This window comes from Streptomyces sp. 796.1, from assembly GCF_047525675.1.
In the GTDB taxonomy this organism is placed as follows: domain Bacteria; phylum Actinomycetota; class Actinomycetes; order Streptomycetales; family Streptomycetaceae; genus Streptomyces.
The window spans coordinates 43,428-143,750 of record NZ_JBLIWA010000015.1 but is presented as its reverse complement, the minus strand read 5'-3'; the positions used below and the strand labels follow the sequence as shown (position 1 = coordinate 143,750).

The following is a 100,323-nucleotide window of genomic DNA, read 5'->3' as shown; positions in this document are numbered from 1 at the left end:
CCCCCCCCCCCCCCCCGCGCCGCTTTGTCCACGCACCGGTACGGCACGGGCGTGGACGGGTCGACGGGGTACCCCGCCCCGTCGACGGGGTCACCCCGCCCCGTGTCTCCCGTACCTCCACCGCACCGCTCGCGCCGCTGGCCCGGCGCGGCATCTCGGCTGCCCGCAGGCGGCCAGCGGTGACGGGGACGCGGTCCGAGCCCACCGCCGGCGCCCACCGACCGCCGGCGGCAGACGAAAGGTCTCCCCCGATGAAGCGTTCCCGTCTCGCCGCGATCCTGCTCGCCGCGCCCATGGTCCTGGTGCCAGCGGCCACGGGTGCGGCGTCCGCCGCCACGCCCGAGCCGTCCGCCCCGGTGGTCGCCGTGCAGCAGGCGGCCCCGGGCAAGGCAGTGCCGGGCAGTTACATCGTCACCCTGCGACCCGGCGTTGCGCCCCAGGGCCTCACCAAGTCGACGAGAGTCCAGACCCAGTACGTCTACTCCAAGGTCTTCAACGGCTTCGCCGCCAAGCTGACGCCCAGTCAGCTCGATGCGCTGCGGGCCAACCCCGCCGTGCAGGCGATCGAGGAGAACCAGAAGGTCGCCGCGAGTGGCACGCAGACCGGTGCCACCTGGGGCCTGGACCGCATCGACCAGCGCAACCGCCCGCTGGACAGCTCGTACACCTGGAACCGGGACGGCGCGGGCGTCACCGCCTACATCATCGACACCGGTCTGGACAGCGACCACCCGGAGTTCGGCGGGCGGGCGCAGAACGTGTACAACACGGTCGGCGGCAGCAACGAGGACTGTCACGGGCACGGCACGCACGTCGCGGGCACGATCGGCGGCTCCACCTACGGCGTCGCCAAGGGCGCGGCGTTGCGCGGCGTGAAGGTGCTGGGCTGTGACGGCAGCGGCTCGTTCGCCGGCATCATCGCCGGGTTCGACTGGGTCCGCAAGAACGCGGCCAAGCCCGCGGTGGCCAACGCCTCGCTCGGCGGCGGCTATTCGGCCGCGGTCAACACCGCAGCCGCAAATCTCGCCAACGCCGGGGTGCATCTGTCGGTGGCTGCGGGCAACGACAACCAGGACGCCTGCAACTACTCCCCCGCCAGTGCGTCCGCCGTGCTGACCGTGGCCGCTTCGGACAGCAGCGACCGCAAGGCTTCGTTCAGCAACTACGGGCGCTGCGTGGAGACTTACGCGCCCGGCGTTTCCATCACCTCGGCCCGGATGGGCGGCGGCAGCACCCAGATGAACGGCACGTCGATGGCATCGCCGCACGCCGCGGGGGTTGCCGCGCTGTACAAGGCCAACAACGGTGACGCCTCGTCGGCCACCATCAACAGTTGGATCACCACCAACGCCACGCCGAACGTGATCACCGGCAACGTCAACAGCACCCCGAACCGGCTGCTGTTCAAGGCTGGCCTCTGAGCCGATCCCGTACCGGCCACGCGGGACACCCGGGCCGGTTCGGGCCGCTCGGGGTGCGCGGGTTGTTCGGGTTGCGCGGGCCACTCAGGCTGCTCCGGTTGTTCGGGCCGCTCGCACCACCTGGGACACCTGGCCGTCTCGGGTCACCCAGGAGGCCGACCCGTAGGGTTGCTCGCCTGCCTGACCGACCCTGATCGATCTCCCGTCCGCGGCGGACGTACGCAGCAGTCGCACCCGGCGGAATCGGTGCGGCGGCGGCCCGCAGGGGCCCGGACAGGCACCACAGAGGCCCGGATAAGCACCCAAGAAACCAGCACACGGCGGCCCACCTTCCGGCGGGAAGGTGGGCCGCTGACGCATGAACTAGCCCATGAAGTAGGCCAGTTGGACGAGCATGCACTTGTCCGGACGGATCGTCGGTACGGCGCGGTGGCGCGCCTTCGGTGCGTACAGCGCGGCGCCATCGCGGGGGCGCGGCGGAGACTCGACCGAAGCAACCCTGCGGCAGGGGCCGGGTACAGCCTGCCGCAAGAGGGTCAGCCAGCGGGCGGCCGGGCGTTTTCGGCAGAGGTGGCCAAAGGGGCGCCCTGGCACCGGGGGCGGGATAGGGGCACGATGCCCAGCCTGACGAGCGAGACCGCCACCGAAGGAGTGTCGATCATGCACCGAGGGTTACTGGCGATGCGCAGCAAGGTCGGGGTGCGCCGGCGGGCGTGGGGTGGGGTGCTCGCCCTGCTGCTCGCGACCGCGGGGGTGGCCGCCGCACCCCCGTCCCACGCCACGGCGGGCGAGCGGCACACGACGGGCACGCCGGCCGTCGCGGCGTGCGCGCCCGACACCGAGGCGCAGGGGGTGGCCAGCTTCGGGGAGCCGAGCAGCCTGGTGTCGGTGCCGCGGAAGGACGGCAGAGTGGAGCAGTTCCAGTACTTCACGGACGACACGGCGCAGCACCGGATGCACTTCGTCTGGCACCGGACGCAGGACGAGGCCGGCGGCGAGTACGGACCGTGGCGGCGGGTGAGCGCGGTGCCGGTGGGACCGAAGGTCACCAGCTATGTGAACGCGGCCGAGGGCGCCGACGGGCGGATCGAGGCGTTCTTCCCCTCGTACGGCATCCAGTGCCACACCGCACAGGTGGCCGTCGACGGGACCTGGAGCGCGCCGGAGGACTTCGACCTCAACCCGCCTCCGTACTGGGGCGGGGTCGCCGTCTTCGCCGACCGGGCGGGCCGGCTGCACGCGTTCGCGTCCACGAACCACTACGACACCTCCATGTACACCAGGGCCCAGGACGCCTCCGGGGCCTGGCAGGCCCGGCAGTCCATGGGGCGGGTGCCGAACGAGTTCTCCGGGCTCAGCCAGCCGAGCCGGGTGAGCGAACTCCCCGACGGGCGCATCCGGGTGGTCGCCCACGAGTGGAACGCGGACTCCCTCTACTGGCAGATCACCCAGCGCACGCCGGGCGGTTCGTGGGGCCCGTGGGAGTCCTGTGGGGCCGTGGGCTGCCCCTGAGCAGCCGTACGGGCCCGCGCGGCGCACGCAGGTCCACCGCGCGCCCGGCCCTATATCAGGAGATGGGCGCCCGCACCGCACTTCCCGGATATGGCACTGATATCCGGGAAGTGCCCTTAAAGTGATCCCCTCGCCGGGGACCAAGGGGGGTACCCGGCCGTGATCACGAAGGAAGCCCATGTTCTCGCTCCGTACTGCCGCCTGCGCAGCCGCCGTCGCGGGCGCGGTCCTGGTGCCGCTGCTGCCCGCCCAGGCGCAGGCCGCCGGTTCCGTGCACCTCCAGAAGATCTACTACGACAGCCCCGGCAAGGACGACCGGTCCAACCGGAGCCTCAACGCCGAGTACGTGCAGATAAAGAACTCGACCAGCCGGGGTGTGAACCTGCGGGGTTGGACCCTCACGGACGCCTCGCGGCACAAGTACACCTTCGGCTCGTACACGCTGGGTGCCGGCAAGACCGTGACGGTGCGCACCGGCAGCGGCAAGGACAGCAGTTCGACGCGCTACCAGAAGCGCCGGGCGTACGTGTGGAACAACGACCGGGACACCGCGACGCTGCGCAAGGCGTCCGGCAGCAAGGTGGACACCTGCTCGTACAACTCCACCCGCTACGACTACAAGAACTGCTGAGCCACCGGCCGGGCCGCGCCCGGGGTGACACCCGGGTCACGCCTCGGTCCAGCCCGGGGTGACACCCGGGTCACGCCTCGGTCCACATCGGGGGATGACGTTTCAGGTCACGTCTGGGGGCCTCGGGTCGTGTCTGGGCGACTTCCCGGATCATCTCTGGGGTTACGCCTCGATGCCGGCCGCCCGCAGCCGGCGGCGCACCGCGTCCCACTCGGGTTCCACCGGGGCGCTGGTCCGGCTGCCGACGCCGACGTCCTTGAAGCCGCTTGAGGTGGAGACGCACACCACCGGCCCCGCGACGTCACCCACCTGGCGCAACCCGGCCAGACCGGCCGCCGCGGACAGCTCGACCCACAGCCCCCGAGAGGCCAACTCCCGCTGCGCGGAACGCATTTCGTCGTCCGTCAGGAGCAGCGGCCGGCCGCCGCTCTCGCGCAGTGCCACCACGCCGCGGTAGCCGCCGACGGAACAGTCGATGCCGTACGCGTCGGTGGGGCCCACCTCGACCTCGGTCGCGGGCACACCGGTGCGCACCGCCGCCGCCAGCGGGCCGCCGGCGGCCGGCTCGCAGGCGAAGATCTGCGGTACGGACGCCGTCACGCCGAGCCGGCGGAGTTCGGCGAAGCCCTTCCACACCCCGTAGAGGAGCTCGCCGTAGCCGGTGGGCACGAACACCGCGGCCGGGGCCCCGATTTCGGCGTGGATCTCGTAGGCGATGGTCTTGTAACCCTCGGGGCCGAACGCGTGCCCGGTGTGGGTGGGTGTCTGGTTGCTGACCGGATGCAGTCCGCAGCGCTCGACGACGGTACGGAGCAGCGGCCACCGGTGCTCGATCGGCACCGGCAGCACCACCGCGCCGTACGCGTGCAGGAAGGCATCGACGGCCGGCGGGGTGTCCACGGCGGTGAAGACGACGCAGCGCAACCCGGCGCGCGCCGCGTACGCCGCTGCCGCCGCTCCGTGGTTGCCGGACGAGGCGACCACGATGCCGGGCGCGCCGGACCGCAGTGCGGCGCTGGTCGTACAGCGGTTGAGCCGGTCCTTGTGGCTCCAGGTGGGGTTGCGCGCCTCGTCCTTCAGGTAGCAGCCGGGCGCCAGTTCGATCAGTGGGGTGTCGCCCTCGCCGAGGCCGGGCGCGTCCAGCGGGGGCAGCAGGGGCGCCCAGCGGTCGAGCCCGGCGCCCCGGGACAGGCCGGCCCGGGCCGCGTAACCCGGCTCGAACAGCGCGGTGTCCACGCGGTCGTACGCGTAGTCCACCTCGACCGGGTAGGAGACGGTGTCGGTGCTGGTCCGGGGGCAGCCGCGGGTCAGCGGGGGCCACAGCGGATAGCTGATGTCCGGGTCGCCGAGTGAGCGCTGGGCGGTGGCCAGCGTGCTGTGAACTGTCACGCCGCCCGAGCGTAGGCGCTCGGGTCGGCGGGCCACAGGGGGCCGGGCGGGCGAGGGTGGCATCGGGGCTGGCGGGTGGGTGTGGTGTGCGGCTGGGGCAGGGGGTGAGTGTGGGTGTGTCGCGAAAGGGGCTGGGCCCATCGGGAGGCGCCCGGATGGGGCAGTCTCGGGTGCGGGGCGGGTGGGGGGCGCCGAGACTGGGCCCGTGATCACACTTCGCACCTGGGCACCCGCGGCGGTGCTCGCCCTGCTCGCCCTGTCCGCGCCGGCGCAGCCGGTGGCCGCACGGCCCGCGGCCGACGGGCGGGCGCCCGCGCGCACGGTCTCGGCCTGGCTGCCCTACTGGCAGCAAGAGGGCGGCTACCGCAGCGCGTTGGACCATGCGGACCAGCTCCACACGGTGAGTCCGTTCTGGTACGAGATGACCGGGCCGGAGCAGTTCACCGAGCATCCGGGCGCGGGTGAGCTGCGGATCGTCGAAGGGTTGCGGCGGGCCGGGATCAAGGTGCTGCCGACGGTGACCGAGGCGCCGGGGGCGCGGGCGATGGCCGAGTTGCTGGGCGACCCGGCCCGGCGCGCCACCCACGTACGGGCGCTGCTGCGGCTGGCCGAGAGCCGCCCGTACGACGGTCTCGACCTGGACTACGAGCGGATGAACGAGGACGCCGAGCCGGAGGTGCTGCGGCGGGTGCGGGAGGGGTTCAGCGCCCTGGTCGACGAGGTGTGCGGCGCGTTGCACGACCGCGGGAAGCAGTGCACCGTGGCGGTGTACCCGCGCACCGAGAGCGAGGACTCGGCGCGGGTCTACGACTACGCGCGCCTTGGCCGCTCCGTGGACCGGCTGCGCATCATGGGCTACAACCTGCACGACGCGCTCGGTCCGCCGGGCCCGTTGACCTCGCCCGACTGGTACGACGCGATCCTGCGGTACGCCACCGCGCGGGTGCCCGCGCGGAAGATCGAGATGGGCATCCCGGCGTACGGCTGGGACTACCGCGTCGGCGACGGTGGCCGCGCACTGCACCGCACCACCCGCGAGGCACAGGCCCTGCGGAAGCGGGTCGGCGCCCGCTACGAGTGGGACGAGGCTTCGCGCACCCCGCACTTCAGCTACCTGGACGAGGGGCGCCGGCGTGTCGTCTGGTACCAGGACAGCCGTGGCATCGGCGCCCATCTGCCGACCCTGCGCGCGCACGGCGTGGTCAACACGGCCCTGTGGGCACTGGACTTCGAGGAACCGGCCCTGTGGAAGACCCTGGCGGACGGCGCCCGCACCGGGGCCGGCAGCAGCGACAGCGGCAGTCCGTAGGGTGAACCACCCTGCACCGGGCGAACGCAGCGAGAGCCGCCCGCACCCGTGGGTCTCGCTCTACGCCCACACCCAACCCGGCGGCCGACCGTAGGGCGAACCACCCCGCACAGGGCGAACGCGGCGGGCGACGGTCCGCCGCCGAGCCGCAGGCCACCCGGCGGCGGACGGCGCCGAACCCACCGCCAGCCCCCGCCCAGTGACTCCGCCCAGGTCACCCCGGGTCCGCGGGGCTGGCAGGGCCGGGTGTCGGGTTCTGCTGCTGTTCGGCCCAGTCCGCGCGGCGCAGTTCGTACTCGACCTCGCCGTGTTCGGTGCCCGGCAGCGGGTCGTCGAAGTGCACGTGGAAGGTGCGTACGTAGCGGAGTCCTGACTTCTCCATCACCCGGCGGGAGGCCGTGTTGACCGCCATGGTCTCGGCCCACACGCGCTCGACGCCCAGGTCGGTGAACCCCTTGCGGAGCAGGGCGCGGGTCCCTTCGGTGGCGTACCCCCGTCCCCAGAACGCCGCCTTCAGGCGGTAGCCGAGCTCCACCTCGCGCACGCTGCCGTCGGCCGGCGGCTGGAGGCTGAGCCACCCCACGAACTGCCCCGAGTCCCGCTCGAAGGCCGCCCAACGGCCCGCGGGGCCCGACGCGTAGTCGCGCAGGATCTTCGGCAGCACCTCGTTCTCGATCACGGCGCGTGGCGTCGGCTCACCGGTGAGGTAGCGCATCACGGCGACGTCGCCGTCCAGGTCCACCAGGTGGTCCACGTCGGCCTCGGTGAACCGGCGCAGCAGCAGGCGTTCGGTCGTCAGGAACACGGTCATTTGGCACACGACTCTCGTCGGGGGCAGGAGACAGCCGTCATGGTGCAGGGAGCCGGCCCGGGTCGTCCAAGCCATTTCCGCCGGGGCCGGGCACCTCCGGCGCGGCGGCCCGGGGGCGTGACACGCGTCCGGCCCGGACAGCTCGACCGGCCCGGACGACCCGCACGGCCGGGCCCCGCGTGCGCCTACTTCCAGGGGATGTTCCGCCACGGGCTGCCGGGGTCGGACATCAGCAGTTGGTGGGCCGCCGCCATGTCCTCGTACCAGTCGCCGAACTCCTCCTCGTCGAAGTGCAGACAGCGGCCGAGGATGTAGGCGGCGGAGAAGTCCTGCCAGGAGCGGTAGTTGGCCTGGCTGAGCCGGCCGGCGCGCAGCACGCCCTGCTCGGCCTCCTCCAGGGTGCAGTAGCGGGCTCCGAGCCCCCAGCGGGCCATGCAGGACGCCCGGCCGTAGTCCCACGCCTCCACCGAGCGGACGAACTTGCCCTCGCCCAACAGCCCGTCCGCGCGGAACCTGGCCTCGTACCGCATGATCCGGCCGATCAGCCGCCGCACCCCGGCCACCTGGGAGCGCACCTCGGCGTCGCTGCGCGGCTGGGCCACCGTCACCCCGTCGGGCGTGATGCGCGGCTCGGCGGCCTCGGCGGCACCGTGCCACAGGGCGCGCTCGGCCACCTGGCGCCAGTGGTCCACCTCGACGGCGCCGGCGAAGTCCAGCGCGAGCGAGCGGCGTATGCCGAGCGTGAACTCCCATACGGGGCTGGTCATTTCGGCCCGCAGCAGCAGGTCCTGGGTGCGCTGCCAGTCGGCCCGCGACCCGATCCCCCACCACTCGGCGAGCCGGTCCCGCTCGGCCGTGTAACCGCCGCCGTGGTAGGCCATGGCGTTCCACAGTTCGCCGTTGCTGACGGAGAGCAGCGCCCCGCAGGCCAGGCCGTGTGCGACCGGTCCGCGCAGCGGCCCGCCGATGTACAGGGCGCGGAGCCGGCGCGGAGGCTGGCTGCACCGGGCGGCCCGCTCGGCGTGCTGCTGCCAGACCGCGCGGTGGCTGGTCGTGGTCGGGAAGTACGCCTCGCAGGGGCTGCCCGGGTTGACCGCGAGCCACTGCGGGTCCTTCGCGCCCCACACCCGCGCGTACCAGCCCAGCGACCCGGAGTGGAAGACGGGGTCCTCGACCGGCGCCGGCAGCATCCCCTCGGTGTAGACGGCCAGGCAGTCGGTGCGGGTGCGCGGGTCGCGGTACGGGGTGAAGACGACGCTGTCGGGGTGGGCGTCCACCCGGGCCCGCGAGTCGGCCACGAACAGCGGCGTACGGGCCAGCACGTCGAAGTAGCCGGCCCAGTCGCCGCGCTCCTTCGCCTCGTACAGGTCCTGCTCGACGGCGCTGGGTGGCTGCCAGCCGGACGGCTGCTCCTGCTGCGACCGGGGCGCCGGCTGGGGGTGGGACACGGGGTAGTAGGCGCTGCCTGGCAGGGGCGCCGGGTACGGGGCGGGGGTGCTCGGCGCCGGGGGCGCGGCGGTCGGCGCGGGGCTGCCGTCCAGCGGCTGTGGCTGTGGCTGTGTGGGTGCCTGCGGCTGCGGCGCCTGGTCGTCGGGGGCCGGGGTGTCGACCGTGCCGCCGACGCCCCGGTGTTCGATGGCGCGCCGCGGATCGGCGGCGGGCGCGCTGCCGGCTCCGCGCGCGGCCTCGGTGCTGCGCGTCGGGCCGCCGACGCTCCGTACGGGACCTTCGGCACCGTGCTCGGGTTCGGCGCCGCCCGATGTCGCGGGTTCCTCCCCGTTCCACAACCCCATGACGGGGAACTCTACCCAGCGCCCGCCCGGCACTCCCCGAGCGGCCGGGCCCGTCACGCCCGGTGCCGGGGCGGGTTGCCCCGGAGAACGCCGATGTGCCCCTTCGCCGGGTGGGCGAAGGGGCACATCCGTGGTGCTGGGGCTGCCTGCCGCCCCGGTCAGCGACCGGTCAGTGGCAGCCGGTCAGCGACTGGGGTGATCAGATGCTGACACCCTTGGCGCGCAGGTACGCGATCGGGTCGACGTCCGAGCCGTAGCCGGCGCCGGTGCGGACCTCGAAGTGCAGGTGCGGGCCGCTGCTGTTGCCGGTGCTGCCGGACAGGCCGATCTGCTGGCCGCCGGAGACGCTCTGCCCGGCCGAGACGGTGAGCTGCGACAGGTGCGCGTACTGGCTGTAGTGGCCGTCCGCGTGGCGGATGACGACCTGGTTGCCGTACGAGCCCGCCCAGCCGGCGGAGACGACCTGGCCGGCGCCGATGGCCTTGACCGTGGTGCCGGTGCCGACGGGGAAGTCCACACCGGTGTGGTAGCCGCTGGACCAGCTACCGCCGGCCTGGCGGTACGGGGTGCCGGTGGAGCCGGCCACCGGGGCGGTGAAGCCGGTCGAGGTGGCGGCCTCGGTCTGCGGCTGGGCCTGCTGGACCGGCGCGGACTTGGGCGCGACCTGCTGCTTCGGGGCCTGCTGCTGCGGCGCCTTCGGCTGGGCGGCCTGCGGGGCGCGCTGCTGCTGCGGGGCCGGGGCGGCCTGCTGCTGCGGAGCGCTCTTCTGCGGGGCCTTCAGCGCGGAGCCGGCACCGGGCAGCGTCAGGCGCTGGTCCGGGTAGATCAGGTTGGGGTTCTTGCCGACGACGTCCTGGTTGCGGTCGTAGACGGCGCGCCAGCCACCGTTGACGTCGTGCGCCTGGGCGATCTTGAACAGGGTGTCACCGGAACGCACGGTGTACGAGGTGCCCGCGGTGTGCTGGTGGGTGCGCGGAGCGGACTTCACCTCGGCCTTGGGGGCAGCCTTGGGGGCGACCTTCGGAGCAGCCTTGGGGGCGGCAGCCTTCGGGGCGGCCTGGGGCGCGACCTGCTGGGTCGGGCGGCTGTCGCGAGTGGTGGTGTTGCCCTGCTCGCGGGCGCCGTCGGGGGCGATCTGCGGGGTCGGGCCGCCGGCGGTCAGGCCCGCCTTGACGGAGCACACCGGCCAGGCGCCGGGGCCCTGCACCTTGAGGACCTTCTCGGCGATGGCGATCTGCTGGTCCTTGGTGGCCAGGTCGGCGCGCGGCGCGTAGGCCGTGCCGCCGAAGGAGCGCCAGGTGCTGTCGGTGAACTGGAGGCCGCCGTAGAAGCCGTTACCGGTGTTGATGCTCCAGTTGCCGGTGGCCTCGCACTGGGCGACCTTCTCCCAGACGTCCACGGAGGCGGCGTTGGCCTGGGTGGCGCCCAGGAACGGGATGGCGAGGCCGGCGCCGCCAGCGGTCAGCGCGACGGAGATGCGCGCAAGACGACGGGGGCTGATGCGGCTGTGGCGTGCGCGAAAAGACATAGGGGTAGCCCTCTCCTATGCCTACGAGGTGAGCTGTCGGATTCGGGCTGGAGTTGCCCGGACGCGTCTGGTGCGGCGGGGTGCCGCGACACGTCTTCACCCCAAGCCGACCGCGCTGAGACGCGGTGCGGCACTTACCTGGTTCCCCCGCTCTTGCCGTCATGACTTTGAAGTTTCTCCTCGGCCAGCGGCAAGATTCGGCATTCCGGCGTCGGATACCCGCCTTCGTTTCAGCGGGATCGCCAACAAAACACATTCATTTCCCTGCCGACAAGCCTGAACCCGCCGATGGAGATCCATTGCAGCCGATAACTCGCGAGAAGAGATAACGCTCTGCACGGGATCTGTGCCGTACTGCGATATTTCGAAGTACGGGCCGCGGGCGACATCGCAGGCGGCGCGGGGTTCCCGCGATCGGAAGGGGATCGGGCGACCACAGCACGTGACAGATCATCGCGGGGCGCCGGTGAGGTGCACCACAGAGCCCGGAAAGTCCGAAAAGTTCTGTTCAAATGATCTTGTTCGGCCTCTTCGACGGAGCTCCCGACACTCTTCCGCGGCCCGCTTCTTGTGGCCCAGGCCACATTACTGGTCCTCGTCTGCGTCCCTGCTACCCAGGAATACGCGCCGAAACCGCGCGAGGTTGCCTCTCGCGCTAAGAATTCTGGAAATCCCGGCCAGCGCCCCGCCCGCCGGGCGATTCCCCTATTGATCGACTCCGCCCGCACGACGACCCGGTCGACATAGACGAGGGGGCGCCCACCTCATGGGAAAGCCCCTCCCCCGCCGCGAGGGGTCGGTACGTAAGGAGGGGACGCAAGGAGGGGACTCCAAGAAGAGGGAAGGGAAGGGGGCGAGGAGGGAGCGGGGAAAATGCCTCCCGGCTTCGGCCGGGGTGGAGTGGGGAGGGTAGGGGCGGTGCGGGTGATTTCCCGAATTCGGCCTCGGTGCGGGCCCGAGGTGGGCCCGCACCGGGTGTCGACCTACTCCTGTGGGCCCGCCGCCCCGAAGAAGGCGAGCAGTTCCCGTACGACCGCCTCCGGCTGCTCCTCGGGGACGTAGTGGCCGCTGCCACGGACCTCCACCACACGGATGTCGGTGCCCTTGTCGGGGCCCATCTGCTGGCGCAGGGCCTGGTAGCTCAGCTCACCGGCCAGGGTGAGGATGGGCAGCGTCAGCGGGGCGTGGTCGGCGAGGTCGATGACGTCCTTGCGCATCGTCTGGTACCAGCCGTTGCCGGCGCGGATGGCTTCGGGCGTGGCGTACGCATGGGCGTAGACACGTCGGGCGTCCTCGGCGACCGACGCCTGGTCGAGGAGCATGTGCCCGTACAGCCAGTCGATCACCGGACGGAAGCGGCCGGCGAGCAACTCCTCCGGGAGCCCGCGCAGTTGGTTGAAGGCGAACCACCACGGGTAGCCGCCCCGGCCCCGGGAGATGGCCTCGACCTGCTTGTCCGAGCTGGGCAGCATGGGGATCTCCAGCCAGGACGCCTCGGGGACGCCGAGGTCGATGGTGACCAACCGGCGTACCGATTCCGGATAGTTGGCGGCCAGGTGGTAGCCGAGCCCGGCGCCGATGTCGTGTCCGGCGACGAAGGCCGATGTGTGGCCGAGGTGGTGGATCAGCTCGTGGATGTCGCGCGCCATGGTGCGCTTGTCGTAGCCGTCCGCCGGCTTCTCCGAGCCGCCCATGCCCCGCAGGTCGACGGCGGTCACCCGGAAGGAGCGGGCCAGCGCGGGCAGCACCTTGCGGAACTGCCACCAGGTCTGCGGCCAACCACCCAGCAGGATCAGCGGTTCGCCGCTGCCGCCGGTGACGTGGTGCAGCCTGACGCCGTTCACGGTGGCGTACGCGCTGGTGAAGTCGCCGTCGAGCGAGGCTGCGAGCTCCGCATCGGTGGGGACGGGGTGCGTGTCGGTCATGGGAGTCTTCCTCTTTCTCATAGGGGTTCTCATCAGGCGGCCTCGGCACGGATTCCCGACCGGGATCCCCGCAGGGCCACGTCGAGGCTCCGACGGTCAGGTCGGAGCTGCGCCGGGTTCGCTTCCAAGGTCGCCATTGAGGGGTTTTTCTTGAACGTACAGTCAAGAAAATGGGTAGGGGTGAATCGCGTTCAGGACATGGGTGACACACCCTGCACGCCCAGGCCGAAGCCAGGACGGGCGGCAGGGACGAGGCGCGTCGTACGGGACCGCGCGACGGGCGGCCAGGGTGGGAGCGGGGGGCGGATCGGGGCGTGCGTGGGCCACCTCGCGGCGACGGGTCGATCGGGGTCCGCGCGCATCGGCTCGACAGCCACCGAAGCGCACCCGGCGACACGCCGCCACGCCCAGACACCCACCCCACCGCGGCGCCGCACCCACCACACCCGGCGCGCCTGGCCCGGGTCAGTCGAGCAGGGCCAGGGCCCGCTCCACGGTGTCGTCGAGGTAGCGCTGACGCACCGCGGTCTTGCCGACGACACGGATGCCCTGGAGGAGCGTCACCAGGAACCGGGCGAGGGACGCCGGGTCCTTGTCGGGCCCCAGTTCACCCTCGGCACGGGCCCTGACCAGCGCGCCCATCAGGGCGGTCTCCAACGTTTCGAGACCGGAGGCCACCCGCCGACAGGCCCCCTCGTCCGCGGGCAGTTCGATCGCGGTGTTGGTCATCAGGCAGCCCTTGTAGTCCTCGTCGGCGAGCGCGCCCGCGCCGTAGAAGCGCACCAGGTCCCGCACCGCCTGCAAGCCGGAGCCCGGTCCCGCGAGGCGGTGCACCAGCACGGCCCTGGCGTCCTCGCCGTACCGGTCGACGGCCTTCAGATAGAGCTCGCGCTTGCCGCCGAAGGTGCCGTAGATGCTGCCGCGGCCGAGTCCGAGGTGGTCCACCAGGTCCTGCATCGAGGTGGCCTCGTACCCCTTGCGCCAGAACAGCTCCATGGCCGAGCGCAAAGCGGCGTCCGGATCGAATTCCTTGGTCCTGCCCATGCGCCCACCCTAGACAATCTTGACCGGTCATTCAAGAATTTTCCCGGATGCGGGCGGAACCCATCCCGGCAACCTGGCCCGGGTGGGTGCCCCGGGCTGCCGGACGCGCCCGGCGAGTGCCGCGGGCGCCGGCTGCCGTTGCGCGCGGTGGGCCCCTGAGCACCGGAAACCCCGCGGCGGTGCGCGGGGGACGGTGGCATGCTGACCACCGTGACCGCACGCCCTCGCATCCGACTGACGTTCGCCGCCGACCTTCACCTGTTCCTCGCCCCGGACCGCCGCGGCGCCCCGTTCTCGCTCGTCACCGACGGCACGTCCTCGCTCGGGCACGTCGTGGAGGCGGTCGGCGTCCCGCTCACCGAGGTGGGTGAGTTGCTGGTGGACGGCCGCCCGGCGCCCGCCGCCCAGGTGCCGACCGCCGGCCAGTCCGTCGAGGTGCGCGGCGTGCAGCGCCCCCAACGGGTGCCGGGTGCGCCGTTGCGGTTCCTGCTCGACGTCCACCTGGGCACCCTCGCGCGCCGGATGCGGCTGCTCGGGGTGGACACCGCGTACGAGAACGAGGACATCGGGGACGCCGCCCTCGCCACCCGGTCGGCGGCCGAGCGCCGGGTGCTGCTCTCGCGCGACCGCGGCCTGTTGCGCCGGCGGGAGCTGTGGGCCGGTGCGTACGTCTACAGCGACCGGCCCGATGAGCAACTCCGGGAGGTGCTGGGGCGGTTCGCGCCGGTCCTGGCGCCGTGGACGCGCTGTAGTGCGTGCAACGGGCTGCTCGCCGAGGCGGACAAGGAGTCCGTCGGCGAGCAGCTCGAACACGGCACGCGACGCAGCTACGACGTGTTCGCGCAGTGCACCGCGTGCGCGCGGGTGTACTGGCGCGGGGCGCACCATGCGCGCCTTGAGGCCATCGTGGCGGGTGCGTTGCGGGAGTTCGCCCCGCTGTCCGGGCCCGGGGACGACTAGGGACCGGGCCGGGGCGGTTCGCCCGGGTCGGTGGTCGCGAGGGTTGGACGTGCGCTGGCGTCCGGGCCGATCGCCGGATGAGCGGTGGCCGCAGAAGGGCGAGTCAGGAGGCGGACGGCTCGATCTCGCCCGCGAAGACGATGATCTGGTCGATGAGGCTCCGTCGCAGGTGGACGACGTCCGTTCCCGCCAGGCGGGGGCCGCCATCCGGCGTGGTGAAGACCCACTGGTAACGGGCCCATTCGTCGGGCATGTCCACCGCCGAGCAGCGCACCATCGTGCCGGTCCCCGCCGGGTGGCGCCGGATGTCCAGCACGAACCGCTCGACCGCCGCGATTCCTTCGCTACGGCCCAACGGTCCCCAGAAGACCACGTCTGAGGTCAGGGCCTGGGAGAGCAGGGCGGTCACATAGCTGTCGTCCGATGCGTTGAACGCGGAGATGAATGTGTCGATCGCGGAGCGTGCGGTCTCTTCATGCATGTCCCAGTAATACCAGCCGTTTCGCGTGCACTCGTCCCCCGAGCCGCCTTCCGATTACGGTGAACCACCCCGGTCACAGCGTGATCGGAAGGCGGGGGATCTGTGTCGCGGCGCGGTGGGGCTACGGCTTGTGGGTCACCCAGAGCGACTCGGCCGGCCAGCGGTGTGCCCAGTCGGGTGGCTCGGTCGCGTTGTAGCCGTTGGGTGTGTCGGGGTCGGGCCGCGGTTCGATGAGGTCGTCGATGACCAGGCCCGCGCCGCGCAGGACCCTGATCCAGTCCCCGTAGGTGAGCTGGTAGCTGGTTGCGCCGTCGCCTTCGGCGATGGCGTGCAGCCCGAAGTAGTCGCGTTGCAGCGTCGTGGTCACGCGGCTGGCGGCCTCGTCGTAACAGGCTTCGAACCACGGGCTCGCGACGTTGAACACCAGGCGCCCACCGCGGGCCAGCACCCGTGCGGCCTGCGGGACGGCCAGGTGCGGGGGTGCCCAGCTCAGCCCGCCGAAGTCGCAGAAGACCAGGTCGAAGCTTTCGGCGGCGAAGGGGAGCCGCTCGGCGGCGCCCTGTACCAGCGGGTAGCTGGCCGCCCCCATCGTGCCTGCCGCTGCGGCAAGTTGGGCTTCGGACAGGTCGAGCCCGACCACGGTGGCGCCCTCGGCGGCGAGTGCCCTGGACCACTGGCCGGCGCCGCAGCCGAGTTCGAGCACGCGCTTGCCGGCGACGTCGCCGAGGGCGTCAAGATGCGCGTCGGGGATGGAGTACATGCCCCACAGCCTGGGTGTAGCGCCGATCTGCGGGTCGTGCTCGCGCTGGTAGGCGCTGCTGATCCGGTTCCAGAGCCGCCGGTTGGCGGGGATGCTGTCCACCGGCCGAGTCCAGCACTGCCGGCCGGGGCCGGTCAACAGGAAATCGCCGCTGACCGGCCCGCCCTCGGCCCAACCCACCTCCGTCCAACCCACCTCGGCCCTGCGCTGACCTGTCCAACCCCGGCCCGGTCCAACCCCGACCCGGCGCGACCCCTGCTCGGCACAACCCGGTCCAACCCTGGCTCAACCCGACTCAGCCCGGTCCGGCCCAGCCAGCCCCAGCCACGGCCCGGCCCGCGCCCAGCCGGACGAGCCCTACTCCCGCCCCCGCCGGCCCCGGCGCCTCACTCCGGTCCTGCCCCGAAAGCAGCACGGTGGCGGCCTGCCCAGTCCGTGAAGGGGCGCGGTGGGTGGCCGGTGACGCGTTCCACGTCCGGGGTGAGGACGGCGTTGCCGCCCCCGGCGACCAGCCGCGCGCCCGCCACCGCCACCTCGACGAAGGCCGGATCGAGCCCCGCGGCCCTGAGCTGGCCCGCGTACTCCGTCGGCGTCAACTCGGCGGTCGTGAGCAGCCGGCCGACGGCCTGCCCCAGGCGCTCGACCTGGTCGGGCACGCTGAGCAGTTCCGGGCCCGTCAGGGTGTAGACCTGTCCGGCGTGGTCGGTCCCGGTCAGGACCTTGGCTGCCACCTCGGCCACGTCCAGCGGGTCCACGACGCCCTGGGTGCCGGCCCCCATCGGGTTCGGTACGGGGGCGCCCGCGCGGATCGCGCGGACCCACTGGAGGGCGTTGGAAGCAAAACTGGAGGGGCGCAGCACTGTCCAACCCAGGCCGCTGTCGCGCACCGCCCGTTCGCCCGGCAGGTGCCAGTCACCGCCCTTGGCCAGGGTGTCGTCGCCGGTGCCGATCGCGGAGAGCTTGACGACCGTGCGGACGTCGGCCGCCCGTGCCGCCGCGAGGACCGCCGCGTCGTGCTGCACCACCCATGGGCCCGGCGGACTGAGCAGGAACACCGCGCGAACCCCCGCCACGGCGCGCGCCAGTGCGTCGGGGTCGGCGAAGTCGGCCCGTACGACGTCGACGCCGGCGGGGAACGGCGGCGCCGGGGTGGGTTGCCGCGTCATCGCGCGCACCTGTCGGCCCTCCCCCGCCAGCAGTCGGACCAGCTCTCGACCGATGGTGCCGGTGGCACCCGTTACCAGAATCATGGGCGTCAGCCTGGCACCGCGCACCCCACCGGCTCTTGGAAGAATCGGCACGGCTGGCGTGGGTGGCACGGCTGGCGCGGCTGGCGCGGCCTGCCCTACGGCGGTCGGCATGACTGCCGGCAGCCACTGTCGTACGGGAGGCCGCGCGACGGCGCGCACGACTGGTACGGCCGTCACGACTGAGAACCATCACGATGTGCGACACCGAGCACGGCTGCCGCGTGCGGCTACCGGTAGCGTGCCGGCATGAGCTCGCACAGCCCCGCGGACGTGTTGGCCGGGGTGCAGGATCTGAGCGGTGCCGTCGGGGACCGGCTCGTGCACCTGCCCGACACCGCCACCTCGCTGGTCTTCCGCGCCGCGCCGGGTGGGGACGGCGACCTATTGGTGGTGGGCCCGCGCACCCGGGCCCGCTACGCCGCCGGCAAGGAGTTGCCGGTCTGTCTCCGCGCCACCCTGCGGCCGGAGGTGGCCAGGGCCGTCCTCGGGGTGCCGATCAGCGAGTTGGTGGACCGGGTGCTGCCGCTGGTCGCGCTGTGGGGCGAGCGGGCGGTCCGGCTTGAGCGGCGGTTGGCCCGCGCCGGCGGGGACGGCGCACTCGTCAGGTCCCATCTGGAGGTGGCGCTGCGGGCGTGCGTCGACGCCCAGCCGTCGACCGCGCTCGCGCACGGTGCCCTGGTCCGTGCCGCCACCGCAGCACTGTCCGCCCGACGCCCGACGCCACTGCCCGTACTCGCCGGCCAACTGTCCGTCAGCGAACGGCACTTGCGGCAGTTGCTGACCGTGGGCGCCGGTCTCCCGCCCAAGTCGTTCGCCCGGATCAGCAGGCTCCGGCGGGCCCTGGCCCACGGCCGGCGCGGCACCGGTGCGGGCCCGGGCGCGGCGCCGCTGGCCGGGCTCGCCGCCGGCGCCGGCTACTACGACCAGTCGCACATGAGTGCCGAGTTCCGCACCCTGCTGGGTGTGCCGCCCGGGGCGTTCTTCGCCGACCGGCTGCCGGCTGCCGCGGCCTGCTGACCCGGCGACCGCCGCGCACGCGCCGAGTCGCTGGGTCACCCCCCTCGCGTACGCCCCGGGTCTGCGGGGCCGGCCATGCCGCGAACGCCCCGCCCACCGAACCGGCGACCGCCGCGTAACCCGAGGCCAGGACAGCCGGCGGGCCGCCGGACGACGGCAGAAGTCAGATGATCGACCGGGGGTCGCCGGCGCAGGCTGCGCACTACGCTGGCCCCACCCCGCGCCACGGGGCCCGCTCCGCCGGACCACCGGCGGCGGTGCAACCCTGCGGCACCAGGGGTTTTAGCCCGACCCCAGCGGCCGGAGTGACGATCATCCGGAACCTGGCCGATCCCTCTCCCATGCGCGCCGCGCTGCTGCGGGGCTCGCAGCAAGGAGGTCCCGTGCTCAGCCCACGATGGCGCCGGGGCGTGGTCACCGCTACTGCGGCGACGACGGCCCTGGCCACGCTCGCCGTCGGTTCGGCGCTCGCCGACGGCACCGCGTCACCGCCCGATCCCACCCCGTCGGTCCGGGACGGGCGGACCCAGCCGACGTTCTCCTACCGGGACGCCGTTCGCGAACACCTCACCATCCAGCTCGCCGTGGACAGCGACCGCGACGGCGCGCTCGACCGGGCGGGCGTGGACGTGATCCGCCCCCGCGAGACCGAGCGGGGCCTGAAGGTGCCGGCGATCATCGAGTCGAGCCCGTACAACGACACCGTGGGGCGCGGCTTCGAGTCGGAGACGAAGTCCTGGGACGCGAACGGCGCGCCCCGCACGTTCCCGATGCACTACGACAACTACTTCGTGCCCCGCGGCTACGCGGTCGTCCAGGTGGACACGACGGGCACGGCACGCTCCGACGGCTGCTTCACGGTGGGCGGCGCGAGCGACGTGGCGGCGAGCAAGGCCGTCGTCGACTGGCTGGAGGGCCGGGTGCGCGGCTACCACGCGGACGGCAGCGAGGCGCGGGCCGACTGGTCGAGCGGCAGGGCCGGAATGATCGGCAAGTCCTTCGACGGCGCGTTGGCCAATGCCGTGGCGGGCACCGGCGTGCGGGGCCTGGACACGATCGTGCCGATCTCGTCGGTCAGTTCCTGGTACGACATCACCCGCTCGCGCGGCGCCAAGCACTGGGAGGGGTTCAGCCAGTACCTGGCCACCGAGTTGGACAGCGACCCGGACGAGAAGTGCCAGGCGGTACGGGATGACCTGCGGGCCGGCGAGGACGACGCGAGTGGCAACTACAACCCGTACTGGAGCGAGCGCGACTACCGTGCGGCGCCCGCGCCCGAGGTCGGCAGGGTGCGGACGAGCGTGCTCGCCGTGCACACCCTGAACGACCAGAACGTGCGGCCCAACCAGTTCGCCCACTGGTGGCAGGGGCTGAAGGAACAGGGTGTGCCGCGCAAGCTGTGGCTCGGCCAGTACGGGCACACTGACGCCTTCGACTTCCCCGGCCGGCGCGATCTGTGGGTGGACACCCTGCACCGGTGGTTCGACCACTGGCTGTACGGGATCGAGAACGGCATCATGGCCGAACCCCGGGTCGACCTCCAGACCGGGCCGACGACGTGGACCACGCAGCGGGACTGGCCGGCCCGCAGCACATCGGTGGCGCTCCACCCGGGTGCTGACGGTTCCCTCGGGCTGCGCCCGGCGCCCAGCGGCACCCAGTCCTTCAGCGACCTGAAGGTCAGTGAGACGGAGTTGGTCACCGACCCGACGACCAGCAGGCCGAGCCGGCTCGCCTACGTCAGCCAGCCGCTCACCGGACCGGCCCGCATCTCCGGAACCCCGGCCGTTGACCTGCGGCTCTCACTGGACGGGCCGACCTCCAACCTGACGGCGCTGCTCGTCGACTACGGCACGGACGAGCGGATCGACGTGGTGCGTAACGAGCCGCAGAACCGGCTGCACGACGGGGTGCGGCTGCTGGACCGGGAGAGCTGTCACGGTGAGAGCGTCGAGACCGACGACGCCTGTTACCGCGAGACGGCCAACGTGACCGCCTCGCACCCGGTGCACGTCATCGCCCGGGGTTCGCTGGACGCCCAGAACCACGTATCGGAGAGCGACCCGCAGCCGCTGGTGCCGGGCCGCGCCTACCAGGTCGGCTGGGACACCCTGCCGAACGACTACGTGGTCAAGCCGGGCCACCGCATCGGGTTGGTGCTGGCCGGGACGCCCGCCGAGTACCTGTACTTCGAGACCGCGACCGGCGCCCGCGTCACCGTGGACCTGGCCGCCAGCAAGATCCGCATCCCGGTCGTGGGCACCGCGCTGACCAGCGCCGATTTCACCCGGCCGAAGCCCGGTGAGACACCCTGGCGCGGCCCGAGCACGGCGCCGCGACCGCCGCGCCCCACCCTGTTCCACTGATGTGCCGCTGATGTGGCGCTGGCGTTCCCCGCTGTGCCGCTGGACACCGGCCCCGCCCGCTCCGGGTGGGGCCGGTGGTCCCACGGCGGGGTGCGGTCAGCTCAGCGACCGGCCTCACCCGCGCGGGTAGGGCCTGGGGGGAAACAGCCGGGACGGCGCCCCGGCGCGCGTAGCGTCGTATTCATGACGAAAGTGAACCTCACGGGTGAGAAGGCCACGCTGCTACCCACCCTCTACGGCCGGGCCCTTGACGCCCAGTCACCCGATTCGATCCTGCACGACACGATGGCGTACGAGGCCGTGCAGCAGATCGAGTTCGACTTCTCCACCGTCGGCCTGCGGCGCGGCGACGACACCGCGATCGCCCTGCGCGCCAACTGCCTGGACGACTGGGCGCGCCAGTACCTCGCCACCCAGTCCGAGTGCGTGGTGCTCCACCTCGGGTGCGGCCTCGACACCCGCGCGTACCGCATCGATCCCGGGCCGCAGGTGCGGTGGTACGACGTGGACTATCCGGAGGTCATCGAACTGCGCCAGCAGCTCTTTCCGGACCGCCCCGGCTACCAGTGCATCGGCTCGTCGGTGACCGACCCGATGTGGCTCGCTGAGGTCAAGGGCGACGTGCCGGTGCTGGTGGTCGCCGAGGGGCTGTTCATGTACCTGAAGGAGGAGGAGGGCAAGGCGCTGGTCCGGCGCATCCTGGACCACTTCCCCAGCGGCCAGTTCGTCTTCGACGGGCTCAGCCGGCGCGGTGCGCAGCTCCAGAAGCTGAATAAGGCGGTGCAGGCCGCGAAGGCCAAGGTGTACTGGGGCTTCGACAGTTGCGCGGAGTGGGAGGCCATCGACGCGCGGCTGCGCTGCGTGTCGTCGATGTCCGCCTTCGACCTGGACGACGGGCGGCTGCCGGCCACCTTCCGCATGACGGCCAAGGTCTCCAAGGTCTTCACCGGCATGAAGAACCTGGCGGTCTTCTACCGGGTGGACTTCTGAGCCGTCGTACGGCCGTTGTGGGACCTGTCACATGAAGCGCCGCACGACCGCTGGACGGCTCGCTGTGTGAAGCGCCGTACGACCGCTGGACGGCCCGCCACGTGAAGCACCGCACGGCCGCTGTACGGCCCGCCGCGTGAAGCGCCTGGCCCCATCGCGTAACCCACCGCCCCCACCAGCCGGCCCGGGCCCACCCGGGCGGGGCGGTTGCCCGGCCGGGGGCGGGCCCGCCGCAGCCGCATGGGCCCGGTTCCGTACGTCCTACGAATCCGGGCCCGCGGCCGGCCGGTGGTGTACGAGCGCTCAGGTGCCGGGGGTGAGTTGCCCGGCGAGTCGATCGTGCAGGTCGGAGCTCACCTCGTTGAGCCCGACGATGGTGACCCGCTTGCCGCGCTGTCGGTACTTGTGCTCGACGGCGTCCAGCGCGGCGACCGACGAGGCGTCCCAGATGTGCGCCGCGGAGAGGTCGATCACCACCTCGTCCGGGTCGCGCGCGTACTGGAACTGGTAGACCAGGTCGTTGGACGAGGCGAAGAAGAGTTCACCGGTGATGGCGTAGACGACCCGCTGCCCGTCCGGGTCGAGCACCGCGGTGACCTGCGCAAGGTGGGCCACCCGCTTGGCGAAGATGACCATCGCGGTGAGCGAGCCGACGACGACGCCGACCGCCAGGTTGTGGGTGGCCACCACACAGCCGACGGTGATGACCATCACGGCCGTCTCCCCCGCTGGCATCCGCCGCAGCGTCCTGGGGTGGATCGAGTGCCAGTCGAAGGTGGCCACCGAGACCAGCACCATGACGGCGACCAGGGCGGCCATCGGTATGTCGGAGACCAGCGGTCCGAAGGCGATGCACAGCAGCATCAGGAAGGCGCCGGCCGCGAAGGTGGAGAGCCGGGTCCTGGCCCCCGAGGTCTTCACGTTGATCATCGTCTGGCCGATCATGGCGCAGCCCCCCATGCCGCCGAAGAACCCGGTCACGATGTTGGCCACCCCCTGGCCGATCGATTCGCGGGTCTTGCTGGAGTGGGTGTCGGTGATGTCGTCCACCAGCTTGGCGGTCATCAGCGACTCCATCAGCCCCACCAGCGCGAGCGCCAGCGCGTACGGGGCGACGGTGGTCAGCGTCTCCGGCGTCCAGGGCACGTCAGGCAGTCCGGGTGTCGGCAGCGAGGAGGGCAGCTCGCCCTTGTCACCCACGGTCGGCACGGCGATGCCGGCCGCCACGGTGATCGCGGTGAGCGCCACGATGGACACCAGCGGCGCCGGCACGACCGTGGTCAGCTTGGGCACGTACACCAGCAGGAGCAGACCGCCGGCGAACAGCGGGTACACGGCCCACGGCACGTCGTACAGCGCCGGCAGTTGGGCCACGAAGACCAGGATGGCGAGGGCGTTGACGAAACCGACCATGACGCTGCGCGGTACGAAGCGCAGCAGCTTGGCCACGCCGAGGGCGCCGAAGACGATCTGGAACACGCCGCCGAGGATGACGGCCGCGATCAGGTAGCCGAGGCCGTGTTCGCGGTTGAGCGGGGCGATGACCAGGGCGACGGCGCCGGTGGCGGCGGAGATCATCGCCTTGCGGCCACCGACGATCGAGATCACCACGGCCATCGTGAAGGACGCGAAGAGGCCGACGCTCGGGTCCACGCCGGCGATGATCGAGAACGAGATGGCCTCGGGTATCAGGGCCAGGCCCACGACCAGGCCGGCGACCACCTCGGTGGTGAAGACCTTGGGCGATGCCAGCCAGTCGGGCCTGCCGACCGCCGCGAGACGGGCGCGCCACGCGGCGGCTTGGGACAGCGGTGCGGACAAGGCGACCTTTTCCGTTCGGGCGCACCGGGGAGTGCGCTGGGGACGTGCGTCTCGGATGTGCCCCGGCACGCCCTGAGACGGGGCTACGCCGGCGGGGCCTCGGCATGTGGGCCCGGTCGGCTGCGGGCCGTCCCGCTGCCGGTGCCCGGGCCCGGCCGTACGGGAGGCCGCGCCGCGGGCGGTTGACGGGGGCGCCGAACGGGCCGGCCGGTACGGGGTCCGGATCTGCCGGACCGCCGGTCCACGCCCGGAAATCCTACCCGCCAGCACCCGGCCGGCACCGCGCGTGCGCTGCGGGCGGCCCGGGCGCGGTCAGCCGGTGGGTTGCTCGGGAGCGGCCAGTGCCGCAAGAACGAGGCGTTCGGCGTAGTCGCTGGTCAGCCCGCCGGGGCGGAACAGGATGCGGTACATCATGGGCGCCACCACGAGGTCGAGCACCGCTTCGAGCGTGGGGACCGTCTCGCCGCGCGCGTGTGCCCGGGCCAGCATGGTGCCGATCTGGTCGGCACTGTAGGCGGAGCACTGGCCGGCGTTGTCGCCCGCCGGGTCGCCGAGCAGCACGTCCCGTACGTAGGCCCGGCCGGTCGGCGACCCCATCTCCTCGATGAACTGCTGGGCCCAGGCCGTCAGATCGGCCCGTAGGCTGCCGCGGTCCCGGGGCGGCTCGTCGGGGCGCAGCCGCTCCACCGCCACGTCCGACAGGAGCTCTTGGAGGTCGCCCCAGCGGCGGTAGACGGTCGACGGGGTGACGCCGGCGCGCGCCGCGATCGCTGGCACGCTCAGTGCCGCGCGCCCCGCCTCGGCCTCCAACTCGCGCACGGCCGCGTGCACCGACGCCTGCACCCGGGCACTGCGCCCGCCAGGACGCGCCTTGGGCTTGGAGCTCATGCCCACACCTTAACTCCGGTCACTGCCGGGTCCTCGTGGCCGGCCGGACCGTCGTGGCTGGTCACGGCCGCGGACCCGGCCCGGTCGGCGGCCATCGTCGTGCACTGCCGCACGGGTGGCGCCGACCGGGCCGCACGGATCAGCCGACCAGCGCGGCCGGCTGTACAGGGGTGCCGTGGGCCGCCTCGTACGCGCGTCCGACGCGCAGTGCGGTGGCGTCCGCCAGCGGTGCGGCCATGAGCTGCATGCCGATCGGCAGGCCCGCGGCGTCCCGGCCGACCGGCACGGTCAGCGCCGGCATGCCCACCACGTTCGCCGGCGCGCTCAGCCGCACGTAGGCGTCCGCGACGCTCTCCGTGCTGCCGTCCGGCCACTCCACGTACTCCTGCCCGACGGCCGCCGCGGTGATCGGCACCGTGGGCGCGACGACCACGTCCACCTGCTGGTAGACGCGGGCCCACGCCTCCCTGAACAGGGTGCGCGCCCGCTGCGCGCGCAGGTAGTCGGCGGCCGTGACCAGCGCCCCGGCCTCCAACAGCACCCTCAGGTCGGGGCCGTAGGCGGCGGCGTCCGTGCGTAGGGTCTGCTCGTGGTACGCGGTGGCCTCCGGGGCCACCAGTCCCCAGTGGATGGCCCGGACGTGGCGGTCCATGGGCATCGGCAGTTCGATGACGGTGGCGCCGAGCGCGCGCAGCCGCTCGATGGCCCGCCGCACCGCGGTCTCGACCTCGGGGTGGATCCGGTCGAAGAAATAGCTGGTCGGCACGCCGAGCCGCAGCCCGCGGAGCCCGGCACCGTCCGCTGCGTCGATCGCGCCGGCGTCATTCGTGCCCATCGCGTCCTGCGCGTACGGGAGGCCGGTGCCCGGTCCGGCGGGCAGCAGGCTGGCGGGGTCGCCCTGATCGGGGCCGGCCAGCGCGGCGAGGACCAGGGCGGCGTCGGGCACCGTCCGGGTGAGCGGGCCGATGTGGTCGAGCGACCAGGACAGCGAGGTGACCCCGGTGCGCGGCAGCAGCCCGTAGGTCGGTTTCAGACCGACCAGCCCGTTGAGGGCGGCGGGCACCCGGACGGAACCCCCGGTGTCGGTGCCCAGTGCGAAGGTGGCCGCACCGGCCGCGACCGCCACCGCCGAACCACCGCTGGAACCGCCGGCGACCCGGCTTTGGTCGATGGCGTTGCGCGTCTGCGGGGTGGTCAGCCCGTACGCGAACTCGTGGGTGTGCGTCTTGCCGACGAGCACCGCGCCGGCCGCGTCCAGCCGGCTCACCATGACGCTGTCCGCCGCCGCCCGGTGTCCGGCGCGCACCTGGGAGCTGGCGGTGGTCGGCAGCCCGGCGACGTCGAAGAGGTCCTTGAGCCCGTACGGCACGCCGTGCAGCGGGCCGCGGTGCCGGCCGGCCGCGAACTCGGTGTCGACCAACTCCGCTGCGGCAGCGGCCCGTTCGTGCGTACGGGCCACAAAGGCGTTCAAGTGCGGCTCGACGGCGTCGCCGCGCTCGCGCACGGAGCGGGCGAGCTCGGTCGCGGAGAGCTCGCCGCGGCGCAGCGCGGCAGCCGCCTCGGTGAGGGTCAGCTCAAAGGGTTCCATCGACGGCCTCCGACGCTGCGTGGTAGTTGGCGGCCGGGTGGGTGTCGCCGAAGTCCAATTCGCGCAGGGTGGCGATGACCGCCTGGATCTGCTGTGCGGTGGCGGCCACCGCGGCGTGCTGCGCCTCGTCCAGCGGGTGCCCGGCGTGGAGCGCCCAGCGGGCGGCCTCCTGCGGGGTGAGGTCGGGGGAGCTCATGGCTGGCCTTTCGGGTGGGTGACGGATGGTGGTCGCCACCACCTGACCTTAAAGCGAAGAATTTGCGTTAGCCCACCGTAGGAGCTAGCGTGCCACTAACGCAAATCCTTCGCTTTAACTGTTCGATGCAGCCTCTCCGCCCGGCACCACCAGGCGTCTTGCCCCGCTCTTGCGGCCCGGGCGGTCGCGCCGCCCGTCCCTGGGACGGCCGCGCCACCCGCATCCGGCGGTGGGGGCCGCCGGGCCGGAAGTGGGTCCCTGGGCCGGGGTGAATCCTGGGCCGGGGCGAGCCCGACGACTGGGAGTGGCTGCACGCCCGGGGCACCGACGGATGGGATGGCCCCGCAGCGCGCCCCCACCCGGCGCGTCCCCACACACCCCCGAACCCCCACGCCCACCGCACCACTCACACCCGACCGAGTACCGCCCCACACCCATCCACCACCAGCACCACACCCACCCCCATCCACCCACCACCCCGAGGTCCTCCCGCCATGCCCCACCTCCCCGAGCCGCCCACCCACACACCCGGGTGGACCGTCGGTGACCTGCACATCCACCGCATCGACGAGACCGCGCTACCGCCCGAGACCGGCCCCTGGCTGTTGCCGGCCGCGACCCCGGAGCTCGTGGCCCAAACACCCTGGCTGCGACCCGACTTCGTCACCGGGCCCGGCACGCTGCGCCTGGCCAGCCACAGCTTCGCCGTGCGGATCGGCGGGCTGCGGGTCGTGGTGGACACCGGGATCGGCAACGGCAAACCGCGCGCCAACCCCGCGTGGAACGACCTGAACACCGACTACCTCACCCGACTTGAGGCCGCGGGCTTCCCACCCGATGCGGTCGACCTCGTACTCCTCACCCATCTGCACACCGACCACGTCGGCTGGAACACCCGGGCACAGGGCGGCGCCTGGCGTCCCACCTTCCCGCGCGCCCGGTACGTGACGGCCCGCGCCGAGTGGGAACACTGGGCCGGCGTGCAGATGGACGGGGCGCGGCGACAGATGTTCCGGGACTCCGTCCACCCGGTCGCGGACGCCGGGCAACTCGACCTGGTCGACGTCCCCGCCACCGGCCGCGCGCTCACCGAGGGCATCAGGCTGCTCCCCACCCCGGGCCACACCCCCGGCCACCTCGCCGTGGAGTTGCGCAGCGGCTCCGCCACGGCCGTCATCACCGGCGACTGCATCCACCACCCCGTCCAACTCGCCCACCCCGCCGTCGAAAGCTGTGTCGACGTCGACCCGGAACGGGCCCGGTCCAGCCGGCGGCGCCTGCTCGACACGCTGGCCGACACGGACACCCTGCTGCTCGGCACCCACTTCCCGCCGCCCACCGCCGGCCTGGTACGACGCGAGGGCGCGGCCTACCGACTGGCACCGGTGCCGCCCTCGCCCGCACCCCCCGGCTGATTCCGACACCGCGAGTGCCGGCGCCCCGCGGCCGACACCGGGCCCGCCACGCGCCCCGGGGCGGGGGCCGCGGGTCACCGGTTCGGCGTCTCGTTCCGTACAGCGGGTTGACCGGGGCGCGGGCGGCACGTGGCCCGCAAGGCGCGGGCCCGAGGGGAGCCGGGGAGAGCCGCCCCGGCGCGCGACCGATGCGCGTTGTGCGCCCCCGTGCCCCGTCTCACCCTCCAGACACCAAGGCATCCACACCTTGGACCGCACCGGCCCGCCGTTGTCCCGCCGGCAGGCCCGCGGCCCCCGGACGCGTGGGGCCAACGGGTACGTAACGCCCCGGCCCGGTCCGCAGGACCGTTTCTGCCCGGTCCGGCCGGCCCAAAGGCTCCTTGCCGTCACCGTTCCACGCAGTACCTTCGGTGCGCACAACCGGCCACGGTCGGCTCCGAATTGAGGGGAAGCACAGTGCGCATGGGTGACCGCGTCGACGGACGGTACGAGTTGAAGGGCGGCCCCCTGCCCGGCGGCAGAACCGAGGTCTGGCTGGCCAAGGACACCTTGGTCGGGCAGCAGGTGGCGCTCAAGCGGGTACGGATGGGGCACGCCGTCGCAGCCGACGACGACTTCACCCATCTCCGCGCGGAGGCACGGGCGTTGGCCACCTTCCGGCAGCACCCCCACGTGGTGACCCTCTTCGACGCGGTCCGGGTCACCGAAGCGGGAACCACGGAGTGCTGGTTGGTCATGGAGTACGCGGCGGGCGGCAGCCTGGCCGGACGGGAACCCATGGGTCCGGGCGACGCCGCCCGCATCGGCGCGCAGATCGCCCACGCGCTCACCGCCCTGCACGCCGCCGGGATCGTGCACTGCGACGTCAAGCCCGGCAACATCGTGCTCGACGAGGAGGGCACCGCCAAGCTCACCGACCTCGACTCCGCGTACCGTCTCAACGGCGAGACCATCACCCCCAACCACGGCGTCTCCTACACCCCCGACTACGCGGCCCCCGAGGTCGTCCAGGGCAACCCGAAGCGGGCGTCGGACGTCTTCTCGCTCGGCGCCACCGTCTACGAGTTGATCGTCGGGCAGCCGCCGTACGAGATCGCCGACTGGCCGGAGGGCGAGGGGTACGGCAACGACGCCGGCGAGCCCGCGCACGACGGGGAGTCCGCGGACGACGACAGCAGGTCCGCGCACCCGGCCGAGGAGACCGCGGACCACGCCTGGCGGCAGCGGCTGCGACAGCGACAGCGGCGGGGCGCGCTGCGCCTGGACGCAGCCGTCGGCCCGTTGGACGAACTGCTGCGGGCGATGCTCGCACCCCTGCCACACCAGCGCCCGACCGCCGAGGAGGTGCGGCGCGGGTTCGCAGAGGCGGCCGGGCTCGGGGGCACGGCGCGGAAGGCCACGGAGGCGGCGGCGCCCGAGGGGGACGCCGCACACGCCGGAGCCACCGCACCCGCCACACCGGAACCCACACCCGCGCACACGGCTCCGGACGCCACCCCCGCACCCACACCCACGTCTACGCCTGAGCCCGCCGTGCCGGACGCCGCACGAGCAGTACGCACCACACCCGCCGCCCCGGACTCCACACCCTCACCCCCGCCCGCGCACACCGTTGCGGACGCCACGCCCGAGCCCGCCGCGCCACCCGCCACCCCGGACGCCGTACCGGAATCCGCCGACGCCGCTGGGCAAGCGGCCCCCACCCCGAAAACCCCCACCCAACAGGCCCCAGCTCAAGGTCCCCCCGTACGGCCCACAGGCTCAGGCCAGGACCCGGCCGGCGCAGGAGCCGGAGCCACCCCGGCCGAGGAAGCCCGTACCGGGGAAGCCCGTACCGGGGGAGCCCGTGCCCTCGCCGCCTTCGCCGTGCCGATCAGGCGCCACCCCGGGATGACGGCCGTCGGGGCGCTGGTCGTGGCCGCCCTCCTCGTCCTGGTCTGGGCCGCGCGCGGCTGGGGGGACGGCTCCGACGGCCCGTCGACGCCAAGGCACTCACCACCGCCGCAAGCGGCCCAGGGCACCCCGGTCGACCAGCGCGAGAGCGACCCGTGCGCACTCCTCGACACCAAGGCCCTCAGCCGTTTCGGTTCGGCCCAACTCGACCGGTACTACGGCAACTTCGACCGGTGCGACGTCATCGTCCGGCACAGCGAAACCAGCGAGGTGGACGTCAAGCTCGACCTCAGCAACGACCCGCCGTCCGACGTGGCACCCCGCGCCCGCACGGTCGGCCGGATCGGGGTGGGCGAAGTATCGGCGGACGACGAGGAGTGCACCCGTTCGGTGCTGCCCAGCGGCCCGGACCCGTACAGCATCTACATCACCGCCCACGAGACCGAGGACGGGCCGGCACCGCTGTGCGCGATGGCCGACGCCACCGCCACCCTGGTGGCCAAGCAACTCGACGAGGGCCCCATCCCGCGCCGCACCACCCAGCCGCCGGCGGACTCGCTGCAACGGCTCGACGCCTGCACCCTGCTGGACGCGCGGGCCCTGTCGGCCGTGCCGGGCATCGACGCCGCCGACCCCGACGTCGGGTACGGCAACTGGGAGTGCGAGTGGCAGAGCACCACCTCCAACACCTCGGCCGAACTGCGCTTCGACCGCGGCCAGACGAAGGTGGAACCGCGGGCCCGGCACACCAGGCTCAGCGGGCACGCCGCGTACGTGGAGCCGGGCGGCGGGGACGAGGACGCCTGCCGGGTCCGGGTGGAGCACCGCGAGTACACCGACCACCGCGGTCGGAGCGGTAGGGAAGCCATGTACGTCGTCGTCGATGGCGCCGGGGCCATGGACGAGCTGTGCACCATGGCGACGGACCTCGCCACCTCGGCCGCCGCCGGGCTCCCCCCGCTGAGCAGTTGACCCTGGTGCACGGGGGCAACCCCGGGTGCCTTGCCGCGACGGCCGAGGTGGTGTGCGGGAGCACGGCTCCTTTGTACCCCCGGCCGCGTGGGAGGGGTCCCCAACTGCTGGGTCACAGTGGTGCCGGAACCAACCTAGGAGGCCCTGTGAACAGTCGCGACAGCCTGGCCCGCGGGGTCACCCGGGCCGCGCCCGGCACCCTGCACGCACGGTCGTTGTGGGGTGGCGTCAAGATCGCGCCCACCCCGGGCCGCGTGTTGCGGTTCGGCCGTGGCGAGCCGCCGGGCGTGGAACTCACGGTGGGCGACGACGACCTGCGGGTGAGCCGCCGGCACGGCGAGCTGACCTACCGGGAGGGCGCCTGGTGGCTGCGGAACCAGGGCCAACAGCTCGTCCGCCTGCCCCGCGGCAAGCTCATGCACACCAGCTCGGAGCCGGTACCGATCGCGGCCGGCTACACCCCCCTGTTCGTCAAGGGCTCCGGCTACCGCGAGCACCTGGTCGAGCTGTACGTCACCGACTACGACCAGCCGCTCACCCCGCGCCAACGGGCCAGGACGCTGGCGCCCAAGCGCTGGCCGCTCGCGGACGACGAACGGCTGGTCCTCGTCGCCCTCGGCCAGCGCTACCTGCTGTACGAGCCGGAGCCGCGCCCGCTGTCCTACCGGCAGGCCGCGGCCGAACTCGGCTGCCTCACGGGCGGGGCGCCCTGGGGCGAGCGCAAGGTGGCCTATCGGGTGGACGCCGTCCGGATGCGGCTGGCCAGGGCCGGTGACTTCCCGTACGAACTGTTGCGGACCGAGCCCGACGGGCCGAGCGACAACACGCTCAAGCACAACCTGCTCCGGGGGCTGGTGGAGTCGACCACCCTGGTGCCACCCGACCTCGCCCTGCTCGACGGCCCGCTGGCCGGCGGACAGGGCGGCACCCACCCGCCAGGCACCTGCTGAGCGGCACGATTACCGTATGGCGCATGACCGATTCCGAGGATGTGCGTCGCATCGCGCTCTCCCTGCCGGAGACCGCGGAGAAGTTGGCCTGGGGCATGCCCACGTTCCGGGTGGCGGGGAAGATGTTCGTCACCATCCCGGACGACGAGACGTCGTTCGCCGTGCGCTGCCCCATGATCGAACGCCAGGAACTGATCGCGGCCGAGCCCGCCAAGTTCTGGGTGCCGGCGCACGAGGCGAGCTCGAACTGGGTGCGGGTACGCCTCGCCGCCCTCGATGACCAGCAGGAACTGCGGGACATCGTGGTGGACTCCTGGCGCCAGGCCGCACCGCCCCGGCTCCTGGAGGACTCCTCGGCACCGGTGTGAGCCACCGGGCTCGCCGGCCGACCACACCACACAGGGCCGTCCCGTCCGGCCCGACCAACCCGCCCGCCCCGGGTTGCTCACCCAACGTGGGCCACTGGCACGGCCCGGGTTACACACCCGACCCGGGCCGCTCGCCATCCCCTGCGCCGCAAACCCAGCGACACCTGTCGATAGAGGACAAAGAGGGGCACAATGGAGTCGGTTGCATGCCGCACGGTGCGGCCGGATTGACTCGAACCAAAGGAGGCGAGACCCATGGCCAACGTCTCGCACCACCCGGCTGATCTGGCGAATCACCCGGATGTATCGGAGATGCGAGACCGCTACGCCAGGATGCTAGGGCGGCCCAGCGTGGTGGCGGTGGACGGGTTGCTGCTGCTCGCCGGGTTGTACGCGGCCATCTCGGCCTGGACGGTCCACTTCGCCGCCGCGGAGTCCGAACTCGCGTTGAACAACCTGATCATGGGCATCGCGGTGGCCGTCATCGGCCTGGCGCTGACCATGGCGCCGGAGCGGATGGGTGGACTCAGCGGCGCCTGTGCCGCGATCGGCGTCTGGCTGATCGTGTCGCCCTGGGTGGTCACCCGCCACCCCGACACCGGAATGATCTGGAACAACGTCATCGTCGGCGCCGTCATCTGCCTCTGCGGCCTGGTCGCCGCCGGCATGGTGGCCCGCGCCGGCAAACACCCCTAGGACCACTCCTCCCCCGCCCTCCGGGGCGGGCAGCCGCGCCGGTGCGCACACCCACCGGCGCGGCTGTGCGCACCGCCCCGCCTACGGAGGGCGACGAACGGGTGGCTGGGGTGAGGCGGGTGGGCGTGCGGCGTGGGTGTGAGTCGCCCCGTGCGGCATGAGTGGGTGGGTACGGGTGGGTGACGCGGGTGGTTCGCGGGTGTGGATGGGCCCGTGCGGGTGGGACCCCGGCGCGGGCCGGTTGCGTGGGGTGCGGGTGGTCGGCCCGGGGCGTACGGCCAGGGTCAGCCCGGGGCGCAGTGACGGTCAGCGCGGGACGTACGGGCGGTGCTCGGTGAGCCAGCCCTCGGCGAACGCGACGGCGTCGGCCAGCGGGAACAGTCGCACGTCGGCCGCGCCCACGGCGCCGCGCACCACGGGGTGCGCACGCTCGAAGGCGGCGCCGAGTTCGGCGAAGCAGTCACTGTCGATCGACGTCTCGCGCACGCTGTGCCACCTGCGCCCCTCCCCGGTGTCGACCGCGAAGGACACCTCTTCCGTCGGGCCCGGAATCCGGTACTCGGCCAGGTGGAAGGCGGTGCACCGGTCGAAACCCGGGCCGAGTAGCAGCACTCGGGCCGCCGCCTCTTCCAATCGGGCCAACGGGCTGCGCTCACCCAACCGGCAGTCCAGCGCGTGATCGGCCACGATCGCCGGCGCGCCGGGGCCGACGGCGGCGAACGAGGTCTGCGGGTGGGCGCTGCGCAGCGCGCCCGGCCAGGTGCGTACGGCGTCGGCGATCACGCCCATGCCAAGCGATGGGGTGGTCCGCGGGTCGAACGCCGGGGTCTCGGCACGGATCTGCGGCCACCAGTCGGCGGGGACCGGCGGGTTGGACCAGCCGGCCGGGTCCGAGTTGTCCGCGGTGTGGGTCGGCACCACCAGCGTGCCGGTCGGGCCCAGCACGTCGAGCAGCGCCCCGACCACGCTGGGCGCGGCCCCGCAGACCCAGCCGAGCGAGCGGAGCGAGGAGTGCATCAGCAGGGTCTCGCCGGGGCGCACCCCGAGCGCTCGGAATTCCGCGGTGAGGGAGCCCCGGGTGCACAGGGGGCCGGATTGCAGAGCCACGGGGGGTGAGTCTGCCCCACGGCACGCCCGGCCGGCCACCGGATTACCCGGCGCCACGGGGTCGTGCGTCATCGGCTGGCCCGTCCGCCGCCCGCCCGGCCCCGCGGGCCCGTCCCACGGCCGTCGGCCGGGCGCCTTCCGGGCCGTCCAGCGTGACGGCCCGGGGGTCACTTCCCGCCGCGTCCCCCTCCCGTGCCGGGCGCCCGCAACGGCGAGGGCTGTCGGTGTCGTCCGTGGGTACGAGCACCGGAGCGGGGGGCGGCCGTTCTCCGCTCGGCCCACGCCCCGTCAACTGTGCGCGCTGGGGATACCCTTGGGCGTGAGGTGCGTTCTTTTCTCTACCTGGCTCCGCGAGGGGGAATTCCGTGAGCAGTCTCAACAAAGGGCTCAAGAAAGTCGAGGTGGCCCTCAAATGGGACCCGAGTCCCGCGGGTGAACCGGTCAATGACCTCGATATCGTCGCCGCTACCTATTCCGTCGACGCGCCGTACGGGAAGCCCGTCTACCTGGTGCACTTCGGCAGCCGCTCACCGGACGGCACCATCATCCTGAACCGGGACAGCAAGACGGGTCAGGGTTTTGGCATGGATGAGGTGATGACCCTGGAATTCGACCGTATTTCGGATTCCTATGCCCGCGTCGTGGTGGGCGTCGTCATCCAGCAGGGCGGCGGGCGCAAGACGTTCGGGGAGGTGGAGGGCACGGGCGTGCAGATACAGGAGGGCTACGACAAGCTCGTCGAGTACGACTTCTCCACGGTCGCATCGGCGACGGCGGTGACCGTTGTGGAGTTCACGCGGAACGAGGCCGGTGAATGGGGCCTGCGGGAATCCATTCGCGGCTTCGACACCAACCCTGCGGGGTTCGCCGAACTGATGGGCCAGCGGGCCGACTGAGGCCGAGGCGCACGGCCCGCCGGCCGATCCGGCCGGACTCGCCGCACCGTGTCGTGTAGTCCAGTGCGGTCAGCGCGGTTCACCGTGCGGTTGGGTGGCGTTACGGTCGCGTGCCGCTCTCTTCGCCAGTGGCCCCGTCACTGCCCCTTGCGGGCCGCGTAATGTCGCGCGGCCCGCACTCTGTTTCCGCACTTCGTGGTGCACCAGCGGCGCGCGGCGTGCGAGCGCAGGAACCAGCGGGCGCAGCCCCGCGCGCCGCACTCCGCGAGCTGGGCCGCGTCCGGGCCGGTGAGCAACTCCGCGGCGTCGTCGGCGAGCTGGGCGAGCGCCGCACCGCTCGGATCGCCCGCGGCCGGCTCGGCCGTCCGGCGCGGCCCTTCCCCTGTCCAGGCCAGGCGGGGCGTGGGCGGCGCGGCGGCGAGCGCGGCGTTCAGCGTCACGAGGCGCGCCGCCGCGGGCTCCCGCCCGGCCGCTCGGGCCGCCAGCAGCTCCCGCACCGCCTCGCGCAACTCCCGCAGCCGGTCCAGCTCCTGGTCGGTGAGCGCCACCCGATCCGGCAGCAGCCCGTGGCGGACCAGCCACAACTGCCCGGCCGCCGCGTCCTCCAGCAGGTCGACCGGGCCGTGGCTGACCGTGAAGCGGGTGTTGACCAGGGCGAGCGCAGGGAAGCGCTCCTCGCCGGGAACGGCGAGCTGGTGCAGGAAGTAGGGGGCGTCATGATCCACCTCCTCATGCTAACGATTGCACTTCTCCATGAGGAGGTCTAGCGTTCCTCACGCTGAACAACACCAAAAAGCGTGAGAACCCTGGAGGTGCCCCCCGTGGCCATCGACGTCGGCAAGCTCCGCGACGACTTTCCGATCCTGCACCGGACGATGGACGGCGGCGCCCGGCTCGTCTACCTGGACTCCGGCGCCACCACCCACAAACCGCTCCAGGTGCTGGACGCGGAGCGGGACTTCTACCTGACCCGGAACGCGGCCGTCCACCGCGGCGCCCACCAGCTCGCCGGCGAGGCCACCGAGGCGTACGAGGCGGCCCGGCACGCGGTGGCCGGGTTCGTCGGGGCCGCCGACGACGAGGTGGTGTTCACCAAGAACGCGACCGAGGGCATCAACCTCGTCGCGTACGGGCTCGGCCAGGCGCTGCCGTCCGGGCCGGGTGCGCGCGGGCTCGGCCCTGGCGACAAGATCGTGGTCACCGAGATGGAGCACCACGCCAACCTGGTGCCGTGGCAGCAGCTCGCGGCGCGCAGCGGGGCCCGGCTCGACTGGTTCCGGCTGACCGACGAGGGCCGGCTCGACCTCACCGACCTGGAGCGCCTGATCGACGCCGACACCAAGGTGGTGGCGCTCTCGCACCAGTCCAACGTGCTGGGCACCATCAACCCGGTGGGCCTGATCGCCGAGCGGGCGCACGCGGTGGGCGCGTACGTGGTGGTGGACGCGGCCCAGTCGGTGCCGCACCGGCCCGTGGACGTGCGCGCGCTCGGCGCCGACTTCCTCGCCTTCTCCGGGCACAAGATGCTCGGCCCCAGCGGGGTGGGGGTGCTGTGGGGCCGCCGTGAACTGCTCGCCGAACTACCGCCGTTCCTCACCGGCGGTTCGATGATCGAGGTCGTGGAGATGGACCACGCCACGTTCCTGCCGCCGCCCCAGCGGTTCGAGGCCGGCGTGCCGATGGCCGCGCAGGCGGTGGGGCTGGCGGCTGCGGTGGCGTACCTGGAGGCGCTGGGCATGCCGGCGGTGGCGGCGCACGAGGACGCGCTCACCGCGCGGGCCATCGAGCGGCTGGGGGAGATCCCCGGCGTTCGCATCATCGGCCCGCGCGACCTGACCGACCGCGGCTCGGCCGTCTCGTTCACCGTGGACGGCATCCACCCGCACGACGTCGGCCAGGTGCTGGACGAACGCGGCATCGCCGTCCGCGTCGGCCACCACTGCGCGCGCCCCATCGTCCGCAGGTTCGGCATCCCGGCCACCACCCGGGCGACCTTCTACGTGTACAACACCCCGGACGAGGTGGACGCGTTGGCCGACGGGGTGCGGGCGGCGCAGGCGTACTTCGGCGCGTAGCGAGTCGGCCGCCCCGTGGCGCGCCGCCCTCCCGCGTGGCGCGCCACGGTCGTCGGGAGCGGCTCACCCGCCACCTGCCGGTACGGGCGGTCGCCGCCCGGGACGCTGCCCGGCCGGCCGTACGGGAGCACGGCCCACCACCCGCCGGTGCGAACGGCCTCGGCCCACGACTCTCGCCCCACCGCCCGCCGGGGCGGCGGGCCACCACGGCCAGCCCAAACGGCTGCCCTCCGGCCCGCGCCCCGGGCTGCTCCCCGGCACGCGCCCCGCCCCAGCCCACCCGCCCAGTCGAAAAGGTGACCGAATCCCTACGGGCGACACGGCCTGATGTACTCGCCACCCCCGCCGGCTATGGCCATCCTGGTGGACCCAATGGCCCTGCCATACAGTCTTCCTGATGGCACATCACCTTTGGCAGGTGGTTCGTCATGAAGTCGGCGACACAGCTCAAGTTGGGCGCGTTACACCAGCTCAGCGTGCGGGTCTCCACACACCCCGGGTTCTCGGTCCGTTCCCTGTTCACCGATCTGCTCGGCGGCCCGTCCCAGGGCGTGCCGCCGCGCGTCCGCCGCAGGCTCCGGGCGGCCCTGCCGCCCGACTCCACGCACCTGCTCCAGTCGCTGTTCGCACACGCCCACACCCCGCTGCCCTGCCTGCTCACCACGGGCATCGACCCGTTCGCGGAGGGCGGCGTCGAGGCTCAACTCGCCCGCATCCGCGATCTGTCGGCCGAGGCCGTCCAGAGCGCGGTGGTCGCGCACATCCCCGACCCGCGGTCCGCACTCCGGGAGCGGCTCTACGAGCACCCGCTGGTCTTCTCGGCCGCCGCGGCGCACGTCCAGGAGGCCATCTGGCGCGCGTACCAACCGCTGTGGCAGCGGACGGCCGCCGTCCGCGACCGCGAGACCGCGCGGATCGGCACCGCACTGGTCACCGACCAGTTCGACCTCGTCCTCACCGGACTCGGCCCGGAGTGCGAACTCGCCGACTCCTCGCTGTTCTTCAGGGACCCCGCCCGGCTGCACCGCAGCCCGACCGCGCCCAGTTCGACGGAGCCGAGCGACCGGTTGGTGCTCGTGCCGCTGTTCTCCGGCCGGACGGCGACGGCCGCGTGCACGGTCCGGGCCGGCACCCTCATCGGCTATCCGCCGTCGGGGCTCGTACCTCTGTGGGACGGCGCGGAGGCGCCAGCGGCGTCCAACGCGCTGGTGCTGGTGCTCGGCGAGCAGCGGGCGGCGATCCTGCGGCACAGCATCCGCGGCACCACCATGACCGACCTGGCCAACCGCCTCGGCTGCTCCCCGGCCACCGCCACCTACCACTGTGCGCAACTGGAGCGCGCCGGCCTGGTCCAGCGGCTGCGGCAGGGGCGCACCGTCCGCCTGCGGCTGACCATCCGCGGCGCGCACCTCATCGACCTGCTGCTGTGAGGGGGGGCCGCGGGCGCCGGACGTAGGACAGGCGCGGCGGCCAGCGGCGTACGGCGGGCGCGGCAAGCCCCGGGCAGGCGGCGGGCGCGCTGGATCTACGGGTACGCAACGGGGCCCCGCCCGGGCCTGGTTCGGCCGGGGGCGGGGCCCCGCTCTGGGCCGGCCGGCTGCCGGTCCCCTGCCCTGCGTACTAGCTCAGGACGGCGAGCGCGGCGTCGTAGTTGGGCTCGTCCGCGATCTCTCCGACCAGCTCCGCGTGCAGCACCTTGTCGTTCTCGTCGAGCACGACCACCGCACGCGCGGCGAGACCGGCCAGCGGGCCGTCCGCGAGCGCGACGCCGTAGTCCTCGTGGAACGCGCGGCCCCGCAGCGTGGACAGGGTCTTGACCTGCTCAAGGCCCTCGGCACCACAGAACCGGCCCTGCGCGAACGGCAGGTCGGCGGAGATGCACAGCACCACGGTGTTGTCCAGCTTGCCGGCCCGGGCGTTGAACTCACGCACGGACTTCGCGCAGGTCGGGGTGTCCACGCTCGGGAAGATGTTCAGCACCTTGCGCTGACCGGCGAAGTCGCTGAGGGACGTGTCCGCCAGCCCCTCGCCGACCAGGGTGAAAGCCGGCGCCTGGGCACCGGGCTTGGGCAGCTCGCCGGTGACCTGAACCGGGTTCCCCTTCAACGTAACCTGCGCCATGAAAAGCCTCCTACCAGCGGTATCCATCGTCAGTGCAGCGCCGCCGATCCTACTGCGCGCACCGAACCGCACGACGTCGAACCCCCCGCCCCCGTCGCCGCCCCGGCACCCGGAAGACGCCCCCGTTCCGGGCCGGCCGCGGCTCCCCCACCCGGGACGGCGCCCACCCGACCGCCACCGCGCTCCCCCACTCCGTACGGCCACCCCTTCCGCACGCCGGCGCTTCTCCCGGCCGGCGCCCTCGTACCGCCGGCGCTTCCCGTACGGCCGGCGGTCCGTACGGCTAGCGCGAGCTGCCCGCGGCGCCGGACGGGACCGCGTCCCGCGGCACGTACGCCACCCACACCGGGCCGCGGGCGAAGTCGAGGCGCTCGCCGTCCGCGGTGGTGAACTCGGTGCCGCGGGTGGCGGACGGGCGTTCCCAGTGGGCCTGGTGGGCCTTGCCGTCGCGCAGCACCAGGGCCGGGCCCTCGCCCGTGGTGTCGGTGAAGGGGGTGGCACTGCCGGCCCGGTCGTGGAAGCGGGAGTCGCGGATGGTGACCCCCTGGACGACGACGGTCGCCGGCCCCCGGCCCTGCCCGTCGGCGACCGGCACGGCGCTGCCGTCCATCGCGACCCGGTAGCGGGCGCGCTCGCCCGACCAGGTGAAGGTGATGGCCGCCGCGGGGTAGCGGACGGTGTACGAGGGGGTGGCGCGGCCTCCGGCGGGCGCCGCGCCGAAGCGGAACCCGATGTCGGGCGCGTCCTCGGCGTCCTCCGCCGCGGCGAGGGCACGCTCGGGCCGCAGGTACAGGTTGTGCGGGGCCGGCCGGTCCCGGCCGCGCTGGTAGGCGTCGGGGGCCTCGTCCGGCGGCACCGCGTGCACCGGGGCGTCCTTCACCAGCGGAAGCAGCTTGGACTGGGCGCCCGAATAGGCGAAGGCCGGCTCACCGAACTGGCGCAGCAGCTCCAGGTCCGTTTCGCGGGCGCTGCGGACCGGGCCGACCCGCGGCGGCAGGTGCGAGGAGTAGACGGCCATCAGCCGGGACAGGCCGGCTTCCACGCGCTCCACGTAGACGACGTCGGCCGCGCCGAGGCCGGTCTGCGGGCGTGCCGGGCCCACGTTGTCGATCTTCACCGCGAGCACCGGCGCCGCTGGTGCCTTCAGCCCGGTCAGCGGGGAGGTGCCGTCCTCCGTCTCGGTGCTGTCGTCGCAGCCGGCGACGGCCACGGCAAGGACGGTCGTCAGTGCGGCGCACAGCGCTGCCGCCCGGCGTTGCTTCTTCTCCACCGCAGCCCTCTTCGTCCGTGAGTTCCGCTCCAGGAGACCGCATCGGCGGCGGCGCCGCTAGTGCGACTCACCCATCGCCCGCAGAGGGGGCCGGTTGGGTGCCGGGGCGCGGCCGGGAGCGCTGGTACGGGATGAGGCTGGCGATGGCGGCGTCCACGGTGGTGCGGCCGGCGCCCGCCGCGCCGCGTCCCGCGGGCGCCTTGGGGGCCAGCGGCAGACCGGTGGCGCTGCGCGCCTCGCGCAGCGACCCGTGCACCACGAAGGCGCGGTGCAGTCCGGTCAGCCGCAGCATCTTGAGGGTGAGCGGCCGGGTGGCCACCACCCGCAGCCGGCGCCCGCGGGCGATCAGCCGCTCGTGCAGGACGCAGAGCATGCCGAGGCCGCTGCAATCGATGAAGGTGACCGGTCTCAGGTCGACGATGACCTCGTGGCCCGAGCCGGCGGTCAGCCGGCGGAGCCGGGGCGCGAGTGCCTCGGCGGCCACGATGTCGATCTCGCCGTGGAGCTCGACGACCGTGACCGCGTCGTCGTACCAGCATCTCGCTTGAAATTCAGAGTGCCACTGGCGCATGAGATGCCCTCATCGCTGTCGGTGCGTCCTCGGGTAGACGGCGAACCGTCGGGGCGTGGCACGGCGTTGGGCCATGACACGCTGCATACGTGCGGTGGGGGACGGTAGTCGCCAGGGGCAAGGCGACACCGGTGTTCACACTATTGCCGGTGTCACGTGCGACTACACCGACGCTTACCGGCCAAGTCGGATTCAGCCGCGGAACGGTGCACTTGGCGTACGGCTGCCGTAGCCGACGTTCTTTGACAGCGCTTGCCCCGCCCGACCTGAAGATCACCGCCCGCTCCGGCCCTGCAATCCGGGTCCGGGCGGGCGCCGCCCGCCGCGCCGCTCGTGCGCCGGTGAGCGGGGTACGCCGGCGCCGGGACCGGTCGGCGGCGCACCGGTGGCGGGTCCGCGCGCAGGCGTCGCCCGCCGGTCCGGTCGACCGATGCCCGGAGCCGGCACAGCAAGCGCCGCCACCGGGCACCGTCGGGGTGGCACCATCGGCCACCTGGCCGGATATGGCCTGTTGACGGGGCGATAGGGCCGCTCCGAAGTGCCGGGCACACGGCCCGCACGCGCAGCATTCGGCGGGGCCCACGCCTTTGCTCCACGGCCGTCGGGCGGCGCCCGACCGGCCCGTTCACGGCGGCGCGGACGCCCGACCCGGCAGTGCGCGGCGACCGGCGGGGCGCTATCGGCAGGGCCGCCCCGTGGGCGCGCGGCGACGCGCGCACCGCCGCGGGGGGCCGGTGCGGCGGGTGCGGCGGCGGCTGGTTCGACAGGTCCTCAGAGCGGCGCCGGAGGCGCAATAAAGCCCCGTACGGATCTCAACTACGTTCAGCCCGCAGGGAGATGGTGTGACCGCTGAGCGGACACTTCGCCCAAGAAGACACCTCGCCGCCGCTCACATGTTGGCCGAAATCATTCCCCGGGAAAAAGTGGCTGCGTCGCTTCCGTCTCGCGCCACCGCAAAAGTCTTCGGACCTACACCCGACCAGCCGCGAAAATCGTTGTCCCCGCGGGGAGATGGACCGTAGTTTTCCCGCATATGAACGCCACCACAGACAATCCACCGCGCCTCACCCGGCTGACCTTCCATGGCCCGTTGTCCCAGGCACGGGCCGCCCAGCTCACCGAGCGGCTGCTCCGCAACGATCCGCGTACCGTGCTCGACATCGGCTGTGGCTGGGGCGAATTCCTGCTCCGCCTGCTGACGGCGGCGCCGCAGGCCACCGGCGTGGGCGTCGACCTCAACGCCGAAGACCTCGCCCGGGGGCGGAAGACGGCGGCCGGGCGCGGGCTGGCCGACCGGGTGACCTTCCACGCGGAGTCCGGGATCGGGACCGTACGCGGGCCCGCCGACGTCGTGCTCTGCCTCGGCGCCAGCCAGGCCCTGAGCGATGCGCAGCCGCCGCACCACACGGCCGCCGCCCTCACCGCCCTGCACGGCCTGGTCAACCCGGGCGGGCGGGTGCTGCTGGGCGAGGGCTTCTGGGAGCGCACCCCCACGCCCGACGAACTCGCCGGCATGTGGCCGGGCGCCCGCGCGGACGAGCATCCGAGTCTGGCGGAGCTGGTCGACCTGGCGGTGGCCGCCGGCTTCCGCCCCGAGTGGATCGAGACCGCGGACCGGGGCGAGTGGGAGGAGTTCGAGTCCGGCTACCGGGCGGGTACGGAGGAGTGGCTGGCCGCCCATCCGTCCCACCCGGCCGCTGCGGAGCTCCGCGAGCGCATCGACCAGCAGCGGACGCGGTGGCTCCGCGGCTACCGGGACGTCCTGGGCATCGCGTACCTCACCTTGATCCGGGAGGCGTGAGCGCGTTCCCCGGGCCGGGCCGGCACCGGCCCGGGGCGGGGCCGGCTGGAGCGGGGCAGGGGCGGGGTGGAACAGGCACGGCAGGGCAGGGCAAGGGGGCAGGCCGGGGCAGCCGCGGCAAGGCAGGGCAAGGGGGCAGGCCGGGGCAGCCGCGGCAAGGCAGAACAGCCGCGGCGTACCGCGCACCGGCCGGGCGCGGGGCTCCGACCCACCCGGCCCGACCCGCCTCTCTACTATGGATAGCTCCACTTATGGATAGCTCCACTGCCCACCCCGCGCCGGCCGGCCGCGGCGGGTCGAAGACCGAGGAGAGCCCCCCTTGAAGATGTCCGAGCTGAGCCGCCGCAGCGGCGTGGCCATCCCCACCATCAAGTTCTACCTGCGGGAGGGGCTGCTGCCGGCCGGGCACGCGACGGCCAGCAACCAGGCGGACTACGACGAGGACCACCTCCGGCGGCTGCGGCTGGTCCGCGCGCTGATCAGCTTCGGCGGGCTTTCGGTCACCGCGAGCCGCGAGGTGCTCGGGGCCATCAGCGAACCCCTCGACCTCTTCCACACGCTCGGCGTCGCCCACTACGCGCTCGGGGCGCCGGTGGCCGACACGGGCGCATCCCCCACCGACGGCACGGGGCCGACGGACGAGCCCGATGCGTACGTGGGCGAGGTCACCGCCCTGATCGACGCGATGGGATGGGACGTCGGCAGTTCCTCACCCGGCCGCGCGGCACTGGCCACCGGGCTGCGGGCACTGCACAAGGTGGGCGCGGACGTGGGGCTGGCCGACCTGCTGCCGTACGCGAGGCTCGCCGAGGCGACCGCCCGCCTCGACCTGGACCACCTGGCCGACTTCGATGACCGCATCGACGTCGCCGAACGCGCCGTGGTGCTGACCGTCCTGCTCGAACCCGTCCTCGCCACGCTGCGCCGGCTGGCGCAGGAGAACGAGGCGACCCTGCGCTACCCGACGGAGCGGATGAAGCACCCGACGGCGGACGGCGCCACAGCGGAGAAGGGCACGCCGGACGGCGTCCCGGCCGGGGAGTCCGCGCCGCGGGGGGCGGCGCCGGGCGAGGGCCCGGGCGCGGGCGCGGCTCGGGGCGCGTGACGGGGGCGCGGCGCGCGCGACGGAGCGCGGGGGGGGGCAGCACCCCGTGACGGAGCTCAGGGCGCGCCGCCCCCGAGACGGGGCTCGGGCACGGGATGGTGCCCCGGGGCGCGCCGCCCCCTCAGATCAGCCCCTGTCGTAGCGCGTAGGCGACGGCGTGGGAGCGGTTGCGGAGGTTGAGGCGGGTCATCACGGCGTGCAGTACGTTCTTGATGGTGCGCTCGGAGTAGGCGAGCTTGAGGGCGATGTCGGCGGTGTCGTAGCCCTCGGCGACCAGCCGCAGCACCTCGATCTCCCGGGCCGCGAGTCCGGTGAAGTTCAACCCGCGCGGTCCCAGTACCTCGCCCTGGAGCCGGCCCACCTGGGCCAGCAGACTGCCCAGCAGGTCGGCCGGCACATGCCCCTCGCCCCTGGCCACCGCCGCGATGACCTGCACCAACCGCTCCGGTGTCGCCTCCGTACGCCGAATCACCCCGATGAAACCGCACTCCGCCGCACTCACGAGCTGCTGCTCGTCGATGTGCGTGGTGACCAGCACGCCGGGGACCGGCTTGGTCCGCTGGAGCTGCCGGAGCAGCCCCAGCGCCTCGTCGTCGATGAGGTCCACCACCACGATGACCACCTGCGCGCCCTCGGCGCCGTCCGGATCGACCAGCCGTACCTCGGGGCGGGCGCGGAGTTGGCTGGCCACGCCCGCCTGTGAGACCGGGTCCTGTGCGCGCAGGTCCACCAGGATGCGTTCCACTGCCGCCGGATGCATAGCACTCTCCCGCCCTTAAGGTCATGCCCCTGACACAGCGGAACCCCGCGCCCTCCCGCAGGTTCGGCCTTCTTCCCGCCCCGTCCTCCTTCAGCCCCCGAGCCGCCACCGATGGCCTGGAGCGCACTGCTTCTGCCCGAAAGTCTTCCCGCCCGGTCAGCCCAACTCCCCGACCTGGGCCGTACGGTGCGGGTGCGGGTGGTGCGGCGGGCCCGAGCGGCTCGCCCGGTTCGTCCTGCCGAACGCCCGCCCAGCCCCGTCCGAAGCCCCGTTCGCTCCGGCGTGCGGACGGCGCCCCGGGCATCGTCGTGGCGGAACCAGGCGTACGCGTACCGCCGCACGCCCCCGGTCACAGTAGAACCCGCCGCGCCGACTCTCTACCCCGGCGCATCGGGGAACCACGACCGCCGGCCGCGCGTGGTCACTCGCCGGGCAGGGTCCCGTGGGCGGTGCAGTGTTCGCCACGGCTCAGCACGTCGGTCGAGGTGTCGATGATCTCGTTCAACCGGTCGCGGGTGCCGATCAGTCCGGCGATCTGTTCCTCGATGCGGTCCCGCTCCTGCGTCAGCCGTTCCAGGAGCATCGGCGTCACCTCACCGGTCACCATGCAGGGCAGCAGGTGGTGGATGGTCTTGCTGGACAGACCGGCCGCGTAGAGGCACTGGATCAGGGCGACCCGGGCGATCGCGGCCTCCGCGTACTGCCGTTGGCCGCTGGGGCTGCGCAGCGAGGTCAACAGGTGCTGTTCCTCGTAGTAGCGCAGGGCGCGCACGCTCACTCCGGTCCGTGCGGCCAACTCTCCGATGCGCATGGGCTCCGCGCCTCTCCGTGGCCATCGGCCACCAGACTTGCCTCTGACGTCAGTGTCAGGTTTTAGCGTAGGCGACGTCCGGGCCACGCCCTTACGAACAAGCCAGGAGACAGCCATGACCAGCCTCTTCGACACATACGCGCTCAGCGGCCACACCCTGCCCAACCGCATCGTGATGGCCCCGATGACGCGCGCCCGGGCGACGCCCGACGGATTGCCGACCGCGTCCACCGCCACCTACTACGCCCAGCGGGCAACGGCCGGGTTGATCGTCAGCGAGGGCGTGCAACCCAGCCTTCAGGGCCAGTCCAACCCGTACACGCCCGGGTTGCACAATGCGGCACAGGTCGCCGCGTGGCGGCCGGTGACCGATGCGGTGCACGCCAACGGCGGGCGCATCGTGGCGCAGTTGATGCACGGCGGGCGGGTCGGCCACCAGGACGTGGTGGGCTTCCAGCCGGTCGCGCCGTCCGCGGTCGCCCTCGGCGCCGACGTGTTCACCGGCGCGAAGGGCAAGCAGCCGGCGCCGGTGCCGCGGGCGCTCAGCACCGCCGAGGTGCGGGGCGAGGTGGCGGTGTACGCCGAGGCCGCGCGGAACGCGGTGGCCGCCGGCTTCGACGGCATCGAACTGCACGGCGCCAACGGCTACTTGATCCAACAGTTCCTCTCCTCCAACGCCAATCTGCGCACCGACGGCTACGGCGGTTCGATCACCGGTCGCATCCGGTTCGCGGTGGAGGTGGCGGAGGCGGTCGCCGACGCCATCGGCCCCGACCGGGTCGGCATCCGGCTCTCGCCCGCCGGCGAGATCTGGAACGTGCGGGAGAGCGACGTCGCCGAGTTGTACGCGGCGCTCTACCGGGAACTCGCCCGACTCGACATCGCCTACGTCCACACCCTCAACTCCGCGCCGCCCGAGATCACCGCCGACCTGCGGAAGATCTGGCCGAACGCGTACATCATGAACCCGTCGGCGGGCATCGTGGGGCCGCAGGCCGACCGGGAGCGGGGCGAGTTCTGGCTCGCCCAGGGCATGGACCTGATCAGCTACGGACGCGCCTTCCTGGACAACCCCGACCTCGTCGAGCGCCTGCGCCTCGACGCCCCGCTGCGCGAGGCCGACCCCGCCACGTACTACGAGGGCGGCGACCGCGGCTACATCGACGCGGTGAGCTTGCAGCACTGATCGCTTTGGGGGAGCGGTCTGCCGCGGGGGGCAGGTACGTTCTTCTGGCGCGCGACACGCGTGGCGCGTCGGCCGCCCGGCACGGGCCGCCCGACTCGGGAGCGGAGGAACGCAGTGGACGACAGGCCCTACGAGACGGCGCCGGACGGCCCCTTCGTTCGCTTCCAGGGCACGGTGCGCAATGCGCGCGGCGCCTTCCCGGGAATCTTCGTACTCGTCAACGGGCTCGCGAGGGAAGGCAAGTTGACGGCCGAGCAAGAGCGTTTCCGACGCCGTACGAACGACTGGTACGACGCCGCCTACCCCAACCCCGCCCACGTCGACCCCTCCGTGTACGACCGGGAACTGCACCCGACGGCGGTCGCCTGGTTCAGGGGTTCGGCCCGGCACCTGATCGGGCGGGTGGACGGCTACCTCCGGATTCTGACCGCGCACGGCATCGGCTGGGAGCGGCTGACCTCGGCCGATCCGGGCCGGGTCATCTACGCGGACGCGGTGCAGGTCGTGGTCGTACCACCGCGCGCCGCAGCGGGTCGGGCCACCCCGTCCAGCGGGTGACGCCGAAGGCCCGGGCCGCGCCCCTGATGCGGCCCGGGCCCGCTGCGGTCCGGTCACCGGCCCGTCGTCGCGGACGGCCGGGTGGTGCCCGGGGTGGGCCGGATCAGCCCTGGTAGCCGGCGAGGATCTTGGAGAACTCCCACTGCTTCTGGTCGATCCCGCTGCACGATCCGCCGTCACCGCCACCGGCACAGGCCCGGTCCCGGTTCGCGGCCCAGAAGCTCACCCGCGCCAGGTGGTGCTGCTTGGCGTAGTTGACCATCTCCTGGAAGCCCGCCGGGGTCACGACCTCACCCTTGACGTCGGTCTTGCCGTTCATCGACGAGAAGCCGACCTTGCGGTAGGCCGCGTCGCTGGACAGCTTGTACTCCTTGGCCACCAGGTTCTTCAGACCGTCCACCGCCGACTTGGTCGCGGCGACCATGTCCGTGGTGCCGTCCCCGAAGTCGAACGGCATGAGGGTCCAACCGTCCACGTCGAGACCGGCCTTGGCGCCCTTGCGGACCAGGTCCTGACCCACCGCGATGGGGCCGCTCGGGGCGGTGCCGAAGGTGACGTAGACCTTGAGGCCGCGGTTCTTGTCCTTGAGGATCTTCAGCGCGTCGATGACCCGCTGCCGCACCGGCTCGCTCTCGACCTCGGTCGACTCGATGTCGATGTCGATCGAGTCCAGCTTGTACGCGTCGATCACCTTCTGGTACGCACCGGCGAGGTCGGCCGCGTTCCGGCACGCCTCGCCGAGCTTGTTTCCGCTCCAGCCGCCGACGGACGGGGTGATGGAACCACCCGCGGCCTGCACGGCCTTGATGGTGCGCTCGTCCTGGCCGCCGCGGAGCGGTCGCTGACCGTCCCAGGCCGGCTCACAGCCGCCCTTGGCCAGGATGAAGGCCATGGTGAGCTGGGTGTTCCCGGTGGCCTTCAGGAAGTCCACCGCCTTCGGCGGGTTGCCCCAGCCGAGGTAGAGATAGGCGCCGTTGAGGCCGCTCACGGCGGCCTTCGCGGGCTGCTGCCGCGCCGTGTCCTGCGAGTTCGACTGAGGTGTTGCCTGCGCGGTGGCCGTCATGACTCCGGCGGCTGTCAGCGCCACGGCGAACCCGAGTGCGAGGCGGCGGCGCGTTGCGAGGTGGGGCTGCACGGCACGCTCCAATCACGTGAGGGGATGTGGCGTGGCGCACATTAGCCATGTGTCATGGCCCAGACAATAGAGACGGTTAGGAAAGTTTCCTATTGGCTGGAGTTCGCCGCCCGTTCGGGCCCGCGAGCCGCCGGCACAGCAGGCCGAACAACCTGGTCAGAGCCGGTATCAGCGACTGGCGCCGGCTCTGGCGGTGGCTGACTGGCGCCCGCTACCGCACGGCACGGGCGCCCCTCCGCCCCACTCGGGCACCGTCCGCCCCACCCGATTGCCGGCGTGCGCCGGCGGTACGGCGCTACGGGGTGGTCGCTGCCGGGTGCGCGGCGTGCGCCCCGGCGGGGCCGTCGGCTCGGGGCGGTGCGGTCTCCGTCGGGGCGGCTTCGGGTGCCGGGCGGGCCGGCGCCGGTGGCCCCAGCGGTGCCGCCGGTCCCGTCGTCCCCGCCCGGTCCGCCGGCCCCGCGGGGGCGGCTTCGGTCGGGGCGACCGCGGGCAGCGCGGCCAACCGCGCCAGGGCCGTCCGCACCGCGGTGGCCGATGCGGGCAGCAGGGGCAACCGTACGGCGGCCGTCGGAATGCGGCCCTGCGCGGCCAACACCCCCTTGATCACGGTCGGGTTGGGCTCGGCGAAGACCGCGGCGGCGAGCTCGGCCAGCGGTGGGCCGAGGCGTCTGGCGAGCGGCAGGTCACCGGTCCGCCACGCGGCGACCAGCGCGGCGAAGGCAGCCGGATGCAGTTGCGCCGAGGCGAGGATGCCGCCCGCCGCGCCGAGTGCCAGCAGGGGCGCGAGGAACAGATCGTCGCCCGCCAGCACCGCCCGGTCCGCCGGCAGGTCGCCGAGCACCCCGACAGCCTCCGCATCGACACTGCCCGTCGCATACTTGACGCCCACCACTCCCGGCAGCCGCAGCAGCCGGCGCAGCGTCTGCGTCCCGAGCGACTGCCCGGTGCGGTACGGGATGTGGTAGATCACCACCGGCAGCCCACTGGCCGCGGCCAGCTCCGTGAAGTGCGCGATGACACCGGCCTCGGACGGGCGCGAGAAGTAGGGCACCGGCACGAGTACGGCGCTGACCTGCGGCCACTCGGCGAGTTCGGCGAGCGCGGCGATGCTGCCCCGAGTGTCGGACGAGCCCGCGCCCACGATCAGCGGCGCCGACCGCTGCGCGCAGACCCGGGCGCAGGTCTCGATGACCGTACGCCGCTCGGCCGCGTCCAAGGTGGCGGGTTCACCAGTCGTTCCCAGGGCAACTATGCCGGTGGCGCCGCCGTCCAGGGCGGCGTGTGCCAGCCCTTCGAGCGCGTCGACGGCAATGCCGCCCGCGGCGGTGAAGGGGGTGACCAGGGGGGTGTAGAGCCCGTGCAGGGGCGGGAGTGAGGTCATGTGCGAGACCCTGCCGCAGGGCAAACATGCAGGTCCAGTTCGCTTTTCTGGTGGCGAGCATAAGCTGGGCTGATGCTCGATGTACGCCGCCTGCGGCTGCTGCGCGAACTCGCCCTGCGGGGCACGATCGCCGCCGTCGCCGAAGCCCTGGCCTTCACCCCGTCCGCCGTCTCCCAGCAGCTCAGCGTGTTGGAGCGGGAGGCGGGGGTGCCCCTGCTTGAGCGCACCGGGCGCCGGGTGACGCTCACTCCCGCCGGGCAGCGGCTCGCCCTGCACGCCGAGGCGGTGCTCGAACGGTTGGAGCTGGCCGCCGCCGAGTTGGTCGACGCCCGCCGGGGGCCGGCCGGCCCGCTGCGCATCGGCACCTTCCCGACCGCGGCCCGGGCGCTGCTGCCGGCGGCGCTGGTCGCGCTGGCGGCGGAGCATCCGCGGCTGGAACCGCTGGTCTCCGAGATGGACCCGGCCGCTGTGGCGCACGCGTTGCGCGCCGGCGAGTTGGACGTGGCCCTGGTCCACGACTACGACTTCGCCGCCGCGCTGGTCGAGCCCGGGGTGGCCACCGAGCCGCTGTGCACCGAGGCGATGTACCTGGCGGCGACGGCTCCCCCGGCCGGTGCGGCGGCCACGCCCGACGGCGGCCTCGTGGCGGGGTCCGGGCTCGACCGGTGGCGGGACGCGCCCTGGATCACCGCCACCCCGGGGACGCTGTGCCACGCCATGACGGTCCGTGCCTGCCAGGCGGCCGGCTTCACGCCTCGGGTCAGGCACCAGATCGACGAGTTCGCCACGGTGCTCGCACTGGTGGCGGCCGGGCAGGGGGTGGCGCTCGTGCCCGAGCTCGGGCTCGCGCACCCGCCGCCGCAGGTGGCCCTGGTGCCGATGCCGATGAGCCGCCACACCAAGGTCGCCTTCCGCAGCGGCGCCGGCCGACACCCCGCGGTGACCGCCGTACTGGCCGCGCTGCGCGCCGCGGTTGCCCACCACCTGCCCACCGCACTCACCACACCCGCCACACCCACGGCGCCCACCACCTGACCCGTCCGACTCACCCAACGTGGCCACCCCGCACCCACCCACGCGTCCACCCCGCACCCGTACGGCCCACCTCCCGCAACCGCTCCGCACCCACCCGCGAGCGGGCGCTTGACTTCAAGTCGACTTGAAGTTGCACGCTGTCTGCCATGAACTCCACGACGTTGGACAGCACGCCGACGACCCAGCTCGACCACTCCGACCTGCCCCGACTGATGGGCCTGATGACCGGCGACGAGAAGCACGACGCGGCGGCCACCTCCACCCTTGACGCGCTGTGGGTGCTCTACGACCGGGTGCTCCGCATCACGCCGGACGAGGTCGACGCACCCGACCGCGACCGGTTCCTGCTCTCCAAGGGGCACGGGCCGATGGCGTACTACGCGGTGCTCGCGGCCAAGGGCTTCCTGCCCGTCGCCGACCTGCCGACCTTCGGCGCGTACGACTCGCCGCTCGGGCACCACCCGGACCGCGTCCTGCTGCCCGGCGTCGAGATCGGCAGCGGCTCGCTGGGGCACGGGCTGCCGCTGGCGGTCGGGGTGGCGCTCGGGTTGCGCGCGCAGCGGCTCGCCGACCCGGCCGTGTGGGTGTTGATCGGCGATGCCGAACTGGACGAGGGCAGCAACCACGAGGCCATCGCGTACGCCGGGGCGGCCGGGCTGCACCGGCTGCACACCCTGGTCATCGACAACGCCTCGGCCACGCATGGTTGGCGGGGTGGGATCGCCTCCCGGTTCGAGGCCGCCGGCTGGTCGGCGACCACCGTGGACGGGCGCGACCACGAGGCGCTGTACGCGGCGTACACCCAGCCGCACCCGGACCGGCCGCACGCCGTGGTCGCCCGCGTCGAACCGAAGTGACCCGCGCGCCCGGAACGCGTGGAGGGACATCCCAAGCACCCCACGTCCACCGGGTCGAAACACCCTGACCCCTCGGGCACCCGAGCAACCCACGGCGTCCCCGAGCCACCGGAACAGCCCCGGGCACCATCAACTGCCTTGCTGCACACACCACTTACCAAAAGGGGAACCCCATGGACACCATGCGCGAGCGCTTCGCCACCATCACCTCCCGGTTGCTCGACGAGGACCCGCGGCTGGCGGTCGTCCTGGCCGAGATCACCGCGGACCGGTTCCGGGAGGCCGCCACCACCCATCCCGACCGGGTGATCAACGTGGGCATCCGCGAACAACTGCTGATCGGCGCCGGCGGCGGGCTCGCCCTGACCGGGATGCGGCCCATCATGCACACCTTCGCCAGCTTCCTGGTGGAACGCCCCTTCGAGCAGGTCAAGTTGGACTTCGGGCACCAGGACACCGGTGGCGTGCTGGTGAGCGCCGCCGGCTCGTACGACTGGCCGGCCGGCGGCTTCACCCACATGGCTCCGGGTGACGTGGCCCTGCTGGACACCCTGGACGGCTGGACCATTCACGTACCGGGCCACCCCGACGAGGCGGAGACCCTGCTGCGGCACGCCGCTGCCGCCGGCGACGACCGCGTCTACCTGCGCCTCTCCGAGCACGCCAACGCCGCGCCGCGCCCCGTGGACGGCCACGGCCTGCACACCGTGCGAAGCGGGCGGCGCGGGGTGGTGGTGGCCGTCGGGCCGATGCTGGACAACGTGCTCGCCGCGGTGGACGGGCTGGACGTGACGGTGCTGTACGCGACGACGGTGCGCCCGTTCGACGCGCGGACCCTGCGGACGGCCGCGGGCGTCACCGACGCGGCCGATGTGGTCCTCGTCGAGCCCTACCTCGCCGGCACCTCGTCCGCCGCCGTCGGCGAAGCGCTGCTCGACCTGCCGCACCGGGTGCTCGGCCTCGGCGTGGGCCGCCGCGAACTGCGCCGCTACGGCACCATCCCGGAACACCTGGCGGGCCAGGGCCTGGACCCGGCCACCCTGCGCTCCCGCATCGACGGCTTCCTCGCCGGGTGAGTCGGGGCGCGGGTGAGTGGGCCCCGCGGGGCGGGCCGGCGGGGCGTACGGTCCGGGTCGCGGGGAGTTGGCCGGGCGGGTCCGGCTCGCTGACCCAGCAGGGCACGTAGGGCAGGCAGGACGCACGGGGCACCCGGGGCGAACAGCGCACACCGGCGGACCAGGCTGGAGCCCGTGCCCCACGTACACGCGACGGACGGCAGCCGGGCCGGGGCCGGTGAGCGGGGTGGCCGCGCGGCCAAACTGCGCGGGCGTTGCAATCGGATGACGGGGAATGTCCAATCCGCGAGGCGGTGTTGACCCGCAAGCTGTGGGCCGTGCAACGATCAAGCGCCTCTGTTCTCGGCTTCAGCCCCGCGCTACCCCCGTGTTCCAGGAGGACCGTTGGACACCACCGCACCATCCGACACCCCGCACGGCCCCACCAGCACCCCCGGTGCCACCCACCCCGGCGCCGCACGCCCCGACGCGACACCCACCGGCGTCACACAGCCCGACGTCGGCGCACCGCACGTCGGCACCCAACTCGCCGGCGCGCAGGGTGAGATCGCCCCCGCCGCCGCCGGTGACCAGGCCCCGGGCACCCACCCCGCCGCCGACCCGGCGACCGTGGACGCGCCGCGTTCGCCGCTGAGTCGGCGCACCTTCCTCCAGGCCGCCGCAGGTACGGTGGCCGTCGCCGGCACCACCGTCGGCCTGGTCCCCGAGCCGGCCGCAGCCGCGCCACGCGGCACCACCCTCTCCTTCACCGCTGCCACCAACGGCGCCGCCTCGCTCGCCCCCGCCGGCGACCGGCTCGTCGCCGAGGTGCAGAACATCCTGTGGTCCGTGCCCCGCTCCGGCGGCCAGGCCACCGCGCTGACCACGCCCGACCTCGAACCCACCCGCCCGGTGTACGCGCCCGACGGCAAGACCATCGCCGTCTGTGCCTTCCGCGGCGGCGGCTTCCACCTGTGGACGCTGCGGCCCGACGGCACCGGCCTCCAGCAGCTCACCGACGGGCCGTGGGACGACCGCGGCCCGGCCTGGTCGCCGGACGGCACCCGGATCGCCTTCGCCTCCGAGCGCGCCGGCCACCCCGTGCAGGGCAGCCCGTACCGGGTGTGGGTGGTGGACGTGCGCAGCCGCCGGCTCACCCAACTCACCGGCCTGCCGGGCCAGCAGGGCCCGCACCAGGACGGTGCGTTCGAGGACTTCGACCCGGTGTGGTCGCCCGACGGCGAGCGGGTGTTCTTCGTCCGCGGCAAGCTGGCCGGCGCCTCGCTCGACTCCCGTACCATCGCCTCGGTCGCCGCCGACGGCACCGGTGCGGTCGTCGTCGAGCACACCGAGACCAGCGCGGCCCAGGTGCTGGCGCCGGCCCTGGCGCCGGACGGCACGCTGGCCTACCTGCGCACCACACCGGCGCCCGCGGCGTCCTGCACGCTCGTGGTGGACGGCGCGCCGGCGGACCTGGGCGGCGACGTGCTGCCGGTGCCGCCGCGCTGGGTCTCCCGGGACGAACTGCTGGTCACGGTGGACGGAAAGTTCCAGATCGTGCGCCCGGGCGCGGCCACTGGGGCCGGCCCCGACGCCGCGGCCGGCGCCGAGGTCATCCCCTTCGCCGCGACGCTGCCCGTGCAGCGGCCCCGCTACCGGGTCAAGCGCTACGACTTCGACGGCGACCAGGTGCGTCCGGTGCGCGGCGTGCACCTGCCGGCGCTCTCGCCGGACGGCAAGCGGGTGGCGTTCGCCGCGCTCGACTCGCTGTGGGTCGCCGACGTCAGCGGCGGGCGGCCCCCGCGCCGGATCGTGCGCACCGATCCGACCCGCTACCTGCTCGCCCCCACCTGGACCAGGGACGGCAGCGCGCTGGTCTACGCCGACGACCGGGACGGCCTGTTCTCGGTCCGCCGCCGCGACCTCGGTTCGAACACCGAGACGGTCCTGGCGACCGGCGGCCGGGCGCACCCGGCGCTCTCCCCCGACGGCAAGCGCCTCGCCAGCATCGACATGTCGGGCAACCTGGTCGTACGGGATCTGGCCGCGGGCCGGGACCGGGTGCTCGCGGCCCCGCTCGGCGGCGGCGGGGTGCCCGGCAGACCGAGTTGGTCACCGGACGGCCGCTGGCTCGCGCTGTGCGACCGCAACCGGCTCAACCAGCGTTTCCGCGAGGGCTACAACCTGATCCGGGTCGTCGACACCGACAGCGGGCAGTCCCGGCTGCACCCCGTCGCCGAGCACGTCTCGATCTCCGACCGGTACGACTCGGGCCCGGTGTGGTCGCCCGACGGCCGGTGGCTGGCCGTGGTGTCCGAGTCGGCGCTGTGGCTGGTGCCGGTGCGGCCCGACGGCACGCCCAACGGCGCCCCGCGGCAGCTCACCGAGGAGAGCGCGGACCACCCCTCCTGGTCGGGCGACTCGCGCACCCTGCTGTACCTGTCGGCGGGCAAGCTGCGGCTGATCGGCGTCGACGGCGGCGCGCCCCGCACCGTACGGCTGCCGCTCGACTACCGGCGACCGCGCCAGGACCAGGTCGTGGTGCACGCCGGGCGGCTGTGGGACGGCACCGGCGAGACGGTGCGCGAGGACGTGGACCTGGTGGTGCGCGGCGGGCGGATCGTCTCCGTGGAGCGGCACCGCGCGGGTCGTCCGGCCGGGCGCCGGGTGGACGCCTCCGGGCAGACCGTGATCCCCGGCCTGTGGGACGCGCACACCCACCCCTGGCAGGTCACCTACGGCGGGCGGCAGACCACCTCGCAGCTCGCGTACGGCATCACCACGGCCGTCTCCTTCGGCGGCTTCGCCTACGAGCAGCTCCGGCTGCGCGAGGCGATTGCCGCCGGGGTGCTGGCCGGGCCGCGGCTGCTGACCACCGGCGAGTTGCTGGACGGCGGCCGGGTGGCGTACAGCATGGGCAGGGCGCACCGCACCCGGGAAGGGCTGCGCCGGTCGCTGGCTCGGGCCGAGGCGCTCGACTGGGACTTCGTCAAGACGTACGTACGGGCGCCGGGCTGGATCATGGCGGAGGCCGCGAAGTTCGCGCACGAGCGGCTCGGGGTGCGCTCCGGCAGCCATCTGTGCACGCCCGGCATCCAGGTCGGGCAGGACCTGACGACCCACCTCCAGGCCACCCAGCGGCTGGAGTACGGGCGTGCGACCTCGGCCACCGGGCGCGCCTACCAGGACCTGCGCGAGATCTACACGGCCAGCGACTTCCACCTGGTCGCGACGCCGTTCACGGCGCAGCCGCTGGTCGGCGCCGATCCGGCGCTCGCCGATGACGAGCGGGTGACCCGGCTGATGGCGCCGTGGGACACCGCGTCGGTGCGGGAGCTCGCCGCGCAGCCGCCGACCGCCGAGCAGTTGGCGACGCTGCGCACGGAGATCGGTGTCTACCGGCGGGTGCTGGCCGAAGGCGGTCTGGTGGCGCTCGGCACCGATGCCCCGCTGGTGCCGGTGGGCCTCGGGTTGCACATGGGGCTGCGGGCGCTGCACCAGGGCGGGTTGACGCCGGCGCAGGCGCTGCGCACGGCGACGGTGGTGCCGGCCGCGGTGTTCGGGGCCGAGCGTGACCTCGGCACGCTGGTGCCCGGCAAGCTCGCCGACCTGGCCGTGATCGACGGGGACCCGTTCACTGACTTCGCCTCGCTGGTACGGGTGGTTTCGGTGTTGCGGGGTGGTACGCAGTACGTGACGCGGGAGCTGGTCGAGGCGTTCCCGGCCGGCGACGAACTGCCGGCCCCGCCGGCCACCACCCACCGGCACGCAGCCGCCGGTGGCGGGGCGGGCGGCGGTGACGCGGCGGGCTGGCTTGAGGTGGGCCGGCAGCTCCGGCGGGATTCCTGCTGCGACGGCGGGCACTGACCCGGCGCGGGCTCCGGTCACCGGCCGCGGTTCGTCCCACGGACCGCGGCCGGGGGGGGGGGGGGGCCCGCGCGCGCCCGCGCACCTCGGCGCTCTTGCGCACACCGGCCCCGGCCACCCAGCCTGGTCGGGCGTCCGCCATCCGCCACCGCGCCACCGCGCGCTCCCGCACGACACCGCCGGGCCGGCTCACGGCCGGCCGGCGTACAGCCCGCACCCCGCCCCCCACCCCCGTCTCCGTACGCGCCGGTGTTCCGCTGCGCCCGCACCCGCTTTCCCTGCGCCGGCGGCCCGTACCACCGGGTGGTCCGGGCCGGTCCGAGACCGTCGGCGGTCGTGTCCGCGCCCGTTGGCGCCCGTCCGCCCCACCGTCGTCCCGTGGTGCGGCGGGACGTCCCGCGTGCGGCGGGCCTGCCCGCGCTCGCCTCGCGCGCGGGCCCGCGCCACCCGAGCCCGCGGCCTCGGCCGCACCGCGCAGCTCACCCCGACACCCCCAAACGCCGTCCTTCCTTAGCGACACGTCCACCCAAACGTCACCTTGTCGCCCCGCCGGGGCGGTAGGGAGCCATGATTGAGCCCGGCAGTTGAGTGAGGAGAAGGATGAGTCACTCCGAAGCGACTCCGCACCCCTACTACGAGGACGTCTCGCCCGGCAGCGGCGCCCTGCCGCCCCGTGCGCACCCGGCGGCCTCCGACGCCAGCCGGCTCGATCTCAGCGGGACCTGGCAGTTTCGCCTGTCGCCCGGTGCCCTGACCGCCGTACGCCCGGACTTCGTCGACCCCGACTTCGACGCCAGCGACTGGGACGCCCTGCCGGTCCCCGGCCACTGGGGGCTGCACGGGCTGCACCAGGGCGCGGACAACGGGCCCTACCCGCCGCCGATCTACACCAACACCGGCTACCCCTTCCCGGTGGACCCGCCCCGGGTGCCGGCCGAGCACAACCCCACCGGTGACCACCGGCTGGTCTTCGACCTGCCCGCCGACTGGCCGACGGCCGGCGAGGCGGTACTGCGCTTCGAGGGCGTGGAGTCCTACGCCCGCGTCTGGCTCAACGGCCGCGAACTCGGCGGCTTCCAGGGCAGTCGGCTGCCGCACGAGTTCGCCGTGGGCGCGCCCACGGACCACGTGCCGGGCGAGGTGGCAGCCGCCGGTCTGCACCGCCGGGGCAACGTGCTCGCGGTGCGGGTCCACCAGTGGTCGGCCGGCAGCTACCTGGAGGACCAGGACCAGTGGTGGCTGCCCGGCATCTTCCGCGAGGTGACGCTCGTGCACCGGCCGGCAGGCAGCGTGCTCGACTACTTCGTGCACGCCTCCTACGACCACCGGGACGGCCGGGGCACGCTGTGCGTGGACAGCACGCCCGGCGGTCGGGTGACCGTGCCCGAACTCGGTCTCGACCTGGCCAGCGGCCAGAGCGCGACGGTGCCCGTGGAGCCGTGGTCGGCGGAGGCCCCGCGGCTGTACGCGGGCGAGTTGGTCACCGCGGGCGAACGGGTGCCGCTGCGCATCGGGTTCCGCACCGTGGCCGTCGATGACGGGCTGCTCAAGGTCAACGGCCAGCGGGTGCTGTTCCGCGGCGTGAACCGGCACGAGTTCCACCCGGAGACGGGCCGCACCCTGGACCGGGCGACGATGCTGCGCGACGTGCTGCTGATGAAGCAGCACAACATCAACGCGGTCCGCACCAGCCACTACCCGCCGCACCCCGCCTTCCTGGACCTGTGCGACGAGTACGGCCTGTGGGTCATCGACGAGTGCGACCTGGAGACGCACGGCTTCCACGCCGTGGCCTGGCGGCGCAACCCGGTTGACGACGAGCGCTGGACGCCGGCCCTGCTGGACCGGGCGGCGCGCATGGTCGAGCGGGACAAGAACCACCCGGCGGTCATCATGTGGTCGCTGGGCAACGAGTGCGGCACCGGGGCCGGCCTGACCGCGATGGCCGCCGCGATCCGCGACCGTGACCCGGACCGCCCGCTGCACTACGAGGGCGACCGGAGCTGCGCCGACGTGGACGTCTACTCCCGGATGTACGCCCCGCACGCGGAGGTCGAGGAGATCGGCCGGCGCGCCGAGCCGCCGCTCGATGACCCCGCGCTGGACGCGCGCCGCCGGGCGCTGCCGTTCATCCTGTGCGAGTACGCGCACGCGATGGGCAACGGCCCGGGCGGGCTCAGCGAGTACCAGCGCCTCTTCGAGCGGTACGAGCGCTGCCAGGGCGGCTTCGTCTGGGAGTGGATCGACCACGGGATCGCCAGGCGGACCGCCGACGGCTCCCGGTACTTCGCGTACGGCGGGGACTTCGGCGAGGAGCTGCACGACGGGAACTTCGTCTGTGACGGCCTGCTCTTCCCCGACCGCACGCCGTCGCCCGGGCTGGTCGAGTTCAAGAAGGTGATCGAGCCGGTCCGCATCGAGCCCATCGGCGGCACCGGCACCGACCGCACAGGCGGTGGGCCCGCCGCCCCCGTCTCCGGGCTGCGGATCACCAACCTGTACGACGTCGTGGACCTCGCGCACCTGCGCTTCCGCTGGTCCTACGAGGTGGCCGGGGAGGCGGTGGCGCAGGGCGAGTTGGCGGTGCCGCCGCTCGCCCCGGGCGCCGCGGCCGACCTGAAGCTGCCGCTGGCCGAGCGCCCCGAGCAGCCTGCGGGCGAGGCGGTGTGGACGGTGCGCGCCGAGTTGGCCACCGCGACGGCCTGGGGCGCGGCCGGCCACGAGGTCGCCTGGGGGCAGTGGCTCGCGGACCCGGCGACCGGGCCGGACACGGGCCGGCCGGCCGGCGCGCACGGGGCGCCGGCCGCCCCCGCGGTGGCGCCGCACCACACCGACGAGGGCGCGCACATCGTCCTCGGCCCCGGCGTCTTCGACGCGGCCACCGGGGTGCTCAGCTCACTGGGCGGCCAGTCGGTGGCGGGCCCGCGGCTGGACGTGTGGCGGGCGCCGACCGACAACGACGAGGGCGCGCCCTGGCAGCCCGACACCCGGTACGGCACGGTGTGGCGACGGGCCGGACTGCACCGCCTCCAGCACCGTACGACCCGGGTGCGGGCGGGCGACGGCGCACTCACGGTCGAGTCCCGGGTCGCCCCCGCCGCCACCGACCGGGCGCTGTCGGTCGTCTACCACTGGACCGGCACCGCGGCCCGGCTGCGCCTGACGGTCAGTGTGATCCCCGAGGGCGACTGGGACTTCCCGCTGCCGCGGCTCGGGGTGCGGCTCGGGGTGCCGGGCACCCTCGGCGACGTCGAGTGGTACGGCGGCGGCCCGGGCGAGGCGTACCCGGACACCCGGGCCGCCTCGCGCATCGCCCGCCACACCCGGACGGTCGACGCCCTCCAGACGCCGTACGTGCGTCCGCAGGAGAACGGGGCGCGGGCGGACGTCCGCTGGGCGCGGCTGCGCGGCCCGGACGGCGCCTGGTTCCGGGTGGACGGCGAGCCGCCGTTCTGGTTCACCGCGCGCCGCTGGACCACGGAGCAGTTGGACGCGGCACGGCACACCCACGACCTGACGCCGGGCGACCGCGTCTGGCTCCACCTCGACCACGGCCAGCACGGCATCGGCAGCCAGTCCTGCGGCCCTGGCGTGCTCCGCACCCACTGGCTGACCGCCGGCCCCGCGACGTTCTCGTTCACCTTCGCGGCGGGCCAGGGGGCGGCGGGCACGAGCGGATAGCCGAACGGGGCGGGCGGCGCGGTGCGCTGGACCGCTGTGCGGTGCGGCGCCGCGTGGGGCTGTGTGGGGCTGTGTGGGGTGGTGCCTGCCGTGTTGCCGTGTGGTTCGGTACGCGGCCCGGTGCGGTTCCGTGTAGGTCCGGCCCGGTGCGGTGCGTCGTCCCATGCGGGGCGGTCCGGGGCGGCGTCGTGCGGCCTCCGGCAAGTCGGCCGGGGTGGGCGGCGCCGCGGCCGGGGCCGTACGGGTGCGGCGGCGCGGTTGTGGTCGCCGGCAGCCGGCCCGCCGAAGACAGCAAGGCCAGGCCATCACGTGGCAGGAGGGCGCCTCACGCCGTGGCCGCGGCTCTGGCCGGCGCCCGTTCGGCCGTACTGCGGTAGGCACACCACGGCAGGGCGAGTTGGGTGAGCGGCCCGACCGCCAGGGCGTAGAGCACCGTGCCCGGGCCGACGCCGCCGCCCAGCAGCCAGCCCAGCGCCAGCACGGTGAGCTCGATGCCGGTACGGACGGCGCGCAGGGAGCGGCCGGTGCGGGCGGCCAGGCCGGTCATCAGCCCGTCCCGCGGGCCCGGTCCGCAGCGCGCGCCCACGTAGACCGCGACGGCCAGCGCGTTCAGCGCCACCCCGGCCACGAGAAGGCCCACCCGGCCGGCCGTTCCCACCTCGGCGGGCAGCAGCCACAGCCCCAGGTCGGACGAGCAGGCCAGGACCACGATGTTGGCCAGGGTGCCGAAGGTCGGCCGCTGGCGGAGCGGCACCCACAGCAGCAGCACGAGCACGCCGAGCACCGCACTGATCGCGCCGAAGCTGAGCGCCGTGTGCCGCGCCAGCCCCTCGTACAGCACGCTCCACGGATTGGCCCCGAGCGCGGCCCTCACCAGCAGGGCCAGGCTGAAGCCGTACAGGGCCAATCCGGCGAAGAGCCGCGGCAGCCGGACGAGCGGGCGCTCACCGAGCGGGAGCGGGCTGATGGGTGGCGGGGCCGCCGGCCGCTTGATCCGCGACTGCCGTTCTGACCTGCGGATTCGTGAGCCAGGCAGGCGTTGCGCGGCGGGCCGGGACGCTGCCGCGGGCGCCGGGGCGTACGAGTCGTACGGGGCGCCGCCCGTCGGATACTGCTGCATGCGTGGTTGCCTCCACCCTCAAGAACAAGGCCATTGGGGCAACTCTGTAGAGTGATTGGCCGAGACAATATGGCCAATCTTGGGAGAATGGCATGGCCGGCACCAGTCCGTTCCCACTCGGCGGCGGCGCGGGCCGCGCCGACCGGTCGGTGGGGAGCCGGCAACTGGCCGCGATGCTCCCCGACCCGGCCGGCACCCGCCCCGCCTACCGCCATCTGGCCCGAGCCATCAGCGCCCTGATCCTGGACGGCCGGATCGCGCTCCACGTCAGGCTCCCCGCCGAACGGGAACTCGCCACCGCCCTGCGCACCAGCAGGACCACCGTCACCGCCACCTACGACCTGCTGCGCGAGAGCGGATACGCGCACAGCCGCCAGGGCTCCGGCACCTGGACGGCGCTGCCCGACGGTCGGGCGCTGAGCGGCGTCAACCGGCTGCTCGGCCCCGAGGAGACCGCGATCGACCTGGCCAGGGCCGCCCCCGGGCTGTCCGAACAGACCCTGGCGCAGGCCATCGCCGAGGTCACGCCCCATCTGACGGACCACGCGCACACCCCCGGCTACTACCCGTACGGCCTACCGGCCCTGCGCGCCGCCATCGCCGACCGCTTCACCGCCCGCGGGCTGACCACGGTGCCCGAACAGATCCTGGTCACCTCCGGCGCCCAACACGCGCTCACGCTCTCCCTCGGCCTGCTGGGCCGCCCGGGCGACCGCGTCCTGGTGGAGAACCCGTCGTACCCCAACGCCCTGGAGGCGATGCGCCGCGGGCGGCTGCGCACCGTGTCGGTCCCGGTGACCGACGCCGGCTGGGACGTGGAGATCATCGAGTCGACGTTCCGCCAGACGGTGCCCCAACTGGCCTATCTGATCCCGGACTTCCAGAATCCGACCGGGGCGCTGATGCCCGCGGCCGACCGGTCGCGGGTGGCGCGCGCCGCGGCACGGGCCGGCTGCTGGCTGATCATCGACGAGACGCTGGCCGAGCTCGCGCTGGACGTCCCGGCCCCGCACCCGTTCGCCGCGTGTGCGGCGCCCGGTGACACCGGCCAGCTCATCACCCTGGGGTCGATGAGCAAGACGCACTGGGGCGGGCTGCGCATCGGCTGGCTGCGCGCGCCCGCGCGCCTGGTCACCGAGCTTGCGAGCGAACGCGTCGCCTCCGACATGGGTGGCTCGGTGCTCGACCAGTTGCTGGCCCTGACCCTGCTGGCCCGGGCCGACGAACTGTTGCCGCCCCGACTGGAGCAACTGCGCCAGCAGCGCGCGGCACTGGTGGCGGCGCTGACCGAGCAGGTGCCGCAGTGGAGCTGGCACCAGCCGGCCGGCGGCCTCTCGCTCTGGGTGGACCTGGCCGAACCCATCGCATCGGCGCTGGCCGAACGGGCCCTGACGCACGGGGTGCGGATCGAGAGCGGCGCCGTCTTCGCCGCCGACCCGGGCATCTTCGAACAGCGGTTGCGCATCCCGTTCACCGCCACCGCGGCCCAGTTGCAGGAGGCCGTACGACGCCTGGCCACCGCCCTGACCGCCGGCCTGCCCAGCACGCCAGCCGCCCGACGGGCGCACTGGGTCGCCTGAACCGCCTCGGTCGCCGCCCCCCTTCCGCCTTCCGCCGCGGCACGCGCGCCCTCTCCCCGGTGTCGGTGCCGGTGCCGCGGTGGCCCGTACCGCGCTCAGAGCCGGACGAGCTGGCGCAGCCGGGGGAAGCGCCGGTGGCGCTCGCGGGTGGTGCGGTCGAGTTCCTCCATGAGGCGGGTGGTGCGGTGTTCCATGTCGAGCTCGTCCAGGATCCGGTCGATCTCGGCCAGCAGGGCGCCGTGCAACTGCCACTGGCGCGGGTCGCGCCGGACACAGTCGAGCAGCCGGCCCGCGGCCCGCGCCCGGCTGGCGTCCGCCGCCTCCAGCGTTTCTGCGAGCCGGTCCTCGGCGTCCTGCGCGTCCGTGTTGACCTGCGTGGTGACCAGCACGGCGAAGCTGGCGACGGCATCGGCGACGTGCTCGAAGAGCTCCGCCAGTACGTCGGCGACGTCCGGCGCGAACAGCGGCTCGGCAGTGCGGTGCTTGGCCAGGTCGGTGAGCGTCCGGGTCACCACCCGGACCACCACCGTGCAGATCTCCAGGGTGTCGAGCCCGGTGCGCAGCACCACGCGGTGCAGCTTGCCCTCCTTGACCCGGGGATTGAGGCGCAGGCTGTCCTCCGCCTGCCGGAGTGCGGCGTCGACGCGCGCGACGTCGTTGTCCAGGCGCCGCGCCTCGTGCAGCCGGGCCGCGGCCCGGTCGATGGGCGTGTGGTTGCCGAGTTCGGCGCCGATGCGCTGCAACAGGTCCTGGAGCCGGCGGGCCAGGTCCTCGATGTGCTCGCTCGCGGTCCGCACCCAGACCGGCGGCGCGAACAGGAAGTTGAACAGCAGCCCGACACCGGCCCCGATGAGGGTCTCCAACACCCGGTCCCAGGCCGTGTTGGCCACCCGGGTCACACCGAGTACGAGCATGGCGCTGATCGCCACCTCGGGAATGAACTCGTGCACCTTGACCAGGTGCCCGGCCGCCAACGAGGCCAGGATGATCATCCCGAGGCTCCACCAGGAGAGCCCCACCAGGGCGCTGAAGGCGATCGCGATCAGCACGCCGGCGACCACGGCGTTGACCCGCCGGATGCCGGTGGTCAACGTGGCGTAGAGGGTGACCTGGACGACGAGCAGGGCGGTCAGCGGTGCGGTGAGCGGCACCGGTTCGCTGCTGAGCTGGAGCGCGACGGCGTAGGCGATGGTCGCCGCCGCCGTGGACCGCATCGCCTGGACGACGGCCGGGTGGCGGCGGCGTTTGGCCAGTTCGGCCACGGGCTCCTTGGCATCACGCACTCCCTGCCTGTCCCGCCCCCGCCGGCCGCCGACACCGGAACGGCCGCGCTGCCACCTGGCTGGCGGTCACCCGGCAGCCGGATCGGTCCCCGCCCGGGGCCGGCGCGGCGGCTGGCCCGGGGGTGGGCTTCCTTCCCACCCTGGGTGCTGGGCGTTCGGCTTGGGTGTGGATCTCCCGGCTCGGGTGTGGGCCTCCCAGCTCGGGTGTGGGCCTCCCGGCCCGGGTTGGGGCCCCGGCCTGGGTGTGGGTCTCCCACCCAGGGCTACGGGCCTTTGGCCTGGGTGTGGGGTTCACGCCGGGTTACGGGCCTGGGGCCTGGGCGGTGGGTTTCCGTCTCGGGTCCGGGCGCGGTGGCCCCGGGTGGGGCGGGGCCGGCTGCCGGGCCGCGCCGCGGGGCGTCGACCCGATTCGCCGGCCCGGATCACCAGCCCGAGGCACCGGCCAGGGTCAGTCCGTGGTGCGGGCCCCGGGCGTCGCCATGGGTGGTCGTTCCACGGCGCTGTCCAGCCGGGCGATCACGGTCGGCACGTCGGCGGTCTCGGTACTCCGGATCAGTTGCAGGGCCGGCCGGACGAGGCCGCCCGGGCGCGCGATCAGCCGCGCGAGCACAGCGGCCCTGACGTCGAGCCGCTCGATGGTGGCCGCGCGCTCCGCCTCGTCCTGCCCGGCGAGCAGGACGGCGTTGTGCCATGCCTCCTGGCGGGACTGCCGGATGCTGAAGTCGAGGATCTGCTCGTCGGTACGGGCCCCGATCTGGTCCAGCAGCGACAGCAGGGGTGACAGTTCACCGACGGCGTCCTCCACCACCAGCACCACGCGCGCGAGGATGTCGTTGATCAGCAGGAAGTCGTGCCGCAACTCCTGGATCGCCGCGCCCGGGCTGGTCTGCGCGGCGGCGATGGCCAGGTCGAGATTGATGTGCGCGGTCACCCCGAGCACCACGTGCTGGACGATGACCGTATCGGCGTCGTCCAACAGCCCGAACGCCTCCCGCCAGCACCGCGGCCCGCTCCGGTCCCGCCGCCAGGCGTCGTACGCGTCGAAGTAGCGGTTCCCGAAGAGCGTGTCGAAACGGTCCATCCGGGCGCCGTCGTCGAACAGTCCGTCCCGGATGCCCGCACGGACCTCGACGGTCACCTGTCGGTAGAGCGCCGCGAAGTACCCGGCCCGATCGCCGGCCCGGGTGGCCTCCCGTACGATCCCGGCAAGCCCGTCCACGACATCGTCGATGTTCTCTGCCGCCATGGCCAACTCCCTCTCGCCTCACCGCGTTCGGCCCGCACGCCGGTCACCGTCCGTCATGCCGAACACAGCCCCGTCTTACCACCGCGCCCCCGGGAGGGGTCCCCGCAGCGCGGGCCCGGCCTCGGGACCACGGGGGCGGGAACACTGTGTGTGACGTTGCGTCGCGGGGCCGGGGGACGGATGGGGTCTGGGTGGCTTGCGGGGGGGGGAGACTGTGGATGGCTTGGGTGGGAGGAAAGGGGACGGCTCGGGCGGGGGTGAGCAGGGGCGCGCCCCGGCTCACGGCCGACCGGCGCTAGCATGGCGCCCCGCACCGGGCGGCCCTGCTCGGGCGGAACGGACAGCAGGCTTGCTCGCCGGCCCGGGTGCACGCATCCCGGTACGCGCCGTCCCGTGCTCCTCCCCGCCCCCGCGGGGTTGTTCCCACCCTCTACGGGGCACCGCTGTTCGTCGCGTTGTCGACCCCGCACCGGCGGGGTTGCCCCGGGGGCCGGTTTCGGCAAGGTTTACGGCGGTGGATGGGCCCCGCCCGGCGGGGCTGCCACCACCTCGCCGCCCCGCACGGCCGGCGCCACCCCGCTCATGACGCGTACGCCCCGTACTACGCCTCCCCCACCAGCCCCTCGGCCCGCTGCCACGTGCGTGTGAGCGGGTGCGAGACCGCCCGCCACCAGGGCCGGTCTGGCACCTCCCCGGCCGGCTCGAACCGCTGTCCTGGCACCGGGAACGCGACGGTCTGGCCGGCCTCGGCGGCGACGTCCCGGGTCCACTCCGCCGGCTCGGCCCACGGGTGCGGCGCCAGGTTGAACGTGCCCCAGTGGATGGGGAGCAGTACGCCGCCCGTGCCGCCCTGGAGGTCCAGGTGGGCGCGCAGCCCTTCGGCGGGCGTCATGTGAATGGCGGGCCAGAACTCGCTGTAAGCACCGAGTTGGATCATCGTCGCGTCGAACGGCCCGTACTGCCGGCCGATGGCCTCGAACTCGGCGCAGTACCCCGTGTCGCCGCTGTGGAACACCCGGTGCTTCGGGCCCGACACCACCCAGGAGGCCCACAGGGTGTGCTGCCCGCCGCGCAGCCCACGGCCGCAGAAGTGCTGCGCCGGGGTCGCGGTCAGGGTGAGGTCGGTGACCTTCGTCGACTCGTGCCAGTCGAGCTCGATGATCCGGGCCGCGGCCACCCCCCAGTGCTCCAGGTCGGCGCCGACGCCCAGCGGGACGACGAAGGTCGTGCCGGTGCGGGCCAGGGCGCGGATCGTGGGCATGTCCAGGTGGTCGTAGTGGTCGTGCGAGATGACCACGGCGTCCAGGTCGGGCAGTTCGGCCAGCGGTAGCGGCACCGGGTGGACCCGCCGCGGGCCGACGAAGGTGAAGGGCGAACAGCGCTGCCCCCAGACCGGGTCGAACAGCACCCGCCGGCCGTCGATCTCCACCAGCACGCTGGAGTGCCCCATCCAGGTCAACCGCAGCCCGGAAGCCGGTCCCTGCTCCCAGTCGGCCGCGCCCAGCCGGTGGACCGGCACGTGGCCGCGCGGGGCCCGGCGCGTTCGATCGGCCTTGCTGAGCTGGGTGCGCAGCAGTCGCCCCGCGGAGCCCGGGAGCATCGTGGGGATGGGCAGCGGGTTGTTGAACTGCCCGGCCACGAACTGTGGCGAACGCTGCATCCGCGCCAACCGCTCCCCCGTCGGCGCCGCCCCGAAGGCGGCCGGGCGCAGGGCGGTGACGTACGAGCGTCGGGCTTGTGGGCCGGTCAAAGCTACTCCTAGGACGAGACGACGGTGGCGGGCGCGGCCGTCCCCCACCGCGGCGGGCACGCACACCCTGGCGCACGCACTCACCCACCCTCCCCCAACGGTCAGACGCGTGGCGCTGTTCCGCGTCCGAGCCCTCAGCTCGGGAGCCGGCGCCCGCGTCGTGGGAACTGGCGTCCGTGGCCGCGGCCGGCCCCGGCACAACGTCGGACGGGCCCGGCGTCGCGCGGGATCGTACGGAGCGGCGAGGCGAGGCCCGGCGCGGCGCGACGCGGCCCGGCACTACACAGCGCGGCCTCGGCCCAGCCGGACCATGCCCCGGCGCCCGGGCCGCGAGGCCGTCCTCGGCCTCCTCCCCTCCTTGCCCGCGGCGGTCGGGCCCCGCGGAAGACCCCGGCCCCAGTCCCGGACCCAGGCCCCGTCCCCGAAGCTGCCGCCCCGGCCCGCCCCGTACGTCCGTCGCTCAGGTCTGCCGCTGCGGCTCGTACTCCTCGGCGGGGAGGCCGAAGGTCCAGGCGACGCCCTCGCGCGCGGTGGTCGTCCGGGGCGGGACACGGAGCCAGTAGGTGCGCGACGAACCGTCGGGCTCCGGAGTGGAGTTGACCACCTCCACCATCACCACCGGCTCGTCGCCGGCGAGTTCGATGCGCCACAGCACCCCCGTCTCGTCCCGGTGCACCGGGACGGCGCCGGACTCCTCCAGGTACCGGTCGTAGCCGTAGTACTCCAGCATGACGCGGCGCAGTTCCGCGTTCTCCTCGGCCCGGACGCGGGCCGGGGTGAGGCTGCCCAACTGCTGGAGGAAGTCGGCCGGCACCGGCATGCCGCGCCAGGCGTACAGCGCGAAGCCGTCGGCGAAGGCCAGCGCCGGTCCTTCACCGCTGTCGAGGCGGCCCGCCTCGTCCCGGTGCAGGGTGGTCGGCCGCTCCGCAATGACCACGACGTTCTCGTACGGCCACCACCAGCCTGCGGCGCGGGCCGCCGCGCCCACCCCGGCGAGTTCGTCAGCACCGTCGAAGGCCGCCAACCATGCGGCGTCGTGCTGGCCCGTGACGGCGTCGGCCAGCGCAAGCCGCACCGCCGTCTCCCGCGCGGCGAGCTCGCCGCCGGCCTGCTCGGCACCGGCCGACTCAGTGGATGCGCCGGCCTGCTGTGCCGGCTGCGCAGCGGCAGCCCCGGATCCGGTCGCCAGGGCGGTGGCGTCCGCCGTCCGCTCCCTTGCGGGCTCCGTGGACGCGCCGTCCACCACGGGTCCCGCACCGGCCACCACGCCCGCGTCACGGCCCTGGGTCGGGCTGGTCAGCGCGGCCGTGATGCCCGTGCGGACGCGGTCGGTCAGGGCGCGCGTCAGCTCCCACAGCGGCGCGGAGGTCAGCGACCAGCGGGTGGCCCAACCCTCCGGGCCGAGTTCGTCGTGCAAGCGGCGGCGCGCCGCCACCCAGGGGGCGCTGCGCACCGCCTCGCGGACGCAGGCGCCCGCGGGGTGCCGCCCCGGATCGACCTGGGCCGCGCGCAACACCAGGTCGGCGCGGTCCGCGACGTCCCGGGGCAGCACCTCGCGCTGCCCCGTCAGCAGCAGCACGACGGCCGTGCCGAGCAGCGGCGACGGCGCCCACACCACCCGCTCCGGGGCGGCCAGGCCGGCCTGTTCGTAGGCCCGCCGCACGCCGGCCTCGGCCGCTGCACGATCGGCCGGGCCGGTGGCCGCCGCGACCGCCCGCCAGTCCGTCCACGGCCCGGACTCCACCGGCGCACTCCCCTGCTGCTCCACCGTCGTCTCCGTCATCGTCGGTTCCCCCTCGTGCTTCGTTCTCTTCACGGCAGTACGCCGTGTTGTCCTGCGTTGTCCTGCCGCGACCTGTGTTGGCCTGTGTCGGTCTGTGTCAGTCTGCCGGGCGGGCACGGCAACGCGGGCCCGGCCAGTCTTGCCGGCTCGCTCCGGTCGATCCCGCGCCTGCGGCCCCGCACACCCGGGTCCCTATCCGCGGGTGCGTACCTGAGCCTTCGTAGGGCCGGTGCCGGCGGCGGGTCGTACGGTGAGGCAGCCGGTGGGTCAGTCGGCCACGACGCGGACCGCGCCCGGCACGTACTCCCGCTGGCGCACCACCCGGTGCCAACCCTTCGGCAGCGGTATCGCGGCGTGCTCCTCGTGCACCACCCGGCCGCCCTCCGGGAGGTGCAGGTACCCCACACCGGCGAGGCCGGGCTCGCGCACCAGGGTGCCGGGGCCGACGACCGCGTGCGCGTGCCCGGTGACCTCGCCGAGCGCCAGGACCAGCCGCCCCCGGCCGTCCCGCGGCTGTTCGGGCAGCGCCCGCACGCCAGCCGGCAGGGCCTCCTCGGCAACCGGCACGATCAGCACGTCTCCCTGTCGGTACATGCGCACACTCCCTCGGTGTCGGGGCCGGATGTTCCGGCGACACCCATGACGCTAGGGGCAGGGTCTGACAATCGAGCCGGCGTCGCCGCCCGCCGCCGCGGCTGTCAGTGCCGCTTGGTAGAACTCTTCGCAACGCTCCTCGCAGCCAGTGCGAGCCGTCCGACCTCAGGAGATCCACCCCATGTCCGTAGAGCACCTGCAAGAACTGCACGGCCTGCCGGCCTTCGAGTTCCCGGCCGAGAACGAGTCGACGGAGCTGCCTGACGCGGGGAGCGTCGCGTGGGCGGTCCGGGTGTCGCCGTACGAGGACGATTCGGAGGAGTTCGCGGACGCCTTCGAGCGGTTCCTGACCAAGGTGGACACCGCCAAGGTGCGGGCGTTGATCATCGGGCAGTGGGGCGAGGCGTACGAGGACGACGCCAGCACCGTGGTGGACTTGCTGGTCGCGGCGAAGGACCGGCTGCCGTCCCTGGAGGCGCTGTTCATCGGCGACCTGGAGGCCGAGGAGGCGGAGATCTCCTGGATCCAGCAGGCCGACGTCACGCCCGTGCTTCATGCCTTCCCGCAGCTCCGCGAGTTGGGCGTGCGCGGCGGCACCGACCTCAAGTTCCCCGCCGTGCGCCACGAGTCGCTGCGCACGCTCAGCTTCGAGGCGGGCGGGCTGCCCGGCGAGGTGGTGCGCGGCGTGGTCGCCAGCGAACTGCCCGCACTGGAGTACCTGGAGCTGTGGCTCGGCGTGGAGGGGTACGGCGGCGACGCCACGGTCGCCGACCTGGCGCCGCTGCTCGCCGGTGGCCGCTTCCCGCACCTGCGCCACCTGGGCCTGCGCAACAGCGAGATCCAGGACGAGATCGCCGCGGCCGTCGCATCGGCGCCCCTCGTCGCCCAGCTCACCTCGCTCGACCTCTCCCTCGGCGTGCTCTCCGACGAGGGCGCCCTGGCCCTGCTCGACGGCCAGCCGCTCACCCACCTCAAGTGGATCGACCTCCACCACAACTTCATCAGCGAGGAGGTCGCCGACCGGCTGCGGACCACCTGGGAGGCGGCCGGCGTCGAGGTGGACCTCTCGGAGACCGGCGACTCCTGGGAGGACGGCGACGAGATCCACCGGTACACGGCGGTCTCCGAGTGACGTACGCACCACCGTGCCCCGCCGGCCGCGGGCCGGGCTGCGACCGGTCGCGCCATGACCGGTGACCCGGCCGCGTCCGCGGGGCCAGGCGCCGCAGACCGCCAGGTGTGCGGCAGCGGCGCCCGGGGCAGTGCGGCGGGCGCCGCGCCGCCCCGGGGCACGGCCCGGCCCGGGGCCGGGCCGAAGAGCACCGAGGAGGTGAGCCCCGTCGCCGAGCCCAGCAGCCCGCTTCGACCGTCGGCGGCCGACGTGCGGTTCGCCGTCGTCGGCGTGCGCGACGGCCGTCGGATGCGCTTGTTCACCGACGCCGTGCACGCCGCCGGGCTGCCCGCCCCGCGCGTCCTCGACTGGGCCGACGTGCTGCGCGACGGGGCCGCGTTCTCGCCGGGTGAGACGGTGCGCATCGACTCACCCGGCGAGGACACCGAGGTGGAGCGCGCCCTGCGCGGCGTGCCCGACGCGACCCGCGTCGAAGGCAGCGCGCGCTGGTACGCACGGTTCACCGAGGCGGCGACGGCGGTGGCCGGTGCGGCCCGCGCCGCCGGCGCCGGGCTCCTTGACGACGCGGCCGAGCTGGCCGTGCTGTTCGACAAGCGGCTGTGCCACGGCGTGTTGCGGGCCGCGGGCGTGCCCGTGCCGGCCTCGCCTACCTCGGCGCCCCAGGCGCCCGGCCCGGACCGCACCGCCGGCCCGGCCACCCACCCCGTCCCCGTGCGCGGTTGGGCTGACGTACGGGCCCAGCTCAGCGGGGACGGCGGGCTGCGGCGCGCGTTCGTCAAGCTCGCCCACGGTTCTTCGGCGTCCGGTGTGCTGGCCGTCGAGTGGGCCGGGCCAGGCCGGGTCTGCGCCCGCACCTCGGTGGAGCTCGCGCCCGACGGCCGGCTGTACAACTCGCTGCGGGTGCGCAGGTACGCGACCGAGGCCGAGGTCGCCACGCTGGTGGACGCGCTGGCCCCGGACGGGCTGCACATCGAACGCTGGCTCCCCAAGGCGACGCAGCGCGGGCGCGCCGCCGACCTGCGGATCGTGGTGGTCGGCGGGCGGGCGACGCACGCCGTGCTGCGCACCAGCCGCTCCCCGATGACCAATCTGCACCTCGGCGGCGCCCGCGGTGACCTCGCCGCGGCCCGTGCCGCGACCGAGGCCGCCGGGGTGGCCTGGGCCGATGTGCTCGGCCTGGCCGAGCGCGCGGCCCGGTGCTTCCCCGGCACGCTGTGCGTCGGCGTGGACGTGCTGCCCGGCTCCGGCTGGCGGCGGTTCGCCGTCGGCGAGGTCAACGCCTTCGGCGACCTGCTGCCCCGACTGACCGGCCTGCCCGGCAGCGGTGCCGAGGGCCGCGACACCTACGGCGCGCAGGTCGCCGCCGTACTCAGGGAGGAACACCACCGCCATGTCGCCCGTTGACCCCGTGGGCCGGGGCCCGTACCCGCCCGCCGGCCCGTCCGAGTTGCCCAGCCCCGGCTGTCCCGGCCCGACGTGGCCCGACGCCGCTGCCGACGACGCCGCGCCGCACCTGGTCGAGCCGGACATGAACGCGGTCGTGGGCAGCCACGACCTGTTGCTGGTCACGCTGGACACGCTGCGCTACGACGTCGCCGTCGACCTGCTGGCCCGCGGCCGGCTGCCGCACCTCGCGCGGCACCTGCCGGGTGGCCGGTGGGAGCGCAGGCACGCCCCCGGGAGCTTCACCTACGCCTCGCACCAGGCGATGTTCGCGGGCTTCCTGCCCACGCCGGCCGTGCCTGGCCCGCACCCGCGGCTGTTCGCCGCGCGGTTCGCCGGCAGCGAGACCACCGCCGGCGGCACGTACGTGTTCGACACGCCCGACCTGGTCTCCGGGCTGGCCGCGGCCGGCTACCACACGGCGTGCATCGGCGGTGTCGGCTTCTTCAACAAGAGCGGAGCGCTCGGTTCGGTGCTGCCCGGCCTCTTTCAGGAGAGCCACTGGGAGCCGGAGTTCTCGGTCGCCAGCCCCACCTCGTTCGAGGCTCAGGTCGGCCGGGCCGAGCAGATCGTCGCGCGGTTGCCGGCCGACCAGCGGCTGTTCCTGTTCGTCAACGTCTCGGCGCTGCACCAGCCCAACTGGTTCCACCTGCCGGGCGCCACCCGGGAGGCCGGCGACTCCTGGGAGACGCACGCCGCGGCGCTGGAGTACGTGGACCGGCACATCGGCCGCCTGCTGGCCGCCATGAGCAGCCGCCGCCGCTGCTTCACCATCGTCTGCTCCGACCACGGCACCGCCTACGGCGACGACGGCTACACCGGGCACCGGCTCGGCCACGACGTCGTCTGGACCGTGCCGTACACCCACTTCTTCATCGAGGGCCCATGACCACCATCGCCCCGGGCCCCGCGCCCGCCCCGACCCACTCCCCCGCCCCGGCCCCGCAGCCCGGCCCCGACTCCCCGTACCAGAGCTACGTCTACGGCTACCCGCACAAGACCGCCTACCACCCGCTCGACCCACGCCCCGCGCTGCGCGACCTGTGGGCCGGGGAGGACGTCGGTGCGCTCTCGCTCTACGCGCACATACCGTTCTGCGAGGTGCGCTGCGGCTTCTGCAACCTGTTCACGCGCATCGGCGCGCCGGAAGGGCTGACGGGTGCGTACCTGGACGCGCTGGAGCGGCAGGCGCGGGCCGTGCAGGAGGCGCTGGCGGCCGGCGGGGGCACGCCGCGCTTCGCCAACGCCGCGTTCGGCGGCGGCACTCCGACGTTCCTGACCGCGGCCGAGCTCACCCGGCTGTGTGACATCGTCGAGCAGCGGCTCGGCGTCGACCTGCGGGCCGTCCCGCTGTCGGTCGAGGCGTCCCCGGCGACGGTGACCGCCGACCGGCTCGCGGTCCTCGCCGAGCGGGGCACGACGCGGCTCAGCCTGGGCGTGCAGAGCTTCATCGAGGCCGAGGCGCGGGCGGCGGTGCGACCGCAGCACCGTGCGGACGTGGAGGCCGCGCTCGGCCGGGTGCGGGACGCCCGCATACCCGTGCTCAACATCGACCTCATCTACGGCATCACCGGGCAGACCGAGCAGTCCTGGCAGCAGTCGCTGGACGCCGCGCTCGCCTGGCAGCCGGAGGAGCTGTACCTGTACCCGCTCTACGTCCGCCCGTTGACGGGCCTCGGCAGGGGCGGCACCGGCCCCGACCCGGCCTGGGACGAGCAGCGGCTGCGGCTGTACCGGCACGGCCGCGACACGTTGCTGGCCAGCGGTTACGAGCAGACGTCGATGCGGATGTTCCGCCGCGTGGGCGCACCGGTGATCGGGGACGACGAGTACGCCTGCCAGCGCGACGGCATGGTGGGCATCGGCTGCGGTGCCCGCTCGTACACCACCCGCCTGCACTACTCCTTCGACTACGCGGTGGACATGCGGAACATCCGGGGCATCATCGACGGGTACGTCGAGCGGCCTGGCGAGGCGTTCGCGCGGGCCGACTACGGCCGTTGGATGGACGAGGACGAGGCCAGGCGCCGCCATCTGTTGCAGTCGCTGCTCCAGGCCGAGGGCATGCCCGTCGCCGACTACCGGCGGCGGTTCGGCACCGATCCCGGCGCGGACTTCGCGGCCGAGTTGGCCGGCTTCGAGGCCGCCGGCTGGCTCGACGGGTCGGCCGGTCCGGACCTGCTGCGGCTGTCCGCCGAGGGGCTGGCGCACTCCGACGCGCTGGGCCCGCGACTCTTCTCGCCCGCCGTGCGCGCCGCCATGGCCGCGTACGAGCACAAGTGAGGTGGCCGAGGTGAACGAGGTCGAGACGGGTCGGGCAGCGCCTCCGGCGGGCAGGGGGCCCGGCCCAGCGGGCGCCAGCAGCCCCGCGGGCGCCGGCGCCGGGGCGGCGCCGATGGACCTGACCGTGCTGTACCGGGGGCCGCTCGCCTCCTGCGACTACGACTGTCCGTACTGCCCGTTCGCCAAGCGGCGTGACTCCCGCGAGCAGTTGCGGGCCGACCGGGCCGCCCTGGAACGCTTCGCCGGCTGGGTCGCCGGGCGCACCGAGGACCGGCTTTCGGTGCTGTTCACGCCGTGGGGCGAGGGCCTGGTCCGGTCCTGGTACCGGCGCACGATGACCGAGTTGAGCCATCTGCCGCAGGTGCGGCGGGTGGCGATCCAGACCAATCTGAGTTGCCGCACCGACTGGCTGGGCGCGGCCGACCTGGACACGCTCGCCCTGTGGTGCACCTACCACCCCGGTCAGACGCCGTACGAGAGGTTCGTGGCCAAGTGCGGCGAACTGGCCGGGCGGGGCGTGCGGTTCAGCGTCGGCATCGTGGGCCTGCCCGAACACCTTTCGGCGGCGCACCGGCTGCGGTCGGCGCTGCCCGACCACGTCTACCTGTGGGTGAACGCGGCCGAGGGGCGGACGTACACCGATGCGGAGGCCGCCGAGTGGACCGGGATCGACCCGCTGTTCGGCTACAGCCGCCATCCGCACGCGAGCGCCGGCCAGCCGTGCCGCACCGGCTCGTCGGTGATCTCGGTGGACGGCGACGGCACGGTGCGCCGCTGCCACTTCGTCCCCACCGAACTGGGCAACCTGTACGACGGTTCGTACCGGGCCGCCCTGGGCCCGCGCCCCTGCCCGCTGACCGTCTGCGACTGCCACATCGGCTACGTGCACCTGGAGACGCTGCCGCTGTACGACGTCTTCGCCGGCGGCGTGCTGGAACGCATACCGGCACCGCACCGAAGCCCGGGCCCGGTACCGGTCCGGCTCGCCCCGACCCGTCACGCCGCAGCACCGTAGCGGCGGCCCGGGCGCGGCGGCGAGTGGCCCGTGCGCTGTTGGGCGCGGCGGCGGTGGCCCATTCCCCCAGCCCTGCGGCCGGGCCACCGGCTCGTGATGCCCGGCAGGGTTCCCGGTCACCGGCCTAGGGCCCGTGGTCTAGGGCGATCGGCCGGTGGTCGCGCAAGGGCCCGGTGCCTAGGCTGCTGAGCAGGAAACAGCAGCTCAGGAAGAGGTCACGATGCCCGTCAACGGCAGTAGTCACATCCGCGTCGCCCGGCCGTCGCGCGACTTAGCTGAGGCCGAGCGGTTCTGGGTGCGGGGGCTGGGACTCGATGTGGTGTGGCGGGCCGAAGGCGGTCCCGAACCCGGCGAGCACGACCTGCTGATGGTGGGTTGGCCGGACGCCGACTGGCATCTGGAGCTGGTCCACGAACCCGCCCGACCCGTCGAGCCCCGACCCACCGACGAGGACCTGCTGGTGATCTACGTGGACGGCCCGGTACCCGACGACCTCGTCGCCAGGCTTGAGGAGCACGGCGGCAAGCGGGTGCAGTCCCCGAACCCGTACTGGAACCGGTGGGGCGTCACGATCGAGGACCCGGACGGCTACCGGCTCGTGCTCTGCGAACGGGCCTGGTCGAACGCATAGCGGCAGGTGCCGGCCGGGCGGGCGGTGCCCCTCGCTCGTTCTGGGGCGCGGGCGCACGCCCGGCTCGTCTCGGCCCCGGTGGCTAACGTGCCCGCTCCGGACGCGCCACGGCCCGCGCCGGGTGGCGCGGGCCGTGGTGGGCGACGGTCGCCGGTCAGGCCAGGAGGAAGTCGGCGTCGCCGGCCTTGGCCCCCTGGATGAAGCAGGCGATCTCGGTGTGGCTGTAGATCAGGGCGGGCCCGTCCGGGTCGGTGGACTGGCGCAGTGCTATCCGGCCGTCGCTCAGCCGCATGGCCTCGACACAACTTCCCCCGTTGCCACCGCTCCATGGCTTGTGCCAACCCTCGGTCCCGAGGTCGTTGGCGGGCATGCCGTTGTAGATGCGATCCATGGTTCAGATCTCCTTGCGAATGCCACCGAGGATCGACTCGGTGCTCTGTGCCGGCGCGGCCTGCGCGCACATCCGGTCCAGGGCCTCCAGGAACGTCGACACGTCATCGCGCTGGTCGAAGTAGACGGCGCCGACGAGGCTTTCCGAATACGCGATGTCGGGGAGTTCCGGGATCGGGAACCGGAAGATGTGGAAGGGGCCGTACATCGCCGGGTGTGGCCCGGCGTCGAACGGCATCACCTGTAGCCGGACGTTGGGTAGCGCGGTGGCGTCCATGAGGTGGGTCAGTTGTTCGCGCATCACACCGGCACCGCCGATCGGCCGCCGCAACACCGTCTCGTCCATCACGACCCACAGCAGCGGTGGGTTGTCCCTGGTCAGCAGCGCCTGTCTCTGGCGCCGCAGCGCCACGCCGCGTTCCACGTCCGCCTCGGACGCGTGCGGCATACCGGCACGCAGCACGGCGCGAGCGTAGTCCTCCGTTTGCAACAGTCCGGGGATGTAGTGCGGCTCGTAGGCGCGGATGAGGTTGGCCTCGACCTCAAGGCTGACGAAGGCGCTGAACCAGTCGGGCAGCACGTCGCGGAACCGGTGCCACCAGCCGGGCTGGTTGGCCTCCCTGGCCAGGGCGATGAAGCCGTCGATCTCCTCCTGGTCGGCGACGCCGTAGGTGGTCAGGAGCTTCTCGACGTACGGGATCTTCAGGCCGACCTCGGCCTTCTCCATCCGACGGATCGTGGCGTGGGTAACGTCCAGCGCACGGCCGGCCTGCTCGTAGCTCAGCCCGGCCCTCTCCCGCAGGTCTTGCAGGCGCCTACCGAGCACCACCCGCAAGACGGTCGGGGCACCACCTCCCGACCGTGCGTCCGCCACTGCCGTCCCCCTTCCAAACGCCGTCACAAGGACGCAGTCTGTCATGCGCTCAGCTCACCGAACAGACTGCTCTTACGATTCTGCAATTTACAGATTGAAGCTTGCCATCCGTTGCCGACGGGCCGCATAGTTACGGCGTGGCCACTTCATACGACGGTCTCTGGTTAGGACGCCCGGGCGGCGCCGTTGCCCAACGTCTTCAGGACGCGTTCCATCTGCCGGCACTCAGCACCTCCGTTGCTGAGGCACGCAAGCGGGTCTTGGCCCGGCTGGCCGAGTGGGGTGCCCACGACGAACTGCGGGACGACGCACAGCTCATCGTCTCCGAGCTGTTCACCAATGCGGTACGGCACACCAGCAGTGAGCGGGTCCGGTGCGAGCTGCGCGTCTTCGCCGATCGACTCCGGGTCGAGGTGGCGGACCAGGGGTGCGAACAGGCCACGCTGCGGCCCTGCGAGAGCAGTTGGGAGCAGGAGGGCGGGCGCGGTCTGATGCTCGTCGAGGCGCTCGCCGACTCCTGGGGGGTGCGCCCGCGCGAGGGCGGCCAGGGCCGCGTGGTCTGGGCCTATCTGCCGACGGCCGGCCTGCCGGCACCGTCCACCGCGGTGGCGGAGCGCCCCGCGGGCCCGTCCCCGATCTGGGCCTGACCGGCCGCCACACCCCATCTGACAGCGCCGCTGCCCGCCTTCACCGGCGGGCAGCGGCATGTTGTGCGGTCCCGCCGCGGCGACGGCCGCGCGCCGCGCGTACGCGGGACCATCCGCCATGGATGCGTACGCCACGGATGCGTACGGCGCCGGGCTGCGGCCCGGGCACTCGCCCCCTGAGGGCCCGCCCGGGCCGGTCCGTACGGCTCGGGTCAGAGCGGCAGCAGGTCAGGCCGCTTGGGTTCGACGTGGTCGCCGGAGGACTCGCCGCGCAGTCGGCGGCCGATCCACGGCACCAGGTGCTCGCGCGCCCAGTGGATGTTGTCCCGGCGCACCTCCGCGGCCGGCCGCACGGCCAGCGGCGGCCACGGCTGGTCGGGGTCGGCGCACACCTCAAGGCCGAGCACCTGCGCGGCGCGCAGCGCGATCCGGGTGTGCCCGTCGGGCGACAGGTGCAGCCGGTCCTCGCTCCAGGCGCGCCGGTCCTGTACGGACCGCAGCGACCACAGGTCGAGCACCGGGCAGTCATAGCGGTCGGCGATCGCCCGTACGTGCGCCGTGTACGTGGCGATCTTGCCGCGCAGGTGGCGCAGGACCGGCACGCCGCGGGTGTCGAAGCCGGTGCACACCAGGACGGTGCCCACCGACGCGGTGAGCTGGGCGACGGCGGCCTCGTAGCGGGCGGCGACGTCGTCCGGGTCGCTGCCGGGGCGCAGGATGTCGTTGCCGCCCGCGCAGAAGGTCACGAGCTCGGGCCCGAGCTCAAGGACGCGAGGGACCTGCTCGGCCACGATCTGGTCGAGGAGGCGTCCACGGACGGCGAGGTTGGCGTAGCGGAAGTCGTGTTCGGCGCGTTGGTCGGACAGCAGCACGGCGAGCCGGTCGGCCCAGCCTATGAAGGCCCCATCGGGCCCGGGGTCACCGACGCCTTCGGTGAAGCTGTCCCCGACGGCTGCGTACGACTCGAACGCGTCACGGTTGTTGGATTTCGAATCGGCTGCCACGTCCACACATCCTCCTCCGACTGAAGTGACCTACGCCACCGTAACCAGGGCTTGACGTGGGGTGATTCATCCCACTTGATCTCATAGGTAAAGCTGGAATAAGCGCTGCGTCGGCGATGACAACGAACGACCCGGCGGAAATGATGGGCGCAGGAGGTCGCACGGCGAGGTCGGTGCGCGCCTCCTGTCAGCCCTGTCGGCCCCGTCAGCCGCACCAGACCGAGGAGCAGCCCGTGACCCAGCAGATCTCCCACGCCTCCCCCCACCCCGACCACACCGAACCAGCGCTGACCGGGGTCAGGAACTTCCGGGACGTGGGCGGTCTGCCGACGGTCGACGGTCGGCAGGTACGCCCCGGCGTGCTCTTCCGCAGCGGGCACCTCGCCCACGCCACCGCCGATGACGCGGCCTTCCTCGCCTCGCTCGGCCTGCACACCGTCTTCGACTTCCGCAACGCCGCCGACATCAAGGTGGAGGGCCCGGACGTCGCACTGCCCGGGGTGCGCAACGTCAACATCCCGCTGACCGACCCGGCCGACGGGGCCGAGTTCTGGGCCATGGTGCACCACGGCGACCTGGACGAACTGCGCGCCGCGCTCGACCAAGGCCAGGCCGCCGGCCGCATGATCGCCTCGTACCGCACGATCATCACCACCCGCACCGCCGAGCACGCCCGGGTGCTGACCGCGCTGGCCACCGAGAGCGTGCCGGCGCTGATGCACTGTGCGGCGGGCAAGGACCGGGCGGGGCTCTCGATCGCCGTCACGCTGCTGGCCGTCGGGGTCACGCCGGAGGCGATCGAGGCCGACTACCTGAAGTCCGCGGCGGCCCACCGCAGGTACAAGGTGCGCCGGCACAGCGATGCGGCGGACGCCATGTCGCCCGAGGTGCTGGAGTTGATCGGCCCGCTCTTCGACGCCCGGGCCAGCTATCTGGCGGCGGCCTTCGAGACCATCGAGGAGACCTGGGGCGACACCGAGCGCTATCTCACGGAGGGGCTCGGGCTCGCCCCCGAACTGCGCGAGAGGCTGCGCACCAGGCTGCTGACCGACTGAGCGGGGGCGGGCCGCGCCGGCCGGGCCCGGAACACCCCGGCCACCCGGATCACCCGGCCCGCCGCCGCCCGAGCCACCGGCGCCCCGGCTTCGACCACCCCGCCTCGGGCCACCCGCCGGCGCGGCGCGGGGTGCCGGCGTCGGTGCCGGCACCGGTCCCCCGGTGCGCGCCGGCGGGCCCGTACGGTGGCTGCCGCCCGGCGCGCGCCGCCCGGGGCCGCCGGTGGTCATCGGCTGGCGACGGCTTGTTTGACGAGGGTCTTGCCGAACTCCCACAGCAGGCCGCCGCCGTCGTGCGCGTCGTCCATCACGTCCGTGAACGCGGTGACGAAGCGGTCCACTTCCGGCTCGCCGATGATCAGCGGCGGGATCAGCTTGATGACCTCCAGATGGTCGCCCGAGACCTGGGTGAGGATGCGGTGCCTGTGCATCAGTGGCGCCACCACCAACTGCGCGAAGAGGCCCTTCCTGGCCGCCTGGAGCATCGTCCAGCGGCTGCGCAGCCGCAGTGAGTCGGGCCGGCCGAACTCGATGCCGATCATCAGCCCACGACCGCGCACCTCGTGCAGCAGCTCGTACCGCGGCACCAGCGCGGCCAGTCGCTCCCGCAGCAGGTCGCCGGTGCGCCGGGTGCGGGCCACGATCTCCTCCTGCTCCAGCACCGCGAGGGTGGCCAGGCCCGCCGCCATGGCCTGGGCGTTGGAGCCGAAGCTCGCCGAGTGCACCAGCACCCGGTCCATCGACGAGTAGACCTTCTTGAAGATCCAGTCCTTGCCGAGGGTCGCGCCCACCGGCACGTAGCCGCCGGAGAGCGCCTTGGCCACGCAGACCAGGTCGGGTTCGACGCCGTCCTCGTGCTGGTAGGCGAAGAAGTCCCCGGTGCGGCCGATGCCGGTCTGCACCTCGTCGGCGATCAGCAGCGCCTTGTGCCGGTGCAGCAGGTCCTGTGCGGCGCGCAGGTAGCCGGGCGGGCTGGCGTGCACGCCCTTGCCCTGGATCGGCTCGACCACCAGCGCGGCCACGTCCCCGCGGCGCAGCTCCCGCTCCAGCGCGGCCAGGTCACCGAGCGGCACCGCGGTGTCGGGCAGCAGCGGCGCGAACCCGTCGCGGAAGCCGTCCTCGCCGTTGACCGAGAGCGAGCCCGTGGTCAGGCCGTGGAAGGCGTGCGCGCAGTACAGCACCCTGGGCCGGCGCGTGGCGTAGCGGGCGAACTTCAGCGCGGTCTCCACCGCCTCGGTGCCGCTGTTGCCGAAGAAGACCCGGTCCAGGTGCGGGGCGTACGTGAGCAGCCGCTCGGCCAGCAGCCCGGGCAGCGGCTGGCAGTCGAAGCGGGTCAGGTCGGCCAGGTCGGCGTCGAGCACGTCGTGCAGGGCCTTGCGGACCACCGGGTGGTGCCGGCCGAGGCCCATCACGCCGAACCCGGCGAGCATGTCCAGGTAGTCGTTGCCGTCTGCGTCCCAGAAGTAGGCGCCTTCGGCGCGCTCGTAGACCTTGTCGAAGCCGATGGTGTGCAGCATCCGCGGCAGTTGGTGGTTGAGGTGCTTGGTGTGCAGCTCATACCGCTCAGCGCCGCGCTCCGCAAGGAGTCTGCCGAGGTCGAAACCGGTCGGCTCGGCCACCGTCATGCCCGTGCCCCTTCCCTGGGTGCGTCGCTTCTGTCGTGCGTTGTCCGCCCGCGCCGCTCGGGCGCTGCCCCGTGCCGCCGGCCGCACGGGCGGGGCGTGGTGGGCCGTCCGTGGTCAGCGGCGGTGGGGCCGTCCGGGCGGAAGAGGGCGCCCCTGTCGCCGGCCCGCGGCCCGTGGCCGGCGCCGGGCGTGCGGTGCGGGCACCCGGCGTCCGGCCTGCGGTGGGCTCAGTTCCGGCCGGAGGCCGCCGTCTCGCGGGCCGCGCGCAGCGACTCCTTGAGCGAGCCCATGGTGGCGAGCACGGCCGTCGGCTCGTACCCGCAGTGCGCCATGCAGTTGTCGCAGCGCGGGTCCTTGCCCCGGCCGTACTTGTCCCAGTCGGTCTCCTCCACCAACTGGCGGTAGGTGGGCACGTATCCGTCGCTCATCAGGTAGCAGGGACGCTGCCAGCCGAAGAGCGAGTAGTTGGGGATGCCCCAGGCCGTGCAGGGGAAGTCGGTCTTGCCCTCAAGGAAGTCCAGGAAGAGCGGGCTGTGGTTGAGCCGCCAGCGGCGCCGGTTGCCGCCGGCGAACGCCTTGCGGAACAGCTCCCTGGTCTGATCGACGCCGAGGAAGTGGTCCTGGTCGGGGGCCTTCTCGTAGGCGTAGGCGGGCGAGAGCATCATCTCGTCCACCTGGAGGTCGTCATTGAGGTAGTTGAGCACCTCGATGATGGTCTGCGGGGTGTCGGTATTGAAGAAGGTCGAGTTGGTGGTGACCCGGAAGCCGCGCCGCTTGGCCTCCTTGATCGCGGCCACCGCCTCGTCGAAGACGCCTTCCTTGGCGACCGACTGGTCGTGCCGCTCGCGCAACCCGTCGATGTGCACGGTGAAGGCGAAGTAGGGCGATGGGGTGAACTTGTCGAGCTTCTTGCGGAGCAACACCGCATTGGTGCACAGGAACACGTACTTCTTGCGCTGCACCAACTGCCGTACGATCTCGTCGATCTGAGGGTGCATCAGCGGTTCGCCGCCGGCCAGCGACACCATCGGCGCACCCGATTCGAGGACGGCGCCGACCGCCTGCGCCACCGGCATCCGCTGCTTCAACACGCCGGCCGGGTGCTGGATCTTGCCGCACCCCTCGCAGGAGAGGTTGCAGGCATAGAGCGGTTCCAACTCCACGATCAGCGGGAACTTCTCGCGCCGCCTGATCACTTTCTGTTCAAAGAGATACGTCCCGACCCGGATGGTCTGACGGAGCGGCATGGCCATCTAGCTCACCTCCTGGAGAGCGGTAAAGAACGGTGCCATTGGCAGAAAGCAGGGAGGATCGAGCGGAGTACCCGGAAGGCGGATATTCCCCCGCGGAGGGTGCCGATGCGCAGCAGCTCATGTTCCGGAGCGTCCACGATCACCCGGACGGCCGCAACCGGGCGCTGTCCGGCGTCGACCGCGGTACGCAGCGTGGCCGCTGACTCCATGTCCACGGCCAGCGCGCCGGTCGCCCGCAGCCGGGCCCGCTCGACGCCGCGCACCACGTGGTCGGAGCCGGCCACCGGGCCGACGTGCACGGCCGGCGCCGCGCCCCGGGCCCGGCGGGGCAGCTCGGCGAGCGCCTTGGCCAGCACGTCGGCCCCGGTGCAGGCGGTGGCGCCGGACGCGTCCCTGGTCTCGTCGGCGACGACCAGGTCGCCGGGGTGCATACCGGGGACGAGCCCGGCGCAGAAGCCGGTGGCGATCACGGCGGCCGGGCGCCGGCCACCGGGCCCGCCGGCTGCCCGGCCCGGGCCGTGGGTGTCATACGGCTCCTGCGCTTCGTACGGCTCGTACGGGCGGGGCGCACCGTACGGGTCCTGCGCGTCCGGTGCCTGCTGGGGCGGGGCGTACGAGTGGGGCGGGTGCGGGGCGCCGGGTGGCTGTCGGTCGGCGGCCAGGATGCGCAGCATGGAACGCTCCGCGGCCCGCGGGCCCATGCCGGTGCGCAGCAGCACCATCGGCCCTGCGGCTGCGCTGCGGTCGCCGCCGCGCAGCGCCCGCCGCTCGATGCCGAGCGCGCAGACCACCAGCAGCGGTGGCACCCCGCCGTGCCGTGCGGCGGAACTCTCCGCCATCAGCCCCCCTGTCGCTTCGCCCCGAACGGCTGCGCGTGGACGTAGCGGCCGAGCGCGGTGATCGGGAAGACCATCCGGTACAGGTGGTAGTTGATGGAGAAGTCCCAGGGGAAGCCGGTGCCGGTGAAGTACGGCTCGTCCCAGCTCCCGTCCGCGCACTGGGTCTCCACCAACCAGGTGACCCCGCGGCGCACCGCCTCGCCCTCCCGCTCGCCGGCCGCGAGCAGCGCCAGCAGCGCCCATGCGGTCTGCGAGGCGGTGGAGGTGCCGCGGCCCACCCACTCCCGCTTGCGGTAGGAACGCTGGTCCTCGCCCCAGCCACCGTCCTCGTTCTGCACGCTCTCCAGCCAGCTCACCGCGCGCCGGATGGCCGGGTGGGTGGTGGGGATGCCGGCAAGGGTCAGGGCGGGCACCACGGACCCGGTGCCGTACAGGTAGTTGGTGCCCCAGCGGCCGAACCAGGCGCCGCTGGGCTCCTGCTCGGCCAGCAGCCAGTCGATGCCGCGCTGGGTGCGCGGGTCATCGCGCTCGCCGAGGGCGACCAGCATCTCCACCACGTGCGCGGTGACGTCCGCCGACGGCGGGTCGATGACCTCACCGAAGTCGCAGAACGGCAGCCGGTTGGGGAACGGGCTGGCGTTGTCGGCGTCGAAGGCGCCCCAGGCGCCGTTGCGCGACTGCATGCCGAGGTTCCATTCGGCGCCGCGCTGCATGGCGTGCTGCACGCGCTCCGGGTCCGGATGGTCGACCCGGTCCAGGGCGAGCACCACCTCGGCGGTGTCGTCGATGTCCGGGTAGTTGTCGTTGTGGAACTCGAACGCCCAGCCGCCCGGGCGGAGTTCGGGCCGGCGCACCGACCAGTCGCCCGGCTTGAAGATCTGCTCGTCGAGCATCCAGTCCACGGCGCGCACGAGCGCGGGGTGGTCGCCCGGCACGCCCGCGTCGGCGAGTGCGATGGTGGCCAGGCAGGTGTCCCACACCGGCGACTGGCACGCCTCGACCATCCGGACCGGTTCGCCGTCCGCGTCCTTGCTCCAGATCGCGAACCGGTCGAGGGAGGCCAGCCCGGCGCGCAGCACCGGGTGGTCCAGGTCGTAGCCGAGCAGGTGCAGCGCGATGATCGAGTACACGGCGGGCGGTTGGATGCCGCCCCAGCAGCCGTCGCTCTCCTGCCGTTCGATGATCCAGCGCGCGCAGGAGTGGATGGCCGCCTTGCGCACCGGTCGCAGGTTGACCTTGCGGTACGCGTGCAGGGCGCGGTCCAGGCGTTGGAAGGCGCCGTCCCAGGTGGTCGGGGGTGCCATCGGGCGCGGCGGGTTGGGGCGCAGCGGGTCGGTGTGCAGCTCGTCCAGGTCGAAGGGGGCCGGCCGCACCGGGCGCTTGGCCGAGACGATGGTGAGCGGCACGATGGTCTGCCGGGCCCAGCAGCCGAAGTCGTAGATGTTGAGCGGCACCCAGGTGGGCACGTAGATCAGCTCGGGGGGCAGCTCGGGCAGGTCCTCCCAGCGCCACCAGCCGAAGAGGGCGAGCCAGATGCGGGTGAACACCCGGCTGGCCGCGATGCCGCCGGCGCCGCGGACCCAGGCGGAGGCGGCGGCCATGTGGGGCGCGTCGGGCTCGTCCCCGGCCAGCCGGAGCGCCACGTACGCCTCCACCGTCGCGGAGACCTCGGGCGGCCCGCCGTGGAAGGTGGTCCAGGTGCCGTCCTGGCGTTGTCGGGAGCGGATGTGGCGGGCCGCCGCCGCCGTGACGGCGGGGTCCTGGATGCCGAGGAACTGACGGAGCAGGAGGTCTTCGGCGTCCATGGTGACGTTGGTCTCCAGGTCGCCCTTCCACCACCCCTGCTCGTCCTGGCGTGCCAGCAGGTTGTCGACGGCCCTGGCCGTCGTCTGCCGGGCCGCCGCTAAGGTCGTGGACGATTCGACGGCTGTCGCTGTCATGGCTTCCCCTTTCGCAGTCCGTTCTCTGCCGTGCTGGGGTTGCGTCGGGAGGCGCCACGGTCGACACCTCCCGGCGACCGCGAGCTAGGTGTGGTGGCTGTGCCTGATGGGGTGCTCCAGAAGACCCCGGTGTCTCATCTGCTGGTCATCCCTCTCGTACGACGACGAAGTCGGCGAGCGCCACCAGTTGCGCTCGTACCGCTGCGGGCATGTCTACCTCGTGCAGTGCCGCCACGGCTGTGGCGTGCTGCCGGCGGGCTTCCTGGAAGGTCCACTCCCGGCCGCCCGCCTCTTCGATCAACGCCGCCCGGCTAGCGAACTCTTCCTCATCGAAGTCAGCAATGTCATCCGTTTTCCCGACGTGGCTGGCGTCGGCCGCCAGAATTCGGGCCAATCGCTCGGAAGCGGGCCCGTCGGCGGCGAGCGCGGCGACGACCGGGAGGGACTTCTTGCGCTGGCGCAGGTCGCTCCACGGCCGCTTGCCGGTGGCCACCGGGTCGCCCCAGATGCCCAACAGGTCGTCGACGGCCTGGAAGGCGAGCCCGAGGTGGTAGCCGTAGGTCTCCAGGGTGTCGGCCACCCGGTCGTCGGCGCCGCCGAGCACCGCTCCGATGGAGACCGAACAAGCCAACAGCGCCCCGGTCTTGTTGCCCTCCATGTCCAGGCACTCCTGGACGTTGACCCGCCCCCGCTGCTCGTAGGCGATGTCCTGGGCCTGGCCGTCGATGAGGCGGCGGGTCGCGGTGGTCAGCCGGCGGGTCGCCCGGCCGGCGTCGACCGTGCCCAGCTCAAGCAGCACCTCGTTGGCGAGCGCAAACAGCGCGTCGCCGACCAGGATGGCCTGCTCGGGACCGTGCACCTTCCAGACGGTGTCGCGGTGTCTGCGCTGCTCGTCGCCGTCCATCAGGTCGTCGTGCAGCAGCGAGAAGTTGTGCACCAGCTCGACGGCGACCGCGCCGGGCAGTCCGACCTCCGCGGCGGCGCCCGCGGCCTCGGCCGAGAGCAGGGCGAGCGCCGGGCGGACCGCCTTGCCGCCGTCGCCGGCCGCGGGGTTGCCCTCGGCGTCGATCCAGCCGAAGTGGTAGGCGGCGACGGTGTTCATCGGCGGGGCGAGCCGCTCGACGGCTTCGCGCAACACGGGCGTCACGAGGGTGCGACCGCGGGCCAGCATGGCGCTGACGTTCGCGGTCGCGACGGGGATGGCCGGAGTCACGGTTTCTCCTCTGTTTCCGGTCACAGTGCTCATACCGCCTCCCGCAGCGGGCTGCGGTGCGGCCGGCCGAGCTCGGAGAGCGCCGCGCCGGCTGCGCTCAGCCCGCTGCGCACCGCGCTCTCCATGGTCGCCGGCCAGCCGGTGGCGGTCCACGCACCGGCCAGGAAGAGGCCGGGCGCGTTCGTGGGGGCGGGTGGGCGCAGCCGGCCCACGCCTGGTGCGGGAGCGAAGGTCGCGGTGCGCTCCCGGGTGACGAAGAAGTCCCGCACCGTCGCGCCGCGGGCGGCGGGCAGCAGCCTGGCCAGCTCGGGCAGGTAGCGCTCGCGCAGCCGGGACACGGGTTGGTCGATGTCGTCGTGGGCGGCCGACTGGGAGACCGCCAGGTACTGGCCGGTGCCGGCGGGCAGCCCGGAGGTGTCGGAGCGGTCGAAGACCCACTGCACCGGGGAGCCGATGGCCACGAAGAACGGGCGGCGCAGTACCGGGCGGTCGTAGATCACGTGCAGGTTCAGGATCGGCGCGGTGCCGATCTTCAGGAGTCGGCCCGGGTCGTCGAGCGCGCCGGCGGGCAGCAGGGCGTGCGCGTCCTGCTGGGGCAGCGCGAGGACGACCGTGTCGGCCGTCAGCCGGGTGCCTGCGTGCGGCGCGGTCTCCACCCGCACGTCCCAGCGGCCGTCGGGGCCGCGGTCGAGACCGGTGACGCGGCTGCGCAGCTCGATGTCGACGCCCGCGGCCTCCAGGGTGGCGCGGGCCCGGGTGTCGTGCAGTTCGCCGAGCGGCACCCGGGGGATGCCGATGTCGGCGTGGCCCGGCTCGGTGAGCAGGCCGGTCTTGAAGACCATGGTGGCCAGGCCGAGCGAGCACTGTGCGGAGCGGGCGTTGAGGGTGGCGACGGCCACCACGTCCCACACCGCCTCGATCGCCCGCGCGGACTGTCCCTTGCGGCGCAGCCAGTCCCCGAAGTTGAGGGTGTCAAGGGCCGGGTCGTACGGGTCGAGCGACTTGAGCGCGAGGGCGGCCCGGCCCACGGCCGCCCGCTCGATCGGCGAGAGGTGGGGGTAGGTGGCGAGGGTGGCGGCCAGGTGCAGCGGCACCGGCAGCGCGGTCCTGCGCAGTCGGCCCAGCCGCGGCGTGCTGCGCCCCACGTCGAGCACGGGGACGTCCAACCGGTCTTGGAGCGGGGCCAGATGGCCGGCTCCGATGCGGTCGAGGAACCAGCCGTAGCCGGTGCAGCAGCGCAGGTAGACGTGTTGCCCGTTGTCGATGGTGAGCTCGCCCGCCGGCGATGACCGGCGGAAGGAGAACGCCGCGCCGCCGAGGCGGGGGCGGCCTTCGAGGAGGGTCACCCGCACGCCCGCGTCGGCGAGGGCGAGCGCGGAGGTGATCCCGGCGAGGCCGCCGCCGACGACGACGGCGCTCTGACCCCCGGGCGAACGGCGGTCAGGGTCCGTGGTCGATGTCATCGTGCGCCCCTTTCTCGGCTGCGACGGGGGACGCCACTGCGCCCCGTAGGGTTGCCCCGCTCGCGGGGGTCTCACGCTGCGCGCCGCGGGAAAAGTGCGGGATTCCTGGCGTACGGAGTGGCCGGGCGGCGTGCGGGGCGTGCGTCCGGACCATCAACCGCGCCCCCCGGGCGCCCGCCGGGTCACGGTGCGGGCGTCGACCCCGGCGAGGCCGCGCACGGCGACGTACGCCTTCTCCCGGCCGGGCAGCGACACCCGGCCGTGCAGCACGGCCGTGGGGTCCTTGGCGATGCGCTCCAGGAGCCTGCGGTAGATGCCGGCCATGGCGGCCACGCAGGCGCCGCTGCGCCGGTCGAGCAGCGGCAGGAGTTGGAAGCCCTCGGCGAACAGGCCACGGGCGCGCCGGGCTTCGAAGTGCACCAGGCCGGTGAAGTCGGCGCCGGCGGGCGGCGTGCTGCCGTGGAACCCCTCCGAGCAACCGAACTTGGCCAGGTCGTCCGACGGCAGGTAGGTGCGCCCGTTGGCCGCGTCCTCCCGAACGTCCCGCAGGATGTTGGTGAGTTGGAGGGCGAGCCCGAGCGTGTCGGCGTACTCCGCGGCCCGCTCCGCGCCCACCGCGCCCGGCACGGTGCCGAAGACGCCGAGCGACAGGCGGCCGATGGCGCCCGCCACGCACCGGCAGTACACCTTCAGGTCGTCCCAGGTCTCGTAGCTCTCGCCGCGCACGTCCATCAGCACGCCGTCGATGAGCTCGTCGAGACCGCCCAGCGGGATCGGGAAGCGGCGTGCGGCGTGGGCGAGGGCGACGGCCACCGGGTCGGTGTCGTCCTCGGCCACCTCACCGTCGGCGATGCGGCGCAGCAGCGCCCTGGTGCCCTCCAGCCGGTCCTGCTTGGCCGGCGCGCTCAGCGCACCGTCGCCGATGTCGTCCACCCGGCGGGAGAAGGCGTACAGCGCGGACATCGCCCGCCGCTTGTCGGTGGGCAGCAGCCGGATGCCATAGGCGAAGTTGCGGGCCTGCTGCCCGGTCACGGCCTCGCAGTAGCGGTACGCGGCAGCCACCGGTGCGGGGATGTGTGACGGTCCGTCCACGGTCTGGTTCACCCCTCTCCTCGCAAGGTTGCCCCGACCTCGCGCAGTTGGCTGAGCTTGGTGGGCTTGGGCGGTCCAGAGAACACGTCGTGGCCGGCGTCCGCGACCGCTTTTAGGGCGGCCCGTCCGCCGCCCACGAACCCGGCGAGCAGCAGTCTGAGTCTGCCGTGGACGCTACCCACCAGGGGTGCCCCTTCATTCAGCAGGTCCCGGGCGCGTTCGGCCTCGAATGCGATCAGGGCACGCACCGGTGCGCCCGCCGTCGTACTCCGCAGGTCCGCCTCCTGTACGCCGAACCGCCGCATGTCCTCGGCCGGCAGGTAGATGCGGTCCCGCCGGAGGTCTTCGACCACGTCCTGGAGGTGCTCGACGATCTGGAGCGCCGTGCAGATCGCGTCCGAGCGGCGCACCCGCTCGGGCGTCGTGGTGCCGGTGATGCCGAGCACCAGCCGGCCGACCGGGTTGGCCGACAGCTCGCAGTAGTCGAGGAGGTCCTGGTACGTGGCGTACCGGCGGACCCGTTGGTCCTGCCGGTTGGCTTCGATCAGCCCCAGGAACGGGGCCGGGGTCAGGCCGCACCGGCGCACGGTGGGACGCAGTGCGCGCAGCAGCGGGTGTCTGGGTGACTGTGCGGGGTCGCCGAAGACCCGGCGCAGGTCGGCTTCGAAGGCGTCGAGCAGCGCCTCGGTGTCCTCGGCCTGGGACCGGTCGAGCCCGAGCAGGACGGCGTCGCCGCCGCCCGGGGCCAGGTCGCCGTCGCCGATGTCGTCCACGAGTCGGGCGTACCCGTAGACCGCCATCAGGTCCGCGCGCCAGGCGCGCGGCAGGAAGAAGGGTGCGACGGGGAAATTCTCGTCCGCGGCCTTGTCCAACACCGCCTGGGCCTGCTCTGCTGGCCAGGTTCGCGAGGTGGTATGGGACTGGCTCCGCTCGTCTTCCAGGGTCACCGTAGACAGCCAGGCGTACGGGCGCGCGCGGCGCCGCCACAGGGGGCCGGGGCGCCTGGACCTGCGGAGGCGCGGGATAGGGGCCGCGTGGCCAATGCCGTCACATCCCCCGTTCTACACCGCACATCAGTCACGGCACGACGCGGACACGCCGCGCCCCAGGTCGCAGGAGATGGCCTCCGGACCCCCGAACGGGGGACCGGACACATGTCCGCCATAGTCCGGATGGTCATCAGTACAGCCTACGCCGAGCCGCGCGGTGCGACAGCCGCTCGGGGCAGCCGGGGGAACCCCACCGGTGGCCCGGCGCGAAGGCCCGGCCCGCCCGGCCCGAGCCACCCGGCACCGCCCGAGCCACCCGGCACCGTCCGGCGGCGCGATGGGTGGGTGGGCCCTGCGGCCGAGCCGGCCGGCGCCGCACCGGGCCAGCCGGCAGCGCGTCGACCCACCCAGCGCCGCACCGGGCCCGCCGCAGCGGCGGGCCCCCGCAGCGGGCCGCGGGCCGGGAGCAACCCAACCCGGCTTGGCCGGCCCGCGCGGCGGGGAGCAACCCGGGGCACAGGACCAACCCAAGTGGTCCGGACCAACCCGACACCACACGCCAGCCCGCCACCACGCCCGACCTCACCCCACACGTCCAACCCGCCGCCGCCCGTCCAACCCAACCCGACCCCACTCGACCCAACCCGGACCAACCCCGTGCAACCCGACCCGACCGGACCGGCCCGGACGGCTCCGGGCCGGTCCGGTGAGCCGGCGCAGTGGGCCGGGCCGTCAGGTCCTGGCAGGGCCGCCGGCCCCCGGCGCGGCGTCAGCCGGCCAACGGCTGGAGCGTCGGGTAGTACTCCTCGATGCCGAGGACGGTGGCCAGGTCCTGGAGCTCGCGCTCGAAGAAGGCGTCGCCGTTGGGCAGCGCGAACGCCAGGTGCCCCAGGGCGTCCATGGAGATCACCCCGTACAGCCTGACCCAGCAGCGGACCATGATGGCCAGGGCCTCCACCGGGAGGTCCACCTGGTACTCCTGGCGCAGCGCGGCGAGCTGGCCGACCAGTTCCGGGTCGAGCGAGGCCGGGTCCGGGGCGGGGAAGCCCCGGGTGTGCCAGATCCGGGCGATCAGGTCCGCGAACAGCGACCCGAAGCGCCAACTGGCCTCCCGCTCGGCCCGACCGAGCACGCCGCCCTCGCTGGGGCCCCAGGGGCCGAGGATGAGCCCGAACTCGTGCGGGTGGTCGATCGCCCAGCGGCGCAGCGCACGCCCCGCGGTCAGGAGTTCACTCGCCGGCGCCCGGTCGGGAAGCGCCTCGATGACGGCGTGCAGATGGGTTCCCATCTCGCCGAAGATGTCCCGCCGTATCTCCTGGATCAGCTCGTCGCGGCTGGCGAAGTAGCGATACACGGCGGGCGCCGTCATGCCCATTTCGCGGGCAATGGCGCGAATCGTTACATTGCCAGGGCCGTCCTGGACGAGAAACTCCCGAGCAACATCCTTGATCTCTTGAATGGTCGCGATCCGCAGTCGTTCACGACGCGAATACGCTGCAACCGGCACTGTTCCCTGCGACATACGCCCTCCCTACGCCCGGCGTATTCGCGTGCGAACCGCACACGTACGAGCACGCCCCACGTTCGAACTGGTCAGCACGCCCGGCCAGCGGATCGCCCCCCGTGGCCGCCGCGTGGTGCCGGCACCGCGCCACGCGCGGCACCGACGGCCCTCTATTTACCGCCCCGACCGCCCCCGCCCGGCTGAACTATGGAACAGAACGCACCGGAAAGGCTCTCCCAGAAAACCGGGAAAGACCGCAAGGAGCAGCGCGGCAGCACACTACGGGCCCGCGATCGCGCACACAACACAGCGCACATGAAGTGATAGCGCACAGCATGTGCCGCACGCCCTCTACTTCGCCATCCCGAATGTTTCTTTCCGGTTACTGCCAGCGCTTTGTCGTCTATTTGTAAAACCCTAGATAAGTCTTATGAACATCGGCCGGTAAAACTGGGTATCGGCACAAGAAAAGGCGCCCGCCACGCGTCGGAACGCGGGGCGGGCGCCGGTCGGGCGGGGTGATTACCGGCCCGTCTCCTTCTCGTACGCCTTGATGACCTCATCGGTCGGACCGTCCATCAGGAGCTCGCCCTTCTCCAGCCACAGCACCCGGTCGCAGGTGTCCCGGATCGACCGGTTGTTGTGGCTGACCAGGAAGACCGTGCCGGCGTCCTTGCGGAGCTCACGGATGCGGGCCTCGGAGCGCTTCTGGAACTTCCGGTCCCCGGTCGCCAGCGCCTCGTCGATCATCAGCACGTCGTGGTCCTTGGCCGCGGCGATGGAAAAACGCAGTCGGGCCGCCATGCCGGAGGAGTAGGTGCGCATCGGCAGCGTGATGAAGTCGCCCTTCTCATTGATGCCGGAGAAGTCGACGATCTCGTCGTACCGCTCGCGGACCTGTTCGCGCGACATTCCCATGGCGAGACCGCCGAGAATGACGTTCCGCTCACCGGTCAGGTCGTTCATCATCGCCGCGTTCACACCCAGCAGCGAGGGCTGACCGTCGGTGTAGACGTGACCGCGCTCGGTGGGCAACAGGCCGGCGACGGCCTTGAGCAACGTGGACTTGCCGGAGCCGTTCGAGCCGATCAGCCCGATCGACTCACCCCGGTAGGCCACGAAGGTCACCCCGCGCACCGCGTGCACCTCACGCATGCCGGGGGACGAGCGCCGGCCGACGATGCGGCTGAGCGCGGCGGTGGCGGTGCCCTTGCCGCGGGCGCCTCCGTTGACCCGGTAGACGATGTGCACGTCGTCGGCGATGACGGTGGGGCGCTGGTCGGTGGGCCGCTGGTCGGCGGGCGTCTGCTCGGGGGTCTGCTCAGCCACGGCCGTACTGCTCCTCTGCCTTCCAGAAGTACAGGAACCCGCCCACGCCGGCCAGCACGGCCCAGCCGAGCGCCAGCAGCCACACGTGCGGCGGCAGGTTGGCGGCGGGGTAGTCGTCCATGAGGGCGTAGCGCATCAGGTCGATGTAGACGGACGCCGGGTTGGCGAGGAGCACGTCCTCAAGCCACTGCGGGGCGTCCTTCTTCTCCAGCATGGCCGGGATGCTGTACATCACGCCGGACGCGTACAGCCAGGTACGGGTGATGAAGGGGAGCAGCTGCGCCAGGTCGGGCGTCTTGCTGCCGAGCCTGGCCATGACCATCGCCAGACCGGTGTTGAAGACGAACTGGAGGACGAGCACCGGGACGATCAGCACCCAGGACATGTCCGGGTAGTGCCCGAACCCGACCAGCACCATGGCCAGCACGATCATCGAGAACAGGAGCTGCTGGAGCTGCTGGAGCGAGAACGAGATGGGCAGCGCGGCCCGGGGGAAGTGCAGCGCCCGCACCAGGCCCAGGTTCCCCGAGATCGCCCGTACGCCGGCGATCGCCGAGGTCTGCGTGAAGGTGAACACGAAGACTCCCGTGACCAGGAACGGGATGTAGTCGTGGTTCTTCATGCCGCCCCGGCCGCCCATCAGCAGGCCGAAGATGAGGAAGTACACCAGGGCGTTGAGCAGCGGGGTCGCCACCTGCCAGAGCTGGCCGAGCTTCGCCTGGCTGTACTGGGCGGTGAGCTTGGCCTGCGAGAAGGCCAAGATGAAGTGGCGCCTGCCCCACAACTGCTGGACGTACTCACCGAGCCCCACCCGGGCGCCGCTCACCGACAGGCCGTACTTGCGGGCCAGTTCGGCGGGGGTCAGCCCGTCGTCGGGGGATGGTGGGGAAGTCATGGCGACCACACTGTCGTGCGTAGTCTCGCTCACAGTTGACACTTTCGTCCTCAAGGTGCGCTGCCGGGGCCCTGCCCAGGATCGCGCCCGATGCTCTCAGACCAGAGCTTCTCAGATCACAGGAGGTCGGCCCAGCCGGGTCAGGCGCCATACCGTACGCCACTTCATCGGCCGTCGCGGGCCGCAGGGCGTCGTCCAGCCTTCCTTGAACCCGCCGAACCACGCGCGCAACGCCGGCCCCGAGGGCTTCCTGACCAGCGTGAGCACCATCCATACCGCCAGATATACGGGCACCAGCGGGAGCGGCAGATTGCGCCGTGCCAGCCACACCCGGTTCCTGGCCACCATCCGGTGGTAGACGGCGTGCCTGCTCGGAGCCGTCGTCGGATGGAAGAGCACCAGGTCTGACCGGTAATCGATCATCCAGCCGGCGTCCAGCGCCCGCCAGGCCAGGTCGGTCTCCTCGTGCGCGTAGAAGAAGGCGTCGGGCAACCCGCCGACCTCGGCGAACACCCGGGTGCGCACCGCGTTGGCGCCACCGAGGAAGGTGGTCACGCGCGAGGAGCGCATCGGGTCGGCGGCGCGCAGCCGGGGCACGTGGCGCCGCTGGGTCTCCCCCGTGTCGGGGTCGGCGATGCGGAAGCTGATGATGCCGAGCGCCGGGTCGGCGGCGAACGCCGCCCGGCACAGCTCGGCGGTGTCCTCGCCGGGCAGCAGCCCGTCGTCGTCGAGGAAGAGCAGCACGTCCACGTCCCGGCCGCCGGGCCCGAACGCCTCGATGCCGACGTTGCGGCCGGCGGGGATGCCCACGTTCTCCGGCAGCTCCACGGTCCGTACGTCCGCCGGCAGGGCGGGCAGCGGCGAGCCGTTGCCGACCACGACGACCTGCACCGGCGCACCCCGCTGGCGGGCCACCGAGTCCAGCAGGGCGCGCAGCTCGTCGGGGCGGTTGCCCATGGTCAGGATGACCGCGCCGACGGTGAGCCCGGCGGTGGCGCTCACTTGAGCCTGCTGGAGGCGAGGATGGACACCAGGTGCAGCAGGGTCTGCACGAGGGCGATGGCCGCGAGCACGGCGACGCCGAGCCGGGTGAAGAAGAGGTCGCCGCGGGTCAGGTCCAAGATCGCGACGAGCAGGATGACCAGCGACGCCTCCACGCCGCCGACCAGGCGGTGGAACTTCAGCGCCGCAGCCGCCTTGCGGGCCAGCGCGATCCCCGACGAGCGCGGCGTCGCCGCCTCGTCCTTGACCGCGGGCAGTCCGCTCCGCGCCCTGGCCACGTCCACCAGGTCGGTCTCGGCCTTGATCAAGATGGCGCCGAGCGCGGCGAGCGTGCCGAGGAAGGCCCACATCCAGTTCGTCGAGTCGCCCTCCTGGTGGAAGACGTCGGCCGCCCGGACGCCGAAGCCGACGAGCAGCGCCGCCTCCGACAGGTAGTGGCCGATGCGGTCCAGGTAGACCCCGGTGATCGAGGTCTGCCCGCGCCAGCGCGCCACCTCCCCGTCCACACAGTCCAGCAGCAGGTAGAGCTGGATGAGGAGGGCGCCGAGCAGCGCCCCGGTCAGCCCCGGCACCAGCAGCGCGGCGCCGGCCAGGATGCCGGCCAGCACCATCAGGTAGGTGAGCTGGTTGGGCGTGATCCTGGTGTTCACCAGGTACGGGTCGCACCGCAGCGAGATCTCTCGCATGTACAGGCGTCCGGCCCAGTGCTCACCGCTGCGCCGGTCCTTCACGCCTTCGGGGTGGACGACCGGGCGGAGTTCAGCTACTGACGGTTTTGGCATAGTCGGCGTATGCGTCCCTGATCTCGTCGGTGGAGAGCCCCAGGTGCTCCAGAATCGTGTAGCGCCCCGGGCGGGTCTGCGGCGCGTACTCCACCGCCGTGACGAACTCGTCGGTGGTGAAGCCGATCTCGCTGGGCAGCACGGGCAGCCCGTGCCGCCTGAGGACGTCGACCATCAGGGCCGACGTCTCGTGCGCGCCGCGCAGGTGCATGGCGAAGGCGGCGCCGAGGCCGCACTGTTCGCCGTGCGAGGCGGCGCGCTTGGGGTAGAGCAGGTCGAACGCGTGGTTGATCTCGTGGCAGGCCCCGGAGGCGGGGCGGCTGTCGCCGGCCACCGACATCGAGATACCGGTGAGCACCAGGCCCTCGGCCAGTACGGTCAGGAACTCGTCGTCCCCGCAGCCGCCGGGGTGCCGCAGCACCGCCTCGCCGGCCTGCCGCGCCATGGCGGCGGCCAGGCCGTCGATCTGCTCGCCGGTCTCCCGGTGCGAGAGCTCCCAGTCCGCGACCGCGGAGATGTTGGAGATCACGTCGCCGACGCCGGAGCGCACGAAGCGGATCGGGGCCTCCCTGATCACCTCCAGGTCGATGACGATGGCGATCGGGTTGGGCACGCCGTACGAGCCGCGGCCCGCGTCGTTGTCGAGCGTGGCCACCGGCGAGCACAGGCCGTCGTGCGAGAGGTTGGTGGCGACGGCGACCAGCGGCAGGCCGATGCGGGCGGCGGCGAACTTCGCACAGTCGATGATCTTGCCGCCGCCCATGCCGACCACCGCGTCGTAGCGGCCGGACTTCATGGCGTCGGCGAGCTTGATCGCGTCGTCCAGCGTGCCGCCGCCGACCTCGTACCAGGAGGCGCCGGGCAGCGCCGGCGCGAACCGCTCGCGCAGCGCCGCGCCGGAGCCACCGCTGATGGCGATGGCGAGCTTGCCCGACGCAGAGATCCGCTGGTCGACCAGGAGCCCGGCCAGGTCCTCCAGGGCGCCCGACCTGATGTCGACGACGACCGGTGAGGGGATGAGCCGGGTCAGTACTGGCACGCGATCTCACGTCCCTTGGCGAGGTCGTCGTGGTTGTCGATCTCGACCCACTTGACGTCGCCGATCGGGGCGGTGTCGATGGTGAAGCCGCGGTTCACCAGCTCCTGGTAGCCGTCCTCGTAGTAGAGGTCGGGGTCGCGCTCGAAGGTGGTCTTCAGCGCGTCGGCCAGCTCGTCGGCGGCCTCCGGCTCGATCAGCGTGACGCCGATGTACTCACCGGTGGCGGTGGCCGGGTCCATCAGCTTGGTGATCCGCTGGACGCCCTTGGCCGGGTCGGTGATGACCTTCATCTCCTCGTCGGCGAGCTGCTTGACCGTGTCGAGCGCGAGGATGATCTTCTGGCCGTTGCCACGGGCGGCGAGCAGCGACTTCTCGACGGAGACCGGGTGCACGGTGTCGCCGTTGGCCAGGATGGCGCCCTGCTTCAGCACCTCGCGGGCGCACCACAGGGAGTAGGCGTTGTTCCACTCCTCGGCCTTGTCGTTGTCGATGAGCGTGAGGCGGACGCCGTACTTGCGCTCCAGCGCCTCCTTGCGCTCGTACACCGCTTCCTTGCGGTAGCCCACGACGACGGCGACGTCGGTGAGTCCCACCTCGGCGAAGTTGCCCAGCGTGAGGTCGAGCACGGTGGTCGTGCCCTCGCCCGCGGGGTCCACGGGCACCAGGGCCTTGGGCAGGGTGTCGGTGTAGGGGCGCAGACGCCGCCCGGCGCCTGCCGCCAGCACGAGGCCGATCATGCGGGTTCTCCTGATTCGTCGTGTACAGCGGGTGCTCCGGCGGAGACCCAGAAGCGGATGCTCTCGATGAGCACCGCGAGCGCCAGGGCCACAGCGAGTGCCGTCAGCGCGATGGTGAGACCGGTGCCGTGCAGCAGGGCTGCGCCGACCGTGACCACCAGGACCCGTCCTTCGTGCCCGCCGGTCAGCCGCACCAGCCAGGCCGGCGGCGCGCCGGTGCCGCCGCGAATGCGGTACACCGTGTCGTAGTGATGGTAGGCGACGGCGGACACCAGACCGAAAGCAGCGGGCAACGCTCCGTTCACTTCCGAGCGCGCAGCGAGTACGAGGACGGTCAGGTACTCCGCCGCCCGGAACAGCGGCGGCACCAGCCAGTCCAGCGGGCCCTTGAGCGGCCGGGCGACGGCCAGGCCGGCGCAGAGCGCGTATCCGGCGGCGCCGAGCACGGGCCACCAGGCGCCCGGCCGGCCCGCCCACAGCGAGCCGACGAGCAGCGCGGTGCCGACGGCCGCCAGCAGCGGGGCGCCGAACCGCAGGCCGGCCGCGCTTCGCCAGGGGCCGCGGGCGACGGCCTCGGCCAGCGGGCCGGAGTCGGCGAGCTGGGCGAGGGCGGTGGCGGCCCGGTCGGTGCGGACGGCCCTGCGGTTCAGCGAGCGCAGCACCCGGCCGGCGGTGGTGTAGCAGGCGGCCAGGGCGCAGCCCACGAGCAGGGCGTAGAAGGTGATGCGCGGGGTGGTGAGCGCGGTGAGCACGGCGATCATGGCCCAGCGCTCGCCGATCGGCAGTACGACCATGCGGCGGGCCCAGACCGTCCAGCCGACGCTGTTGAGCCGGTCGGACAGGGCGGCGGTGGGGCTGTTGTTGCCGGTGGCGTCGTGGTTGGCCTCGTTGAAGGAGAAGTCGACCACGTGCCGGCAGGTCTGGAGCACCATCGCGCCGAGCGCCAGCGCCCACACGTCGTCGCCGTCGCCCATGCGGGCCGCGCCCACGGCGAGGCCGGCGTAGTACGCGTACTCCTTGGCCCGGTCGAAGGTGGCGTCCAGCCAGGCGCCGAGCGTGGAGTACTGGAGCGAGTAGCGGGCGAGCTGGCCGTCGGTGCAGTCGAGCACGAAGGAGGCGATGAGCAGCAGCCCGGCGGCGATGAAGCCGGGCCGGCTGCCGGTGGCCGCACAGCCGGCCGCGACCAGCGCGGTCAGCAGCGAGGCGGTGGTGACCTGGTTGGGCGTGAGGCCGCGGCGGGCGCACCAGCGGGCGATGTAGCGCGAGTACGGGCTGATGCAGAAGGTGGTGAAGAAGCCGTCACGGGCCTTGACCGCGCTGCGCAGCCGCACCTGCTCCTCGTCGACGTCCGCGATGGCGGCCCTGGCCCGGGCGCGGGCCGCGTCGTCGGCGGGGACGGTGGCGACCAGCACGCCGAGTTCGGGGTGGTGCACGGGCACCTCGTCCGCGGCCAGGTCGGCGGCGAGCAGGTCGGGCAGGTTGGCCGCGGTCTGCGGCTCGATGGCGCCGCCCGGCGCGGTCCCGTGGGGCGGGGCGGCGGCCCGGGCGGGTCCTGCGGGTACCGCGGCGCGGGCCGCGAGGGCGCGTATCAGGGCCGGCCTGGCAGCGGGCTGCGCCGTCAGCGCGCCGGGCGCGGCGGCGGCGGGGAAGCGGGGGTCGGTCAGGGCCAGCCGCAGGGCGTGCAGATGACCGGTGAAGCGGCCGTCGACGAGGGCGACGCGCTGCTGCGCGGGGACGGCGGCCAGCTCACGGGCGGCGTCGGCGGCGTCGGCCACCGGGCGGACGTCGAAGCCGAGTGTCCGCAGGTCGTCCACGACGGACGAGCCGACGACCGGCGCACCGGTCACAATGGCGGTCGACAGTCGAACTCACTCCTTGGCAACTGGCACGGTCGCGCCGGTTCACGGCCGGTTCATGGAATGTCCGGGCAGCGGTCGTGACCTGCCCCGACCGGCGGGCGGCGGGCAGGACGTCGGCAGAGGCTATCGGATCACCGACGGAGGCTGTTCACCGCACATTCACTTCACGATCGAGTGAACGACGGATTGGCCTGTAGCGATCATCATGGTCGATGCCCGCCGCGCTCGACAAACGCCGCTTCGCTCAGGCGGCCGATTTCCGGTCGGTAGGGTGCGGGCATGACGTGGCTGATCACCGGCGGTGCCGGATACATCGGGGCGCATGTCGTACGCGCCATGCGGGCGGCCGGTGAGCGGGTGGTGGTGGTCGACGACCTGACCTCGGGCGTCACCGAGCGGTTGCCGGCCGACGTGCCGCTGGTCCGCGGCTCGGTCCTGGACCGGGAGCTGGTGGCCCGGGCGCTGGCCGAGCACGCAGTGACGGGCGTGGTGCACCTGGCCGCGAGGAAGCAGGTGGCGGAGTCCGTCGCCCAGCCGATCCGCTACTACGAGGAGAACGTGCACGGCCTGGCCGTGCTGCTCGACGCCGCGGTCGCCGCGGACGTGCGGGCCTTCGTCTTCTCCTCGTCCGCCGCCGTCTACGGCATGCCGGACGTGGACCTGGTCACCGAGGCCACCCCGTGCCAGCCGATGAACCCGTACGGCGAGACCAAGCTGGCCGGCGAGTGGCTGGTGCGGGCGGCGGGCGCGACGCACGGCCTGGCCACGGCCTGTCTGCGGTACTTCAATGTGGCCGGCGCGGCCGACCCCGAACTCGCCGACACCGGGGTGTCCAACATCATCCCGATGTTCTTCGACCGGATCGCCAGCGGCCGGGCCCCGCTGGTCTTCGGCGACGACTACCCGACACCGGACGGCACCTGCGTACGGGACTACGTGCACGTGGCCGACCTGGCCGACGCCCACCTGGCCGCGGCCCGCTGGCTGACCGGCCTGACCGCGCCGCGCGATCTGACCGTGAACATCGGCACCGGCCGCGGGGTGTCGGTGCGGGAGATGGCCGAACTGGTCGCGGAGGTCACCGACCACCCGGGGCCGATCGCCGAGGTGGCGCCCCGAAGGCCCGGGGACCCGGCACGGGTGGTGGCCTCCGCCGAGCGGATCGCCACCGAACTCGGCTGGTCGGCCCGGTACGACGTACGGGAGATGGTCGAGTCGGCGTGGCTGGGCTGGCGCCACCACCAGAGCACGCTCCGCTGACGCGCCCCGGTCCGCCCATCGACACCTGGGCCGCCCGGCCGACCCGCCGTACCCGCACACCCGCACACCCGCACACCCGCACACCCGCACACCAAGACCGTCCCGCACCAGCCGCGCCCCGGACCGCCGTCGGCCCGGGGCGCGCGGCGTCGGCGAGCGCGCCGGCCCGGGCCCGGTGCCACCGCGTACGAGAGCCCGTGGGCGCGCGGCACACCGCGGCCACGCCGCCGACGCGGGGCGCGCAGGGGCCGCTGACGCGGTGGGGCCGGCACCGGGCGACACAGACAAGTACCGACAAGTACGAACAGGCGCCGGCAGGTACGGACGGCCACTGGCGGTCGCTGACGGGCCCCTGGCACGCCGCCGGTCGGGCGTGGTCCCGCGGCCTTCGCGCTGGCCCGCGCACTCCTAACACTCGTCACGAGT

Annotated in this window: 82 protein-coding genes and 1 riboswitch; of the genes, 35 read left to right on the top strand and 47 right to left on the bottom strand. The window is 73.2% G+C overall.

The genetic code is table 11. The annotated features are described in order from the left end of the window. Window positions 1-251 precede the first annotated feature (251 nt). The 3 genes from ACMA1D_RS12760 (at window position 252) to ACMA1D_RS12750 (ending at window position 3,564) form a co-directional block, all read left to right on the top strand. Window positions 252-1,421, top strand: coding sequence for a S8 family peptidase (locus tag ACMA1D_RS12760; protein WP_414724031.1), 1,170 nt, complete (start codon window positions 252-254; stop codon window positions 1,419-1,421). A 660-nt stretch (window positions 1,422-2,081) separates the two neighbouring features. Further along, window positions 2,082-2,933 carry a hypothetical protein gene (locus ACMA1D_RS12755; protein ID WP_414724030.1) on the top strand — a complete coding sequence of 284 codons (852 nt, stop codon included), beginning with the start codon at window positions 2,082-2,084 and terminating at the stop codon, window positions 2,931-2,933. Window positions 2,934-3,111: 178 nt separating this feature from the next. Continuing rightward, window positions 3,112-3,564, top strand: a complete 453-nt coding sequence (locus ACMA1D_RS12750; protein ID WP_414724029.1) for a lamin tail domain-containing protein — start codon at window positions 3,112-3,114, stop codon at window positions 3,562-3,564. A gap of 162 nt (window positions 3,565-3,726) precedes the next feature. Here ACMA1D_RS12750 and ACMA1D_RS12745 read toward each other — a convergent pair whose 3' ends face one another. After that, complete coding sequence (locus ACMA1D_RS12745; RefSeq protein ID WP_414724057.1) at window positions 3,727-4,875, bottom strand: threonine synthase; 1,149 nt, start codon at window positions 4,873-4,875, stop codon at window positions 3,727-3,729. Between the two features lie 283 nt (window positions 4,876-5,158). On the opposite strand from ACMA1D_RS12745, the gene ACMA1D_RS12740 reads away from it, so the two are divergent. After that, window positions 5,159-6,262 carry a glycosyl hydrolase family 18 protein gene (locus ACMA1D_RS12740; RefSeq protein ID WP_414724028.1) on the top strand — a complete coding sequence of 368 codons (1,104 nt, stop codon included), beginning with the start codon at window positions 5,159-5,161 and terminating at the stop codon, window positions 6,260-6,262. A gap of 214 nt (window positions 6,263-6,476) precedes the next feature. Here ACMA1D_RS12740 and ACMA1D_RS12735 read toward each other — a convergent pair whose 3' ends face one another. From ACMA1D_RS12735 to ACMA1D_RS12715, 5 genes are all read right to left on the bottom strand, one after another. Beyond that, window positions 6,477-7,073 (bottom strand): GNAT family N-acetyltransferase, encoded by a 597-nt coding sequence (locus ACMA1D_RS12735; protein WP_414724027.1) that lies wholly within the window; start codon window positions 7,071-7,073, stop codon window positions 6,477-6,479. Between the two features lie 185 nt (window positions 7,074-7,258). Beyond that, window positions 7,259-8,866 carry a DUF1266 domain-containing protein gene (locus ACMA1D_RS12730; protein WP_414724026.1) on the bottom strand — a complete coding sequence of 536 codons (1,608 nt, stop codon included), beginning with the start codon at window positions 8,864-8,866 and terminating at the stop codon, window positions 7,259-7,261. Window positions 8,867-9,065: 199 nt separating this feature from the next. Next, window positions 9,066-10,394, bottom strand: coding sequence for a transglycosylase family protein (locus ACMA1D_RS12725; RefSeq protein ID WP_414724025.1), 1,329 nt, complete (start codon window positions 10,392-10,394; stop codon window positions 9,066-9,068). Window positions 10,395-10,397: 3 nt separating this feature from the next. Then, window positions 10,398-10,607: riboswitch (cyclic di-AMP (ydaO/yuaA leader) on the bottom strand. Window positions 10,608-11,377: 770 nt separating this feature from the next. Beyond that, window positions 11,378-12,319, bottom strand: coding sequence for an alpha/beta fold hydrolase (locus ACMA1D_RS12720; RefSeq protein WP_414724024.1), 942 nt, complete (start codon window positions 12,317-12,319; stop codon window positions 11,378-11,380). Between the two features lie 465 nt (window positions 12,320-12,784). Continuing rightward, window positions 12,785-13,363 (bottom strand): TetR/AcrR family transcriptional regulator, encoded by a 579-nt coding sequence (locus ACMA1D_RS12715; RefSeq protein ID WP_414724023.1) that lies wholly within the window; start codon window positions 13,361-13,363, stop codon window positions 12,785-12,787. 198 nt (window positions 13,364-13,561) lie between these two features. Between ACMA1D_RS12715 and ACMA1D_RS12710 the strand changes: the two genes are divergently transcribed. Continuing rightward, window positions 13,562-14,323, top strand: coding sequence for a Mut7-C RNAse domain-containing protein (locus tag ACMA1D_RS12710; protein ID WP_414724022.1), 762 nt, complete (start codon window positions 13,562-13,564; stop codon window positions 14,321-14,323). A 103-nt stretch (window positions 14,324-14,426) separates the two neighbouring features. On the opposite strand, the gene ACMA1D_RS12705 is transcribed toward ACMA1D_RS12710, so the two are convergent. The 3 genes from ACMA1D_RS12705 to ACMA1D_RS12695 form a co-directional block, all read right to left on the bottom strand. Continuing rightward, window positions 14,427-14,804 (bottom strand): nuclear transport factor 2 family protein, encoded by a 378-nt coding sequence (locus ACMA1D_RS12705; protein WP_414724021.1) that lies wholly within the window; start codon window positions 14,802-14,804, stop codon window positions 14,427-14,429. Window positions 14,805-14,925: 121 nt separating this feature from the next. Continuing rightward, window positions 14,926-15,666, bottom strand: coding sequence for a class I SAM-dependent methyltransferase (locus ACMA1D_RS12700; RefSeq protein WP_414724020.1), 741 nt, complete (start codon window positions 15,664-15,666; stop codon window positions 14,926-14,928). Between the two features lie 284 nt (window positions 15,667-15,950). After that, on the bottom strand, window positions 15,951-16,814 hold the full coding sequence (locus ACMA1D_RS12695) for an NAD(P)H-binding protein (RefSeq protein ID WP_414724019.1): 864 nt from the start codon (window positions 16,812-16,814) through the stop codon (window positions 15,951-15,953). 246 nt (window positions 16,815-17,060) lie between these two features. Between ACMA1D_RS12695 and ACMA1D_RS12690 the strand changes: the two genes are divergently transcribed. From ACMA1D_RS12690 to ACMA1D_RS12680, 3 genes are all read left to right on the top strand, one after another. After that, window positions 17,061-17,831, top strand: a complete 771-nt coding sequence (locus ACMA1D_RS12690; protein ID WP_414724018.1) for a helix-turn-helix domain-containing protein — start codon at window positions 17,061-17,063, stop codon at window positions 17,829-17,831. A gap of 383 nt (window positions 17,832-18,214) precedes the next feature. Next, window positions 18,215-20,197: a CocE/NonD family hydrolase gene (locus tag ACMA1D_RS12685; protein ID WP_414724017.1), complete on the top strand. Its 1,983-nt coding sequence runs from the start codon at window positions 18,215-18,217 to the stop codon at window positions 20,195-20,197. A 183-nt stretch (window positions 20,198-20,380) separates the two neighbouring features. Beyond that, window positions 20,381-21,187 carry a class I SAM-dependent methyltransferase gene (locus ACMA1D_RS12680; RefSeq protein ID WP_414724016.1) on the top strand — a complete coding sequence of 269 codons (807 nt, stop codon included), beginning with the start codon at window positions 20,381-20,383 and terminating at the stop codon, window positions 21,185-21,187. Window positions 21,188-21,490: 303 nt separating this feature from the next. Here ACMA1D_RS12680 and ACMA1D_RS12675 read toward each other — a convergent pair whose 3' ends face one another. The 4 genes from ACMA1D_RS12675 to ACMA1D_RS12660 form a co-directional block, all read right to left on the bottom strand. After that, window positions 21,491-23,008 carry a SulP family inorganic anion transporter gene (locus tag ACMA1D_RS12675; protein ID WP_414724015.1) on the bottom strand — a complete coding sequence of 506 codons (1,518 nt, stop codon included), beginning with the start codon at window positions 23,006-23,008 and terminating at the stop codon, window positions 21,491-21,493. Between the two features lie 312 nt (window positions 23,009-23,320). After that, window positions 23,321-23,896 (bottom strand): TetR/AcrR family transcriptional regulator, encoded by a 576-nt coding sequence (locus ACMA1D_RS12670; protein WP_414724014.1) that lies wholly within the window; start codon window positions 23,894-23,896, stop codon window positions 23,321-23,323. A 139-nt stretch (window positions 23,897-24,035) separates the two neighbouring features. Then, a complete protein-coding gene (locus ACMA1D_RS12665) occupies window positions 24,036-25,484 on the bottom strand; it encodes an amidase (protein ID WP_414724013.1) in 1,449 nt (482 codons plus the stop codon). Further along, window positions 25,471-25,680: a hypothetical protein gene (locus ACMA1D_RS12660; protein ID WP_414724012.1), complete on the bottom strand. Its 210-nt coding sequence runs from the start codon at window positions 25,678-25,680 to the stop codon at window positions 25,471-25,473. The genes ACMA1D_RS12665 and ACMA1D_RS12660 overlap by 14 nt, the downstream gene beginning before the upstream one ends. Window positions 25,681-26,174: 494 nt before the next feature. Between ACMA1D_RS12660 and ACMA1D_RS12655 the strand changes: the two genes are divergently transcribed. The 5 genes from ACMA1D_RS12655 to ACMA1D_RS12635 all read left to right on the top strand — a co-directional run bounded on the left by ACMA1D_RS12655 (window position 26,175) and on the right by ACMA1D_RS12635 (window position 31,974). Next, on the top strand, window positions 26,175-27,095 hold the full coding sequence (locus tag ACMA1D_RS12655; RefSeq protein ID WP_414724011.1) for an MBL fold metallo-hydrolase: 921 nt from the start codon (window positions 26,175-26,177) through the stop codon (window positions 27,093-27,095). Between the two features lie 462 nt (window positions 27,096-27,557). Beyond that, a complete protein-coding gene (locus tag ACMA1D_RS12650; protein WP_414724010.1) occupies window positions 27,558-29,960 on the top strand; it encodes a protein kinase domain-containing protein in 2,403 nt (800 codons plus the stop codon). 146 nt (window positions 29,961-30,106) lie between these two features. Beyond that, window positions 30,107-30,910, top strand: coding sequence for an FHA domain-containing protein (locus ACMA1D_RS12645; protein WP_414724009.1), 804 nt, complete (start codon window positions 30,107-30,109; stop codon window positions 30,908-30,910). A gap of 23 nt (window positions 30,911-30,933) precedes the next feature. Then, the gene (locus ACMA1D_RS12640) at window positions 30,934-31,278 is read left to right on the top strand and encodes an MmcQ/YjbR family DNA-binding protein (protein ID WP_414724008.1); all 345 of its coding nucleotides are present in this window, start codon (window positions 30,934-30,936) and stop codon (window positions 31,276-31,278) included. A gap of 255 nt (window positions 31,279-31,533) precedes the next feature. After that, window positions 31,534-31,974, top strand: a complete 441-nt coding sequence (locus ACMA1D_RS12635) for an SPW repeat protein (protein ID WP_414724007.1) — start codon at window positions 31,534-31,536, stop codon at window positions 31,972-31,974. Window positions 31,975-32,280: 306 nt separating this feature from the next. Here the strand turns inward: ACMA1D_RS12635 and ACMA1D_RS12630 are convergent, their stop codons facing one another. Then, window positions 32,281-33,081, bottom strand: coding sequence for an aminoglycoside N(3)-acetyltransferase (locus ACMA1D_RS12630; RefSeq protein WP_414724006.1), 801 nt, complete (start codon window positions 33,079-33,081; stop codon window positions 32,281-32,283). A 365-nt stretch (window positions 33,082-33,446) separates the two neighbouring features. On the opposite strand from ACMA1D_RS12630, the gene ACMA1D_RS12625 reads away from it, so the two are divergent. Further along, window positions 33,447-33,977, top strand: coding sequence for a TerD family protein (locus ACMA1D_RS12625; protein ID WP_414724005.1), 531 nt, complete (start codon window positions 33,447-33,449; stop codon window positions 33,975-33,977). Between the two features lie 137 nt (window positions 33,978-34,114). On the opposite strand, the gene ACMA1D_RS12620 is transcribed toward ACMA1D_RS12625, so the two are convergent. Continuing rightward, complete coding sequence (locus tag ACMA1D_RS12620) at window positions 34,115-34,702, bottom strand: CGNR zinc finger domain-containing protein (RefSeq protein ID WP_414724004.1); 588 nt, start codon at window positions 34,700-34,702, stop codon at window positions 34,115-34,117. A gap of 96 nt (window positions 34,703-34,798) precedes the next feature. Here ACMA1D_RS12620 and ACMA1D_RS12615 point away from each other — a divergent pair, with 96 nt between their 5' ends. Together ACMA1D_RS12615 and ACMA1D_RS12610 are read left to right on the top strand one after the other, a co-directional pair. Beyond that, window positions 34,799-36,052: a cysteine desulfurase gene (locus tag ACMA1D_RS12615; protein ID WP_414724003.1), complete on the top strand. Its 1,254-nt coding sequence runs from the start codon at window positions 34,799-34,801 to the stop codon at window positions 36,050-36,052. Window positions 36,053-36,480: 428 nt separating this feature from the next. After that, on the top strand, window positions 36,481-37,482 hold the full coding sequence (locus ACMA1D_RS12610; protein ID WP_414724002.1) for a winged helix-turn-helix domain-containing protein: 1,002 nt from the start codon (window positions 36,481-36,483) through the stop codon (window positions 37,480-37,482). 190 nt (window positions 37,483-37,672) lie between these two features. Here the strand turns inward: ACMA1D_RS12610 and tpx are convergent, their stop codons facing one another. The 3 genes from tpx to ACMA1D_RS12595 all read right to left on the bottom strand — a co-directional run bounded on the left by tpx (window position 37,673) and on the right by ACMA1D_RS12595 (window position 40,014). Next, window positions 37,673-38,173, bottom strand: coding sequence for a thiol peroxidase (tpx, locus tag ACMA1D_RS12605; RefSeq protein WP_414724001.1), 501 nt, complete (start codon window positions 38,171-38,173; stop codon window positions 37,673-37,675). Between the two features lie 283 nt (window positions 38,174-38,456). Then, window positions 38,457-39,443 (bottom strand): DUF3048 domain-containing protein, encoded by a 987-nt coding sequence (locus tag ACMA1D_RS12600; protein ID WP_414724000.1) that lies wholly within the window; start codon window positions 39,441-39,443, stop codon window positions 38,457-38,459. A 67-nt stretch (window positions 39,444-39,510) separates the two neighbouring features. After that, on the bottom strand, window positions 39,511-40,014 hold the full coding sequence (locus tag ACMA1D_RS12595; protein WP_414723999.1) for an STAS domain-containing protein: 504 nt from the start codon (window positions 40,012-40,014) through the stop codon (window positions 39,511-39,513). Between the two features lie 1,033 nt (window positions 40,015-41,047). Here ACMA1D_RS12595 and ACMA1D_RS12590 point away from each other — a divergent pair. Both ACMA1D_RS12590 and ACMA1D_RS12585 read left to right on the top strand, forming a co-directional pair. Then, the gene (locus ACMA1D_RS12590; RefSeq protein WP_414723998.1) at window positions 41,048-41,815 is read left to right on the top strand and encodes an SAM-dependent methyltransferase; all 768 of its coding nucleotides are present in this window, start codon (window positions 41,048-41,050) and stop codon (window positions 41,813-41,815) included. Window positions 41,816-42,140: 325 nt separating this feature from the next. Next, window positions 42,141-42,920 carry a MerR family transcriptional regulator gene (locus tag ACMA1D_RS12585; protein ID WP_414724056.1) on the top strand — a complete coding sequence of 260 codons (780 nt, stop codon included), beginning with the start codon at window positions 42,141-42,143 and terminating at the stop codon, window positions 42,918-42,920. Between the two features lie 121 nt (window positions 42,921-43,041). On the opposite strand, the gene ACMA1D_RS12580 is transcribed toward ACMA1D_RS12585, so the two are convergent. Further along, complete coding sequence (locus ACMA1D_RS12580) at window positions 43,042-43,680, bottom strand: helix-turn-helix transcriptional regulator (protein ID WP_414723997.1); 639 nt, start codon at window positions 43,678-43,680, stop codon at window positions 43,042-43,044. Window positions 43,681-44,101: 421 nt separating this feature from the next. Further along, the gene (locus ACMA1D_RS12575; protein ID WP_414723996.1) at window positions 44,102-44,491 is read right to left on the bottom strand and encodes a MerR family transcriptional regulator; all 390 of its coding nucleotides are present in this window, start codon (window positions 44,489-44,491) and stop codon (window positions 44,102-44,104) included. A 115-nt stretch (window positions 44,492-44,606) separates the two neighbouring features. Between ACMA1D_RS12575 and ACMA1D_RS12570 the strand changes: the two genes are divergently transcribed. Both ACMA1D_RS12570 and ACMA1D_RS12565 read left to right on the top strand, forming a co-directional pair. Next, window positions 44,607-45,677 (top strand): alkene reductase, encoded by a 1,071-nt coding sequence (locus ACMA1D_RS12570; RefSeq protein WP_414723995.1) that lies wholly within the window; start codon window positions 44,607-44,609, stop codon window positions 45,675-45,677. A gap of 114 nt (window positions 45,678-45,791) precedes the next feature. Continuing rightward, window positions 45,792-46,235 (top strand): hypothetical protein, encoded by a 444-nt coding sequence (locus tag ACMA1D_RS12565; RefSeq protein ID WP_414723994.1) that lies wholly within the window; start codon window positions 45,792-45,794, stop codon window positions 46,233-46,235. A 103-nt stretch (window positions 46,236-46,338) separates the two neighbouring features. Here ACMA1D_RS12565 and ACMA1D_RS12560 read toward each other — a convergent pair whose 3' ends face one another. Together ACMA1D_RS12560 and ACMA1D_RS12555 are read right to left on the bottom strand one after the other, a co-directional pair. Then, entirely contained in the window at window positions 46,339-47,370 is a 1,032-nt protein-coding gene (locus ACMA1D_RS12560) for a chitinase (RefSeq protein WP_414723993.1), read from the bottom strand. Between the two features lie 295 nt (window positions 47,371-47,665). Further along, window positions 47,666-48,751, bottom strand: a complete 1,086-nt coding sequence (locus tag ACMA1D_RS12555; protein WP_414723992.1) for a dihydrodipicolinate synthase family protein — start codon at window positions 48,749-48,751, stop codon at window positions 47,666-47,668. A 72-nt stretch (window positions 48,752-48,823) separates the two neighbouring features. Here ACMA1D_RS12555 and ACMA1D_RS12550 point away from each other — a divergent pair, with 72 nt between their 5' ends. The 5 genes from ACMA1D_RS12550 to ACMA1D_RS12530 all read left to right on the top strand — a co-directional run bounded on the left by ACMA1D_RS12550 (window position 48,824) and on the right by ACMA1D_RS12530 (window position 59,246). Beyond that, a complete protein-coding gene (locus ACMA1D_RS12550; protein ID WP_414723991.1) occupies window positions 48,824-49,786 on the top strand; it encodes a LysR family transcriptional regulator in 963 nt (320 codons plus the stop codon). A gap of 146 nt (window positions 49,787-49,932) precedes the next feature. Beyond that, window positions 49,933-50,643 (top strand): transketolase, encoded by a 711-nt coding sequence (locus ACMA1D_RS12545; RefSeq protein ID WP_414723990.1) that lies wholly within the window; start codon window positions 49,933-49,935, stop codon window positions 50,641-50,643. A 173-nt stretch (window positions 50,644-50,816) separates the two neighbouring features. Then, window positions 50,817-51,719 (top strand): transketolase family protein, encoded by a 903-nt coding sequence (locus ACMA1D_RS12540; RefSeq protein WP_414723989.1) that lies wholly within the window; start codon window positions 50,817-50,819, stop codon window positions 51,717-51,719. Between the two features lie 609 nt (window positions 51,720-52,328). Then, window positions 52,329-55,565, top strand: a complete 3,237-nt coding sequence (locus tag ACMA1D_RS12535) for an amidohydrolase family protein (protein WP_414724055.1) — start codon at window positions 52,329-52,331, stop codon at window positions 55,563-55,565. 600 nt (window positions 55,566-56,165) lie between these two features. Beyond that, entirely contained in the window at window positions 56,166-59,246 is a 3,081-nt protein-coding gene (locus tag ACMA1D_RS12530; protein WP_414723988.1) for a glycoside hydrolase family 2 TIM barrel-domain containing protein, read from the top strand. Window positions 59,247-59,571: 325 nt separating this feature from the next. Here the strand turns inward: ACMA1D_RS12530 and ACMA1D_RS12525 are convergent, their stop codons facing one another. Further along, a complete protein-coding gene (locus ACMA1D_RS12525) occupies window positions 59,572-60,366 on the bottom strand; it encodes a YczE/YyaS/YitT family protein (protein WP_414723987.1) in 795 nt (264 codons plus the stop codon). A gap of 92 nt (window positions 60,367-60,458) precedes the next feature. On the opposite strand from ACMA1D_RS12525, the gene ACMA1D_RS12520 reads away from it, so the two are divergent. Further along, complete coding sequence (locus ACMA1D_RS12520) at window positions 60,459-61,946, top strand: PLP-dependent aminotransferase family protein (RefSeq protein ID WP_414723986.1); 1,488 nt, start codon at window positions 60,459-60,461, stop codon at window positions 61,944-61,946. Between the two features lie 95 nt (window positions 61,947-62,041). Here the strand turns inward: ACMA1D_RS12520 and ACMA1D_RS12515 are convergent, their stop codons facing one another. The 5 genes from ACMA1D_RS12515 to ACMA1D_RS12495 form a co-directional block, all read right to left on the bottom strand. Then, window positions 62,042-63,229, bottom strand: a complete 1,188-nt coding sequence (locus ACMA1D_RS12515) for an FUSC family protein (protein ID WP_414723985.1) — start codon at window positions 63,227-63,229, stop codon at window positions 62,042-62,044. Window positions 63,230-63,677: 448 nt separating this feature from the next. Then, on the bottom strand, window positions 63,678-64,475 hold the full coding sequence (locus ACMA1D_RS12510) for a DUF5995 family protein (protein WP_414723984.1): 798 nt from the start codon (window positions 64,473-64,475) through the stop codon (window positions 63,678-63,680). A 601-nt stretch (window positions 64,476-65,076) separates the two neighbouring features. Next, window positions 65,077-66,225 (bottom strand): MBL fold metallo-hydrolase, encoded by a 1,149-nt coding sequence (locus ACMA1D_RS12505; RefSeq protein ID WP_414723983.1) that lies wholly within the window; start codon window positions 66,223-66,225, stop codon window positions 65,077-65,079. A gap of 460 nt (window positions 66,226-66,685) precedes the next feature. Next, window positions 66,686-68,008 carry a DUF6745 domain-containing protein gene (locus tag ACMA1D_RS12500; protein WP_414723982.1) on the bottom strand — a complete coding sequence of 441 codons (1,323 nt, stop codon included), beginning with the start codon at window positions 68,006-68,008 and terminating at the stop codon, window positions 66,686-66,688. Window positions 68,009-68,275: 267 nt separating this feature from the next. Next, the gene (locus ACMA1D_RS12495) at window positions 68,276-68,602 is read right to left on the bottom strand and encodes a hypothetical protein (protein ID WP_414723981.1); all 327 of its coding nucleotides are present in this window, start codon (window positions 68,600-68,602) and stop codon (window positions 68,276-68,278) included. A gap of 181 nt (window positions 68,603-68,783) precedes the next feature. Between ACMA1D_RS12495 and ACMA1D_RS12490 the strand changes: the two genes are divergently transcribed. From ACMA1D_RS12490 to ACMA1D_RS12465, 6 genes are all read left to right on the top strand, one after another. Beyond that, window positions 68,784-69,734, top strand: coding sequence for an STM4015 family protein (locus tag ACMA1D_RS12490; protein ID WP_414723980.1), 951 nt, complete (start codon window positions 68,784-68,786; stop codon window positions 69,732-69,734). Window positions 69,735-69,788: 54 nt separating this feature from the next. Further along, entirely contained in the window at window positions 69,789-71,138 is a 1,350-nt protein-coding gene (locus ACMA1D_RS12485) for an STM4014 family protein (RefSeq protein ID WP_414723979.1), read from the top strand. 124 nt (window positions 71,139-71,262) lie between these two features. After that, window positions 71,263-72,066 carry an STM4013/SEN3800 family hydrolase gene (locus tag ACMA1D_RS12480; RefSeq protein ID WP_414724054.1) on the top strand — a complete coding sequence of 268 codons (804 nt, stop codon included), beginning with the start codon at window positions 71,263-71,265 and terminating at the stop codon, window positions 72,064-72,066. Continuing rightward, the gene (locus ACMA1D_RS12475) at window positions 72,063-73,460 is read left to right on the top strand and encodes an STM4012 family radical SAM protein (RefSeq protein ID WP_414723978.1); all 1,398 of its coding nucleotides are present in this window, start codon (window positions 72,063-72,065) and stop codon (window positions 73,458-73,460) included. The genes ACMA1D_RS12480 and ACMA1D_RS12475 overlap by 4 nt, the downstream gene beginning before the upstream one ends. A gap of 112 nt (window positions 73,461-73,572) precedes the next feature. Continuing rightward, a complete protein-coding gene (locus ACMA1D_RS12470; RefSeq protein WP_414723977.1) occupies window positions 73,573-74,475 on the top strand; it encodes an STM4011 family radical SAM protein in 903 nt (300 codons plus the stop codon). 220 nt (window positions 74,476-74,695) lie between these two features. Then, entirely contained in the window at window positions 74,696-75,106 is a 411-nt protein-coding gene (locus ACMA1D_RS12465) for a VOC family protein (RefSeq protein WP_414723976.1), read from the top strand. Window positions 75,107-75,260: 154 nt separating this feature from the next. Here ACMA1D_RS12465 and ACMA1D_RS12460 read toward each other — a convergent pair whose 3' ends face one another. Both ACMA1D_RS12460 and ACMA1D_RS12455 read right to left on the bottom strand, forming a co-directional pair. Beyond that, window positions 75,261-75,497 carry a DUF397 domain-containing protein gene (locus tag ACMA1D_RS12460; protein WP_349994194.1) on the bottom strand — a complete coding sequence of 79 codons (237 nt, stop codon included), beginning with the start codon at window positions 75,495-75,497 and terminating at the stop codon, window positions 75,261-75,263. Between the two features lie 3 nt (window positions 75,498-75,500). Continuing rightward, window positions 75,501-76,370, bottom strand: coding sequence for a helix-turn-helix domain-containing protein (locus tag ACMA1D_RS12455; protein WP_414723975.1), 870 nt, complete (start codon window positions 76,368-76,370; stop codon window positions 75,501-75,503). A 137-nt stretch (window positions 76,371-76,507) separates the two neighbouring features. On the opposite strand from ACMA1D_RS12455, the gene ACMA1D_RS12450 reads away from it, so the two are divergent. Continuing rightward, window positions 76,508-77,017, top strand: coding sequence for an ATP-binding protein (locus ACMA1D_RS12450; protein ID WP_414723974.1), 510 nt, complete (start codon window positions 76,508-76,510; stop codon window positions 77,015-77,017). Between the two features lie 212 nt (window positions 77,018-77,229). On the opposite strand, the gene ACMA1D_RS12445 is transcribed toward ACMA1D_RS12450, so the two are convergent. Beyond that, window positions 77,230-78,021, bottom strand: a complete 792-nt coding sequence (locus ACMA1D_RS12445; RefSeq protein WP_414723973.1) for an SGNH/GDSL hydrolase family protein — start codon at window positions 78,019-78,021, stop codon at window positions 77,230-77,232. Window positions 78,022-78,254: 233 nt separating this feature from the next. On the opposite strand from ACMA1D_RS12445, the gene ACMA1D_RS12440 reads away from it, so the two are divergent. Continuing rightward, window positions 78,255-79,076: a tyrosine-protein phosphatase gene (locus tag ACMA1D_RS12440; protein ID WP_414723972.1), complete on the top strand. Its 822-nt coding sequence runs from the start codon at window positions 78,255-78,257 to the stop codon at window positions 79,074-79,076. Window positions 79,077-79,303: 227 nt separating this feature from the next. Here ACMA1D_RS12440 and ACMA1D_RS12435 read toward each other — a convergent pair whose 3' ends face one another. The 16 genes from ACMA1D_RS12435 to ACMA1D_RS12360 form a co-directional block, all read right to left on the bottom strand. After that, window positions 79,304-80,701: an aspartate aminotransferase family protein gene (locus ACMA1D_RS12435; RefSeq protein WP_414723971.1), complete on the bottom strand. Its 1,398-nt coding sequence runs from the start codon at window positions 80,699-80,701 to the stop codon at window positions 79,304-79,306. A 227-nt stretch (window positions 80,702-80,928) separates the two neighbouring features. After that, entirely contained in the window at window positions 80,929-81,954 is a 1,026-nt protein-coding gene (hpnH, locus tag ACMA1D_RS12430; RefSeq protein ID WP_414723970.1) for an adenosyl-hopene transferase HpnH, read from the bottom strand. 5 nt (window positions 81,955-81,959) lie between these two features. Beyond that, entirely contained in the window at window positions 81,960-82,793 is an 834-nt protein-coding gene (locus ACMA1D_RS12425) for a 1-hydroxy-2-methyl-2-butenyl 4-diphosphate reductase (protein WP_414723969.1), read from the bottom strand. Beyond that, window positions 82,793-84,733, bottom strand: a complete 1,941-nt coding sequence (gene shc / locus ACMA1D_RS12420) for a squalene--hopene cyclase (protein ID WP_414723968.1) — start codon at window positions 84,731-84,733, stop codon at window positions 82,793-82,795. The genes ACMA1D_RS12425 and shc overlap by 1 nt, the downstream gene beginning before the upstream one ends. Before the next feature lie 145 nt (window positions 84,734-84,878). Beyond that, window positions 84,879-85,979: a polyprenyl synthetase family protein gene (locus tag ACMA1D_RS12415; protein ID WP_414723967.1), complete on the bottom strand. Its 1,101-nt coding sequence runs from the start codon at window positions 85,977-85,979 to the stop codon at window positions 84,879-84,881. Continuing rightward, a complete protein-coding gene (gene hpnE / locus ACMA1D_RS12410) occupies window positions 85,976-87,409 on the bottom strand; it encodes a hydroxysqualene dehydroxylase HpnE (protein ID WP_414723966.1) in 1,434 nt (477 codons plus the stop codon). The genes ACMA1D_RS12415 and hpnE overlap by 4 nt, the downstream gene beginning before the upstream one ends. A 153-nt stretch (window positions 87,410-87,562) precedes the next feature. After that, complete coding sequence (gene hpnD, locus ACMA1D_RS12405) at window positions 87,563-88,513, bottom strand: presqualene diphosphate synthase HpnD (protein ID WP_414723965.1); 951 nt, start codon at window positions 88,511-88,513, stop codon at window positions 87,563-87,565. Further along, window positions 88,510-89,376 (bottom strand): squalene synthase HpnC, encoded by an 867-nt coding sequence (gene hpnC, locus ACMA1D_RS12400; RefSeq protein WP_414724053.1) that lies wholly within the window; start codon window positions 89,374-89,376, stop codon window positions 88,510-88,512. Before hpnC ends, hpnD begins: the two co-directional genes overlap by 4 nt. Before the next feature lie 883 nt (window positions 89,377-90,259). Continuing rightward, window positions 90,260-91,012 (bottom strand): TetR/AcrR family transcriptional regulator, encoded by a 753-nt coding sequence (locus tag ACMA1D_RS12395; RefSeq protein ID WP_414723964.1) that lies wholly within the window; start codon window positions 91,010-91,012, stop codon window positions 90,260-90,262. A 504-nt stretch (window positions 91,013-91,516) separates the two neighbouring features. Then, window positions 91,517-92,323, bottom strand: coding sequence for an ABC transporter ATP-binding protein (locus tag ACMA1D_RS12390; RefSeq protein WP_414723963.1), 807 nt, complete (start codon window positions 92,321-92,323; stop codon window positions 91,517-91,519). Continuing rightward, the gene (locus tag ACMA1D_RS12385) at window positions 92,316-93,251 is read right to left on the bottom strand and encodes an ABC transporter permease (RefSeq protein ID WP_414723962.1); all 936 of its coding nucleotides are present in this window, start codon (window positions 93,249-93,251) and stop codon (window positions 92,316-92,318) included. The genes ACMA1D_RS12390 and ACMA1D_RS12385 overlap by 8 nt, the downstream gene beginning before the upstream one ends. 78 nt (window positions 93,252-93,329) lie before the next feature. Continuing rightward, window positions 93,330-94,175 (bottom strand): glycosyltransferase family 2 protein, encoded by an 846-nt coding sequence (locus ACMA1D_RS12380; protein WP_414724052.1) that lies wholly within the window; start codon window positions 94,173-94,175, stop codon window positions 93,330-93,332. 41 nt (window positions 94,176-94,216) lie between these two features. Continuing rightward, window positions 94,217-95,002: a CDP-alcohol phosphatidyltransferase family protein gene (locus tag ACMA1D_RS12375; protein WP_349993305.1), complete on the bottom strand. Its 786-nt coding sequence runs from the start codon at window positions 95,000-95,002 to the stop codon at window positions 94,217-94,219. Next, window positions 94,980-96,041 (bottom strand): iron-containing alcohol dehydrogenase family protein, encoded by a 1,062-nt coding sequence (locus ACMA1D_RS12370; protein ID WP_349993306.1) that lies wholly within the window; start codon window positions 96,039-96,041, stop codon window positions 94,980-94,982. Before ACMA1D_RS12370 ends, ACMA1D_RS12375 begins: the two co-directional genes overlap by 23 nt. Beyond that, complete coding sequence (locus ACMA1D_RS12365) at window positions 96,029-96,778, bottom strand: sugar phosphate nucleotidyltransferase (RefSeq protein ID WP_414723961.1); 750 nt, start codon at window positions 96,776-96,778, stop codon at window positions 96,029-96,031. The genes ACMA1D_RS12370 and ACMA1D_RS12365 overlap by 13 nt, the downstream gene beginning before the upstream one ends. Next, complete coding sequence (locus ACMA1D_RS12360) at window positions 96,775-98,640, bottom strand: DUF5941 domain-containing protein (RefSeq protein WP_414724051.1); 1,866 nt, start codon at window positions 98,638-98,640, stop codon at window positions 96,775-96,777. Before ACMA1D_RS12360 ends, ACMA1D_RS12365 begins: the two co-directional genes overlap by 4 nt. A gap of 276 nt (window positions 98,641-98,916) precedes the next feature. Here ACMA1D_RS12360 and galE point away from each other — a divergent pair, with 276 nt between their 5' ends. Beyond that, window positions 98,917-99,897 (top strand): UDP-glucose 4-epimerase GalE, encoded by a 981-nt coding sequence (gene galE / locus ACMA1D_RS12355; RefSeq protein ID WP_414723960.1) that lies wholly within the window; start codon window positions 98,917-98,919, stop codon window positions 99,895-99,897. The last annotated feature ends 426 nt before the right edge of the window (window positions 99,898-100,323 follow it).

What these genes read in the sequence shown, in the direction of transcription:
- ACMA1D_RS12760 (WP_414724031.1), top strand. Translation starts at nt 252, where the DNA reads ATGAAGCGTTCCCGTCTCGCCGCGATCCTGCTCGCCGCGCCCATGGTC.
- ACMA1D_RS12755 (WP_414724030.1), top strand. Translation starts at nt 2,082, where the DNA reads ATGCACCGAGGGTTACTGGCGATGCGCAGCAAGGTCGGGGTGCGCCGG.
- ACMA1D_RS12750 (WP_414724029.1), top strand. Translation starts at nt 3,112, where the DNA reads ATGTTCTCGCTCCGTACTGCCGCCTGCGCAGCCGCCGTCGCGGGCGCG.
- ACMA1D_RS12735 (WP_414724027.1), bottom strand. Translation starts at nt 7,073, where the DNA reads ATGACCGTGTTCCTGACGACCGAACGCCTGCTGCTGCGCCGGTTCACC.
- ACMA1D_RS12730 (WP_414724026.1), bottom strand. Translation starts at nt 8,866, where the DNA reads ATGGGGTTGTGGAACGGGGAGGAACCCGCGACATCGGGCGGCGCCGAA.
- ACMA1D_RS12725 (WP_414724025.1), bottom strand. Translation starts at nt 10,394, where the DNA reads ATGTCTTTTCGCGCACGCCACAGCCGCATCAGCCCCCGTCGTCTTGCG.
- ACMA1D_RS12720 (WP_414724024.1), bottom strand. Translation starts at nt 12,319, where the DNA reads ATGACCGACACGCACCCCGTCCCCACCGATGCGGAGCTCGCAGCCTCG.
- ACMA1D_RS12715 (WP_414724023.1), bottom strand. Translation starts at nt 13,363, where the DNA reads ATGGGCAGGACCAAGGAATTCGATCCGGACGCCGCTTTGCGCTCGGCC.
- ACMA1D_RS12710 (WP_414724022.1), top strand. Translation starts at nt 13,562, where the DNA reads ATGCTGACCACCGTGACCGCACGCCCTCGCATCCGACTGACGTTCGCC.
- ACMA1D_RS12705 (WP_414724021.1), bottom strand. Translation starts at nt 14,804, where the DNA reads ATGCATGAAGAGACCGCACGCTCCGCGATCGACACATTCATCTCCGCG.
- ACMA1D_RS12695 (WP_414724019.1), bottom strand. Translation starts at nt 16,814, where the DNA reads ATGATTCTGGTAACGGGTGCCACCGGCACCATCGGTCGAGAGCTGGTC.
- ACMA1D_RS12690 (WP_414724018.1), top strand. Translation starts at nt 17,061, where the DNA reads ATGAGCTCGCACAGCCCCGCGGACGTGTTGGCCGGGGTGCAGGATCTG.
- ACMA1D_RS12680 (WP_414724016.1), top strand. Translation starts at nt 20,381, where the DNA reads ATGACGAAAGTGAACCTCACGGGTGAGAAGGCCACGCTGCTACCCACC.
- ACMA1D_RS12670 (WP_414724014.1), bottom strand. Translation starts at nt 23,896, where the DNA reads ATGAGCTCCAAGCCCAAGGCGCGTCCTGGCGGGCGCAGTGCCCGGGTG.
- ACMA1D_RS12665 (WP_414724013.1), bottom strand. Translation starts at nt 25,484, where the DNA reads ATGGAACCCTTTGAGCTGACCCTCACCGAGGCGGCTGCCGCGCTGCGC.
- ACMA1D_RS12660 (WP_414724012.1), bottom strand. Translation starts at nt 25,680, where the DNA reads ATGAGCTCCCCCGACCTCACCCCGCAGGAGGCCGCCCGCTGGGCGCTC.
- ACMA1D_RS12655 (WP_414724011.1), top strand. Translation starts at nt 26,175, where the DNA reads ATGCCCCACCTCCCCGAGCCGCCCACCCACACACCCGGGTGGACCGTC.
- ACMA1D_RS12650 (WP_414724010.1), top strand. Translation starts at nt 27,558, where the DNA reads ATGGGTGACCGCGTCGACGGACGGTACGAGTTGAAGGGCGGCCCCCTG.
- ACMA1D_RS12640 (WP_414724008.1), top strand. Translation starts at nt 30,934, where the DNA reads ATGACCGATTCCGAGGATGTGCGTCGCATCGCGCTCTCCCTGCCGGAG.
- ACMA1D_RS12635 (WP_414724007.1), top strand. Translation starts at nt 31,534, where the DNA reads ATGGCCAACGTCTCGCACCACCCGGCTGATCTGGCGAATCACCCGGAT.
- ACMA1D_RS12610 (WP_414724002.1), top strand. Translation starts at nt 36,481, where the DNA reads ATGAAGTCGGCGACACAGCTCAAGTTGGGCGCGTTACACCAGCTCAGC.
- tpx (WP_414724001.1), bottom strand. Translation starts at nt 38,173, where the DNA reads ATGGCGCAGGTTACGTTGAAGGGGAACCCGGTTCAGGTCACCGGCGAG.
- ACMA1D_RS12595 (WP_414723999.1), bottom strand. Translation starts at nt 40,014, where the DNA reads ATGCGCCAGTGGCACTCTGAATTTCAAGCGAGATGCTGGTACGACGAC.
- ACMA1D_RS12590 (WP_414723998.1), top strand. Translation starts at nt 41,048, where the DNA reads ATGAACGCCACCACAGACAATCCACCGCGCCTCACCCGGCTGACCTTC.
- ACMA1D_RS12585 (WP_414724056.1), top strand. Translation starts at nt 42,141, where the DNA reads ATGTCCGAGCTGAGCCGCCGCAGCGGCGTGGCCATCCCCACCATCAAG.
- ACMA1D_RS12580 (WP_414723997.1), bottom strand. Translation starts at nt 43,680, where the DNA reads ATGCATCCGGCGGCAGTGGAACGCATCCTGGTGGACCTGCGCGCACAG.
- ACMA1D_RS12575 (WP_414723996.1), bottom strand. Translation starts at nt 44,491, where the DNA reads ATGCGCATCGGAGAGTTGGCCGCACGGACCGGAGTGAGCGTGCGCGCC.
- ACMA1D_RS12570 (WP_414723995.1), top strand. Translation starts at nt 44,607, where the DNA reads ATGACCAGCCTCTTCGACACATACGCGCTCAGCGGCCACACCCTGCCC.
- ACMA1D_RS12555 (WP_414723992.1), bottom strand. Translation starts at nt 48,751, where the DNA reads ATGACCTCACTCCCGCCCCTGCACGGGCTCTACACCCCCCTGGTCACC.
- ACMA1D_RS12550 (WP_414723991.1), top strand. Translation starts at nt 48,824, where the DNA reads ATGCTCGATGTACGCCGCCTGCGGCTGCTGCGCGAACTCGCCCTGCGG.
- ACMA1D_RS12545 (WP_414723990.1), top strand. Translation starts at nt 49,933, where the DNA reads ATGAACTCCACGACGTTGGACAGCACGCCGACGACCCAGCTCGACCAC.
- ACMA1D_RS12540 (WP_414723989.1), top strand. Translation starts at nt 50,817, where the DNA reads ATGGACACCATGCGCGAGCGCTTCGCCACCATCACCTCCCGGTTGCTC.
- ACMA1D_RS12530 (WP_414723988.1), top strand. Translation starts at nt 56,166, where the DNA reads ATGAGTCACTCCGAAGCGACTCCGCACCCCTACTACGAGGACGTCTCG.
- ACMA1D_RS12525 (WP_414723987.1), bottom strand. Translation starts at nt 60,366, where the DNA reads ATGCAGCAGTATCCGACGGGCGGCGCCCCGTACGACTCGTACGCCCCG.
- ACMA1D_RS12520 (WP_414723986.1), top strand. Translation starts at nt 60,459, where the DNA reads ATGGCCGGCACCAGTCCGTTCCCACTCGGCGGCGGCGCGGGCCGCGCC.
- ACMA1D_RS12510 (WP_414723984.1), bottom strand. Translation starts at nt 64,475, where the DNA reads ATGGCGGCAGAGAACATCGACGATGTCGTGGACGGGCTTGCCGGGATC.
- ACMA1D_RS12500 (WP_414723982.1), bottom strand. Translation starts at nt 68,008, where the DNA reads ATGACGGAGACGACGGTGGAGCAGCAGGGGAGTGCGCCGGTGGAGTCC.
- ACMA1D_RS12495 (WP_414723981.1), bottom strand. Translation starts at nt 68,602, where the DNA reads ATGTACCGACAGGGAGACGTGCTGATCGTGCCGGTTGCCGAGGAGGCC.
- ACMA1D_RS12490 (WP_414723980.1), top strand. Translation starts at nt 68,784, where the DNA reads ATGTCCGTAGAGCACCTGCAAGAACTGCACGGCCTGCCGGCCTTCGAG.
- ACMA1D_RS12485 (WP_414723979.1), top strand. Translation starts at nt 69,789, where the DNA reads ATGACCGGTGACCCGGCCGCGTCCGCGGGGCCAGGCGCCGCAGACCGC.
- ACMA1D_RS12480 (WP_414724054.1), top strand. Translation starts at nt 71,263, where the DNA reads ATGAACGCGGTCGTGGGCAGCCACGACCTGTTGCTGGTCACGCTGGAC.
- ACMA1D_RS12475 (WP_414723978.1), top strand. Translation starts at nt 72,063, where the DNA reads ATGACCACCATCGCCCCGGGCCCCGCGCCCGCCCCGACCCACTCCCCC.
- ACMA1D_RS12470 (WP_414723977.1), top strand. Translation starts at nt 73,573, where the DNA reads ATGGACCTGACCGTGCTGTACCGGGGGCCGCTCGCCTCCTGCGACTAC.
- ACMA1D_RS12465 (WP_414723976.1), top strand. Translation starts at nt 74,696, where the DNA reads ATGCCCGTCAACGGCAGTAGTCACATCCGCGTCGCCCGGCCGTCGCGC.
- ACMA1D_RS12460 (WP_349994194.1), bottom strand. Translation starts at nt 75,497, where the DNA reads ATGGATCGCATCTACAACGGCATGCCCGCCAACGACCTCGGGACCGAG.
- ACMA1D_RS12435 (WP_414723971.1), bottom strand. Translation starts at nt 80,701, where the DNA reads ATGACGGTGGCCGAGCCGACCGGTTTCGACCTCGGCAGACTCCTTGCG.
- hpnH (WP_414723970.1), bottom strand. Translation starts at nt 81,954, where the DNA reads ATGGCCATGCCGCTCCGTCAGACCATCCGGGTCGGGACGTATCTCTTT.
- ACMA1D_RS12425 (WP_414723969.1), bottom strand. Translation starts at nt 82,793, where the DNA reads ATGGCGGAGAGTTCCGCCGCACGGCACGGCGGGGTGCCACCGCTGCTG.
- shc (WP_414723968.1), bottom strand. Translation starts at nt 84,733, where the DNA reads ATGACAGCGACAGCCGTCGAATCGTCCACGACCTTAGCGGCGGCCCGG.
- ACMA1D_RS12415 (WP_414723967.1), bottom strand. Translation starts at nt 85,979, where the DNA reads ATGAGCACTGTGACCGGAAACAGAGGAGAAACCGTGACTCCGGCCATC.
- hpnE (WP_414723966.1), bottom strand. Translation starts at nt 87,409, where the DNA reads ATGACATCGACCACGGACCCTGACCGCCGTTCGCCCGGGGGTCAGAGC.
- ACMA1D_RS12395 (WP_414723964.1), bottom strand. Translation starts at nt 91,012, where the DNA reads ATGTCGCAGGGAACAGTGCCGGTTGCAGCGTATTCGCGTCGTGAACGA.
- ACMA1D_RS12380 (WP_414724052.1), bottom strand. Translation starts at nt 94,175, where the DNA reads ATGGGCAACCGCCCCGACGAGCTGCGCGCCCTGCTGGACTCGGTGGCC.
- ACMA1D_RS12375 (WP_349993305.1), bottom strand. Translation starts at nt 95,002, where the DNA reads ATGCCAAAACCGTCAGTAGCTGAACTCCGCCCGGTCGTCCACCCCGAA.
- ACMA1D_RS12365 (WP_414723961.1), bottom strand. Translation starts at nt 96,778, where the DNA reads ATGATCGGCCTCGTGCTGGCGGCAGGCGCCGGGCGGCGTCTGCGCCCC.
- galE (WP_414723960.1), top strand. Translation starts at nt 98,917, where the DNA reads ATGACGTGGCTGATCACCGGCGGTGCCGGATACATCGGGGCGCATGTC.